Annotated in this window: 106 protein-coding genes and 2 pseudogenes (1 of these 108 running past the window's edge); 65 read left to right on the top strand and 43 right to left on the bottom strand. The window is 60.0% G+C overall.

Annotated features, from left to right (window positions below):
- On the top strand, positions 1 to 1,657 hold the 3' portion of the coding sequence (gene mrdA, locus ACCD02_RS18405; RefSeq protein ID WP_413304706.1) for a penicillin-binding protein 2. The gene continues 236 nt to the left of window position 1, outside the view; 1,657 of the gene's 1,893 nt are visible here — the last part of the coding sequence; the start codon falls outside the window, past its left edge; it ends in the stop codon at positions 1,655 to 1,657.
- Between the two features lie 178 nt (positions 1,658 to 1,835).
- Here mrdA and ACCD02_RS18400 read toward each other — a convergent pair.
- Positions 1,836 to 2,426: pseudogene (locus ACCD02_RS18400) on the bottom strand (methyl-accepting chemotaxis protein); the annotation flags it as partial.
- Positions 2,427 to 2,696: 270 nt separating this feature from the next.
- A pseudogene (locus ACCD02_RS18395) lies at positions 2,697 to 3,827 on the bottom strand (cache domain-containing protein); the annotation flags it as partial.
- Positions 3,828 to 4,043: 216 nt separating this feature from the next.
- On the opposite strand from ACCD02_RS18395, the gene poxB reads away from it, so the two are divergent.
- The 10 genes from poxB (at position 4,044) to ACCD02_RS18345 (ending at position 17,547) form a co-directional block, all read left to right on the top strand.
- The gene (gene poxB, locus ACCD02_RS18390; RefSeq protein ID WP_413304703.1) at positions 4,044 to 5,762 is read left to right on the top strand and encodes a ubiquinone-dependent pyruvate dehydrogenase; all 1,719 of its coding nucleotides are present in this window, start codon (positions 4,044 to 4,046) and stop codon (positions 5,760 to 5,762) included.
- 422 nt (positions 5,763 to 6,184) lie between these two features.
- Positions 6,185 to 7,045 carry a MurR/RpiR family transcriptional regulator gene (locus tag ACCD02_RS18385; protein ID WP_413304700.1) on the top strand — a complete coding sequence of 287 codons (861 nt, stop codon included), beginning with the start codon at positions 6,185 to 6,187 and terminating at the stop codon, positions 7,043 to 7,045.
- A gap of 21 nt (positions 7,046 to 7,066) precedes the next feature.
- Positions 7,067 to 7,627, top strand: coding sequence for a D-alanyl-D-alanine dipeptidase (ddpX, locus tag ACCD02_RS18380; protein ID WP_413304698.1), 561 nt, complete (start codon positions 7,067 to 7,069; stop codon positions 7,625 to 7,627).
- A gap of 174 nt (positions 7,628 to 7,801) precedes the next feature.
- Complete coding sequence (locus ACCD02_RS18375; protein WP_413304696.1) at positions 7,802 to 9,358, top strand: ABC transporter substrate-binding protein; 1,557 nt, start codon at positions 7,802 to 7,804, stop codon at positions 9,356 to 9,358.
- Between the two features lie 90 nt (positions 9,359 to 9,448).
- Positions 9,449 to 10,465 (top strand): ABC transporter permease, encoded by a 1,017-nt coding sequence (locus tag ACCD02_RS18370; protein ID WP_413304693.1) that lies wholly within the window; start codon positions 9,449 to 9,451, stop codon positions 10,463 to 10,465.
- A 1-nt stretch (position 10,466) separates the two neighbouring features.
- Positions 10,467 to 11,357 carry a D,D-dipeptide ABC transporter permease gene (ddpC, locus tag ACCD02_RS18365; RefSeq protein WP_413304691.1) on the top strand — a complete coding sequence of 297 codons (891 nt, stop codon included), beginning with the start codon at positions 10,467 to 10,469 and terminating at the stop codon, positions 11,355 to 11,357.
- A 2-nt stretch (positions 11,358 to 11,359) separates the two neighbouring features.
- Positions 11,360 to 12,346 (top strand): ABC transporter ATP-binding protein, encoded by a 987-nt coding sequence (locus tag ACCD02_RS18360; protein ID WP_413304689.1) that lies wholly within the window; start codon positions 11,360 to 11,362, stop codon positions 12,344 to 12,346.
- Positions 12,343 to 13,311 carry an oligopeptide/dipeptide ABC transporter ATP-binding protein gene (locus ACCD02_RS18355; RefSeq protein ID WP_413304686.1) on the top strand — a complete coding sequence of 323 codons (969 nt, stop codon included), beginning with the start codon at positions 12,343 to 12,345 and terminating at the stop codon, positions 13,309 to 13,311. The genes ACCD02_RS18360 and ACCD02_RS18355 overlap by 4 nt, the downstream gene beginning before the upstream one ends.
- A gap of 337 nt (positions 13,312 to 13,648) precedes the next feature.
- The gene (locus ACCD02_RS18350; RefSeq protein ID WP_413304683.1) at positions 13,649 to 15,247 is read left to right on the top strand and encodes a sensor domain-containing diguanylate cyclase; all 1,599 of its coding nucleotides are present in this window, start codon (positions 13,649 to 13,651) and stop codon (positions 15,245 to 15,247) included.
- Between the two features lie 407 nt (positions 15,248 to 15,654).
- Entirely contained in the window at positions 15,655 to 17,547 is a 1,893-nt protein-coding gene (locus tag ACCD02_RS18345; RefSeq protein WP_413304682.1) for a methyl-accepting chemotaxis protein, read from the top strand.
- Here the strand turns inward: ACCD02_RS18345 and ACCD02_RS18340 are convergent.
- Complete coding sequence (locus tag ACCD02_RS18340; protein WP_413304679.1) at positions 17,544 to 18,398, bottom strand: alpha/beta hydrolase; 855 nt, start codon at positions 18,396 to 18,398, stop codon at positions 17,544 to 17,546. The genes ACCD02_RS18345 and ACCD02_RS18340 overlap by 4 nt on opposite strands.
- A gap of 369 nt (positions 18,399 to 18,767) precedes the next feature.
- A complete protein-coding gene (locus tag ACCD02_RS18335) occupies positions 18,768 to 19,712 on the bottom strand; it encodes a GlxA family transcriptional regulator (protein WP_413304676.1) in 945 nt (314 codons plus the stop codon).
- 181 nt (positions 19,713 to 19,893) lie between these two features.
- Between ACCD02_RS18335 and ACCD02_RS18330 the strand changes: the two genes are divergently transcribed.
- The 22 genes from ACCD02_RS18330 to ACCD02_RS18225 all read left to right on the top strand — a co-directional run bounded on the left by ACCD02_RS18330 (position 19,894) and on the right by ACCD02_RS18225 (position 39,082).
- A complete protein-coding gene (locus ACCD02_RS18330; protein ID WP_413304674.1) occupies positions 19,894 to 20,493 on the top strand; it encodes a TetR/AcrR family transcriptional regulator in 600 nt (199 codons plus the stop codon).
- A gap of 171 nt (positions 20,494 to 20,664) precedes the next feature.
- Positions 20,665 to 20,979, top strand: a complete 315-nt coding sequence (locus ACCD02_RS18325) for an aldehyde dehydrogenase family protein (protein ID WP_413304672.1) — start codon at positions 20,665 to 20,667, stop codon at positions 20,977 to 20,979.
- 132 nt (positions 20,980 to 21,111) lie between these two features.
- Positions 21,112 to 22,236: an alkene reductase gene (locus tag ACCD02_RS18320; RefSeq protein ID WP_413304670.1), complete on the top strand. Its 1,125-nt coding sequence runs from the start codon at positions 21,112 to 21,114 to the stop codon at positions 22,234 to 22,236.
- A gap of 122 nt (positions 22,237 to 22,358) precedes the next feature.
- The gene (locus ACCD02_RS18315) at positions 22,359 to 23,168 is read left to right on the top strand and encodes a helix-turn-helix transcriptional regulator (protein ID WP_413304668.1); all 810 of its coding nucleotides are present in this window, start codon (positions 22,359 to 22,361) and stop codon (positions 23,166 to 23,168) included.
- A 95-nt stretch (positions 23,169 to 23,263) separates the two neighbouring features.
- Positions 23,264 to 24,673, top strand: a complete 1,410-nt coding sequence (locus ACCD02_RS18310) for an NAD-dependent succinate-semialdehyde dehydrogenase (protein ID WP_413304665.1) — start codon at positions 23,264 to 23,266, stop codon at positions 24,671 to 24,673.
- A gap of 273 nt (positions 24,674 to 24,946) precedes the next feature.
- On the top strand, positions 24,947 to 25,192 hold the full coding sequence (locus ACCD02_RS18305) for a helix-turn-helix transcriptional regulator (protein ID WP_413304662.1): 246 nt from the start codon (positions 24,947 to 24,949) through the stop codon (positions 25,190 to 25,192).
- Between the two features lie 202 nt (positions 25,193 to 25,394).
- Positions 25,395 to 26,228, top strand: coding sequence for a phosphonate ABC transporter ATP-binding protein (phnC, locus tag ACCD02_RS18300; protein WP_413304660.1), 834 nt, complete (start codon positions 25,395 to 25,397; stop codon positions 26,226 to 26,228).
- A 43-nt stretch (positions 26,229 to 26,271) separates the two neighbouring features.
- A complete protein-coding gene (gene phnD / locus ACCD02_RS18295; RefSeq protein WP_413304659.1) occupies positions 26,272 to 27,276 on the top strand; it encodes a phosphonate ABC transporter substrate-binding protein in 1,005 nt (334 codons plus the stop codon).
- Between the two features lie 200 nt (positions 27,277 to 27,476).
- Complete coding sequence (gene phnE / locus ACCD02_RS18290) at positions 27,477 to 28,265, top strand: phosphonate ABC transporter, permease protein PhnE (protein WP_259108685.1); 789 nt, start codon at positions 27,477 to 27,479, stop codon at positions 28,263 to 28,265.
- 58 nt (positions 28,266 to 28,323) lie between these two features.
- Positions 28,324 to 29,028, top strand: coding sequence for a phosphonate metabolism transcriptional regulator PhnF (gene phnF / locus ACCD02_RS18285; RefSeq protein ID WP_413304656.1), 705 nt, complete (start codon positions 28,324 to 28,326; stop codon positions 29,026 to 29,028).
- Positions 29,029 to 29,042: 14 nt separating this feature from the next.
- Positions 29,043 to 29,498 (top strand): phosphonate C-P lyase system protein PhnG, encoded by a 456-nt coding sequence (phnG, locus tag ACCD02_RS18280; protein ID WP_413304654.1) that lies wholly within the window; start codon positions 29,043 to 29,045, stop codon positions 29,496 to 29,498.
- Positions 29,498 to 30,094 carry a phosphonate C-P lyase system protein PhnH gene (gene phnH, locus ACCD02_RS18275; RefSeq protein ID WP_413304652.1) on the top strand — a complete coding sequence of 199 codons (597 nt, stop codon included), beginning with the start codon at positions 29,498 to 29,500 and terminating at the stop codon, positions 30,092 to 30,094. Before phnG ends, phnH begins: the two co-directional genes overlap by 1 nt.
- Complete coding sequence (locus ACCD02_RS18270; RefSeq protein ID WP_413304649.1) at positions 30,094 to 31,179, top strand: carbon-phosphorus lyase complex subunit PhnI; 1,086 nt, start codon at positions 30,094 to 30,096, stop codon at positions 31,177 to 31,179. The genes phnH and ACCD02_RS18270 overlap by 1 nt, the downstream gene beginning before the upstream one ends.
- Positions 31,176 to 32,051: an alpha-D-ribose 1-methylphosphonate 5-phosphate C-P-lyase PhnJ gene (locus ACCD02_RS18265; protein WP_413304647.1), complete on the top strand. Its 876-nt coding sequence runs from the start codon at positions 31,176 to 31,178 to the stop codon at positions 32,049 to 32,051. The genes ACCD02_RS18270 and ACCD02_RS18265 overlap by 4 nt, the downstream gene beginning before the upstream one ends.
- Positions 32,048 to 32,848: a phosphonate C-P lyase system protein PhnK gene (gene phnK / locus ACCD02_RS18260; RefSeq protein WP_413304646.1), complete on the top strand. Its 801-nt coding sequence runs from the start codon at positions 32,048 to 32,050 to the stop codon at positions 32,846 to 32,848. The genes ACCD02_RS18265 and phnK overlap by 4 nt, the downstream gene beginning before the upstream one ends.
- A gap of 22 nt (positions 32,849 to 32,870) precedes the next feature.
- Positions 32,871 to 33,578 carry a phosphonate C-P lyase system protein PhnL gene (gene phnL, locus ACCD02_RS18255; protein WP_413304645.1) on the top strand — a complete coding sequence of 236 codons (708 nt, stop codon included), beginning with the start codon at positions 32,871 to 32,873 and terminating at the stop codon, positions 33,576 to 33,578.
- The gene (locus ACCD02_RS18250; RefSeq protein WP_413304644.1) at positions 33,572 to 34,717 is read left to right on the top strand and encodes an alpha-D-ribose 1-methylphosphonate 5-triphosphate diphosphatase; all 1,146 of its coding nucleotides are present in this window, start codon (positions 33,572 to 33,574) and stop codon (positions 34,715 to 34,717) included. The genes phnL and ACCD02_RS18250 overlap by 7 nt, the downstream gene beginning before the upstream one ends.
- A complete protein-coding gene (gene phnN / locus ACCD02_RS18245) occupies positions 34,717 to 35,283 on the top strand; it encodes a phosphonate metabolism protein/1,5-bisphosphokinase (PRPP-forming) PhnN (RefSeq protein WP_413304641.1) in 567 nt (188 codons plus the stop codon). Before ACCD02_RS18250 ends, phnN begins: the two co-directional genes overlap by 1 nt.
- Positions 35,274 to 36,023, top strand: coding sequence for a phosphonate metabolism protein PhnP (phnP, locus tag ACCD02_RS18240; RefSeq protein WP_413304638.1), 750 nt, complete (start codon positions 35,274 to 35,276; stop codon positions 36,021 to 36,023). Before phnN ends, phnP begins: the two co-directional genes overlap by 10 nt.
- Before the next feature lie 319 nt (positions 36,024 to 36,342).
- Positions 36,343 to 36,567, top strand: a complete 225-nt coding sequence (locus tag ACCD02_RS18235) for a hypothetical protein (protein WP_413304636.1) — start codon at positions 36,343 to 36,345, stop codon at positions 36,565 to 36,567.
- 163 nt (positions 36,568 to 36,730) lie between these two features.
- The gene (locus ACCD02_RS18230) at positions 36,731 to 38,077 is read left to right on the top strand and encodes an OprD family porin (protein WP_413304634.1); all 1,347 of its coding nucleotides are present in this window, start codon (positions 36,731 to 36,733) and stop codon (positions 38,075 to 38,077) included.
- 714 nt (positions 38,078 to 38,791) lie between these two features.
- Positions 38,792 to 39,082, top strand: a complete 291-nt coding sequence (locus ACCD02_RS18225; RefSeq protein WP_413304632.1) for a hypothetical protein — start codon at positions 38,792 to 38,794, stop codon at positions 39,080 to 39,082.
- A gap of 199 nt (positions 39,083 to 39,281) precedes the next feature.
- On the opposite strand, the gene ACCD02_RS18220 is transcribed toward ACCD02_RS18225, so the two are convergent.
- The 7 genes from ACCD02_RS18220 to ACCD02_RS18190 form a co-directional block, all read right to left on the bottom strand.
- Positions 39,282 to 40,334 (bottom strand): ABC transporter substrate-binding protein, encoded by a 1,053-nt coding sequence (locus ACCD02_RS18220; protein WP_413304630.1) that lies wholly within the window; start codon positions 40,332 to 40,334, stop codon positions 39,282 to 39,284.
- Positions 40,331 to 41,515 (bottom strand): NAD(P)/FAD-dependent oxidoreductase, encoded by a 1,185-nt coding sequence (locus ACCD02_RS18215; protein ID WP_413304627.1) that lies wholly within the window; start codon positions 41,513 to 41,515, stop codon positions 40,331 to 40,333. Before ACCD02_RS18215 ends, ACCD02_RS18220 begins: the two co-directional genes overlap by 4 nt.
- A complete protein-coding gene (locus ACCD02_RS18210; protein WP_413304624.1) occupies positions 41,512 to 42,873 on the bottom strand; it encodes an FAD-dependent oxidoreductase in 1,362 nt (453 codons plus the stop codon). Before ACCD02_RS18210 ends, ACCD02_RS18215 begins: the two co-directional genes overlap by 4 nt.
- A gap of 180 nt (positions 42,874 to 43,053) precedes the next feature.
- Complete coding sequence (locus ACCD02_RS18205) at positions 43,054 to 43,344, bottom strand: (2Fe-2S)-binding protein (protein WP_413304622.1); 291 nt, start codon at positions 43,342 to 43,344, stop codon at positions 43,054 to 43,056.
- Between the two features lie 9 nt (positions 43,345 to 43,353).
- Positions 43,354 to 44,148, bottom strand: coding sequence for an ABC transporter permease (locus ACCD02_RS18200; RefSeq protein ID WP_413304619.1), 795 nt, complete (start codon positions 44,146 to 44,148; stop codon positions 43,354 to 43,356).
- Between the two features lie 2 nt (positions 44,149 to 44,150).
- Complete coding sequence (locus ACCD02_RS18195) at positions 44,151 to 45,023, bottom strand: ABC transporter permease (RefSeq protein ID WP_413304616.1); 873 nt, start codon at positions 45,021 to 45,023, stop codon at positions 44,151 to 44,153.
- A complete protein-coding gene (locus ACCD02_RS18190) occupies positions 45,020 to 46,048 on the bottom strand; it encodes an ABC transporter ATP-binding protein (protein ID WP_413304613.1) in 1,029 nt (342 codons plus the stop codon). Before ACCD02_RS18190 ends, ACCD02_RS18195 begins: the two co-directional genes overlap by 4 nt.
- A gap of 242 nt (positions 46,049 to 46,290) precedes the next feature.
- Here ACCD02_RS18190 and ACCD02_RS18185 point away from each other — a divergent pair, with 242 nt between their 5' ends.
- Together ACCD02_RS18185 and ACCD02_RS18180 are read left to right on the top strand one after the other, a co-directional pair.
- Positions 46,291 to 47,130, top strand: coding sequence for an IclR family transcriptional regulator (locus ACCD02_RS18185; protein WP_413304610.1), 840 nt, complete (start codon positions 46,291 to 46,293; stop codon positions 47,128 to 47,130).
- Positions 47,131 to 47,352: 222 nt separating this feature from the next.
- Positions 47,353 to 47,724, top strand: coding sequence for a c-type cytochrome (locus ACCD02_RS18180; protein ID WP_413304795.1), 372 nt, complete (start codon positions 47,353 to 47,355; stop codon positions 47,722 to 47,724).
- Positions 47,725 to 47,727: 3 nt separating this feature from the next.
- Here ACCD02_RS18180 and ACCD02_RS18175 read toward each other — a convergent pair whose 3' ends face one another.
- The 7 genes from ACCD02_RS18175 to ehuB form a co-directional block, all read right to left on the bottom strand.
- The gene (locus ACCD02_RS18175) at positions 47,728 to 50,160 is read right to left on the bottom strand and encodes a TonB-dependent receptor plug domain-containing protein (protein WP_413304608.1); all 2,433 of its coding nucleotides are present in this window, start codon (positions 50,158 to 50,160) and stop codon (positions 47,728 to 47,730) included.
- Positions 50,161 to 50,268: 108 nt separating this feature from the next.
- Positions 50,269 to 51,603 carry an LLM class flavin-dependent oxidoreductase gene (locus ACCD02_RS18170; protein WP_413304606.1) on the bottom strand — a complete coding sequence of 445 codons (1,335 nt, stop codon included), beginning with the start codon at positions 51,601 to 51,603 and terminating at the stop codon, positions 50,269 to 50,271.
- Positions 51,604 to 51,693: 90 nt separating this feature from the next.
- Entirely contained in the window at positions 51,694 to 52,794 is a 1,101-nt protein-coding gene (locus tag ACCD02_RS18165) for an alkene reductase (RefSeq protein ID WP_413304603.1), read from the bottom strand.
- A gap of 194 nt (positions 52,795 to 52,988) precedes the next feature.
- A complete protein-coding gene (locus ACCD02_RS18160) occupies positions 52,989 to 53,780 on the bottom strand; it encodes an amino acid ABC transporter ATP-binding protein (protein ID WP_413304600.1) in 792 nt (263 codons plus the stop codon).
- Positions 53,773 to 54,423: an ectoine/hydroxyectoine ABC transporter permease subunit EhuD gene (gene ehuD / locus ACCD02_RS18155; RefSeq protein WP_413304597.1), complete on the bottom strand. Its 651-nt coding sequence runs from the start codon at positions 54,421 to 54,423 to the stop codon at positions 53,773 to 53,775. Before ehuD ends, ACCD02_RS18160 begins: the two co-directional genes overlap by 8 nt.
- A complete protein-coding gene (gene ehuC, locus ACCD02_RS18150) occupies positions 54,420 to 55,103 on the bottom strand; it encodes an ectoine/hydroxyectoine ABC transporter permease subunit EhuC (RefSeq protein WP_413304594.1) in 684 nt (227 codons plus the stop codon). The genes ehuD and ehuC overlap by 4 nt, the downstream gene beginning before the upstream one ends.
- Before the next feature lie 185 nt (positions 55,104 to 55,288).
- A complete protein-coding gene (gene ehuB / locus ACCD02_RS18145) occupies positions 55,289 to 56,161 on the bottom strand; it encodes an ectoine/hydroxyectoine ABC transporter substrate-binding protein EhuB (protein ID WP_413304591.1) in 873 nt (290 codons plus the stop codon).
- Positions 56,162 to 56,381: 220 nt separating this feature from the next.
- Here ehuB and ACCD02_RS18140 point away from each other — a divergent pair, with 220 nt between their 5' ends.
- From ACCD02_RS18140 to ACCD02_RS18130, 3 genes are read left to right on the top strand one after another with little or no spacing between them, the layout of a single operon-like run.
- Complete coding sequence (locus tag ACCD02_RS18140) at positions 56,382 to 56,657, top strand: metal/formaldehyde-sensitive transcriptional repressor (RefSeq protein WP_413304589.1); 276 nt, start codon at positions 56,382 to 56,384, stop codon at positions 56,655 to 56,657.
- A gap of 9 nt (positions 56,658 to 56,666) precedes the next feature.
- The gene (gene dmeF / locus ACCD02_RS18135) at positions 56,667 to 57,599 is read left to right on the top strand and encodes a CDF family Co(II)/Ni(II) efflux transporter DmeF (RefSeq protein WP_413304586.1); all 933 of its coding nucleotides are present in this window, start codon (positions 56,667 to 56,669) and stop codon (positions 57,597 to 57,599) included.
- A 26-nt stretch (positions 57,600 to 57,625) separates the two neighbouring features.
- Positions 57,626 to 58,012 carry a hypothetical protein gene (locus tag ACCD02_RS18130; RefSeq protein WP_413304583.1) on the top strand — a complete coding sequence of 129 codons (387 nt, stop codon included), beginning with the start codon at positions 57,626 to 57,628 and terminating at the stop codon, positions 58,010 to 58,012.
- A 63-nt stretch (positions 58,013 to 58,075) separates the two neighbouring features.
- On the opposite strand, the gene ampC is transcribed toward ACCD02_RS18130, so the two are convergent.
- The gene (gene ampC, locus ACCD02_RS18125; protein WP_413304580.1) at positions 58,076 to 59,233 is read right to left on the bottom strand and encodes a class C beta-lactamase; all 1,158 of its coding nucleotides are present in this window, start codon (positions 59,231 to 59,233) and stop codon (positions 58,076 to 58,078) included.
- Positions 59,234 to 59,453: 220 nt separating this feature from the next.
- The gene (locus tag ACCD02_RS18120; protein ID WP_413304577.1) at positions 59,454 to 60,680 is read right to left on the bottom strand and encodes an OprD family porin; all 1,227 of its coding nucleotides are present in this window, start codon (positions 60,678 to 60,680) and stop codon (positions 59,454 to 59,456) included.
- Positions 60,681 to 60,877: 197 nt separating this feature from the next.
- Between ACCD02_RS18120 and ACCD02_RS18115 the strand changes: the two genes are divergently transcribed.
- The 3 genes from ACCD02_RS18115 (at position 60,878) to ACCD02_RS18105 (ending at position 65,403) form a co-directional block, all read left to right on the top strand.
- Positions 60,878 to 61,819: a LysR family transcriptional regulator gene (locus tag ACCD02_RS18115; RefSeq protein ID WP_413304575.1), complete on the top strand. Its 942-nt coding sequence runs from the start codon at positions 60,878 to 60,880 to the stop codon at positions 61,817 to 61,819.
- Between the two features lie 265 nt (positions 61,820 to 62,084).
- Positions 62,085 to 63,524 carry a YfcC family protein gene (locus tag ACCD02_RS18110; RefSeq protein WP_413304572.1) on the top strand — a complete coding sequence of 480 codons (1,440 nt, stop codon included), beginning with the start codon at positions 62,085 to 62,087 and terminating at the stop codon, positions 63,522 to 63,524.
- A 55-nt stretch (positions 63,525 to 63,579) separates the two neighbouring features.
- The gene (locus ACCD02_RS18105; RefSeq protein WP_413304793.1) at positions 63,580 to 65,403 is read left to right on the top strand and encodes a CocE/NonD family hydrolase; all 1,824 of its coding nucleotides are present in this window, start codon (positions 63,580 to 63,582) and stop codon (positions 65,401 to 65,403) included.
- Between the two features lies 1 nt (position 65,404).
- On the opposite strand, the gene ACCD02_RS18100 is transcribed toward ACCD02_RS18105, so the two are convergent.
- Positions 65,405 to 65,845 (bottom strand): CBS domain-containing protein, encoded by a 441-nt coding sequence (locus ACCD02_RS18100; protein ID WP_413304569.1) that lies wholly within the window; start codon positions 65,843 to 65,845, stop codon positions 65,405 to 65,407.
- Between the two features lie 426 nt (positions 65,846 to 66,271).
- Between ACCD02_RS18100 and ACCD02_RS18095 the strand changes: the two genes are divergently transcribed.
- The 3 genes from ACCD02_RS18095 (at position 66,272) to ACCD02_RS18085 (ending at position 68,417) form a co-directional block, all read left to right on the top strand.
- On the top strand, positions 66,272 to 66,535 hold the full coding sequence (locus ACCD02_RS18095; protein WP_413304566.1) for a hypothetical protein: 264 nt from the start codon (positions 66,272 to 66,274) through the stop codon (positions 66,533 to 66,535).
- A 242-nt stretch (positions 66,536 to 66,777) separates the two neighbouring features.
- A complete protein-coding gene (locus tag ACCD02_RS18090; RefSeq protein WP_413304563.1) occupies positions 66,778 to 67,500 on the top strand; it encodes an autoinducer binding domain-containing protein in 723 nt (240 codons plus the stop codon).
- Positions 67,501 to 67,640: 140 nt separating this feature from the next.
- A complete protein-coding gene (locus ACCD02_RS18085) occupies positions 67,641 to 68,417 on the top strand; it encodes an alpha/beta hydrolase (RefSeq protein WP_413304561.1) in 777 nt (258 codons plus the stop codon).
- A 139-nt stretch (positions 68,418 to 68,556) separates the two neighbouring features.
- On the opposite strand, the gene ACCD02_RS18080 is transcribed toward ACCD02_RS18085, so the two are convergent.
- Both ACCD02_RS18080 and ACCD02_RS18075 read right to left on the bottom strand, forming a co-directional pair.
- A complete protein-coding gene (locus tag ACCD02_RS18080; protein ID WP_413304558.1) occupies positions 68,557 to 69,987 on the bottom strand; it encodes a mechanosensitive ion channel domain-containing protein in 1,431 nt (476 codons plus the stop codon).
- Between the two features lie 69 nt (positions 69,988 to 70,056).
- Positions 70,057 to 71,079 (bottom strand): alpha/beta hydrolase fold domain-containing protein, encoded by a 1,023-nt coding sequence (locus tag ACCD02_RS18075; RefSeq protein WP_413304555.1) that lies wholly within the window; start codon positions 71,077 to 71,079, stop codon positions 70,057 to 70,059.
- 135 nt (positions 71,080 to 71,214) lie between these two features.
- Between ACCD02_RS18075 and ACCD02_RS18070 the strand changes: the two genes are divergently transcribed.
- The 5 genes from ACCD02_RS18070 (at position 71,215) to ACCD02_RS18050 (ending at position 77,567) form a co-directional block, all read left to right on the top strand.
- Complete coding sequence (locus ACCD02_RS18070) at positions 71,215 to 72,102, top strand: LysR family transcriptional regulator (protein WP_413304552.1); 888 nt, start codon at positions 71,215 to 71,217, stop codon at positions 72,100 to 72,102.
- Between the two features lie 241 nt (positions 72,103 to 72,343).
- Complete coding sequence (locus tag ACCD02_RS18065; RefSeq protein WP_413304549.1) at positions 72,344 to 73,336, top strand: MBL fold metallo-hydrolase; 993 nt, start codon at positions 72,344 to 72,346, stop codon at positions 73,334 to 73,336.
- Positions 73,337 to 73,573: 237 nt separating this feature from the next.
- Complete coding sequence (locus ACCD02_RS18060; RefSeq protein ID WP_413304546.1) at positions 73,574 to 74,851, top strand: c-type cytochrome; 1,278 nt, start codon at positions 73,574 to 73,576, stop codon at positions 74,849 to 74,851.
- Positions 74,848 to 75,312, top strand: a complete 465-nt coding sequence (locus tag ACCD02_RS18055) for a (2Fe-2S)-binding protein (RefSeq protein ID WP_413304543.1) — start codon at positions 74,848 to 74,850, stop codon at positions 75,310 to 75,312. The genes ACCD02_RS18060 and ACCD02_RS18055 overlap by 4 nt, the downstream gene beginning before the upstream one ends.
- Positions 75,309 to 77,567: a molybdopterin cofactor-binding domain-containing protein gene (locus tag ACCD02_RS18050; RefSeq protein ID WP_413304540.1), complete on the top strand. Its 2,259-nt coding sequence runs from the start codon at positions 75,309 to 75,311 to the stop codon at positions 77,565 to 77,567. The genes ACCD02_RS18055 and ACCD02_RS18050 overlap by 4 nt, the downstream gene beginning before the upstream one ends.
- A 189-nt stretch (positions 77,568 to 77,756) precedes the next feature.
- Here the strand turns inward: ACCD02_RS18050 and ACCD02_RS18045 are convergent, their stop codons facing one another.
- A complete protein-coding gene (locus ACCD02_RS18045; protein ID WP_413304537.1) occupies positions 77,757 to 78,965 on the bottom strand; it encodes an MFS transporter in 1,209 nt (402 codons plus the stop codon).
- Positions 78,966 to 79,318: 353 nt separating this feature from the next.
- Between ACCD02_RS18045 and ACCD02_RS18040 the strand changes: the two genes are divergently transcribed.
- From ACCD02_RS18040 to ycaC, 9 genes are all read left to right on the top strand, one after another.
- A complete protein-coding gene (locus ACCD02_RS18040) occupies positions 79,319 to 80,833 on the top strand; it encodes an ATP-binding protein (RefSeq protein WP_413304534.1) in 1,515 nt (504 codons plus the stop codon).
- A gap of 23 nt (positions 80,834 to 80,856) precedes the next feature.
- On the top strand, positions 80,857 to 81,471 hold the full coding sequence (locus tag ACCD02_RS18035; RefSeq protein ID WP_413304531.1) for a response regulator transcription factor: 615 nt from the start codon (positions 80,857 to 80,859) through the stop codon (positions 81,469 to 81,471).
- Positions 81,472 to 81,610: 139 nt separating this feature from the next.
- Positions 81,611 to 81,973 (top strand): response regulator transcription factor, encoded by a 363-nt coding sequence (locus tag ACCD02_RS18030; RefSeq protein ID WP_413304528.1) that lies wholly within the window; start codon positions 81,611 to 81,613, stop codon positions 81,971 to 81,973.
- Between the two features lie 138 nt (positions 81,974 to 82,111).
- Positions 82,112 to 82,525 carry a helix-turn-helix domain-containing protein gene (locus ACCD02_RS18025; RefSeq protein WP_259108558.1) on the top strand — a complete coding sequence of 138 codons (414 nt, stop codon included), beginning with the start codon at positions 82,112 to 82,114 and terminating at the stop codon, positions 82,523 to 82,525.
- Positions 82,526 to 82,713: 188 nt separating this feature from the next.
- Positions 82,714 to 83,634, top strand: coding sequence for a LysR substrate-binding domain-containing protein (locus tag ACCD02_RS18020; RefSeq protein ID WP_413304525.1), 921 nt, complete (start codon positions 82,714 to 82,716; stop codon positions 83,632 to 83,634).
- 131 nt (positions 83,635 to 83,765) lie between these two features.
- On the top strand, positions 83,766 to 84,182 hold the full coding sequence (locus tag ACCD02_RS18015) for a DoxX family protein (RefSeq protein ID WP_413304522.1): 417 nt from the start codon (positions 83,766 to 83,768) through the stop codon (positions 84,180 to 84,182).
- The gene (locus ACCD02_RS18010; protein ID WP_413304519.1) at positions 84,175 to 84,753 is read left to right on the top strand and encodes an antibiotic biosynthesis monooxygenase; all 579 of its coding nucleotides are present in this window, start codon (positions 84,175 to 84,177) and stop codon (positions 84,751 to 84,753) included. The genes ACCD02_RS18015 and ACCD02_RS18010 overlap by 8 nt, the downstream gene beginning before the upstream one ends.
- Before the next feature lie 40 nt (positions 84,754 to 84,793).
- A complete protein-coding gene (locus tag ACCD02_RS18005; RefSeq protein WP_413304516.1) occupies positions 84,794 to 86,632 on the top strand; it encodes an amidohydrolase in 1,839 nt (612 codons plus the stop codon).
- Between the two features lie 72 nt (positions 86,633 to 86,704).
- The gene (gene ycaC / locus ACCD02_RS18000) at positions 86,705 to 87,328 is read left to right on the top strand and encodes an isochorismate family cysteine hydrolase YcaC (RefSeq protein WP_413304513.1); all 624 of its coding nucleotides are present in this window, start codon (positions 86,705 to 86,707) and stop codon (positions 87,326 to 87,328) included.
- 157 nt (positions 87,329 to 87,485) lie between these two features.
- Here ycaC and ACCD02_RS17995 read toward each other — a convergent pair whose 3' ends face one another.
- Positions 87,486 to 88,703 (bottom strand): YbfB/YjiJ family MFS transporter, encoded by a 1,218-nt coding sequence (locus ACCD02_RS17995; RefSeq protein WP_413304510.1) that lies wholly within the window; start codon positions 88,701 to 88,703, stop codon positions 87,486 to 87,488.
- 122 nt (positions 88,704 to 88,825) lie between these two features.
- Here ACCD02_RS17995 and ACCD02_RS17990 point away from each other — a divergent pair, with 122 nt between their 5' ends.
- On the top strand, positions 88,826 to 89,698 hold the full coding sequence (locus tag ACCD02_RS17990) for a LysR family transcriptional regulator (RefSeq protein WP_413304507.1): 873 nt from the start codon (positions 88,826 to 88,828) through the stop codon (positions 89,696 to 89,698).
- Positions 89,699 to 89,739: 41 nt separating this feature from the next.
- On the opposite strand, the gene ACCD02_RS17985 is transcribed toward ACCD02_RS17990, so the two are convergent.
- The 4 genes from ACCD02_RS17985 to ACCD02_RS17970 all read right to left on the bottom strand — a co-directional run bounded on the left by ACCD02_RS17985 (position 89,740) and on the right by ACCD02_RS17970 (position 94,751).
- On the bottom strand, positions 89,740 to 90,000 hold the full coding sequence (locus ACCD02_RS17985; RefSeq protein ID WP_413304504.1) for a DUF2790 domain-containing protein: 261 nt from the start codon (positions 89,998 to 90,000) through the stop codon (positions 89,740 to 89,742).
- 49 nt (positions 90,001 to 90,049) lie between these two features.
- On the bottom strand, positions 90,050 to 92,374 hold the full coding sequence (locus ACCD02_RS17980; protein WP_413304501.1) for an FdhF/YdeP family oxidoreductase: 2,325 nt from the start codon (positions 92,372 to 92,374) through the stop codon (positions 90,050 to 90,052).
- A gap of 373 nt (positions 92,375 to 92,747) precedes the next feature.
- Positions 92,748 to 93,485, bottom strand: coding sequence for an ABC transporter substrate-binding protein (locus ACCD02_RS17975; protein ID WP_413304498.1), 738 nt, complete (start codon positions 93,483 to 93,485; stop codon positions 92,748 to 92,750).
- A gap of 84 nt (positions 93,486 to 93,569) precedes the next feature.
- A complete protein-coding gene (locus ACCD02_RS17970) occupies positions 93,570 to 94,751 on the bottom strand; it encodes an aspartate aminotransferase family protein (RefSeq protein WP_413304495.1) in 1,182 nt (393 codons plus the stop codon).
- A 99-nt stretch (positions 94,752 to 94,850) separates the two neighbouring features.
- Here ACCD02_RS17970 and ACCD02_RS17965 point away from each other — a divergent pair, with 99 nt between their 5' ends.
- Complete coding sequence (locus ACCD02_RS17965; protein ID WP_413304493.1) at positions 94,851 to 95,753, top strand: LysR family transcriptional regulator; 903 nt, start codon at positions 94,851 to 94,853, stop codon at positions 95,751 to 95,753.
- Positions 95,754 to 96,041: 288 nt separating this feature from the next.
- Here the strand turns inward: ACCD02_RS17965 and ACCD02_RS17960 are convergent, their stop codons facing one another.
- The 4 genes from ACCD02_RS17960 to gstA all read right to left on the bottom strand — a co-directional run bounded on the left by ACCD02_RS17960 (position 96,042) and on the right by gstA (position 99,426).
- Entirely contained in the window at positions 96,042 to 96,314 is a 273-nt protein-coding gene (locus tag ACCD02_RS17960; protein WP_413304490.1) for a DUF2790 domain-containing protein, read from the bottom strand.
- Between the two features lie 305 nt (positions 96,315 to 96,619).
- Complete coding sequence (locus ACCD02_RS17955) at positions 96,620 to 97,555, bottom strand: chemotaxis protein CheV (protein ID WP_413304488.1); 936 nt, start codon at positions 97,553 to 97,555, stop codon at positions 96,620 to 96,622.
- A gap of 274 nt (positions 97,556 to 97,829) precedes the next feature.
- The gene (locus ACCD02_RS17950) at positions 97,830 to 98,774 is read right to left on the bottom strand and encodes a class I SAM-dependent methyltransferase (protein WP_413304486.1); all 945 of its coding nucleotides are present in this window, start codon (positions 98,772 to 98,774) and stop codon (positions 97,830 to 97,832) included.
- Between the two features lie 43 nt (positions 98,775 to 98,817).
- Entirely contained in the window at positions 98,818 to 99,426 is a 609-nt protein-coding gene (gene gstA / locus ACCD02_RS17945) for a glutathione transferase GstA (protein ID WP_413304483.1), read from the bottom strand.
- A gap of 152 nt (positions 99,427 to 99,578) precedes the next feature.
- Here gstA and ACCD02_RS17940 point away from each other — a divergent pair, with 152 nt between their 5' ends.
- Complete coding sequence (locus ACCD02_RS17940; protein ID WP_413304482.1) at positions 99,579 to 99,863, top strand: winged helix-turn-helix transcriptional regulator; 285 nt, start codon at positions 99,579 to 99,581, stop codon at positions 99,861 to 99,863.
- An 86-nt stretch (positions 99,864 to 99,949) separates the two neighbouring features.
- Here the strand turns inward: ACCD02_RS17940 and pstS are convergent, their stop codons facing one another.
- Complete coding sequence (gene pstS / locus ACCD02_RS17935) at positions 99,950 to 100,984, bottom strand: phosphate ABC transporter substrate-binding protein PstS (RefSeq protein WP_413304479.1); 1,035 nt, start codon at positions 100,982 to 100,984, stop codon at positions 99,950 to 99,952.
- Between the two features lie 217 nt (positions 100,985 to 101,201).
- A complete protein-coding gene (gene ppk2, locus ACCD02_RS17930; RefSeq protein WP_413304477.1) occupies positions 101,202 to 102,119 on the bottom strand; it encodes a polyphosphate kinase 2 in 918 nt (305 codons plus the stop codon).
- Between the two features lie 223 nt (positions 102,120 to 102,342).
- On the opposite strand from ppk2, the gene ACCD02_RS17925 reads away from it, so the two are divergent.
- Positions 102,343 to 103,302 (top strand): Ppx/GppA family phosphatase, encoded by a 960-nt coding sequence (locus ACCD02_RS17925; protein ID WP_413304474.1) that lies wholly within the window; start codon positions 102,343 to 102,345, stop codon positions 103,300 to 103,302.
- Here the strand turns inward: ACCD02_RS17925 and ACCD02_RS17920 are convergent.
- The 5 genes from ACCD02_RS17920 to ACCD02_RS17900 form a co-directional block, all read right to left on the bottom strand.
- Complete coding sequence (locus ACCD02_RS17920) at positions 103,299 to 104,003, bottom strand: YoaK family protein (protein ID WP_413304471.1); 705 nt, start codon at positions 104,001 to 104,003, stop codon at positions 103,299 to 103,301. The genes ACCD02_RS17925 and ACCD02_RS17920 overlap by 4 nt on opposite strands.
- Before the next feature lie 9 nt (positions 104,004 to 104,012).
- Positions 104,013 to 104,252, bottom strand: coding sequence for a hypothetical protein (locus tag ACCD02_RS17915; RefSeq protein WP_413304468.1), 240 nt, complete (start codon positions 104,250 to 104,252; stop codon positions 104,013 to 104,015).
- Positions 104,253 to 104,341: 89 nt separating this feature from the next.
- Positions 104,342 to 104,680, bottom strand: a complete 339-nt coding sequence (locus tag ACCD02_RS17910; RefSeq protein WP_413304466.1) for an FKBP-type peptidyl-prolyl cis-trans isomerase — start codon at positions 104,678 to 104,680, stop codon at positions 104,342 to 104,344.
- Between the two features lie 74 nt (positions 104,681 to 104,754).
- A complete protein-coding gene (locus ACCD02_RS17905; RefSeq protein ID WP_413304464.1) occupies positions 104,755 to 105,771 on the bottom strand; it encodes a zinc-dependent alcohol dehydrogenase family protein in 1,017 nt (338 codons plus the stop codon).
- Positions 105,772 to 105,928: 157 nt separating this feature from the next.
- On the bottom strand, positions 105,929 to 106,837 hold the full coding sequence (locus ACCD02_RS17900; protein ID WP_413304461.1) for a LysR family transcriptional regulator: 909 nt from the start codon (positions 106,835 to 106,837) through the stop codon (positions 105,929 to 105,931).
- Positions 106,838 to 106,962: 125 nt separating this feature from the next.
- Between ACCD02_RS17900 and ACCD02_RS17895 the strand changes: the two genes are divergently transcribed.
- Entirely contained in the window at positions 106,963 to 107,583 is a 621-nt protein-coding gene (locus tag ACCD02_RS17895) for a glutathione S-transferase family protein (protein WP_413304458.1), read from the top strand.
- A gap of 30 nt (positions 107,584 to 107,613) precedes the next feature.
- Positions 107,614 to 108,579, top strand: coding sequence for a pyridoxamine 5'-phosphate oxidase family protein (locus tag ACCD02_RS17890; protein ID WP_413304456.1), 966 nt, complete (start codon positions 107,614 to 107,616; stop codon positions 108,577 to 108,579).
- A gap of 77 nt (positions 108,580 to 108,656) precedes the next feature.
- Here the strand turns inward: ACCD02_RS17890 and ACCD02_RS17885 are convergent, their stop codons facing one another.
- From ACCD02_RS17885 to ACCD02_RS17875, 3 genes are all read right to left on the bottom strand, one after another.
- Positions 108,657 to 108,932, bottom strand: a complete 276-nt coding sequence (locus tag ACCD02_RS17885) for a hypothetical protein (protein ID WP_413304454.1) — start codon at positions 108,930 to 108,932, stop codon at positions 108,657 to 108,659.
- Positions 108,933 to 109,358: 426 nt separating this feature from the next.
- Complete coding sequence (locus tag ACCD02_RS17880; protein WP_413304451.1) at positions 109,359 to 109,988, bottom strand: response regulator; 630 nt, start codon at positions 109,986 to 109,988, stop codon at positions 109,359 to 109,361.
- Complete coding sequence (locus ACCD02_RS17875) at positions 109,985 to 111,334, bottom strand: cache domain-containing protein (protein ID WP_413304791.1); 1,350 nt, start codon at positions 111,332 to 111,334, stop codon at positions 109,985 to 109,987. Before ACCD02_RS17875 ends, ACCD02_RS17880 begins: the two co-directional genes overlap by 4 nt.
- A gap of 209 nt (positions 111,335 to 111,543) precedes the next feature.
- Here ACCD02_RS17875 and ACCD02_RS17870 point away from each other — a divergent pair.
- The coding region (locus tag ACCD02_RS17870; protein ID WP_413304449.1) for a carbon starvation CstA family protein at positions 111,544 to 112,361 on the top strand (818 nt) is incomplete at its 3' end.

The following is a 112,361-nucleotide window of genomic DNA, read 5'->3' as shown; positions in this document are numbered from 1 at the left end:
GGCCGATAACCGGCCCAGCTTCAATCTGACCATGACCCGCGAACGCGCCGGGGACTCCAACGAAGTGCTCAATGAATTGATGAGCATCCTCAACCTGCCTGCCGAAGACCGCATCCTGTTCGACAAGGATCTCAAGCAGGCTCGTCACCCCTTTGAACCGGTGACCCTGCTCTACGAGTTGACCGAAGAACAGATCGCCTTGCTGGCCGTGAATCAGTTTCGTCTGCCGGGGTTGGACGTCGAGCCGCAATTCGTCCGCCATTACCCGCTGGGTGCGCACTTCGCTCACTCCATTGGCTATGTCGGGCGAATCAACGAGAAAGAAACCAAGCAACTGGACTCGGTCGACTATCGGGGCACACAGTCAGTGGGCAAAACCGGGATCGAGCGGTTCTACGAGTCCGAATTGCATGGGCATGTAGGTTATGAAGAAGTCGAGACCAACGCCCAGGGCCGTGTCCTGCGCGTGCTCAAGCACACAGATCCGACCCCCGGCAAGAACATCACCCTGAGCCTGGATATCCATCTTCAGGAAGCCGCCGAGGAAGCCCTTGGCGACCGCCGTGGCTCAGTGGTTGCAATCGAGCCGGAAACCGGCGAAGTGCTGGCTATGGTCAGTAAACCGAGTTTCGACCCGAACCTGTTTGTCACCGGCATCAGCTTCAAGGAATATGCTGCACTGCGTGATTCGGTCGACAGGCCGCTATTCAATCGGGTCCTGCGCGGGCTCTATGCGCCAGGCTCGACGATCAAGCCGGAGGTGGCGATCGCCGGGCTTGACTCAGGAGTGGTCACGGCCCAGACCAAGGTCTTCGACCCCGGTTACTTCCAGTTGCCGGACTTCGATCACAAGTACCGTAACTGGGCCCACAACGGCGATGGCTGGGTAGACATGGACGCGGCGATCATGCGTTCCAACGACACCTATTTCTATACGCTGGCGCACAAGCTGGGCATCGACCGGCTGCATGACTACCTGGCCGAATTCGGCTTGGGGCAGAAGGTCTCCCTGGACATGTTCGAGGAAGCCTCGGGGCTGATGCCGTCGCGGGAATGGAAGCGCGCAACCCGGCGCCAGGCCTGGTTCCCGGGGGAAACCGTGATTCTCGGCATCGGCCAGGGCTATATGCAGGTTACGCCGTTGCAACTGGCCCAGGCCACCTCGCTGATCGCCAACAAGGGCGTGTGGATTCGCCCGCATCTGGCCAAGGAGGTCGGCGATGTCGCGCCAGTGGACCCGAACCCGATGCCCAACATCGTGCTGCGTGACCCGAGTGAGTGGAATCAGGTCAACGAGGGCATGCAGATGGTGATGCACGACCCGCGCGGCATCGCCCGCGCCGCTGCCCTCGGTGCGCAATACCGTATCGCTGGCAAGAGCGGTACGGCCCAGGTGGTGGCGATCAAACAGGGCGAGCGTTACGACCGCCTGAAAACCCTTGAGCGCAACCGTGACAACGCCCTGTTCGTTGGCTTTGCCCCGGCGGCCCACCCGAAAATCGTCGTTGCGGTCATGATCGAGAACGGCGAGGCCGGTGGCCGTGTCGCCGGCCCTGTGGTCCGGCAGATTCTTGATGCCTGGCTGCTGGACAAGGAAGGCAAGCTCAAGCCGGAGTACGCGGCGCCGGTCAAGGCGCCGGGTGATCCCAAGGTGTAGAGCCTGTTGGACCCGGTGGCGCCCGCTGGCACCGTCTTGTTCTGCCGCCCAATCGTAGGGCACAGGCGCATTTTGCAGCCAGTCGATTGGCCGCAGTGTATTCGTAGGAGCTGCCGAAGGCTGCGAGTGGGGTCTGCACCGCTTTCGCAGCCTTCGGCAGCTCCTACAAGTTCATGCGTTAGACCAGCTTGAAACGCCGTACCACGGCATTGAGCTTCTCGTTGGAAGCGGCCAGGGTCGCGGTGCTCTGTTCGTTGACTGTTCCGCCGGCCACCAGCTCTTCAACGATGTGACGCACCGCGACCATATTACGGTTGATCTCGTCACTGACTGCACTTTGCTCTTCGGCGGCAGTAGCGATCTGGGTGCTCAGGTCGTTGATGCGCACCACCGAGTCGGTCATCCCGTCCAGGCCTTCGTTGACCTTGGAAGTCTTGTCCGCCGTGGCCTGGCAACTCTGCTTGGTTTTCTCCATGGCAACAACGGCCGCGCTTACACCCTGTTGCAGGCGGGCGAGCATTTCGTTGATTTCCGACGTGCTGGCCTGGGTGCGACCGGCCAGCGCGCGGACCTCATCGGCGACCACGGCGAAGCCGCGGCCCTGTTCACCGGCGCGGGCGGCTTCGATGGCGGCGTTTAGGGCCAGCAGGTTGGTTTGCCCGGCGATTTCGCCGATCACCCCCAGTACCGAGTTGATGCGCTCGGCGTCCTGTTCCATGGCACGCACGGTGGTGGTCGCCAGCTCCACTTCACTGATCAGGTCACGCACGCTGTTGGAGGCATCTTCCACCACCAGTTTGGAATGGCGGGCATTCTCGTTGGCAACCTGGGTCATGCTCGCGGTCTGGGCGGCACTGCGGGCCACGCCTTCGGCAGTGGAGCTCATCTCGGTGACGGCGGTGACCGCCTGATCGGTCTCACTGGCATGGCGCGTGAGAATCTTGCTGGTACCCCGAGCCTGGCCACGCAGTTGCTCAATACCTTCAGCTATCAGCACGGAAGAGTCCGACACCTCGGTAACCATTTTCTGCAGGTACACAAGGAAGCGGTTGACCGAATGGCCGACCGCACCCAGTTCGTCCTCGGCACGGATCACGATGCGTTTGGTCAGGTCGGCATCACCGGCCGACAGGGTGTCGATATTGGCCTTGAGCACGGCCAGGCGTTTCATCAGCTGGCGCAGGGCAACGATGATGATCAGCAGCAACACGATGACCATGGGGATCTGCAGGGCGGCGAGGGTGCTAAGGACCTTACTGCTCTGGGCGGTCAGCAGTGCGGTGGGTTGCGCCACCGCCATCAGCCAGGGCGTGCCTTCGATGGGTTGCAGGAACAGGCTGTAGTCGTCGCCGTCGTTGCCTTTGTAAGTGCTGCGCACGACGCCGCTGCCACTGGCGCTTTTCAGGCTGGTTTGCAGCGCTGCGGCAAAGGCGGACTGAGCGGACAGCTCGGAAACGTTCTTCAGCACATTGTTGCCGGCAATTTCCGGCTGGTTGCTGAGGACCTTGCCGTCTTTCTCGACGATCATCAGCAGCGCATGGATTTCCCGCTCTTTCTGCGCGACCAGCTCATTGAAGAAGCCCAGGGTCACGTCGATGGTAGAGACGCCGTAGGCCGCGCCATCCTTGCTGATGGCCATGGCGCAGTTGGTGCGTGGCTCGGGGCTGGCGTCATCGCGATAGGCATTGGCCCAGTTGCATTGCCCGGCCGGGGCCTTGAGGCCACCGAGATACCAGGACTGCTCGAAATAGTTCTGCGATTCCGGGGAGTTCCAGTGGGTGTTGACGATCAGCTTGCCGCTGGCATCGCGATGATAGAAAGTGCTGTGCTTGGCGCGTCCTGGCGTGCGCTTGTCCGGCAGCGGCCAGACCCCGCCGCCGAAAACCTTCAGTTCGCCGTACTGGTTGACCAGAAACGGCAGCAGGCGGTCGATGCTGTCGCTGTCCAGCTGTGGCACAGTTTCGGTAATGACCCGCTGCTGGGCCTGGACCTTGGCCAGCTCGGTCTTGATCACGTCACCGATCTGCGCCGCGGCATTGAGCAGATGGCGCTCGTCAGTGGCCGTCAGGCTCGGCGTAATCAGCAGGTTGATGCCGACACCCGTGAGGATGGCGATCAACAGCACGAAGCCGACAAATGTAGCGGTGTAACGAGCGAATATTGTTTTCATTGTTGGGCTGCCGTCCGCTGTAGAGAGAGGGTCTCCAGGGTCATCGGCTGCGAATGGGCGGGCATGAGGGTGGTAGGAAGATTCCTACGAGATTTGGCGGTTTTGACCTGTTTTAGTCGAGCGCCGCGCTGAACTGTCCTGACCCTCACAGGTCGATCTAGAGCGCGCGGCACAATCGCGGCCGCGTTTTCCATTGACCTCGACAAGGAAAACCGCATGTCCAGAACGATTGCCGATCATCTCGCCCAGACCCTCGCCGATGCCGGTGTCAGCCGCATTTGGGGGGTGACCGGGGACAGTCTCAATGGCCTGACCGACAGCCTGGAAAAACTGGGCGCCATCCGCTGGATGCATACCCGCCACGAAGAGGTCGCAGCCTTTGCCGCCGGGGCCGAGGCGGCGGTGACCGGTACCCTGGCCGTATGTGCCGGCAGTTGCGGGCCGGGCAATCTGCATTTGATCAATGGCCTGTATGACTGCCATCGAAATCAGGTGCCGGTATTGGCAATTGCCGCGCATATTCCGTCCACGGAGATCGGCCTGGGTTACTTCCAGGAAACCCGCCCCCAGGAGCTGTTCAAGGAATGCAGCCATTTCGTCGAACTGGTCAACAGCGCCGAGCAATTCCCCCGAGTGCTGGAGCGGGCCATGCGCGCGGCGATCAGTCAGCGCGGCGTGGCAGTAATCGTACTACCGGGGGATGTGGCCCTGACTGCTGCGCCGGAAACCAAGGCGAAATGGGTCGACGTGGTAGCGCCGCAAGTGCTGCCGGGCGAAGTGCAACTGGATCAGGTCGCACAATTGCTTAACGACTCCGGTGCCGTAACCCTGCTCTGCGGGGCGGGTTGCGCCGGCGCCCATGATGAGCTGCTGGCCCTGGCCGACACCCTCGGTGCCCCGGTGGTGCATGCCTTGCGCGGCAAGCAGCATGTGGAATACGACAATCCCTTCGATGTCGGCATGACCGGCCTGATCGGTTTCAGCTCCGGCTATCACGCCATGTTGTCCTGCGACACTCTGGTGATTCTGGGCAGCAACTTTCCCTACCGGAATTTCTATCCGGAGAACGCCCAAATCATCCAGATCGATATCGACCCAACGGCACTTGGGCGTCGCACCCCGTTGACCCATGGCCTGGTCGGCGGGGTGAAGGAGACTCTTGCAGCCCTGTTGCCTCGGCTCAAGCGCCAGGAGAACCGCCGCTTCCTCGACAAGGCGCTGAAACATTACGCCAAGGCCCGGGAAGGGCTGGACGAACTGGCCACGCCCTCGGCACCTGGCGAGCCGATCCATCCGCAATACCTGGCCAAAGTGATCAGCGATCAGGCCGACGACAATGCGATCTTTACGGTCGATGTCGGCACACCGACCCTTTGGGCCGCACGCTACTTGAAGATGAATGGCAAGCGCACCCTGCTGGGTTCGTTCAACCACGGCTCCATGGCCAACGCCATGCCCCAGGCCCTGGGCGCCAAGGCGGTGGATCCGCAACGCCAGGTTATTGCCATGTGCGGCGATGGCGGTCTGTCAATGCTGCTTGGGGATCTGCTCAGCGTTCGCCAGTTGGACCTGCCAATCAAACTGGTTGTGTTCAATAACAGCTCCCTGGGCTTCGTCGATATGGAGATGAAGGCGGGCGGTTATGTGCCCCATGGCACCGATCTGTACGAGACCAACTTTGCCGGGATCGCTCTGGGTGCCGGGATCCTCGGCATCCGAGTCGAGAACGCCGAAGAGCTGCCCGGTGCATTGCGCAAGGCTTTCGATCACCCGGGGCCGGTACTGGTGGATGTGGTCACCGCCAAACAGGAACTGGGCATCCCGCCGAAGATCAAGCTGGCCCAGGCCAAGGGCTTCAGCCTGTACATGCTGCGCACAGTGCTGAGCGGGCGAGGGGATGAAGTGATGGAGTTGATCAAGACCAATTTGCGCTGAGGTTTTCGAGTATTGGTAGGTCGATGTGTGGGAAATTCTATGTTTGCTTTAAAGCCAGAGCAGCCCCTTCGCGGATGAATCCGCTCCCACAGATCCGACGATGTGCACGCGCTACTGTGGGAGCGAATTCATTCGCGAAAGCTTTATTCCGGACGCCGCCAATGTGTTGGATGTACTGGCCTCTTCGCGAATGAATTCGCTCCCACAGTTGCTTCACGATTGATGTTCATAAGTTATTTTGTGCGTTTTTTTGCCCTGCAAACGCGCATTTCCCAATCTCCTCGCACCACCTTGAGCCACTCAAAAACTTTCTGAAAATAAGCGTTGTGCCATCATAAAATCGGATGTTATGTTGATAACATCATTGCAATTACCTGAATCGTTTCTAACATTTATGCGCCCGCTGCAGGATGCTTTCCGCCATGACACCTACGGACAAAAGCAGCTTTATCGACGCTCTGGAGCAGCGCTTCAGCGAGCTGACGCCGACGGGCAAGCGCATTGCCGGCTATCTATTGGCCAATCCGCAGAAGCTGCCGTTCGAAACTGCCGACAGCATTGCCCAGCAAACCGGCACCACCGGGATTTCAGTGGGGCGGTTCTTTCGATCCCTGGGTTATCGCAATATCGATGACGTTAAGCAGAGTCTGCGCGGTGATACCGGCAATACCTGGGTGCTGACTGACCGGCTTGGCGCGTTTCGCGAGGAGAGTACTCACGGCGACGCTCTGGAGCGCTCGCTCAATCGTGAGCTGGAGGCTATTCAGCATGTCTATGCCTTGGCGCGCACTGACGTGTTCAGCCGCATCGTCGAGCGCATCCATGCTGCCGATGCGGTATTTATCGTCGGCATCCAGACCACTCGCGGCATTCTCACGACCTTCTTGAGCCACCTGGAATACATCCGACCCAAGGTCTACTACGTCGATGGCCTGTCCGGCACCTATGCCGAGTCGCTGAACTCCGAGTTCGCCAATCCGTACGCAATCATTGCCGACTTCCGCACCTATTCCAGTATCACCCGCACCTTCTGCGAAGTGGCTAGCCAGCAGAATTTGGCCCTGGCCTTTGTCACTGATTTTCACTGTCCATGGGCGCGGGATTACCCCATGGATCTGCTGCAGCTCAAGTCTGACGTCGGCCAGTTCTGGGACTCCCCGGCGCCTCTGGCCTGCCTGTTAAACCTGATGGTTTCTGCCGTGGCCGAAAAATACGGCCAGCACCTGGACGAACGCCTGGCGAAGAACCGGCGCCTGCAAGAGCTGTTCGGCCAGTTTGAATAATTGATTTTTTGGAGCAATCGAGTGAACCCCACACCCCTTGTCGAAATCGACGCCCAGGCCCTGCAGGTTGAGATCGATCTGATCTACGCCGGGGCCGATAATCTGGCCGGCAAGCCGATCTATCAGGACCCGCGTTGCCTGCTGCATGTCGATGCCGAACGCTGCCTGCGCCTGGCCAGCCGTCTGGCGCGTCAGGCCGGTTACAGCCTGCGGATCTTCGACGCCTATCGACCGCCCTACGCGCAGTTGCTGTTATGGCAAGCCTTGCCTAATCCCGAATACGTACGTGACCCGGGCCTTGGTTCCCATCACAGCCGTGGCGTGGCGGTGGACCTGACCCTGATTGACGCCGATGGCCAACCCCTGGACATGGGCACCGGTTTCGACGACATGCGCGAGCAGTCCCATCAGTTTTTCCCCGATCTGCCCGTGGCGGTGCAGCGCAATCGCCTGCTTTTGCTGGGGATCATGCTCGGTGCCGGTTTCCGCCATATCGACAGCGAGTGGTGGCACTTTGAGTTGCCCGATGCCGACGACTATCCGCTGATCGACGACGGTTCGATCCAGCCGGCCAGTCATTGAGCGTCACCCTGAACATGACCGGGACACTTATGAATCCCGGCGTAAATCCGGCCTGACCCTCTAACCAGTGTTGGCCGTTCTCGGAACGCCATGGCGCCCGAGCTTGTACTGCCCGGTATAGCTTCAATAAAAAACCTGACGAACTTCCATTTATCGAATGATCAAGGAACCGGCATGAACCCTATCTTCACCCCGCGCAAACTGGCTATGGCCTTGCTCTGCACTGCCATGGGACTCGGTGCCTGGCAGACCGCCAGTGCTGCTGTGCCGCAGGACACCCTGATGATCGGCAAACCGTCCGATCCCCAGACCCTCGACCCGGCCGTGACCATCGATAACAACGACTGGGCCGTGACTTACCCGGCCTACCAACGCCTGGTCACCTACAAGGTCGAGAACGGAGAGGGCAGCACCGAAGTCAAAGGCGAACTGGCCGCCAGTTGGACCACTTCCGCCGACAGTCTGGTCTGGGAGTTCAAACTCAAGCCGGGCAACAAGTTCGATGACGGCAGCGAAGTCGATGCCAACGCGGTGAAGTTCTCCTTCGACCGGGTGATGAAGCTCAAGCAAGGCCCGTCCGGTGCCTTCCCGGATGACATGGAAGTGTCGGTGGTCGACCCGATGACCGTGCGCTTCACCCTCAAATCGCCCTATGCACCCTTCCTCTCGACCCTGGCCCACAACGGCGCAGCCATCGTCAATCCGGCCGTGGCCAAGGAGGCCGGCGGTGCCGAAGCTTACCTGTCGACCCATACCGCCGGTTCCGGTGCGTTCAAGCTGACCGGCTGGCAGAAGGGCCAGACCCTGACCATGGAGCAGAACAACTACTTCGCCGGACCCAAGCCAACCCTGAAAAAGGTGGTGATCAAGATCATTGGTGAAGCTTCGGTGCGTCGCCTGCAACTGGAGCACGGTGATCTGGATATCATCGAAGACATGCCCCAGGACCAGCTCGAAGCCCTGGCCAAGAAGTCCGATATCGTTGTCGGTGACTACCCGTCGCTGCGTGTGACTCTTATCTACATGAACACCAAAAAGGCGCCGATGAATAACCCGGATGCACGTCGGGCCATCGTCGACTCCCTGGATTACGACGGCATCATCAACGGCATTCTCAAGGGCAAGGCCAAGGCCATGAACGGGCCGATACCGCGTGGTATGTGGGCCTATGACAACAAGGCGCCGACCTTCAAGCAGAACGTCGAGCAGGCCAAGGCCGATCTGGCCAAGGTGCCGGAGAAAATCACCGCGCTGAACTTCATGTACTCGGACAAGGACCCTAACTGGGAGCCCATCGGCCTGACCCTGCAGGCCGGCCTGCAACCTCTGGGCATCAACCTGAAGATGGAAAAACTGGCCAACGCCACCATGCGTGAGCGCCTGAACACCGGTGACTTCGACCTGGCTATTGGCTCCTGGAGCCCGGACTTCGCCGACCCCTACATGTTCATGAACTTCTGGTTCGACTCCAAGCTGCCAGGCCTGGCCGGTAACCGTTCGTTCTACAACAACCCGGAAGTCGACAAGCTGATCCGCGAATCGGCTGCGACCAACGACCAGGGCAAGCGCACCGAGCTGTACCACCAGGCGCAAAAGATCGTGCTCAACGACAGCGTCTACGCCTACCTGTACCAGAAGGCCTACACCTTGCCGATGCGTGAATCGGTCAAGGGCTACGTGTTCAACCCGATGCTGGAACAAGTGTTCAACATCGACACGATCACCAAGTAAGCCTTTGCTGGCAGTGCGTGACAGCAGCAGCGCTCCGACCGTGGGGGCGCTGCTGCGCTGTACCCCATCGATGCAACACCGAGGTGCCTGATGGCCTTCCTGAATATCCTGCGTAAACGCCTGGCCGGCCTGTTGCTGGTGGTGATTGGCGTTTCGTTGATCACCTTTGCCATATCCCATCTGATCCCCGGCGACCCGGCGCGGCTGATTGCCGGTGACCGCGCCAGCGATGCCATCGTGGCCAATATCCGCCACAACCTGGGCCTGGATCTGCCGCTGTATCAACAATACGGGCGCTATATGCTCGACCTGCTGCACGGCGACCTGGGCACGTCGATCCGCACCAGTCGCCCGGTACTGGAAGACTTGCGGGCGTTTTTCCCGGCGACCCTGGAGTTGGCCCTGACGGCCTTGCTGCTGTCGATTCTGATTGGCGTGCCTCTGGGCGTGCTGTCGGCGGTCTATCAGAACCGCGCCATCGACCAGTTCGCCCGCACCCTGGCGGTCACCGGCATTTCCACGCCGACCTTCTGGCTTGGCCTTGGGCTGATCGTGCTGTTCTACGGTCATCTGAACTGGTTGCCCGGCAGTGGCCGTATCGATGAGGGCATGGACGCACCGAACCGCATCACTGGCTTCTACCTGATCGACTCGCTGCTGGCAGGTAATCGCGAGCAATTCGTCAGCAGCCTGCAACACCTGATCCTGCCTGCGGTAACCCTGGCCTTCGTCAACCTGGGCGTGGTCGCCCGGCAGATTCGTTCGGCGATGCTCGATCAGCTCGGCGAAGACTATATCCGCACGGCCCGGGCCTATGGCCTGTCGCGCTGGGCGGTGATCCTGCGTCATGCCTTGCCCAATGCTCTGATTCCTTCGGTAACGGTGCTGGGCCTGATCCTTGGCGACCTGCTGTACGGCGCGGTGCTTACCGAAGCGGTGTTTGCCTGGCCGGGCATGGGTGCTTATGTGATCAAGTCGGTGCAGTCCCTGGATTTCCCGGCTGTGATGGGCTTCGCCATTGTCGTGTCCTTCATTTATGTACTGCTCAATATGCTCATCGATCTGCTTTACCGCCTGATCGATCCGCGCATCGGCGAGGTTGACTGATATGAGCGCTTCTCCCGTTCCAACCACCATTGCCTTGCCAGCGCGCTGGCCGGAAAAACTCGCTTACCTGAGCCACCAGATACGGCGTAGCCCCCTGACCATGGCCGGGCTTGCCATCACGTTGCTGGTGTTGCTGTGCATGCTCTTTGCCCCGTGGCTGGCTTCCCATGATCCCAATGCCCTGAATCTGTCCCAGCGTCTGGCCGCACCGTCGGCGGAGCACTGGTTCGGCACCGATGAAGTTGGCCGCGATCTGTTCAGCCGGGTGTTGTACGGCAGCCGCCAGTCGGTAGGTGTCGGCCTGTTCGTGGCATTTGCCTCGTGCCTGATCGGCGGCCTGCTGGGCTGTATGTCCGGAGTGATCGGCGGGCGTTTCGACGGCCTGGTCATGCGCCTGATGGACATCATGTTGTCGGTGCCTTCCCTGGTGCTGATCATGGCTCTGGCTGCGGCACTGGGGGCCAGTCTGTTCAACGCCATGCTGGCAATCACGCTGGTGCGGATTCCGTTCTACGTGCGTCTGGCCCGGGGCCAGGCCCTGAGTATTCGCCAGATGGGCTATGTCAAGGCGGCCCAGACTTTTGGCGCCGGGCGCTGGCATATCGTGCTCTGGCACGTGGCGCGCAATGCTACGCCGCCATTGATGGTGCAACTGAGCCTGGATATTGGCGCGGCAATCCTCATGGCTTCGGCCCTGGGCTTTATCGGCCTGGGTGCACAGCAACCGACGGCAGAGTGGGGCGCCATGGTGGCTACCGGGCGCAACTATATCCTCGACCAGTGGTGGTACTCGACTTTTCCGGGGCTGGCGATCCTGGTCACGGCCACCGGCTTCAATCTATTGGGCGACGGCGTGCGTGACTTGCTCGACCCACGGCAGCAGGGGAAATGAGCATGAACAGTCCTGTGCTGAATATCGACAACATGAGTATCGAGTTTCCCGCGTATCGAAGTACGGTCAAGGCGCTAAACGGCGTGTCGTTGCAGGTCAATCCAGGCGAGATTGTCGGGGTGATCGGCGAGTCCGGCTCCGGAAAATCCGTCACCGCCATGCTCAGTCTGCGCCTGCTGCCGGAGCGCAGTTATCGGGTCAGCGGCGGCAGCCTGCATATCCTTGGGCGCGACATGCTCGCCGCCCAGGAAAAGGAACTGCTCAAGGTCCGTGGCCGGGATGCGGCGATGATCTTTCAGGAGCCCATGACCGCGCTCAATCCGACCCGGCGCATCGGTCGGCAGATGACTGATGTAATCATTCATCACCAGCAGCTGAGCAAGGCAGAGGCTCGGGCCAAGGCCATCACCCTGTTGCGCGACATGCACATTGCCGACCCTGAACAGGTCATGGAAAGCTATCCATTCGAGCTGTCCGGCGGCATGCGCCAGCGGGTGATGATTGCCCTGGCATTCTCCTGCGACCCACAATTGCTGATTGCCGACGAGCCGACCACGGCGCTGGATGTCACGGTGCAGCGCCAAGTATTGTTGCTGCTGCGGGAAAAAGCCCGGCAGCGGGGCACGGCGATTCTGCTGATCACCCATGACATGGCCCTGGTTTCGCAGTTCTGCGATCGTGTCTATGTGATGTACACCGGTGCGGTGGTGGAGCAGGGCGTCACTGCCGACGTCATGGCCGCGCCGCAACATCCCTATACCCGAGGGCTGCTCAGCGGTCTGCCGGAGCAGGTCGAGCCGGGCCAGGAGCTGTTGACCATCCCCGGCCAGGTACCGAACCTGTCGGCGTTGCCCGATGGCTGCACCTTTCGTGATCGTTGCGCCTTTGCCATGGCCAAGTGCAGCGAGCGTCCCCCTTTGCTGGCCCTTGACGCCAGCGGCCAGCGCAAGAGCGCCTGCTGGTTGAGCTTGGAGAAACAGGCATCATGATCAGTGCCCCGCAGCAACAGGCCGGCGAGCTGCCGGTTATTCTCGGTCTGGACGATGTGCGCGTGCATTACCCGGTGGGCAATGACTGGCTGGGTCGATCCAAGGGTGTGGCCCATGCCCTCAACGGCATCGATCTGCAGGTGCGCGCCGGGGAAACCCTCGGCGTGGTTGGCGAGTCCGGCTGCGGCAAGAGCACCCTGGCGCAACTGCTGATGGGGCTGATCAAGCCCACCAGCGGTCAGTTGCAATGGGTCTATAACAACGCCAGCGAGCGGCGCAGCAATGTGCAGATCGTCTTCCAGGACCCGCAGTCGTCCCTCGACCCGCGCCTGCCGGTATGGAAAGTCATCACCGAGCCGCTGTTCGTCCAGCGGGGGGCGCCGCGTCAGGAGATGCGTGAGATCGCCGCCCGGGTCGCCAGTCAGGTGGGTATTCGCAGCGAATACATGGATCGTTTCCCGCATCAATTCAGTGGCGGCCAGCGGCAACGCATCGCCATTGCCAGGGCCCTTTCATCGGACCCGGACATCATCGTCCTCGACGAACCGACCTCGGCCCTGGATATCTCGGTGCAGGCGCAGATCCTCAACCTGCTGGGCGAGCTGCAACGCAGCCGCGACCTGACCTATATCCTCATCTCCCACAACGTCTCGGTGGTGCGGCATATGGCCGACCGGGTGGCGGTGATGTACCTGGGGCAGATCGTCGAGCTGGGCAGCACCGCCGAAGTGCTGGAACGGCCACGCCACCCCTATACGCGGTTGCTTCTCGATGCCGTACCACGCCTTGGTGTACCGCTGGATGAAAGCCAGGTTTCGGCACCGACCGAATTGCCGGGCAACCGCAGGCTGCCTTCCGGTTGTTTCTTCCGCGACCGTTGTCCCAAGGCCACGACGGGCTGTGAAAAGCCGCAGCAACTCAAGGCGCTGGGGGAGACGGCTGTACGTTGTCATTTGGTGGCCTGAAGGGCGGGGCCATCTCAAGATATTCGCGTGCAATTAGCCGGATAGTTAGTGTTCGGCTAATGCCCGGTATTACCGTTGGAAGTTGTCAGCCTTATTAGGCTATCGCCGCGCAATGTAGTGAGTTCTTCATCAGAGGCGCTACTAAATTCGCATCGGTTTAATTTTTTAATTGTCGCTTTGGATAACTTGGATCCAAGTTATGTTTTTTGAAGTGCGTAATACGATTCATTCGCAGTTTTTTATCCGGTGGATTAAAGTATGTTCTTCATCTTGCGAGTCGTCTTCGGGAGTACGTTTATTTTGTGTTGAGTTAAATGCATAATGGCGGTATGCCCTGATGCAGGTGGTGATTAAAATGTTGTCCAAGGTCGCTTTCCGGGTGGATTTACGTCGTCTGATTTTATTGCTGTCTGTGATCGTAGCAGCTGCCACTCTTTCCAATACGCTTTATTCAACCTATCGCGTCCAGAAGGAACAACTGATCGAGAGTACCATCGAGGCTAACCGTGTTTACGCCAGCAAACTGTCCGACACGATCGACGATTTTCTTCAGGCGGCCCAACAGCAGATTTCTTTCAGTGCCGGGCTGCTTGGAAAGAGTCATTACAATCATGAGCTTGCGTTATCCGAAGCCAGGCGCCTGAAATTACAGACTGACAGTTTCAATGCTGTGGTCATGGTCGATACTGAGGGCTACGTCGTTACCGTTTCTCCCGAGACTGTTCATGTGAGTAGCGGCAAGTTGCAGACCCCAGGCGCACGTGAAGCCCTGACTGAAAAAAAACCGCTGATCAGCAAACCCTATATTTCTGCGGCCGGGAATCTGGTGGTGATCGTCTCAAGCCCGATATTTGATGATGAGGGCGCTTACCTCGGTTATGTGGGTGGCGCTATCTATTTGAAACAGCGAAGCATCCTTCATGATTTGATTGGATCCCATTTTTACCGTGATGACGCTTATGTCTATGTAGTGGACTCGAATAAAACCATTCTTTACCACCCAGACCAGGAGCGAGTGGGTAAAACGGTAAGTGACAGTGCTGTGGTCGACAAAGTACTTGGCGGTGAAAACGGTGGCGCGCTGGTGGTCAACTTTCTTGGCAAGGAAATGCTGGCAGGTTATTCGCCGGTCAAGTCCGTAGGCTGGGGTATTGTTTCTTTGCAATCCGTGGAGAGGGCGCTGCTGCCCATGGACAGTCTGGTCTACCGCAGCATTATCGGCATTCTTCCCATGGCGGTCATCGGCATACTCGGCGTGTTCTGGCTAAGCGGTTTTATCAGTCGGCCACTGTCGCAACTGGCTGAGTGTGCGAAGAATATGCAAAGCCCGGAGACGTCTCAAAAAATCCTCAAAGTGCGGTCCTGGTACTTTGAATCCGCGCTCATCCGTAAGGCCTTATTGCAAGGCGTGGAACTCATGGAGGCCAGAATTGGCAAGCTTAATAAAGAGGTGCAGACCGATCCGCTGACCGGGCTGCTGAACCGTCGGGCACTGTCCAGTGTGCTTGATTTTCTCAGGACTGAATGTCGGCCGTTTTCGTTGGTGACTCTGGATATCGATCATTTCAAACAGGTGAATGACCGTTACGGACATGATGTCGGCGACGTCGTGCTGAAGAAACTGGCCGGGCTGATGCAAGCCTGTTCGAGGGAAAGCGATTATGCCTGCCGGGTAGGTGGCGAAGAGTTTCTGGTCCTGTTACCTGGCGTGCCACTCGATGCGGCTGCGGAATTCGCCGAGCGGTTGCGGATAAAGGTGCAGCAAGAGGCGATTGATAGTGTCGGTTCTATCACGATCTCCCTGGGAGTCGCTCATTGGCCGGGCAGCGCCGATGAGATTACGGATGTTCTCAAGGCTGCCGATGAAGAAATGTACCTGGCCAAGCAACGAGGTCGTAACAGGGTATCGGTCAGATCCGATATGACAGTTACCTGAGTCGATTGTGAGCTTCGCCTGAGGGTTTCAGAGTTGCCTGCTGAAGATCGCGGGCATGGCTAGGTCCAGGCAGACCTGTCAGGCGATCGCGACCGATCGGTCAGAATAACGTCATGTGTCTTATATAAAGTAACCAGCGCATAAATCGAATATACCACTTGTCGAACGCGGCATTTATTACTCGACGCCAAGGTCGTTATGTGCAGTGTTAAGTATTGTGCTTTATTGTGGATCCAATTGCCGGTTAACTCGCTGTTGCATGGAGCGCCCAGGTGAGTGCCGGAAAAATATTTAACTTCCCGTCTATCCTTTTGTCACAAGAATCCGTAAAACGCCGCCTGGCATTTGTCTTGCACGCTTGTGCGCAGTACTACCTCCGAAGTCGATTCTTGTAATGGAAGTATCCTATGAATAAAAGTTTGGGTTTCAGCAGGAAAATCCTGCTCGCTGCGGCTCTGGTCGTGGTCGTCGCATTTACTTGTTTTATTGTCGTGAATGACTATCGACAACGCCAAACTTTAAAGGAAAGCGTTCATTCGGAGCTGAAACAGTTAGGCAGCCTGACCACCCTGAATATCCAGACCTGGATGGATGGGCGTATCCAGCTGCTGCAGTCCATGGCTCAGCAGATCGCCCTGGACGGTACGGACCTTGCCAAATTGCCTCGTGCGGTTGGCCTCAAGGCTTATACCGACAATTTTACCTTAAGCTATTTCGGCAGTAATGCCGGGGTGATGTTCTCGGTGCCTGCCGGTAACCGCCCGGCGGACTACGACCCGCGGGCCCGTGGTTGGTACAAGGCCGCGCAGGCAGCGGCGGGGACCATTGTTACTGAACCCTACATCGCCGCTTCCTCGGGCAAGCTGGTGGTGACACTCGCGACCCCGGTCAACATCCAGAATGCCCTGGCCGGCGTCGCCGGTGCCGACATGTCCCTGGATGCCATCAGCAACACCATCAACTCGCTGAACTTCGGCGGCCATGGTTATGCATTCATTGTCAGTGCCGATGGCAAGATTCTGGTGCACCCGGACAGCAAACTGGTGCTGAAGAATATCAGCGAGGCCTACCCGAGCAATACGCCGAAAATCACCCCGGGCGTGGGTGAGATCGAGTCTGAGGGGAAGGCGGAAATTATCTCTTTCACTCATATCGAAGGCCTGCCATCGGCCAACTGGTATGTCGCCCTGGTACTGGACCAGAACGCCGCCTACGCGATGCTCAGTGAATTCCGTACTTCGGCCATCACCGCGATGGTCATCTCGGTGGTGATCATCATCCTGCTGCTGGGGCTGCTGATCCGCGTACTGATGCAGCCGCTGCACCAGATGGGCCGCGCCATGCGCGACATCGCCGACGGCGACGGCGATCTGACCAAGCGCCTGACCATCACCTCTGAGGATGAGTTCGGTGCCCTGGCGCAGTCGTTCAACCACTTCGTCGAGCGTATTCACGGTTCGATCCGCGAAGTGGCGTCCACTGCGGGGCAACTGGGCGACGTGGCGATGCGGGTGGTCAAGGCCTCCAACTCATCCATGACCAACTCCGGCGAGCAGGCCAGCCGTACCGAGAGCGTGGCGGCGGCGATCAACGAACTGGGTGCTGCCGCCCAGGAAATCGCCCAGAACGCTGCGCGTACCTCGCAGCAGTCCGCCGATGCCAGTGGCCTGGCCACCGATGGCCAGAGCGTGGTGCAGCAGACCATCAAGGCGATGAACGAGCTGTCGGAGAAGATCAGCGAATCGTGCGTCAATATCGAGAGCCTGAACGACAAGACGGTCAATATCGGCCAGATCCTTGAGGTGATCACCAGCATCTCCCAGCAAACCAACCTGCTGGCGCTCAACGCCGCCATCGAGGCCGCACGGGCCGGGGAAGCGGGGCGCGGTTTTGCCGTGGTCGCGGATGAGGTGCGCAACCTGGCCCATCGCACCCAGGAGTCGGCGCAGCAAGTTCAGAAAATGATCGAAGAGTTGCAGATCGGCGCCCGCAGCGCGGTCAGCACCATGACCGAGAGCCAGCGCCAGAGTGAGTCCAGTGTGACCATCGCCAACACGGCCGGCGAGCGCCTGGGCAGCGTCACCCGGCGCATCGACGAGATCAACGGCATGAACCAGTCAGTGGCTACCGCCACCGAAGAGCAGACCGCCGTGGTCGAGTCGATCAATATGGACATCACCCAGATCAACGACCTCAACCAGCGCGGCGTGGAAAACCTCAAGCTGACCCTGGATGCCTGTTCCTACCTGGAAGAGCAGGCCGCGCGTCTGCAGCATCTGGTCGGTACGTTCCGGATCTAATGGTCCGCAGCCAGCCCTGCTGCCAGTCTGAGAGACGGATGCAGGGCTGCAGCGAACACCTCGCTGTGATTCAAACCCTCAAATGCCCGGTATCTGGCCTGTATACCCGGCACCTCACTCAGGTGTCGGGCTACCTCGCGATTGGCCTCGATCGGCACCGCTTCCATGGCCTTGCGCCGCTCCATTGATCCCCAGTCAAAGCTCTTTATCGGCAGCTTGCCTTCCTTTGAACCGCGCATGATCAACACCTGACGCACGGGCTGGTCCTTGATACCGGCAAAGGCCATGGCCTTGTCGTAGGTCGGCGGCTGATACCACAGCGAGGCGCTGGCGGCGAACCAGTTGTTAAAGGCCAGCGGTTGCTCAAGCAGTGCGTAAAGCACAAACAAACCACCAAATGAGTGGCCCCACAGGCTTTGGCGTGATTGATCGACGGGGAAGCGTGACTGCACCAGAGGTTTGATGCCTGTCTGGATCAGATCCAGGAAGGCCGCAGAACTTGCGCCGGTGTAGTCACGGGTGCGTTGTTGCATATCGTAAAGCCCGTCCATCTCATAGCCGATCATCACCAATAATGGAGGATTGCCGCCGTCCAGTTCCTTCAACCAGTCCTCCTTCAGTTCTGCCAGGGCATTATTGCCGTCCAACAGATACATCGCCGGATAACCGGCCGCTGGTGGCGCCTTGCGCGGGATGGCCAGGTCCAGGCGGTAATGCAGGCTGCCGTCCGGTGAGTCCACTTGCAGGCGTTCGAAGCGGTACACGGACGATTCCGGTGCGGCCCGGGCCAGCAGGGGCAGGCAGCCGAGCAACAGAAGGGGCAGGTGTTTGAGAAGGGGAAGCCAGTGCATGGAGGACCTATGAAATGAATGGGCGTCCGCTTTGTTGGAGCGGATTTCTCCGCGAAAACGGCATGCAGGAGAGCGGAAATGTAGCGGATGTTGCGACTCTTTCGCGAATGAATTTGCACACAAGCGTAGGTTCCCATCGGCTGCTGAAACGATGCTGATTGAGTCGGCATCCAGGCGTCGGGGGCGGGTCCACAGACAATGGGTGTTATCGGGTTAATGGTTTGAGAGCTTTTGACAGGTGCTACTGGCCAACCGATGTTTTTCGGATTCGGGTATCACGCGGTCTGCGATACCGATAGATTACCGGGTCGTTTCCACGCTCGGGATCAGAAAAAGAGCTTACGAAACTGGCTTTGCCAGGATACGGCCTCACTGCAGGTCGCTACGATTAAACTCATTTCGCATCGCTTGCGGCGGTTTTCCAAAGGCGCGCAAGAACGCTTGACGCATACGTTCCCTGTCACCGAACCCCGTTTCTTTTGCGACCACTTCTATATGGTGCCGCCCTGACTCCATCATTAGTCGCGCCGCCTCCAGGCGCAGGCTCTCGATAGCTTTTGCGGGGGTTTGCCCGGTCTCTTCGCGAAATACACGGCTGAACTGGCGCGGACTGAGCCTCGCAACAGCAGCGAGAGCCTCCACAGATAAATCCTCGCGTAGATTCTCTCTTGCATAGCCAAGCGCTAACTGGATGCGGTCGGATTTAGGATCCAGCTCCAGAAGAGCAGAGAGCTGGGAGTGTTCGCTCCCTCGGCGTTCTGACATCACCAGCTTACGGGCCACCTGGCGCGCCAGGTCCCGGCCGAAATCACCTTCCACCATCGCCAGCGCCAGATCGATGCCGGAGTTCATCCCCGCGCCCGTCCAGATCTGGCCGTCCACGACGAAAAGCTTGTCTTCTTCCAACTGTATATTCGGATAGCGCTTTCTGAATGCGGGGGCATGCAACCAATGCGTCGTCGCCCGCTTGCCTTCCAACAAGCCTGCTTCGGCCAGAACAAAAATGCCCATGCACAGTGATGCCAAGCGCCGGGACTGAGCAGAAGCGGCTTTCACGAGATTCTGAAGACTGGCCTCTGGCAGTCGGAAATCCAGATAGCCGCTGATGATCAGTGTGTCGTAGCCCTCTGCGCGGACGGGGGTGGTGTTCACTGAAAAGCCCAGAGACGACAACACAGGCCCCCCGCTCTCGGAGACGACATGAAATTCGTACAGCGTTTCTCCATGCAACAGGTTGGCGCATTCAAACACTGAACCGAGGGACAGGCTCAGAGACTGAAATTGCGGATATGCCACTAAAGCAATGCTGTGCATGGGTTCTACCGAGGGAAGAAGAGGGTGCGATTGTTAGCGCAGTTACCCGGAACGGCAATGGAGAAATCTCGTTCGCGGCAAATGTCCGGAATCCTTGCACATTTGTCATTGCCACAATGGCGGGTACTCAATAGCATTGGCAACAGCTGATAGACGACTGGTCTACTTAATGGTGTCAGCGATGGAAAAGATTAAAAGCGGATTGGCCAGGCAGCACATCCTGGATACGGCGCAAAAGATCATCGGTGTCAAAGGTTTCTCCGCGGTGGGCTTGAACGAATTGCTCAAGGCGGCGGATGTGCCAAAGGGCTCTTTTTATCACTACTTCAGTTCGAAAGAAGCGTTTGGAGAGGCGCTGCTGGAGAATTACTTCCGCAGCTATCTCGCTGGCATGCAGAAGATATTCGACGGCGATGCCTTGGCAAATCGCAATTTGTCCAGATACCTGGACCGCTGGATCGATAACCAGACCGCGCAGACCGATGCCACCAAATGTCTGGCGGTAAAGCTCGGCGTTGAAGTTACCGATCTGTCGGAGCCCATGCGGCAGAAGCTCCTCCAAGGCACCGCGAAAATCATTGAATGCCTGGATGCAGCGCTGGCTCGGGGTCAGGAACAGGGATCGATGACGCTAAACGAGACACCTGAGCAACTGGCAGCGCAGTTGTATGCGCTTTGGTTGGGGGCCAGCGTGATGGCGAAGATCACCCACACGAACGAGCCATTCGATCAAGCCTTATTGATGACTCGGCGGGCAGTAGGAAACGTTGAACAGTTGTAATGACACCCTGAATGATTGAATGAGCAAGTGACTGAAACGCGGTTGAAGCAACGCTAACGACTTGCCGTTTATCTTAATTAAATCGCCCGGCGGATCTGTAATCAGACAGCGTTTTATCTGATTCAAGTATCTCTGCGCGCACAAATTGTCGACTACCAGGAGTATCAAATCATGTCTGCAGTTATTGACCTTGCACATTCAAGCCGTCTTTTCGATGGCCCTTATTATCTCAGCATTGCCGGCAAGCTGGTTGAGAGCCAAGCGTCGTTTGACGTGATGAATCCCGCAACCGGCCAAGTGCTTGCCCAGGCCGCAGTGGCGGTCGCCAATCGCCTTGAAACCGGCATGGTCTGGGTGAACGAAATGTATACCCAAGGTGTGGACATCCCGTTTGGTGGCCATAAGCAGTCCGGCGTGGGGACTGAGGGCGGGCATGAGGGCCGATTGCTGTTCACCAACCCGAAGGCGGTATTGATCAAGAAATAATTCAACGTGCGGCCCTTTGTTGGGGGCCGCATGCCTGGCTGCCGACACACGGCGCCTTTCCTGAAAATATTCGAAGCCTGGGCAGCTTGCGCCAGCCGGGGCTTTCTAACTTGATTCACTGGAGCTACACCCATGAAGCATGAATCGCTGTTTACACCCGTGGAACTGGGCGGCCGTACCCTGAAAAATCGTATCGTGTTCCCGCCATTGACCCGGCAGAGAAGTGAACAACCAGGTGATATCGCTTCGGACTTGATGGCCGAGTATTACCGTCAGCGCGCTTCGGCTGGATTCATGGTCAGTGAAGGCACACAGATCGAGCCGCGGGGCCAGGGCTATGCCTGGACCCCAGGTATTTATACACCGGCGCAGCTTGACGGCTGGCGCAAAGTCACAGATGCAGTGCATGCCGATGGTGGTGTGATCTTTGCCCAGCTCTGGCACGTTGGCCGCGTATCTCATCATGCATTGCAGCCTGACGGTAGCGCTCCGATTGCACCATCCGCGATTCAGGCGACCAATTCCAAAGCATTCATAGAGACGGGTGCGGGCATGGGCAAGTTGGTGCAGCCATCGGTGCCCCGCGCACTGACTATTCCTGAAATAAAGGAGTTGGTCGGGCTTTACGCTCAGGCCGCAAGCAATGCCATCGCGGCAGGGTTTGACGGTGTTGAGATTCACGCGGCCAATGGCTATTTGGTCAATCAGTTCATCTCCGAACATGCCAATCATCGCGATGACGAATACGGCGGTTCGTTGAGCAACCGTCTGCGCTTTTTGCGCGAGATCGTTCAAGCCGTTGCCAAGGCCGTTGGCCCTGACCGGCTGGGTGTGCGTTTCACGCCATTGTTCACCACGACTGATCAAGACCGGGTGTACATCGGCATGGTCGAAGAGGATCCCAATCACACTTACATTGAAGCGATCAAAGTATTAGAGGAGGCGGGTGTCGCCTACGTTTCAATCGCCGAGGCTGACTGGGACAATGCGCCCGATCTGCCGGAGCAATTTCGTCGTAATGTGCGCAGTGCATTCAGCGGCCGGATCATATACGCAGGTCGTTATACGGCAGAGCGGGGCGCGCGTCTGGTCGAGGCGGGGCTGGCTGACCTGATCGCGTTTGGCCGTCCCTTTATTGCCAATCCGGACCTGCCTGCGCGGATCAGCAATGGTTGGCCCCTCAACTCGTTGAATCCGGCCACACTCTATGGCGGCGCCGAAGCGGGTTTCACGGATTACCCGACGTACGTTGCCTGATCGCGACCCTCCCGACCGGGCAAACGTTAGCGAGCCCGGCGGACTTTGGAGGCATAATCGACACCCGGGCTCATCACCGACGATGGGTGTCGATCAATGAACACTCCAAATATGAGGGACTTATGGCAACCAGACCGTCAGTAGAGCAGCGGCGAGAGTTCGGCAAGTTCCTCTCCAGCCGCCGCGCCCGTCTTGATCCGAAGGATTTCGGCCTTCCTGAAGGCAACCGGCGCACACCGGGGCTGCGTCGCGAGGAAGTGGCGGTGCTGGCCGGGGTCAGCGTCAGTTGGTACACCTGGCTTGAGCAGGGACGCGACATCCAGCCTTCTCCCGATGCGCTGCAACGCATCTCCAAAGTGCTCAAACTCGACCGTGTTGAATCAACGCACCTTTACGCGCTGTCCGCGCTCGAGGCACCGAGTGCCACGACCGGTGGGGCCGTAACCGCCGGCCTTGAAATGCTGGTACGTGCCATCAACCCCATTCCCGCCTATGTGCGTAATACTCGCCTCGACATTCTTGCCTGGAACGACGCTATCGCGGACCTGTTCGTCGATTACGGTTCGTTGAAGCCTCACGAACGCAACACGTTGCGTCTGCTGTTTCTGTATGTCCCTTATCGAACGGTGATTCTGGACTGGGAGCAAATGGCGCGAGGCATGATCAGCACCTTTCGTGCTTCTCGTGCGCTGGCTCAGGACAAGGCACCCTTCGATAGCCTGGTCGAGGAACTGTCCGCCCAGAGCCCCGAGTTTCGTGAGTGGTGGCAGGACACGGAAGTCAAAGGCTTCGACGAAGGGCGCAAGCGTTTGTTGCACCCGATCAGTGGCTATATCGATTTCACCTATGTAGCGCTGACACCCGAGGGGCGGCCGGATCTGTCATTGGTCACCTATATTCCCCGACACACTGCCTATGACCCACAGTCATAGGATAACAAGACGCCTTCTTGGCCTGCCCGGGCTTACTTAAAGTGACGGTCATCGCAGTGCAACGCGCTGCACACGCCGCCAATGAGGTAATACCGATGTCCAGCCTGAACACGAACCTGAACGCCCCGGCAGTCGCGACTTCACGCAACCCGGCCACCGGCGAGCTGATTGCGACTTATCCGTTCCAGACCCCGAGCGAAGTTGAATATTTGCTGGACAACAACGCCTCGGCGTTTCGTCTATGGCGCGCCACGCCCATGCGTGAACGGGTCACTGCCTATCGTCGCCTGGCCGCCATCTTGCGTGAGCGCTCGGAACTCTTTGCCGGGCTGATCACTGCCGAGATGGGTAAGACGCTGATTGCTGCACGGGCGGAAGTAGAGAAATGCGCTGCCACGCTGGAATGGATTGCCGAGAACGGCCCGGCGATCCTCGCTGACGAACCGGTAAACGTGGAAGGTGAGGATGAGGTTCACGTTTCCTTCCTGCCCATCGGAACCATTCTGGCGGTCATGCCCTGGAACTTCCCGCTTTGGCAGGTGATCCGCGCATCGGGCCCCATCATGCTGTCCGGTAACGGCTTCATGCTCAAGCATGCACCGAATGTCATGGGGTCAGCCTACGCATTGCAAGACGCCTATGAGGCCGCCGGTTTTCCAAAGGGCCTGTTCGTCAATCTGGTCGCTGATAACGACACCGTCGCCCGCACCATCGAAGATCCACGAATCGCTGCAGTGACCCTGACGGGCAGTATGCGCGCAGGTTCGGCAGTGGCGGCTACCGCTGGCAGGGCACTGAAGAAGAGCCTGCTGGAATTGGGCGGCGCCGACGCCTTTATCGTACTGGCCGACGCCAATATCGACCTTGCGGTCAAGGCCGCTGTTGAAGCCCGTTTTCAGAATGCCGGCCAGGTTTGTCTGGCGGCCAAGCGTTTCATCATCGAGCAACCGATTGCCCAGGAGTTCACTCGAAAGTTTGTCGCGGCGGTCAAGCAGCTGAAAGTCGGCGACCCGCTGGACAGCGCCAACAACCTTGGCCCAATGGCGCGCGGCGATTTGCGCGATGAGCTGCATGGTCAGGTTCAGCGGACCATTGCCGCAGGTGCGCAATTGCTGCTCGGCGGCAACAAGATCGACGGCCCCGGCAGTTTCTATGAGCCAACCGTACTGGCTGAAGTCGCACCGGGAATGGCGGCGTTTGACGAAGAGACCTTCGGGCCAGTGGCGGCAATCACCGTCGCCGAAAGTGCCGAACACGCAATTGTGTTGGCCAACACCAGTGACTATGGCCTGGGCGGCAGCCTATGGACTCAGGATGTCGAGCGCGCGCAACGCATCGCTCGTCGTCTGGAAACCGGCGGAGTATTCATCAACGGCTTTCCTGCCACCAATGCCCGCATTCCGGTGGGGGGCGTGAAGAAAAGTGGCTACGGCCGTGAGCTGTCGCACTTCGGCTTGCGTGAGTTCACCAATGCGCAGGCCGTCTGGGCCAAGAGCATTGACTGAGACGCAGAGAGAACACGCCCTCAATGGCCTAGAGATAACACCGATGAACGCCTGGCCGATAATGGGATGACTGACCCGGGCAATGTCTGACCGCGTTTCATCCCAAGCCGTCGCAACTGTGACGGCTTTTTCATGCGCGCAATCTTTACCAGGGCGGGAAGCAACATGGCCGGAATCCTTGCGGATTCGTCATTGTGACTGACCGGGCTGACTCCTGGTATTCGATCCCGAGCAACCCCTTCTATTATCGAATACAGGCCTGCGTAATTATTGATGTGTAGCGATTCGGGTAATCATCAGGACCGTCTTCACGCAAAAACAGACCTGAGCGGCCCTGCTCGTTTGAAATATGTTCCAAACAGACTAGCACCATGGAAACTTGAAAAAGCAACGGCGTTCATGACCCAGCGCCTGGGCGGTAGATGCCTCATCGAAGACGTCGCCAAAGAATGCTCCATGTCCAGAAACCACTTTTCCCGGGCCTTTAAAAACGTTACAGGCTTGACGCCTCAGGCCTGATCAGGCCGGAAAACCACGATAAGGGTTCACCCCTCACCGTGAATCTTCGGCGATCGTGAAATATCCTGACTCAACCTTTCACAAAACGGTTATTCCCGCGTCACTGACACATCACGGCGCTGCAACATCCTCGGTCTAGTTTCGATGACACAACAAGGCGGCCATCCAGGCTGTTTGTCCAGAACCAGATCGAGAAGCCCCCATGAACGCAGCTATCCATGTCGAGCATCTGAACAAGACGTTCTCCCGAAAATCCGCTTTGGTTGATCTGGCGTTGTCTATACAACAGGGCGAAATGGTGGCGTTGATCGGTGCTTCCGGTTCCGGCAAATCCACTCTGTTACGCCACCTGGCGGGCCTGGCCTGCTGCGATCGCCACAATGGCGGCCGGGTGGAGGTACTGGGCCGGGAAGTGCAAGCCGCTGGCCGCCTCAATGGCAAGGTGCGCCGCTTGCGTGCCGATATCGGTTACATCTTCCAGCAGTTCAATCTGGTCAACCGTCTTAGCGTACTGGACAACGTCTTGCTCGGTGGCCTTGGGCGCATGCCTCGTTGGCGCGGCAGCCTGGGTATGTTCAACGCCGAAGAGAAACAGCGCGCCATGGCCAACCTGGATCGCGTCGGCCTGGCCGACCTGGCCGCCCAGCGCGCCTCGACCCTGTCCGGTGGCCAGCAGCAGCGCGTGGCGATTGCCCGGGCCCTGACCCAGCAGGCCGAAGTCATCCTGGCTGATGAACCTATCGCTTCCCTGGACCCCGAGTCCGCGCGCAAGGTCATGGAAATCCTCGCCGATATCAACCGCCGCGACGGCAAGACCGTGGTCGTGACCCTGCATCAGGTCGACTACGCCATCCGCTATTGCCCGCGAGCCGTGGCCCTCAAGGGTGGCCGTATCCATTTCGACGGTCGCGGTGAAGAACTCTGCGCCCAATTCCTCAACGAGCTCTACGGTGCCGATGTCGACACCAGTCTGATGATCGCCAGTCACACGGCGCATCACGAAATCCCGGCGCCGCGCCTTGTGGCTGCGCGCTGAGTCAACCCTCTGTACCCATTAACGCATCTACAGGAGTCCTTCCATGTTGAATCGTATCGGTCGCGTATTCGCGTCTGCCGTCCTGCTGACCGGCGCACTGCTGGGCAATGCGCAGGCAGACGAGAAAGTCATCAATTTCGGCATCATGTCCACTGAGTCGTCGCAGAACCTCAAGAGTATCTGGCAGCCGTTCCTCGATGACATGGGCAAGAAAACCGGCCTCAAGATCAACGCGACTTTCGCCTCTGACTATGCCGGGCTGATCCAGGGCATGCGCTTCAACAAGGTCGATGTGGCCTGGCTGGGCAACAAGGCAGCGATGGAAGCGGTGGACCGTTCCAACGGCGAAATCTTCGCCCAGACCTCGGCTGCCAATGGCGCCCCCGGCTACTGGAGCGTGCTGATCGTGCGCAAGGACAGCCCGATCAACTCGGTGGATGACATGCTCAAAAACGCCAAGAGCCTGACTTTCGGCAATGGCGATCCGAACTCCACCTCCGGCTACCTGGTGCCCGGTTATTACGTATTCGCCAAGAACAACGTTGATGCCGCCACCGCCTTCAAGCGCACCCTCAATTCCAGCCATGAAGTGAACGCCCTGAGCGTCGCCAAGGGCCAACTGGATGTTGCCACCTTCAACACCGAAAGCTGGGATCGCCTGGCCGTAACCCAGCCGGACAAGGCCGCCATGCTCAAGGTGATCTGGAAGTCGCCGATCATCCCGGCGGACCCGATGGTCTGGAGCAAATCGCTCTCCGACGACGAGAAAAACAGGATTCGCACCTTCTTCGCTGACTACGGCAATACCGATGCGGAAAAGGAAGTGCTGAAAAACATGCAGATGGGCAAGTTTCTCAAGTCCTCGGATGACCAGTTGCTGACCATCCGCCAGCTCGATCTGTTCAAGCAGCGTACCGAGGTATTGGCCAGCACCGGTCTCAGCGCCGAAGAGAAAACCCAGAAGCTCAAGGATATAGATGCCGGCCTGACCAAGTTGCAGGACCGCATCAGCGAGCTGGACAAGAAGAACACCGCCAGCGCGGGGTGATTGAGCCGGCGGCGCCGCTTTCAGGATTGCAGTGAGATTTTGTGGGAGCGAATTCATTCGCGAAGAGGCCGGTACACCCAGCGTATCTGCTTCTTTTGAACACCGCTTTCGCGAATGAATTCGCTCCCACAGGATCCGCTTCCTCAAGCGTTGCTGCGAGATCGTGCGAGACCATTTAGCGTTGTAACCGAGATCTGACTATGACCACTCACGCAGCTTCCCTGCAGGCCGTCGGCAAGCGCACCTGGCCGCAATACCTGGGCTGGGGCCTGTTCCTGGCAATGATGGCCTGGGCCTGGCATGGCGCCGAAATGAACCCCCTGGCGCTGTACCGCGACTCGGGCAACATGGCGACGTTCGCCGCCGACTTTTTTCCGCCGGACTTCCACGAATGGCGCGCCTACCTCAAGGAAATGATCGTCACCGTGCACATTGCCCTGTGGGGCACCTTACTGGCGATTGTCTGTTCGGTGCCATTGGGTGTGCTCTGCGCTGACAACATCACCCCGTGGTGGATTCACCAGCCGCTGCGCCGGGTCATGGATTCCTTCCGCTCCATCAATGAAATGGTCTTCGCCATGCTGTTCGTGGTGGCGGTGGGTCTTGGACCGTTTGCCGGGGTGTTGGCGCTGTGGATCAGCACCACCGGGGTCCTGGCCAAGCTGTTTGCCGAAGCCGTGGAAGCCATCGATCCAGGTCCGGTAGAAGGCGTGCGTGCCACCGGCGCCAGTGCCTTGCAGGAAGTGATTTTCGGGGTCATCCCGCAAGTCATGCCGCTGTGGATTTCCTACGCGCTGTACCGTTTCGAATCCAACGTCCGCTCGGCAACCGTGGTGGGGATGGTCGGTGCCGGGGGTATCGGCGTGATTCTCTGGGAGAACATCCGTGCCTTCCAGTTCGTCCAGACCTGCGCGGTGTTGCTGGTGATCATCTGCGTGGTCAGCGTGATCGACATCCTGTCACAACGCCTGCGCAAACTTTTTATCTGAGCACTTTTACCCGATCACTGCCGATAGGAGAGGGTGCCGGACGGCACTTTTTTAAAGCATGGAATTGTCTAGACAAGCAGAGCCGATTTACCGCGAGCTGGCCGATACCCTGCGCCGTGAGCTGCCCGGTTATCTGCCCGGCGACTACCTCCCCGCCGAGGTGCAACTGGCCGCACGCTTCGACGTCAACCGCCACACCATCCGTCGGGCCATTGATGAACTGGTGCGCGAAGGCAGCGTGCTGCGCCGTCAGGGCCGTGGCACCCAGGTGCTGGAGCGGCCGTTGATCTACCCCATGGCCGTGGACAGCGCCTACAGCCAGTCGCTGTCGGCCCAGGGCATTGGCGTCGAAGCCATCCTGATACAGCGCCAGGACTGTCTGGCCACGGTCGAAGACGCCGGGCACCTGAAGCTCGAACCCGACGCGCCGCTGATCGAACTGCGCACCCTGCGCAAGTTGGACGGCCAGCCTGTCAGCCTGATTCGTCACCGTTTCTGTGGCAGCCGCAGCGAGTTGCTCAGCGCCTATAGAGGCGGCTCGCTACGACAATACCTGGCCGCTCGCGACTTGCCCCTGAGCCGTACCTTCAGCCTGATCGGTGCGCGCCTGCCGACCCGTGAAGAGGCCGATCTGCTGATGATGCCGCGTCACTTGCCTGCGGTGACCGTGCTCACCGTATCCCACGACCGCAGCGGTCAGCCGGTGGAACTGAGCCATTCCACCAGCCGTTCCGACCGCTTCCAGTATCAGGTCATCACATGATGGAGATGCCGACTATGTCCCCTGAACTGCCCCACACCATTGCCGACCGCCAACGCTGGATAGGTGTGCTGGCCAAAGCCGAAGGCGCTGAATTGCGTCGCCATGAATCGGCCTTGCGTGACGCCGAATATCAGCTGATCCGCGCTCCGGAAATCGGCATGACCCTGGTCCGTGGCCGCATGGGCGGCAGCGGCGCGCCATTCAACCTCGGTGAAATGAGCGTGACCCGTTGCGTGGTACGCCTGGCCGACGGCCGCACCGGCTATAGCTACCTGGCCGGACGCGACAAGGCCCGTGCCGAGCTGGCCGCGCTGGCCGACGCCCATCTGCAAGGCCCGCAGAAACAGCATTGGCTCAACGAACTGATCGAACCCCTGGCTCTGGCACAGGCTGCGCGCCGGGCCCGCCAGGACGCTGAAACTGCTGCGACCAAAGTGGAATTCTTCACCCTGGTCCGAGGAGAAAACTGATGAGTGCAACCCTTCTGCAACCGGCATTCGCCGACCCGGTGCTGGACGCCCAGCGCAGTTTTCGCGTGGCCCTCAAGGCCCTGGCCGGTCCCGGCGTGACCCATTGCCTGCAACCGGCTCATCAGCCGCCGGCATTGCCGGGCCTGGCCGCCGCCACCCACGCCCTGTGCCTGGCCCTGCTGGACCTGGACACCCCGCTGTGGCTGGCCCCGGCCTTCGACACCCCGGCGATTCGCGCCAACCTGTCGTTCCACTGCGGCTGCCCGATTGTCAGCGACCGGCAGAACGCACGCTTTGCCTTGCTCGATGAAAATCAGCTGAGCGACCTCAGCGGTTTCGACCTGGGTAACGACCGCTACCCCGATCAGTCCTGCACTTTGCTGATCCAACTGAGCAGCCTCAATGGCGGCCGCACCCTGAGCTGGCGCGGGCCGGGCATCCAGCATGAAAACCGCGTGGGCCTGCCGCTGCAGGACAGCTTCTGGCAGCAACGCGGACTGCATAATGACTTCCCCCGTGGCCTGGATGTGTTCTTCCTGGCGGGCAGTGAATTGCTCGGCCTGCCGCGTAGCACCCGTGTAGAGGAGGGCGTCTGATGTATGTCGCCGTCAAGGGTGGCGAACAGGCCATCGATAACGCCCATCGCCTGCTGGCCAGGCAACGCCGGGGCGATCTTTGCGTTGCCGAACTGGATGTCGAACAGATCCGTCAGCAACTGCCCCTGGCCGTGGCCCGGGTCATGACCGAAGGCTCGCTGTACGACGAACAACTGGCCGCACTGGCGATCAAGCAGGCCGCAGGCGATCTGATCGAAGCGATCTTCCTGCTGCGTGCCTACCGCACCACCTTGCCACGCTTCAATGCCAGCCTGCCTCTGGATACCGGCGCCATGCAGCTCAAACGACGTTTGTCCGCCACCTTCAAAGACCTGCCGGGCGGGCAACTGCTCGGCCCGACCTTTGACTACACCCACCGCCTGCTGGATTTCAGCCTGCTGGCCGAAGGTGAGTTTCCGGGTCCACAGGTGCAGGAAGACGCTGCCCTGGAAAGCTGCCCGAGGGTGCTGGGCCTGCTGGCCAGGGAGGGGCTGATCAAGGAAGAGCATGATCATGGCGCGGCAGTGGCCGATATCACTCGCGAACCCATCGAGTATCCGGCTGATCGTGCCCAGCGCCTGCAGGCCTTGGCTCGTGGCGACGAAGGCTTTCTGCTGGCCCTGAGTTATTCGACCCAGCGCGGTTACGGGCGCAATCACCCCTTTGCCGGGGAGATTCGCATCGGTGAAGTGGAGGTATGGATCGAGCCGGACGAGCTGGGTTTTCCCATCGCCATCGGCAGCCTGCAAGTGACTGAGTGCGAGATGGTCAACCAGTTCGTCGGCAGTGGCGACGAGCCCGCGCAGTTCACTCGCGGCTATGGCCTGGCCTTCGGGCATGCCGAGCGCAAGGCCATGGCCATGGCCTTGGTCGACCGTTCCCTGCGCGCTGAGGAATACAACGAAGACATCCAGTCCCCGGCGCAGCAGCAGGAGTTTGTCCTGGCCCACTGCGACAACGTCGAGGCGGCCGGTTTTGTCTCCCACCTCAAGCTGCCGCACTACGTCGATTTCCAGGCTGAACTGGAACTGATCCGCAAGTTGCGCAACCCCGTCGGCCCCGCTGACAAGGAGCCCAAGCCATGAATGCCTACCACTCGCCACGTCAGGAGCGCGACGAAGCCTATAACTTCGCCTACCTGGACGAGCAGACCAAACGCATGATCCGCCGCGCCCTGCTCAAGGCTGTGGCGATTCCCGGCTACCAGGTGCCGTTCGGTGGCCGCGAGATGCCCTTGCCCTATGGCTGGGGCACCGGCGGCATGCAACTGACCGCCGCGATCCTCGGCGCCGAAGACGTACTCAAGGTCATCGACCAGGGGGCCGACGACACCACCAATGCGGTGTCGATCCGCCGCTTCTTCGCCCGTACCGCAGGCGTTGCGACGACAGAACGAACGCCTGAGGCCACGGTGATTCAGACTCGTCACCGTATCCCGGAAACGCCCTTGCATGCCGATCAGATCATGGTCTATCAGGTGCCGATTCCCGAGCCGCTGCGCTTTATCGAGCCTTCGGAAAACGAAACCCGCACCCTGCATGCGCTCAACGATTACGGGGTGATGCACGTAAAACTGTATGAGGACATCGCCACCTTCGGCCATATCGCCACCGCCTACGCCTACCCGGTGATGGTGGACGGACGCTACGTGATGGATCCGTCACCGATTCCGAAATTCGACAACCCCAAGCTCGACATGAGCCCGGCCCTGATGCTGTTCGGCGCCGGCCGGGAAAAGCGCCTGTATGCCGTGCCGCCTTATACCCAGGTGGCCAGCCTGGACTTCGAGGATCACCCGTTCGAAGTGCAGCGTTGGGAGCAGAGCTGCGCGATTTGCGGCAGTCACGACTCCTTCCTCGACGAACTGATCCTCGACGATGCCGGGACTCAAAGCTTCGTCTGTTCCGACACCGATTACTGCGCCCAGCGTGTCGAGACCCTCAAGGAGCGCCCATGAATAGCATGATCAAGCCAAAGCTCAAGCCTGAGCCGTTGTTGCGGGTGCGTGACCTGACCCGGTTGTACGGCCCGGAGAAAGGCTGCGACGGCGTCGGTTTCGAGCTATATCCCGGCGAAGTGCTGGGTATCGTCGGCGAGTCCGGTTCGGGCAAGTCCACCTTGCTGTCGTTGCTTAGCGGGCGCTGCCCGCCGGATCGCGGCGGCATCGACTACCGCCGCGGCGATGGCCGCTGGCTCGACCTGTACAGCGCCAGCGAAGCCGAGCGCCGCACCCTGTTGCGCACCGAGTGGGGCTTCGTCGAACAGAGCCCCCGCGACGGTCTGCGCATGGGCGTGTCGGCCGGGGCCAATATCGGCGAGCGGCTGATGGCCCAGGGCGTGCGCAACTATCAACAACTGCGCAACGCCGGGATCGACTGGTTGAGCCAGGTGGAGATCGACCCGCTGCGCATCGACGACCTGCCACGGACCTTTTCCGGTGGCATGCAACAGCGCCTGCAGATCGCCCGCAACCTGGTGTCCAACCCGCGCCTGGTATTCATGGACGAGCCTACCGGCGGTCTTGATGTCTCGGTGCAGGCGCGACTGCTCGACCTGCTGCGCGGCCTGGTGCGTGAACTGGATCTGGCAGTGGTGATCGTCACCCACGACCTGGCGGTGGCCCGTCTGCTGGCTGACCGTTTGATGGTCATGCGCCGCTCCCGCGTGGTGGAGAGCGGCCTGACCGACCAGATCCTCGACGACCCGCAGCATCCGTATTCGCAACTGCTGGTTTCTTCGGTACTGCAACCGTGAACCGGCCCAGGGGAGATGCCTGATGAGCAACCTGATCGAGGTCCGCGACCTCTCGAAAACCTTCACCCTGCATCAACAGAACGGCGTGGTGCTGAATGTTCTGGAGCGCTTGAATTTCGCCGTGCGCGGCGCAGAATGCCTGGTCCTGCACGGCGACTCCGGCGCGGGCAAAAGTACCTTGCTGCGCACCCTGTACGGCAATTACCTGCCTGCCGGTGGCAGCATCCGCGTGCAGCATGACGGTGACTGGCTGGAGCTGGTTGGCGCTGAACCCCGTGACGTCCTGGCCGTACGCCGCCAGACCCTGGGCTATGTCAGCCAGTTCCTGCGGGTGATCCCGCGGGTCGCCAGCCTGGATGTGGTCATGGAACCGGCCCTGGCCCGGGGCTGGTCGAAGGCCGAGGCCCGGGAGCGCGCCGAGGCCCTGCTGAGCCGTCTTAACATCCCTCGGCGCCTGTGGCAGCTGGCGCCGGGGACCTTCTCCGGCGGCGAGCAGCAGCGCATCAATATTGCCCGGGGCTTCATGGTGCCCTGGCCGATCCTGCTGCTGGACGAACCCACCGCATCCCTGGACGACAATAATTGCCAGGTGGTGCTGGAACTGATGCATGAAGCCCGTCAGGCCGGTGCCGCCCTGATCGGTATATTCCACGACCAGAACGTGCGCCAGGCCATTGCCAACCGCCACCTGGACATGACTGCCCTTGCCAAGGAACCTCTGCCATGCTGAACGAACAGATCCTGACCAATGCCCAGGTGGTTACCGCCGACCGCGTGTTCCTCGGCTCCGTGGTCCTGCGCGACGGCTTGATCACTGCGGTGGAAGAGGGCCGCAGCCAGTTGCCTCAGGCGGTGGACCTGCAGGGCGACTACCTGCTGCCGGGCCTGGTGGAGCTGCATACCGACAACCTTGAAAAGCACCTGTCGCCGCGCCCCGGCGTCGACTGGCCGTCGGCCTCGGCGGTGCTCAGTCACGATGCGCAGATCGTCGCAGCGGGCATCACCACAGTGTTCGACGCCCTGTCCATTGGTGACGTCAACCCCAAGGGCAAGCGCATGCAGCAGCTGCCGTCCATGCTCGACGCCATCGCCAAGGCCCAGGTTGCCGGGCAGACCCGCGCAGAACACCTGCTGCATCTGCGCTGCGAAGTCAGCCACCCGGACACTCTGAGCGTGTTCCGCGACCTGGTGGAACAGCCGCTGGTGCAGCTGGTCTCGGTGATGGATCATGCGCCGGGCCAGCGCCAGTTTGCGCTGGAGTCCAAATATCGCGAGTACTACATGGGCAAATACCATCTGTCGGCGGCGGAAATGGACAGTTTTATCGTCGAGCAGGTAGGTAACTCCCGGGAGTACAGCGATCGCTATCGCCGTGCCATCGTCGAGATCTGCCTGCAGCGCGGCCTGTCGGTGGCCAGTCACGACGATGCAACACTGGCCCATGTCGAGGAGTCAGCCGGGTATGGCATGTCCATCGCCGAGTTCCCCACCACACTGGAAGCGGCGCAGGCCTGTCGACGCCTGGGCATGAGTGTGCTCATGGGGGCGCCCAATGTCGTAAGGGGCGGTTCGCATTCGGGCAACGTGGCGGCGGCGGGGCTGGCGCAACAAGGGCTGTTGGATATTCTGTCCAGCGACTATTATCCCGCCAGCCTGCTGCAGGCTGCGTTCGCCCTGGCAGCAGAGGACGGCCATTGCGACTTGCCCCAGGCGATGAATATGGTCAGCCGCGCGCCCGCCCGCTCTGCCGGGCTTGAGGATCGCGGGGAAATTCGCGTCGGGCTGCGTGCCGACCTGTTGCAGGCGCGTACCCAGGGGACGCTGCCGGTGATCCAGCAGGTCTGGCGGCAGGCAAAGAGGGTGTTTTGATGACAGGCAGGTTGATCTATCTCATCGGGCCGTCGGGTTCAGGCAAGGACAGCCTGCTGGACGCGGCGCGCGACGATCTTGCGGCCAATGGCTGCCGGATCGTGCGCCGGGTGATTACCCGTTCGGCCGAGGCCGTGGGGGAGGCCGCCCAGGCGGTTACCGTAGAGCAATTCAGCGCCATGCAGGCCCAAGGCGAATTTGCCATGAGCTGGCAGGCCAACGGCTTGCACTACGGTATTCCCAAGGAGATCGACGACTGGCTGGCCCAGGGCCTGGATGTGCTGGTCAATGGCTCCCGGGGCTATCTGCCACAGGCCTTGCAGCGCTATCCGCAACTGTTGGCGGTACTGCTCAAGGTTGATGATGCCGTGCTGCGCCGGCGCCTGTTGGCCCGTGGTCGCGAGACTCAGGAAGAGATCGAGGCCCGCCTGGCCCGCAACGGGCGTTTTACTGTGGAACTGCTGGCCGAGCATCCTGGGCTGTTGGTGCTGGACAACTCCGGCGACCTGCAACAGACCGTTGCCCGGCTGCTGCATCACGTCACCCACGCCCGCTTATGCGCCTGACCCTGCTCGGTACCGGCGATGCCCGTCAGGTGCCGGTTTATGGTTGCCAGTGTCCGGCTTGTCAGGCAGCCACCGCCGACTTGGGCCTGCGCCGCCTGCCATGCAGCGCCCTGGTCGAATGCGGCGGGCAACGCTGGCTGATCGACAGTGGCCTGCCCGACCTTGGCGAACGTTTCCCGCCCCATAGTCTGAGCGGCATCCTGCAAACCCACTACCACGCCGACCACGCCCAGGGCCTGCTGCATCTGCGCTGGGGCCATGGGTTGATCATTCCGGTGCATGGCCCGGCTGACCCGCAAGGGCTGGCCGACCTGTACAAGCACCCCGGGATTCTCGATTTCAGCCAGCCATTCAGCGCCTTCGAACAGCGGGGCTTGGGTGAGATCAGGGTGACGGCACTACCGCTGACCCATTCCAAGCCCACCTTCGGTTACCTGATCGAAGGCGATGGCCGCCTGATCGCCTACCTCACCGACACCGTCGGCCTGCCGGAAAACACCCTCGAACTGTTGCAACAACGGCCATTGGACCTGTTGGTGCTGGATTGCTCCATGCCGCCGCAACCCCAGACACCGCGCAATCACAATGACCTGACCCTGGCTCTGGATAGTATTGCCCGGTTGCAGCCTAAGCAGGCGGTGCTGACCCATATCGGCCATACCCTGGATGCCTGGTTGATGGAGCAGCCGCGCAGTTTGCCGGGGAATGTGGTTATCGGGCGTGATGGCGCGATTTACTGAGGACTCTTCTCAATCATCACAAAACCTGTTGAATCACCGGCGCCCTGTGGGAGCGAATTCATTCGCGAAGAGGGCAGTTCACCGACACAGATCAGTCGTCTGTAATACCGCTTTCGCGAATGAATTCGCTCCCACCCTGCCCAGTATCTCTTGCATGAAATCGCCAAGGCTTTAAAAACGTGCCCTGCAGCCCAATTCATTACCTTCCATATAAATAATATAAATATCCCTAACTTTCTCTTCACTTGGTTCATGTGCCGATGATTCCTATTATTGAACTCGTCCACACAAAACTTGCACACGCAAGAAGGTTGTTATCATGTCACGCTCCATTCGTATTGCTGGCGCATTGGTATTATCGTCCTTTCTCTTTGCTCCTCTGGCCATGGCCGAAGAGTCGCCGGTCTTTGCCTCCCGGGCAATGGCTCAGGAGCAGAAGGTTGAGCAACAGCAGCTAGCCTATGAGAACAGCAAGAAAGACGACCTCAAGACCCAGCAGGCTTCGGCCGTACCGACTGACTCCGTTAAAGGCAGTCACACCTGATCCCTTCCTCTTGTCGCAACACTACCAGGCCGCTGTTTTAGCGGCCTTTTTATAAGTGTGTAAAGACCGGCCTGCATAAAGGTCCGGCTAATAAAAAATACCTGGCTGGTGAAAATAAAAGACTGCCAAAGTTAAATAATATTTACCAAGGGGTTTATATATTGTGATGCGCCCATTTCGACTCAGTCCGTTATTTATCGCGCTCGCCGCAACCTTGCCTGTCATGGCCCACGCCGACGACAGTAGCGCAACCAAGGAGGGTTTCATCGACGGTTCAAGCCTGACCCTGGACCTGAAAAACTACTATTTCAACCACGACCGTCACGACGGCAAGCAGGACAGCAAGGAGTGGGGCCAGGGCTTTATTGGCGTATTTCAATCCGGCTTCACCCAGGGCCCGATCGGCTTGGGCATTGATGCCAACGCCATGCTCGGCCTCAAACTCGACGGCGGTGGCGGCAGCGGCGGTTCCAGCATCCTGCCGACCACGGCACCCGACCCTAACAAGAGTAATCTCTACGGCGATGCCCCAGATTCCTTCTCGTCAGCGGGTGGCGCCTTGAAGATGCGTGCTTTCGATACCGTACTCAAGGCCGGTGACCTGTTCCTCAGCAACCCGGTCATCGCCGGTGGTGCTTCGCGCATGCTGCCCATGACCTTTCGCGGGTTCAGCCTGAACAACACCAGCTTTGATCATCTGGTACTGGATGCCGGGCAGGTCAGCTTCGACAAATTGTTCAACCAGAGCGGCAACGGCCGCATCGGCACCTACTACGGCGTGCTGCCGGACAACGGCGAAAGCAAGCACCTGAGCTGGGCCGGTGGCACTTACACCGGTATTCCGGGCCTGACCTCCAGCCTCTACGCTGCGCAACTCAAGGACATCTGGAACCAGTATTACTACGACCTGGACTACACCTGGGCGCTCAACGAGCTGGTCAGCCTCAACCCCGGCTTCCATTACTACCGCACCCAGGACAGCGGTCAGGCCTTGCTCGGCAACATCGACAACAACACCTACAGCCTGCACTTGGGCGTCACCGTCGGTCATCAAAGCCTGGTGACCTCGTTCCAGAAGGTCAATGGCAACACCCCGTTCGACTACATTCAGGACGGCGACAGCATCTACCTGGATAACTCCCAGCAATACTCCGACTTCAACGCCCCCGGCGAGAAATCCTGGAAACTGCAATACGGCTATGACTTCGCCGGTTGGAACATGCCCGGCCTGACTTCGGCAGTGTCCTACACCCGCGGCACCATGGACTTGAGCAACGCCAGCAACGCCGCTGACTCCGGTTACAACTATTACTACAACGCCGACGGCAGCGACGCCAAACACTGGGAACGCGATGTCGATCTCAAATACGTTGTACAGGGCGGCCCGGCGAAAAACCTCGGCGTGCGTTTGCGCTGGGCGACCAATAGAGGCGGCGAGGGTTATAAAACCGTGGACCACAATATCGATGAGTATCGGGTGATTGTTGATTATCCAATCAATATATTTTGATCGTGTTTAATTAGCTCCCTGAATCGCCGCCACCCCCTGTGGGAGCGAGGCTTGCCCGCGAAGAGGCCGGTACATCCGACGGATCATCTGGATCCGAACTGTCGTCTCCACGAGCAAGCCGCTCTGCAATAAATTTTGCTGCTAGCGAGTTGGGTTTTGTCAGGTCTACATATCGGTGATTTTCAAAATAAAGTATTGCGTAATTATGGGCTCTTATCATATTCATCGAGTATTCGAGTGAGTGTTTGACAAGGTTTAATATTTTCTCTGCCATGCAGCAATGTTGCGTATGTAAATATGTCTATGAGTGCTGAATCTGGAGAAAAAAGGAAAAGTCCTACAAAATTTATGCAGCGGCCAATATCAGGTAGGAGCCAACTTGTTGGCGAGCTTTTCTTACGCGCAGAGTCAGACACATCGCCTCGCGAACAAGTTTGCTCCTACCGAGTGGGTTTTCTGCTTGCAGGCTTGCGTCGTCCAACCTGCATCCCTATAGTTCGCGCCGTCGCTGCAAAATCAGCGACCGGGTTTGGTCACCCGTCAGAACACGCGTATGCGTCTCCTTGAAAGGCAGGCATCTTCGATGTCGGCATGCTTCATGGCGGCTGTGTATGGGACGCCTTCGGGCGTGCCGGCTGCGTGTTCTCCGGTTGACCAACCTGTGCACAGTCCGCCACCCATCGTTTGGTCACGATGGTGGCGGTTCTTGAACTCATGAGAACCGCAATTATGCATATGAATCGCTATATCCCGCTCACCGCCCTCACCAGCGCCACACCTTCTCTGTATATCGACACCCACGCCGATCCCCAGGACCTCCACGACTACGCTACCCAGCGCATTCAGGTCGCCACCGACCTGCTCGAAAGCGTGACCTGCCTGAGCCTCAGCAATACCTGCGACCGCGATCTGCCACGTTTCGCCAATGCGGCGTATCTGCTACTGCGTGATGGGGTGGATGTGTTGGAAGTGATTCGGACGCAGAGGGGGCGCCAGGCACTGTAGACGAGCGCTTGACAGGGGACAGGAGCAAATCTGGTGGGAGCGAATTCATTCGCGAATGGGCCAGTACATCCGACGCATTAGTAGCGTCTGAAATCCGGCTTTCGCGAATGAATTCGCTCCCACAGGTTTTTGGTTAGTCCGTAGACTTTGCGTTGTTGATAACAATGGCGCCGGTCCTACGGACTCCTATATCTAGCTACTACCGCTCAATCGTCTTGTTCCACCGCGCATTCCACTCCGGCCGCAACTGGTTGACCTGATCCCAATCAATGGTCACCGCTGTTTCCAGGTACCTGTTCATTGCCTCAACCTGGCCGCGAGTACGGTCGGTGGTGGGGGTTTTCGGGTTGGAGGGGATCTGGTCGCCGAGTTCAAGCGCAGGGGCCTGAGCTTCCGGGGTAAGGAGGAATGCGGCGAGTTTTTGTGCCAGTTCCGGCTGGTCGTTCTTGGCGATCACGCATTCGGCGACGTTGAGCACCACGGCGCCTTCTTTCGGTGGTGCGTATTCCACCGGGATGCCCTTGAGTTTGAGGGCGGTGACGCCGGTCGGGGTCAGGGGGAAGATTGCGGCTTCGCCGGTCTGGACCATCTCGGAGATCTTCGCTGAGCTGGCGATGTATTCCAGCACGTTGGGGCCGATGGTTTTTGGCCAGGCCTTGAAGCCCGGTTCGACGTTGGTTTCGCTGCCGCCCTGAATACGGTTGAACATCAGGAAACCGTGAAGGCCGAAGGTCGAGGACGACATCGACTGGAACACCAGTTTTTCCTTGTAGCGCTTGTCGGCCATGTCCATCCAGGAGGTCGGCGCGCTCCAGCCGTTTTCCTTGAACATCTTGGTGTTGTAGGCCAGGCCGGTAACGCCCAGGTTCACGGCGACGGCCTGGTCCTTGATCTTGCCCTTGGCCGGGATGTCGGCAAGCGGCGCGCTGTCTTGCAGCTTGTCGCACAGGCCCATGGAGATGGCCCGGTACATGATGCCGTCATCAAGGAAAATGACGTGCATCTGCGGGTTGTCCTTGTTGGCCTGGACCTTGGCCAGGATGTCCGAGGAGGTGCCGGGCACGATCACCACCTTGACGTTGTTGGCCTTTTCGAAGGCCGGCAGGATCTGGTCAGCGTACAGGCGCTCCATGGTGCCGCCGTTCATGCCCAGGTAAAGCGTCGGTTCGGCCACTGCGGGAGCGGATGCGAGCAGGGCGGCCAGGGGCAGGCATGACAGGCCTGTGAGTGCGATGCGTTGCATGTTTTTCATGTTGACGACCTTCCTCTGTGCAATGGGATGACGTTATGGGGTAAGACGGATGGCGATTCAGCTACAGGCGCAGGTTGAAAGCGCCCGATGGAAAAGGCATCCAGGTTGATGACTGATTGACCGGCGCAGACCCACTCGGCCAGAGCTTCACCTGCGGCCGGACCGATCTGGAAACCGGAGCCGGCAAAGCCGAAACCGTGGAGCAGGCCGGGTTGCTTGAGGCTTGGGCCGAGCACCGGTTCGCGGTCGGGCAGGTAGCCTTCGGTGCCGCTCCAGGTGCGGATGGCCTGGGCCCCGGCCAGGGGCGGATAGAGTTCGACGGCGTTACGCAGAATCTCCAACACCGCCGCCTGACCGGGGCGGGCCCGGGCCGGGTCGAGGGCAAAGCCCTGGCCACCGCCGAGCACGCAGTTGCCTCGGGCCACTTGTCGGGCATAAATGCCGCCACCTTCGACGCCGGTGCTGACGTCCATGAACATCGGCAACGGCTCAGTGACCAGCATGGCCGGGTGGCCGGAGCGCATCGGCACCGGTTCGCCGAATTGCGCAGCCAGCTTCGCCGCCCACGCCCCGGCGCAGTTCAGCAGCCAGGGTGTGCGCAGCTGCAGGCCCGAGGCGGTACGAATCAGGAATGCCTGGCCATCGTGCTCCACCTCAACCACTTCGGCCTGTTCGAAAACCTGCGCACCCGCCCGTTTCGCTGCCTGTGCAAAGGCCGGCGATACCAGGCGCGGGTTGGCGTGGCCGTCGTCAGCACATAAAGAAGCCCCGACCGCCACATCACCGGCCCAGGGAAAACGTGCGCGCAGTTGCTCGCGATCAAGCAGCTGCAGGTCCAGACCAAAGCCCTGACTGGCCTCGGCGTAGGCACGCAGAGCGTTCATGTCGGTTTCGCTGCGGGCCAGTTTCAGATGGCCGGAGCGCAGGTATTCGCCGTCGACGCCGATCAGCTCGCGCAATCTGCCCCAGATAGCGTGGGCACGCTGCGACAGCGGCAGTTGCGACAGGGGACGGCCTTGACGGCGCACGCCGCCGTAGTTGACGCCGCTGGAATGGGAGCCGCAGAAATCCCGCTCCAGCAGGACCACGCGCTGGCCCTTGAGGGCCAGAGCCAAGGCAGCAGAGCTGCCGACGATACCGCCGCCCATGACCACGGCATCGACCTTGATCAAACCGCTCATTGTTCAGTCTCCAGCCCGAATGGCAGGGGCTTGATCGGCGCCTGGGCGCGCAGGCGGCCGACGCTTTGCACCGGCAGGGTGCAGCGTTGCGCAACTATTTCCGCCGCCGCCGAACCGCACATGCGTCCCTGGCAACGGCCCATGCCGACCCGGCACATGGCCTTGACCCGGTTGATTTCCCAATGGCCGTTATCGACCGTGGCCCGAATCTGCCCGGCACTGATTTCCTCGCAGCGACAGATCAGGGTGTTGTCCGGGGTGTTGAGGGCCCAGTCTTCCGGGAAGGGGAAGGCGGTTTCCAGGCCCTGACGGAAGCGGCTGATCCGCGCCAGCTGCTGTTGTAGATCCTCGCTGCGGGTGCGGTCGATGGCATGGCCTTCGTCAGCCAACAGGCTCAGGGCCGCCAGTTCACCGGCCATTTGTGCGGCATCGGCGCCCATGATTCCTGCACCGTCACCGGCCAGGTAGACATTGCTGACGCTGCTTCGGCCCCCGGCGTCGCGCTCAGGCAGCCAGGCGCGGTTCAGTGGATTCCAGCTGAAATCACAGCCGAGCAGATCGGCCAGTTGGGTTTCGCTGCGCAAAGCATGGGCGAAGGCCACGGCGTCGCAGGCCAGGTGCTTTTCCTGGCCGTTCTGCCGCCAGGACACCCGACTGACCCGGCGCTCACCATCGATACACAGCAGATCGGCGCCCTGATGCACAGGAATGCCGTGGGCGGTAAGCCAGCTGCGGTAATAGATGCCCTTGGCCAGGGTAGTCGGTTGCCCTAGCAACGCGGGCAGGGCGCGGCACTGAGCGCTGAAGGGCGAACTGTCGAGCACGGCGCGGACCTTGGCCCCGGCCTTGGCATACTGATAGGCGACCAGATAAAGCAACGGCCCGCTGCCGGCGAACACCACGTCCTGGCCGATGGCGCAGCCCTGGTATTTCAGGGCGATCTGCGCGGCACCGAGGCTATAGACGCCGGGCAAGGTCCAGCCTGGCACTGGCAGAACGCGGTCGGTGGCACCGCTGGCAACGATCAGACGGGAGAACTCGACCTGCCCGGCGCGCTTGTCACGCAAAGTATCCAGGCGATTGTCTTCGGCGTTCCAGACCAGGGTCTGGGGGCGGTAGTCGATCTGTTCAGCCAGTTGGTCGAGGGTATTGTGCAAGGTCACGGCCTTGGCGGCTTCGAAGCCATACAGGTCCTTGGGCGCGCGCTTGAAGTTCTGCGGCTGGCGCCGATAGATCTGCCCGCCACCGCGCAGGCCTTCGTCGATCAGGCAGGGGCGTATGCCATGGTCGAGCAGGGTCCGGGCGGCGGTGATGCCGGCAGGGCCTGCGCCAACTATTACGACCTGGGGCTTATTCATCACACTGCCTATTACTCTGGAAATTAAGACGGTTGTTTTTCGGGAGCGAGTTCTGCGAGGGGGAAATTTGTGGGAGCGAATTCATTCGCGAAGAGGCGGGTACATCCAATGCATATCTGCGCTCTGAAATACTGCATTCGCGAATGAATTCGCTCCTGCAATGGCTTTGTACGTGCGCGGTCATAAGCATCTCCCCGGCTCCCGACTCACTTCCTGCCCCGCTTCCAGCAGCGTTGAGCAGGCCCTTACCCGCGAGCCATCGGCCAGGCGTACCCAGCAGTCCTGGCAGGCGCCCATCAGGCAGAAACCGGCGCGCGGTTGAGCGCTGAAATCGCTGCCGCGCAGGTGCTCTTCGGCAGTCAGCACGGCGGTCAGCAGAGTGTCGCCGAGCAAACCGCTGGCGGGCTGACCATCGAGGGTGAAGGCCAGGGCCGGGCGGTCGTGTTCGACCAGACGTTTGAACAGGGCCATGAGCCTTCCTTAATGTTTGCCGACCAGCACGCGGTCGAGCCCGTAGATACGGTCGAGCAGGATCATCGCGGCGGCGGTCAGGGCGATGACCAGTGCCGAGACGGCGGCCATCATCGGGTCAATGGATTCGGTGGCGTACACATACATGCGCACCGGCAGGGTCTGGGTCGCGGGGGAGGTGACGAAGATCGACAGGGTCACCTCATCGAAGCTGTTGATGAACGCCAGCAGCCAGCCTCCGGCTACGCCTGGCAGGATCATTGGCAGGGTGATCAGGCGAAACAGGGTAAAGCGGCTGGCGCCCAGGGACTCGGCCGCCTGCTCGGCGCTGCGGTCGATGCCGATGGCGGCGGCAATCACCAGACGCAGCACGTAGGGCACGATGATCACTACGTGGGCCAGCATCAGCCAGGCAAAACTGCCATTGACCCCCATCAAGGCGAACAGGCGCAGCAGGGCGACGCCCAGTACCAGGTGGGGAATGATGATCGGCGACAGAAACAGGCCGTTGAGAAAGTCGCGGCCGGGGAACTTGTACCGGGTGATGGCCAGGGCCGCGGGTACCGCGATCAGGGTCGCCAGGCTCGCCGAAACAAAGGCCAGGGTCAGGCTGTTATAGAACGCGGTGATGAAGTCGGCGCGTTCGAACACCGCCTTGAACCAGCGCAGAGAGAACCCCGCAGTCGGCAGGCTCAGGGTGTTTTCCGGAGTGAAGGCAACCAGGCAGACCACCACCAGCGGCGCCATCATGAACACCACTACCAGGGCGTGAAAGGACAGGGCCAGAGGGCCGTTTCTCGACATGTTCATTCCCCCAGGGTCTTTTTGTAGCGGCCTTCGACCATGCGGTTCCACGACAACATGACCAGCAGGTTGATCAGCAGCAGGGCCACGGCAATCGCCGCGCCCATGGGCCAGTTCAGTTCGGAGAGGTACTGGTCGTAGACCACGGTGGCGACCATCTTCAGCCGTCGCCCGCCGAGCAGGCCGGGGATGGCGAAGGAGCTGGCCGACAGGCCGAACACGATCAATGTGCCGGACAGCACACCGGGCATGACCTGGGGCAGCACCACACTGCGCATCACCCTGGCCTGACTGGCACCGAGGGACAGCGCGGCCTGTTCGGCGGCAGGGTCGAGTTTCTGCAGCGAGGTCCACACCGGAATGATCATGAATGGCAGCATCACGTGGACCAGCGCCAGCACCACGGCGAACGGCGTATACAACAGCTTCACCGGATTGCCGCCCAGGGCCTGGATCGCCTGATTGATCAGGCCGTCGGCGCCAAGCAGCAGGCTCCAGCCAAAGGCCCGCACTACCACCGAAATCAGCAACGGAGTGAGGATCAGGATCAGGAAGATCGAGCGCCAGGGCGTGCCCATGCGGCTGAGAATGTAGGCCTCGGGAACGCCGATCACCACGCAGAGCAGGGTGACCAACGCGCTGATCCAGAAGGTGCGGAAGAAAATCTCGTAGAAGTAGGAGTCGCTGACCACGGCCAGGTAGTTGGCCAGGGTGTAGGCACCGTCCTTGACCCCGGTGTCGTAGTCGAACACGTTGAACGACAGGATCAGGGTCAGCACCAATGGCACCACCAACAGACTGACGAACAGGATCAGCGCCGGTGCCGACAGCAGATAACCTCGCCCGCCCCGGCGCATTGCACTGAGCATGCTCATGGCCGGACCTCATCGGCAGCCAGCACACGCAACAACTGCGCAGGCCAGTCCAGACCGACGGCGATGCCTTCGGCCAGAGGGGCATCACCATTGTTGCGGCGCACTACGGTGACTTCACCGATCAGCGTGTCGATGCGATACAGCCATTGGCTGCCGAGGAAATAACGGGTCAATACCTTGCCCTGCAAACGACCTTCGCCCGCTGGCACCAGATCGATTTTCTCCGGGCGCAGGCTCAGGGTCAGGGTGCCATTACCTTGTGTCTGGCGAACCTGGGCACGGCCATCGCTGTCGTGGTCGCCCTGTAACAGATTGGCCTTGCCGACGAAGCCGGAGATGAACTCGGTGCGCGGATGTTCGTAGAGGTCATAGGGTGCGTCGATCTGAGTGATGCGCCCGGCCTGCATGACCACTACCCGGTCACTGATGGACAGGGCTTCGGCCTGATCGTGGGTCACCATCAAGGTGGTGATGCCGACTTCGCGCTGAATGCGGCGAATCTCGAACTGCATTTCTTCGCGCAGGTTGGCGTCAAGGTTGGACAGCGGCTCGTCGAGCAGCAGTACCGGCGGCTCGATCACCAGGGCCCGGGCCAACGCCACGCGCTGACGCTGACCGCCGGACAGTTCACGGGGGTAGCGGGTGGCATGCATGTCCAGGCGCACCAGTTTCAGTACACGAGCCACGCGCTGCTGGATATCAGCGGGGCTGACTTTACGCATGCGCAGACCGAAGGCGACGTTGTCGGCCACGGTCATGTGGGGGAACAGCGCGTAGCTCTGGAACACCACACCCAGACCGCGGCTGGCGGGTTTGGCGTGGGTGATGTCGCGGCCATCGAGCAGGATGCGACCGCTGCTGACTTCGACGAAGCCGGCGATCATTTGCAGGGTGGTGGTCTTGCCGCAGCCGGAGGGGCCGAGCAGGGAAACGAATTCGCCTTTGTCCACGGCCAGGTCAGTGGCGACCACGGCGTCGATTGCGCCGTAGCGCTTGCCCAGACGTTCGAGTTGCAGAAAAGCCATAGCTGCGTTCCACCTTTTTTCGTGCACGGCAAAGGCGTGCGTTTGTTATGGGCAGATGCGAAATGACTTACCGCTTTGGACGTTGGCGCTCAGTCTTTGCTGGCTGCCGATGATTGTTCAAATCGCCCCTGTGGACGCAGAGTAGGACGAAGGCTAGGATGCGCGAAAGAGGGAATTTCACTGAATCAACGAGTATTTTCAGTTTCATTCGATGAGTGAATTAAAAGGTTTAAAAGATAAATATGAATTCCACTGATCGGAATGAAGAAGTAAAAGAAGTCGGCGTTGGTGCAGTCTCCCGCCTGTTCGCGGTATTGCGCAGCCTCGGTAGTGGCAGTGGTGAGGGCGAACGTGTCACGCAACTGGCCCAGCAGGTCGGCCTCTCCCAGCCCACCACCCATCGTTTGCTGCGCAGCCTGATGGAAGAAGGCATGGTCGAGCAGGATCAGCGCAGCAAGCGCTATCGCCTGAGCCTGGAGTTCTTTGCCCTGGCGGCCAACGCGGGCAAGGTTGGTAACCTGCGGGAATTGGCGCGGCCGAGTCTATTGCGTCTGTCGGCTTCTTTGGGCGACTCGCTGTTTCTGCTGGCGCGCAGTGGTTTCGACGCGATCTGCCTGGATCGCAGTGAAGGCCCTTATCCGATCCGCACTTTTACTGGCGATATCGGCGGGCGCGTGGCCTTGGGCGTTGGGCAGGGCAGTCTGGCGATCCTGGCGTTCCTGCCCGAGGACGAGCGCGAGACGGTGATCCACTACAACCTGCCGCGCCTGCGGGATTTCCACCTGTACGACGAGGTATTACTGCGCTCGGAAGTCGATAGCGTCCGGCGGCTGGGTTACGCCGCGCGCAATACCAATGTGCTGCCGGGTATGGCCGGTCTGGCGGTGCCGATTCTTGACCGCGAAGGTCGCGCCGTGGCCGCCCTGAGCGTGGCCACCATCAGCGACCGCCTCAACCCCGAGCGCATGCCCACCATGGTGGACATGCTCAAACGCGAGGCCGTTGCCATCGGCTCGCGGATCAACCCGTTCGATCCTTTGTTGCGACGGCCTTCTCAGGTGTTTGGGCAGCAGGAAAGCTGAGCCGCAGCGGGGTCGCGCAGGAGCCGGCTTGCTGGCGATTGCGGCCTATTCGCGAATGAATTCGCACCAGATTTGCTCCCGCCCCCTGCCAGGTCTTCGCTACGCGATCGCGCGGAGTCGCAGACGGGGCGGGACTTCCTGCGAGATTGGCGTGAGTCAATGAATTTATGCGTCGCAGCTGTCATCATCAGCGGTTTGCAGGTTTGATCGAGAATACCCATGATGAAAACCACGGCCCTGTTCGCCCTGGCCCTGGCCGCCTTGACCGTCACCTGTGATGCCGCTGATTTTGAAGCGGGCAAGGCAACCTACATGCGCATCTGCAATCGCTGCCACAAGGTCGGCCCCGAAGCCCGTGGGGCGTTCGGGCCGGAATTGAATGGGCTGTTCGGGCGCAAGGCCGGGAGCACCGCAGACTACAACTACACGCCGGCAATGAAGGCTTCGGGCATTGTCTGGGGCGCTGACACCCTCCCGGCCTTTATCAAGGACCCAAGCTCCGTGGTGCCCGGCACGCGCATGAGTTACTGGGGCATCAGCGATGACGACAAGATTGCCGATCTGCTGGAGTTTTTGAAGGCGGATCATCCGTAGCTGTTAAAAGTCATAGGCAATCTTCGTATACCAGTAACCGCCGCCTGGATAAAACGGCGGGTTGCCGTACGGCGCCAGACCGAGGTTGCTGTACACCGCGTGCTTGTCCGGGCGCACATCGAAGATGTTGGTGCCGCCGAGGCTGACGGTCAGGTGGTCGACGAAGGTGTAGCTGATGTCCAGGTCAGTGATCCATTTGGCACCAAAGCTGCGATCGCCCGTGGGGTTGACCGCCAGGGTCTTGACCGCGCCGTAGCGGCTGGTCTGCAGGTTCACTGCCAGGTCGTCGAGCTTCCAGTTGGCGCCGAGAATCCACTTGGTCTTGGGCGAAGCTTCGGTGAGATCGCCTTCACGGTCACGCCCGACCAGTACCACGCCGGAATTGCTCAGAGATGATGGCGTATCCCGTACGCCTTCGATGGTGGTCTTGTTCCAGTTGAAACCCAGGCTCCAGCGCACATCGCCCCAGGTATCCAGCGGTGTGCTGTGGTCGGCGACGATGTCGAGGCCACGGGTACGGGTATCGAAGGCGTTGGTGTAGTAGTTGACCCAGGTGCCGGTGGGCACGCCCTGGGCACGCAGGATGTCGTTGATCACGCCATTGCCCTGGTCGTAGATATTGCTGGTCAGGGCGATGCGGTCGTCGATATCGATCAGGTAGGCGTCGGCGGTGACACTGGTGCGCGGTGCCGGTTGCCAGGTCAGGCCCAGCCCGGCGTTGCGCGACTTCTCCGGCTTGAGGTCATCGCCGCCCAGCGCCTTGGCCAGGTTGCTGCCGGAGGGTGTCAGGCGGGTAACGGCCGGGACCACGTTACCGTTGACGTCGGTGGCGACCCGGTTATCCGCCACGGTGTAGCCGATCTGGGTCAGGGACGGTGCGCGGAAGCCGGTACCAACGGTGCCGCGCACGGCGACGCTGTCGGTCAGTTCATAGCGCGAGTTCACTTTCAGGCCGAAGGTATTGCCGGAATCATCGTCGTAGTGCTCGACCCGCCCGGCAACGTCGAGGAACCAGCGTTCGGTCAGGTCAAAGCCCAGATCCAGATAGCCCGCATAATTATTGCGGATCAGGCTGACTTCATCTTCCGGGCGAATGGTTACTGCTGCCTGGGCGCCGGACGCCGCCGGATAGCTGCCGGTGATATAAGCCTCGCGCTCGCCGGCAAAGGTGCTGAAATGCTCCCAGCGATGTTCGACCCCGGCCGACACCTGCACCGGTGACGTCAGGTTGAACAGGCTGTCGTAGCGGCGGGTGAAGTCGAGGTTGTTGACCCACTGCTCAAAGCGAAAGGTCGCCAGGTTGTCGAATTTGGTCGGCGATGCCGTGCCGAGGGACGGGTTGATATTCAGGTCGCTGGAGTGATGGACGTTGTTGCGTCCGTAGGTGGTGCTCAGGTCCCAGTTCCAGTCGGCTGCTTCGCCCTTGCCGCCAAACAGGAACTGATAGTCACGGTCTTTGATGTTATTCAGCGGGTAATACCCGTCAGGGAAGACTTCGGGCACCGCTGCCGTGCCGGTGGGCAGGCGGAAATAGTTGGCGGCCTCGGCATCGCGCTCGCCGTAGGTGGAGAAGGAGTACAGGGTCAGATTTTCCAGGGGCAGTTCGGCGTTGTAGGCCAGGTTGAAGGCCTTGAGATCAGGGTCGCCATTCTTGATCGCCACCCGGTCCCAGGCCGCTTCCTTGACCGGGTCCCTGAAGGCCTTGACGCTGCTGTCGGCCTTGCCGTTCCACGAGGCGTCACCGCGCTTGCGGGCATCGGCAGCCAAGTGAAAGTAGCCGCTTTCGCCCAGTTTGAAGCCTTCGTCACCGGCCACCTTGATGCTCTCGCCCTGGCCGGAAAACAGCTTGCCGTAGGTGCTTTCCAGATGGCCGCCGGAACTGCCAGACTTGAGGATGATATTGATCACCCCGGCTACGGCGTCCGAGCCGTACTGGGCGGCGGCGCTGTCCTTCAGCACTTCGATATGGTCCACGGCGCTGACCGGGATCAGGTCGATATCCACGGCATTGGCGCCGCTGTTATCGATAGAGCCGCGCTGGCCGGTGGCGCCGTTGTGCCGCCGTTTGCCGTTGACCAGTACCAATGTGTAGGCCGGGCCGAGGCTGCGGTTGCTCAGGGGGCGGGTTACGGAGTTGTAGCCGGCGATATTGGTACCGAAATTGAACGACGGCAGCAGCTTGGAGATCGCCTCGGACAACTCGGCGCGGCCGGTCTTGAGCAATTGGTCGCTGTTGATCACGTCGATGGGCGCCGGGCTGTCGGCCACGGTGCGCTGTTGCCCGCGCACGCCAGTGGAAATTACGGTGACGGTATCCAGATGCGTGTCATCGGTGGCGGCCACGGCGAAGGGCGAGGCGGCGGCCAACAGCAGCGAGGTGGTCAAGGCAGAAATGGGAAAAGGCTTGCTTGCAGCAGGAGTCAAAGTGTCGGGCATGTCGGCAATAGTCCATTAAAACTGGCACTGGCCCTTGGTCCGGGTACAGCTGGCAAAGTCTGGTGATGGTTGAGAAGGTGCTGCCCCGATCAAGGGGCAGCGGCGATGTCAGGCGCTGGCGGCCAATGGCGTCTGCACGCTATGACGGTTCTGCGGAACGTCGATGCCCAGATGACCGCGCAGGGTGCTGGCTTCGTATTCACTGCGGAACAGCCCGCGCTCGCGCAGGATCGGCAGGACTTCATCGGTGAAGCGGGCGAATTCGCTGGGCGCACCGATACGAATATTGAAGCCGTCCACCGCGCCTTCGGTAAACCAGCGCTCGATCTCGTTGGCCACGGTCAGGGGCGAGCCGGCAAAGCCGGTAAATGGCCGGGCAAAGCGCAGGGCGGTTTCGCGCAGACTCAGGTTTTTTTCTTTGGCGACGCGCTTGATGCGCTCGGCATGGCCGCGATAGCCATTACTACCCAGATCGCCCAGTTCAGGGAACGGCGCGTCCAGTTCGTACTGCTTGAAGTCGTGGTAGTTGAACGGGCGGCCCAACTGGACCAGGGCTTTGCCCAGATCGATCTCGCCATCGCGAGCGCGCTGGATTTCCAGTGCCTGTTCATCGGTGTCGGCGATGATCGGGCTGATGCCAGGGAACAGCAGTACCTGCGCCGGGTCGCGTCCGGCCTGGGCGGTGCGTTGCTTGATATCGGCGTAGTACTCCTTGGCATCCTCGAAGTTATCGACGCCTGCGAAAATCCCTTCGGCGATATTGGCCGCCAGGCTGCGCCCGGATTCGGAAACCCCGGCCTGGAAAATCACCGGCTGACCCTGGGTTGAACGGGAGATATTCAGCGGTCCGGTGACCGAGAAGAATTCGCCACGATGATTCAGGCGATGCTGCTTGCTCGGGTCGATAAAGCGCTGGTGCGCCTTGTCCCGAGGGAAAGCATCGTCCTCGTAACTGTCCCACAAGCCTTGTACCACCTGCACATGTTCCAGGGCCCGTCGATAACGCTCGCCATGGTCGATATGTTGTTCGCGGCCGAAGTTGCCCGCTGCGCCTTCCAGCCCGGTGGTGACCACGTTCCAGCCCGCACGACCATGGCTGATCTGGTCCAGGGACGCGAACTGGCGGGCAACGTTGAAGGGCTCGGTATAGGAGGTGGTCAAGGTCGCCACCAGGCCGATCTTGTCCGTCGCCCCGGCCAGGGCCGAGAGCAGGGTCAGGGGCTCCAGGCGATTGAGGAAGTGCGGCGCCGAATCCGGGGTGATGTAGGGGCTGTCGACGATAAACACGAAGTCGAACCGGGCGGCTTCGGCGGCTCGCGCCTGTTGCTTGTACCAGTCGATATCGATGCTGGCGTCACCAGGGATTTCCGGGTGCAGCCATTCCTGCTGGTCGGTGCCGACGCCGGTGAGGATGGCGCCGAAATGCAGCTGACGTTTGCTCATGATTCATGTCCTTTGAGGTTGGATGTTTTTACAGAAGATGGCGTCGTGGCCCTGATGGCACAGCAGACACAGAGCCCGTAGGCGCCGGCTTCAGGCCGATACAGGGTGTTTGCTGCGCACGTCCTGCAAAAACGGATAGTCGATATAGCTCTGATCACCGCCGACGTAGAAACTCGCCTCATCGGGGGTATTGAGCGCGGTCCGCTGGCGGAAACGCTCGACCAGATCCGGGTTGGCGATGAACAAGCGACCAAAAGCGACGAAGTCGGCCCGGCCTTGCTCGATAGCCTGTTGCGCGCTGTGCTGATCAAATTCGCCGGCCAGTATCAGCGCGCCCTTGAACAGCTCGCGCAGCGTTGGCGCCAGGCGCTTTTGCGCAGCGATGGCATCCGGCTCGATGAGGTGCAGGTAGGCGATCCCTCGCGCCTGCAATTCCCGGGCTACATGGCTATAGAGCGCAGCGGGATCGCTATCACTGATGCCATCCACGGCGAAATGCGGTGAGATCCGCACGCCGACCCGACCGGCACCGAACTCGGCAATCGCGCCGTCGACGATCTCCAGCAGAAAGCGTGCGCGGTTCTCCACCGGGCCGCCGTAGTCGTCATCGCGATGATTGCTGCCATCGCGCAGGAACTGGTCGATCAGGTAGCCGTTGGCGCCATGGATTTCCACGCCGTCAAAACCCGCCCGACCTGAGTTGCGTGCAGCCAGGCGGAAATCGTTGACCCGCTGAGCGATTTCATCCCGGGCCAGGGCGCGCGGTACAGGAAAGGGTTGCAGGCCGTCAGTGGTCGGCACTTCACCTACCGCGGCAATGGCCGAAGGCGCGATGGGCAGGGCGTTGTCGGGCAGGCGTGAGGAATGCGCCTTGCGCCCGAGATGGAACAGCTGCTGGAAGATTCGCCCGTCTGCGCGATGAACCGCTGCCGTGACCGGCTTCCAGGCTTCGACCTGAGCGTCGTCATGGATGGCCGAGCCACCGGGTCGGCTTACGCTTTCGGCGGATACGTGCGTGGCTTCGGAAATGATCAGCCCGGCACTGGCCCGCTGACGGTAGTAAGTGCTGACGCGGGGCAGGGGTTGGCGGTTGTCGTGGTCGGAACGGGCGCGGCCCAGGGGGGCCATGATGATGCGATTGGGCAGGGTAAGGTCGCCGAGGGTGGCGCTCTGGTGCAGACGTGAACTCATGAAGACGTGCTCCTGGTGGTCGTGGTTTACGGCCTCCGCCAGGCATGGGGTCGGTCTCTATGGAGTGAACATATCTCTATAAAAAACCGGAGTGAAAGTCTTTTTTGGAATAAGTTAATTATGAATTAAATGTATTTTATAAAAATTATAAATTCATATATTTTATATTTCGTTGGCCGGGTGCCTTTCCTCGCTCAACGCTGCTCGACTCGATTGAGAAACCGCCGGGTGCGCTCGTTATCCGGATTGAGCAGGATCTGTTCGGCAGAACCGTCGGCAACGATGCGTCCACCTTCCATGAACAGCACGCGGTCGGCGATATCCTGGGCGAATTTCATTTCGTGAGTGACCAGCAGCATGGTCATCTGCTGCTCGTGGGCGATGGCGCGGATTACCGCCAGCACTTCGCCGACCAGTTCCGGGTCGAGAGCCGAGGTGACTTCATCGAACAGCATGACTTGCGGACGCATGGCCAGGGCGCGGGCAATGGCCACACGCTGTTGCTGGCCGCCGGATAACTGGCTGGGGTAGACATCGGCCTTGTGTGCCAGGCCGACCAACCCCAGATAGTGGGCGGCGCGGTCCTGGGCTTCTTCATGGCTCACCTGTAAGACCTGAAGCGGTGCTTCGGTGATGTTTTCCCGTACGGTCAGGTGCGGAAACAGGTTGAACTGCTGAAAGACCATGCCGACCCGATGCACCACGGCGGGCTTGTTCGCGCCGGGCCAGCGCCAGCGGCTTTTAGGTGCCAGGACCGGGTCGCCCGCCACTTCGATGCTGCCGTGCTGATAGCTTTCCAGACCCTTGATCAGACGCAGGACCGTCGACTTTCCTGAGCCGCTAGGGCCTATCAGTGCGACTTTCTGGCCTTGGGGAATGCTCAGATCCAGATGATCGATGACCCGCGTCGAGCCAAAATCCTTGACCACTTGATGCAACTGGATCTGTGCGGGTGCCATGCGGGGGATGGGTTGGAAGTCAGACATGACGGCGGCGTTCCAGATAGTTGAAGAATAGGGATGTCGGCACGCTGATCAGCAGGAACATCAGTGCCATCAGGGTGTAGGGCTCGTTGTAGCGGTAGGTCATGCCTGCCACCTGTTTGGCCGCCTGAAACAGCTCGGGAATGGTGATCACCGCCAGCAGCGGCGTCTCCTTGAACATGCCGATCAGGTAGTTGCCCAGGATGGGCAGCATGGGTTTGACGGTCTGCGGCAGGATAATCCTTCGCCAGGTGGTAGCGCTGTCCAAGTCCAGCGCCCGGGCGGCCTGCCATTGCCCGGCAGGCACACCGTCGATGGCGCCGCGAAAGGCTTCGGCGATGTAAGCACCGTAATACAGGCCCAGGCCGATGATCCCGGTGCTGAAGGCGGGCAGGGTGAGACCGGCCAGAGGCAGGGCGAAGAACAATACGTAGAGTTGCACCATCAAAGGCGTATTGCGAAAGAAGCTCAGGTAGGCGCGGCACAACCTTGGCAGCAGCTTGCCAGGCGCACGTTGCGCAAGGGCCAGCAGCAAGCCGACCAGCACCGCCAGGACAAAGCCGAGCAGTACGACTTGTACCGTCACCAGCAGGCCCTGCAGCAGCTCTGGCACGATCGACCAGGCAAAGGCGAAGTCGAAATTCATGAACTGCTCCCGGCACGGCGCCAGGCGCTGATGTGCTGCTCGTAGCGGCGTACCGCCCAGCTCAGCGGCCAGGCCATGACGAAGTAGCAGAGCAGCACGATGCTCCAGATCAGGCTCTGCTGGCCCAAGGTAGTCACCAGTTGCGCGCCGGAGAAGGTCAAGTCGGTGAGGGTAATCAGTGATACCAGCGAGGTGGTTTTCATCAGCTCCACCAACTGGTTACCCAAAGGTGGCAGCATGAACGGCAAGGCCTGGGGCAGGATGATCCGGCGCAGAGCGGTCAGCGGGCTGAAGTCCAGGGCGCGCACGGCATCGCGCTGGCCAAGGCTGACGTTGACCAGCGCCGAGCGGACGATTTCCGAACCGTAAGCCGAAAATGTCAGGCCAAGGCCGAGTATCCCGGTGGTCATGGGCGACAGGCTGATACCGAACAACGGCAGAATGAAGAACAGGTAGAACAGCAGGACCAGCGCCGAAATCCCCCGTAGTACCTCGACATACAGCGTCGCCGCCCAGCGCAGCACACGCCAGGGCGACAGGCGCATCAGGGCGATGACAAAGGACAGCAGCAAGACAATCAGTTCGGCGAAGAAGGTGATCTTCAGCGTGACCCAGGCACCGCTCGCCAGTTGACTGGCGATGAAGCGGGCCGTATCCATGGCCGGAGAATCGAAGAACATGGCCTGTACTCGTGTGGGTTAAGGCATGTGGTAGATGCAGATGACAGCGCGCGATCGCGCAATAAACACAGATCCGATGTGGGATCGGCTTTAGCCGGGAAGGGGCAGGCAGGATCGCTACATTTCTTGCGCCAGCCCTCTCGTTTTCCCGGCTTAAGCCGGTCCCACACAAAAGCTACCCAATCTCAGCGCGCGCAACGCTGCTCGGCGGTGATATCTGCGGCAGGCAGCTCATTCTCGGTGTAGCCGTACTTTTGCAGGATCTTCAGCAGCTCACCGGACGCGCGCAGTTTGGCCAATTGTTCATTGAAGGCCGCGATAAAGGCGGGGTCGTTCTTCGGCAGGCCATAGGCGTGGTAATTCCAGGTCGGCTTGCCTTCGGCATCGGGGATCTGCTCGAACGGCAGGGCGCGTTCGATGGTCGGGCTATTGGTTTTCTTCACCAGGCTGATGATCTCGGCATCGGGGAAATACACCACGTCGACGCGCCCGGCTTCCAGCGCGGCAACGGCTTCGGTGTCCTTATCGAACAGCACCACGTTGGCGGTGGCGATGCCGCTGTCCTTGGCTTCCTGCACCTGGTTGCTGCCGGGCTGGGTCGCCAGGCGCGCCTTGCCGTTGCTGGCGACGTCTTTGAGGCTGTGCAGCTTCAAGGGGTTGCCGGCCTTGACGATAAAGGCACCGCCGGAGCGGGTCACAGGGTTGGAGTAGCCGATCACTTTGCAGCGGGCACTGTTGATGAACAGGCCCGCACCGATGAGATCGAAACGCCCGGCGGCCAGTCCCGGGACCAGCGAGCCGAAGTCGGTGATCGGCGTGTCGATCTTGCTGATGCCCAGAGGTGTGAGGATCGCCTGCAGTACTTCGATATTGGCGCCGGTGATTTTGCCGTCGGTGCCGATATAGGCATAGGGCTGTTCGTTGGCGATCCCGGCGGTCAGGCCGCTGCTGCGACCCTTCTCCAGTAACCCGGCCGAAGCCGACAATGAGAACACGGCGTTCAGTAGAACGGCGGAACCGAGAACAGCGGAAAACGACAGCGCTTTAATGCCTTTCATCACGGGTGCCTGGAGAGTCGGGAGGAAGGAGGAGCGCAATGCCTGATCGTCGCAGATCAAAGGACGCAAACCATTGCGCGGAACTGGATGTCGACTCTAAAGGTATAAGAATTAATATTTAAATATCTTTAGGTGATAAGCATATATCCGCAACCTCAGCGATTGCTTCGCGCCTTTAACTCTGTGAAGATGCGCGCCATATAGGTAGGGGAGGTATGGTATGTCGCATCTTACATCTGGCAAGGACGAACTGCTCAAGCGAGTCAGGCGCATCGCCGGGCAAATCCAGGCTGTCGAGCGGGCCATCGAGGGCGAAGACGATTGTGCCAAGACCCTGCATCTGGTCGCCGCGACCCGTGGCGCCATCAATGGCCTGATGGATGAAATCGTTGAAGCCCATGCCCGCGAGCATGTCGCCGCGCCCGGATTGACCGATGCCGAACGGGGCCAGGGCGTTGAAGAGTTGATCACTGCCATTCGCCGTTATTCGAAATAGGACAACCCCATGACTGATACACATAGCGATGGCAGCCACAGCCATGTCTTCCTCGGCGATGCTCACGATGCCAATGCGCGGCGTACGCTGTGGGTCGTCGCCCTGACTGTGGTGATGATGGTCGGCGAGATTGCCGCCGGTTATCTCACCGGTTCCATGGCGCTGTTGGCCGACGGCTTTCACATGGCGACTCATGCTGGCGCCCTGGCGATTGCCGCTGCGGCCTATGCCTACGCCCGTCGCCATGCGGCGAGCGCCGCGTTCAGTTTCGGCACCGGCAAGGTAGGGGATCTGGGCGGCTTCGCCTCGGCACTGATCCTTGGGTTGATTTCCATCGGTATCGGCATTGAGTCCCTGCTGCGCCTGTTCGAACCGACCCACGTCGAGTTCGCCACCGCGACGCTGATCGCCGTGGTCGGCCTGCTGGTCAATATCGTCAGTGCGCTGTTGCTGTCCGGCGGCCATCACCATCATCACCACCACGAACACGATCATGGCCACGATCACAGCCACGGCCATGACAACAACCTGCGTTCGGCCTACATCCATGTACTGGCCGATGCGGTGACATCGATTCTTGCCATTGCCGCTTTGTTGGCCGGGCGTTATCTGGGATGGGTATGGCTGGACCCTGCGATGGGTATTGTCGGCGCCTTGGTGATTGCACGCTGGGCCATGACATTGATGCGTGATACCGCCGGGGTGCTGCTGGATCGCACCGATGCCCACGTGGCCGAGGAGATTCGCGAGTTGGTCGAGGCGGGTGGGCAAGCGCGGATTACCGATCTGCACGTCTGGCGTGTCGGCCCCGGTGTCTGTGCGGCCATCGTCAGTGTGCTGGGCAATGCCGCCAGCGATGCCGAAAGCATTCGTCGCCGTCTGGCGCCGGTGCATGAGGTTTCTCATTTGACGGTCGAATATCGGAGCCAGCAGGCATTCTGAGCAGCTTGCGGCTATGATCGGCAGTCATGAGCCAGCCCATTCGTCAACCTTGTCCACCCGGTGTCTGCGACTGCGGACGGGAGCAGCTGTCAGGCACCGAACTGCGCATCCTCTGCCTCACGAAGCAGGAGGAAAAGCGCCTGCTCGAGCGCCTGGAAAACATCACCAGCCTGCCGGATCTGGAGCACATGCAGCGCCGGCTCTACGAGCAACTGGGCATTCGCCTGGAAATTGCTCCCGGCTTCAGCGAAGTGCGCAGCATGCGCGGTATCCAGATCCGGATTGATGAGTTGCCGGGCCTGTGTCGCAAGACCCGGGCATCCATTCCCGCGGCGATTCGCCGGGGGATGGAGAAGCGACCTGAGATTGCCTATACGCTGCTCAATGCCCACGACTTGCTCAGGGATGCATGAGCAAAGCGGCAAGCTGGAGGCGGATGGCGTTCAGCTTGCCGCTTGAGGCTTGTAGCTAAAAGGCTAGCGGCTCGCAGCCTGGAGTATTTCGTAGGCAATCTTCACCCGATCCGCATTGGGATAGTTCTTGTTCGCCAGTATCACCACGCCCAAACCCTTGCCCGGTACGAACGCCACATAGTTGCCGAAGCCGTTGGTTGAACCGGTCTTATTGAACAGCACGTCGCCCTCCGGCACTTGTGCCGGGCTAAGCCATTGCACCGTATGGGGCTGGCTGGCCATTTCCGGGGCATTGCCGGTTTGCAGGGCATCGAGTCTCAGGGGCCAGGCGTAGGATTCCCAGCCCAGCCCCTGGCTCATGTCGCCTACGCGGTAGTAGCCGTTATGGGTGATGGCGATGGCCTGTTGCAGAGGCAGGGGCAGTTGCATGGCTTGCATATTGAGCTGGACGAAGCGGGTCATGTCCTCCAGGTTGGTCTTGACACCGTAGGCCTCGGCAGCCAGCGCACCGCCTTTCAGGCGAATCGGTTGATCGGTCCTGGTGTAGCCCTGGGCATAGAAGCTCATCTCTGTCTTGGGCACATCGATATAGCTGCTTTTCAGGCCCAGTTCGGGAAACAGGCTGCCCTCCATCAACTCGTTGAACGGCTTGCCCAGGCTTTGCGCGGCCAGGTAGCCGAACAGGCCGATGCTCGGGTTCGAATACTGGCGCCGGGCGCCCACGGCTTCGGTGGGTTTCCAGGTGGTGAAGTAGTCGAGCATCTTGTCCTGGCTGTCGTAGGCGTCCGGGAACTGCAATGGCAGGCCGCCTGCGGTGTAGGTGGCCAGGTTCAGCAGGCGAATACCGGCAAAGGCGCTGTTCTTGAGTGCGGGCAGATGCTGGCTGGCGATGTCGGTCAGTTGCAGCTTGCCTTGGGCCTGGGCCCAGGCGGCAAGGGTAGCGGTGTAGGTCTTGCTGATCGAACCCAGCTCGAACAGGGTGTAGCGGCTCAGAGGTTCCATGGTGTCCCGGGAGCTCAGGCCGTAATAAAAGTAGCGGGGCTTGCCGTCCTTGATCACTGCGACCGCCATGCCGGCGATGTTCTGGGCTTTCATGGTGGGCAGGACGGCGTGGTCGACCAGGGTTTGCAGGCTGTCCGGCGTTTGCGCGCTGGCGATGCACGACAGTAGCAGGGTGGTAGCGGCGAAGATCCCTTTGCTGATTTTTTGACTGATTGGCATGAATGAAAATGTCCATTGATTCATTGTGCGAGCACCACCGTCGTGCTCGCTTCAATGGAACAATATACGCCTGTTGGGGGGCTTGTCGGACCGCTGCACGCCGCGCATCAACTGACGCAGTGTGTCAGAGGTATCGCGTAATAGTTCTTTGCGGATAAGCCTCGGCCCCACAGGTCACGCCAACCTGTAGAAGCCGGTTGTAAATGCAAGAGACCTTCATTCACCAAAGCGCAATCTCATAGGTCAGGTAGATCCGGTAATTATCCCTGTCGTCAGAATAGGTCGAGCGCGAAATGGCGTGGCTGAACTGGGTGCCCAGACCTTTGAAATAGCCATCCTGGATCACGTACTTCAGGCTGGTATTGGTCTCGTGTTCCCGGGCCTGGCGGTTTTTGTAGAGGCCATCGTCGCCCTTGTAGTAGCGAGTCATGAAGGTCAGACCGGGCACGCCAATGGCGGCGAAATCATAGTCGTAGCGGGCCATCCAGGTCTTCTCTCCGGCCTGGATGAACTTGCCGACGCTGGCGTTGCTGAACGAATACACCGAGCCACCGGTGACATAGGGCAGGGCGGTGTCGCCATGGAGCTTCTGATAGCCGAAGCCCACGGCGCTACCGCCCTGGCGCCAGGTGAGCAGGCCGCTGAACATGTCGGCATCGACCCGGCCAGCAATGGCCCGGCCACTATCGGCACTGCTGAAGTAACGCAGGTCGGTGGTCAGGCTGCCCGCGCCAATATTCCATTTGTGCACCGCGCCGATAAATTCCTGCCGGTAGAAATCGCGCATCTCACCGTGGTAGCCGGTCAGGCTCAGGTTCGGGGTGAGCTTGTAGGTGGCCCCGGCAAAGTCGAAATCGGTGCCCTGATCGCCGGAGTAACCAGTGGGCGTCATGTCCACGCTATCCGTTGAGTTGCGCACTTTGTTCTTGTCGATGTGCCCGGCATGCAGATAGAGATTGTCGACTCCGGTGTATTCGATCTGGGTGCCACGGAAGGTCTGCGGCACCAGGCGACCATCGTTGAACACCAGTACCGGGATCCTGGTCAGCAGGGTGCCGCTCTTGATCAGCGCATCGCCGTAACGAATCTTTGCGGTCAGGCCCAGGGAACCGTATTCGTCGGCGGCGCGGCCATCGTCATGGATCGGCAGCAGCCCGGTGTCGTTGTGGGTAGGGCTGGAGTCGAGCTTGATGCCGAGCAAGCCCAGGGCGTCGACCCCGAAGCCCACCGGGCCGGGCGTAAAGCCCGACTGCACATCGAGCAGCAGGCCCTGGGCCCACTCCTTGCGGTCATCCCCGCCATCACGATAACCATCGTTGAAGTAGTAGTTATGCAGCTCCAAAGAGCCATGGGAGTCACTGAAAAAGCCCTCGGCGCGGGCCTCGTTGCTCATGACCGGGACGAGGCTCGAACAGGCAATCAGTGAAGTCGCAAACAGGTATCGCATGGCGCTGTCCTCTACGGGATAGGGGTTTTTATGGCAGCGGAAAAGTGAGAAAAGCCCCGGTCTCAGGCAGTCGTGAAACTGGACGCCAGGTTGCTTTGCGGCGGACACTAGCGGCTCGCAAAAGTCCTTACAACGTTATGCGCGGGGCGCATCGGGCTATGCGAAAAGGCAGTTTTCAGCGGTTTGGCGGGGGTGCAATGGCGAGCGAAAAGGTTTTGAATTTCAAACAGTTGGAAGCCTTCAAGGCGATCATGGCGACGGGGTCGACTATTGGCGCGGCGGCGCATATGGAGTTGTCGCAATCGGCGGTCAGCCGCCTGCTCGGCCAGCTCGAAGACAGCCTTGGCGTGGCCTTGTTCCTGCGCCGCAACGGACGCCTGACGGCAACGCCGGAGGCCGAAGAGCTCTTGGCAGATATCACTGGCGTGATCGATGGCATGCAGCGTGTACAACGCATGGCCGACCAGTTGCGTCTGGGCCGCTCGCGCAAGACCCTGCTCAAGCTGGGCGTGCCGCCGAGCATGACCCAGCAGCTGATTCCGCGACTGGTATCACGTTATCTGCGGGAGCGCGAAGAGGTGGTGGTGGAGTTACTCACTGGCTCCAACAGCTATCTCGAAAGAGCCGTACTGGAGCATTCGGCGGATCTGGCCCTGGTCCGTCTGCCCACCGAACTGGACGGGCTGGACGTGGTGCCGGTGGTGGAGGCCAACGGCGTCTGCGTGTTGCCGGTGGGGCATCCATTGGCAGCCAAGGAGGTGATCGATATCACTGACCTGCGCGGTGTGCCCCTGGTGATGCTTGGCCGCCAGCGCACCTTGCGTGCCGAGCTGGATCTGTTGATGCGCGGCGCCCGGGTTGCACCGCAGGTGCGGGTCGAGGTGCACTCGGTCAGCGCCGCCTGCGCCTTTGTCGCCGAGGGCATGGGCGTGTCCATCGTCAACGAGTTCCTGGTCAGCCATTTTCGCGATCTGCCCATAGTTACCCGGCCGTTTGTACCGAGCCTGCCCCATGCCTTCGGCCTGATTTTTCGCAGTGCTCAGCCGCGTTCGCTGATGCTGGAACACTTCGCGGACTTCATCGTTGCGCAGTTGCGTGAAGCCTGCGCCACTGCCCTGGAAACCCCACAAAACAACTAGCCTTACCCGCTTTACGCATAACGTTGTGCACCCCCGTGCGGTTGTCTTAAGTTCTCCATCGCCTGCTCTGCGCCGTGAAAAAAAGTGCAGCAGGCGAATACCAACAAGAACAAGACGAGAGCCTGTCATGTCGCTATTTGCATGTGTTACCCAGGTCGTTCTGGCGCTGTTCTGCGGCGCATTTGTATGTGTCTGCCGTTGATCGGTCCGGGCGCGTTGTCTGCGCCGGGCCAGCTCCACTCCAACATTTGCCAGAGCGCCAAACATGAATGAATCCCTGAATCCTGCGTTGCCGGTCGGCAGCGTCGATACGCCCAAACGCCAAGTGGAACACCGTCAGTTGAACCCGGCGATCATCCTCCTGGTGATCGTATTCCTGGCCATGTTCATGACCTATGTCGTGACCTCGGGTGAATACCAAAGAAAGGGCATTCTGGTAGTGCCCGGTTCCTACCAGACCCTGGAAAAAGACGCTTCCCCGGCTCAACTATGGTCGACGGCAGAGCGCAAACCCGAGGACAGGGCGGCTCGCCCGGTGAGCCTGACCGAGGCTTTTCTCGCCATTCCCCAGGGTATCGAGAAAAGTGTCGGGCTGATCTTCATGGTGCTGTTCATCGGCGGCATGCTCGGCATTCTCAGTCGCACCGGCACCATCACGGCGGGGCTTGAGCGCTTGTTGGGCGCGACCAAGGGCAATGTCTACGTGCTGGTACCGTGCCTGATGCTGGCGTTTTCGGCGGGCAGCACTTTTATGGGCATGGCCAAGGAATACATTGTCATAGTGCCGCTGATGGTGGCCCTGGCCAATCGCATGGGCCTGCCGAATATTGTCGGCCTGGCGTTGGTGGTGGTGCCGTTGAAAATCGGTTATCTCGCCTCGGTGACCAGTCCGGTGGCCTTGTCGGTGGCCCAGCCCATTGTCGGTTTGCCGGTGTTCAGTGGCATGGGCATGCGCCTGCTGGCCTATGTGATTCTGCTGATTGTGGGCACCGGCTTCATGTTTCTGCTGTTGCGCCGCTACGGCTTCAACCGGGCCGTGGCCGAGCAATTCGAAGGCGGTCGCCTGACGGTACGCCAAGCCTTGAATCTGTTGCTGTTGGCCGCCGGTATCGGCTTTCTGATCTACGCCTCAAATAACTGGCATTGGCATTATCCGGCGCTGTCGGCCTATTACCTGGCCTTGGGCATGTTGTTTGCGGCGGTGGCCGGCCTGCGTCCCAGCGATGCGGCCAATGCCTTTATCGAAGGCATGCAGAAAGTACTGATCGCCGGGGTGATGATAGGCCTGGCCACCGCAGTGCAGATCATCCTCGCCACCGGCGATGTGCTGGACAGCATCGTCAACTGGCTGGCGCAACTGATCGGCAGTCATGGCCCGTTTGTCTCGGCCCTGGGCATGTTCTTCAGCCAGTTACTGCTGGAATTGCTGATCCCGTCCACCTCAGGGCAGGCGGCAGTGACCATGCCGATCTTCGGTCCGCTGGCGCAACTGTCCGGGGTCACACCCCAGACCACGGTCTACGCCTTTCTGCTTGGCCATGGCCTGACCAACATGATCAGTCCGACCTCAAGCGGCCTTCTGGTATTGCTTGCCGCTGCTCAGGTTGGCTGGGGGCAGTGGGCGCGGATGATTCTGCCGTTGATGCTGGTGTTCTCGGTGATCGCCATCGCCTTATTGATGCTCGCTGTACTGATTGGCTACTGAACTTCATTTCCTGCAAGGTTTTCCCATGACGATTTTCAATTCGACCGGCGCAGCCATGACGGTACTGCGCGACGTCGCCGTGTGCATGCGTGATGGCGTGCACCTGGCGACCGACATCTACCTGCCTGCCCATCAGCAGGGGCCGTGGCCGGTGATTATCGAACGCACGCCCTACGACAAGAGCCAGCCATCGCGCTCGGAAAAGCGCTTTGATGGGCATCACCTGAGTCGCGAGGAAATGGCGGCCGCCTTCACCCAGGCCGGTTTCGCCGTGATCTTCCAGGATTGTCGAGGGCGCCATGGCTCCCAAGGCACCTTCACCAAGTACATCAATGAGGGCGAGGATGGCTACGACACCCTGGCCTGGATCATCGAGCAGCCTTGGTGCGATGGCCGGGTCGGGAGCATGGGCCTGTCCTACGCGGCCCATACGCAACTGGCCATGGCCTGCCTCAACCCACCGGGGCTGACCACCATGGTGCTGGACTCAGGCGGCTTCTATAACGCCTATCAGTGTGGTGTGCGCCAGGGCGGCGCGTTCGAACTCAAGCAGGCGACCTGGGCTTATCGCCGGGCCATGGAAAGTCCGGCGGCCAAGGCCGACCCTGCCATCTTGCAAGCACTGCAGGATGAGGATATCCACGCCTGGTTCAAGCGCATGCCGTGGGGCGACGGGCAGTCACCTCTGCGCCATCTGCCGGAGTACGAGGGCTATCTGCTGGAGCAATGGTCCCGGGGACGTTTCGATGAGTACTGGCAGCAACTGGGCATTTATGCCGAGGGGCATTACTCGCGGATTCCTGATATTCCGGTGCTGTTCATGTCCAGCTGGTACGACGCTTATGTCAGCTCGACCCTGGCCAATTACGCCGCCTTCCGGAACGGGCGCAAGGCGCCGCAGCGGTTGATCATGGGCCCCTGGCTGCACGGTGATCGCAATATCACCCATAGCGGCAACGCCGAGTTTGGCCCGGCGGCGGCTTTCGACGGACATCTGGACAGCGATTGGCTGGCCTGTCGCCTGAAGTGGTTCGAGCAGCATCTCAAGGGCGAGGCTGGCGTAGAGCATGGCCCGGCGGTGCAGCTGTTCGTCATGGGCGGCGGCACGGGACGGCGTGATGCGCAAGGTCGTCTGGAGCATGGCGGGCAGTGGATCGAGGCTACGCAATGGCCGTTGCCGGAGAGCGAGGAAGTCGCCTTCTACCTGCAACCCGGTCTTGGCCTGGAAACGTCCACGCCGGTGTTTGATGCCGTGCTGAGCTATCACAGTGACCCCGATAACCCGGTGCCCACCATCGGCGGCGCGTTGACCTCCGGCGCACCGATCTTCGCCGGCGGCGCCTTCGATCAGCGTGAAACCGCCGGGTTCTTCGGCACCTCGGGGGACGGCCGGGCATTGAGCGAACGGGACGATGTATTGAGTTTTCACAGCGAGCCTTTGGCCGAGGACCTGATTGTCGCCGGCCCCGTGACCGTGCAGTTGTGGGTCGACAGCGATGGGCTGGACACGGACTTCACCGCCAAGCTGGTGGACGTCTATCCGCCCAGTGCCGACTATCCCCAGGGCTATGCGATGAATATCACCGACGGCATCCTGCGCTGCCGTTACCGGGACTCATGGCAGCAGCCGAGCCTGTTGGAGCCGGGACGCAAGGTGGCGATCACTATCGAGCCGTTCGCCACCTGCAACCTGTTCAAGCAGGGGCATCGCCTGCGCCTGGATATTGCCAGCAGCAATTTTCCGCACTTCGACGTCAACCCCAATAGCGGTGAGCCGGAGGGGCAGGCTGCGCAACGGCGAGTGGCGCGTAACAGCCTGCATCTGGGGCCGCAGAGCCCTTCGCGTTTGCTCGTGCGGGTACTACGGCGCCAGGGATAGGTCATTCGCCGCGAATGTATTGCTCCATCTGCGCGATCAGGCTGGCCTGTTCGTCGATCGCTTCCTTGACCAGGTCACCGATGGACAGCAGTCCGAGCAATTGGCCGTTGTCCACCACCGGCAAATGGCGCAGGTGCTTGTCGGTCATCAATGCCATGCAGGCCTCGACGCTCTGGGCCGAGTCGACGGTAATGACCGGCGAGCTCATGATCGCGCTGATCGGCGTGCCCACGGAGGAGCGGCCCTTGAGAATCATCTTGCGCGCATAGTCACGCTCACTGACCACGCCGACGACCTTGCTACCTTGCACCACCGGCAAGGCGCCAATGTTTTTCTCGGCCATCAACTGCAATGCCTCCAGAACCATCTGGTCGGGGCCTATGGTATGGACTTGCTGATGGTCCAGGGCTTTAAGCTTGAGGAGCTGGGCAACGGTCTTCATGGGCATTCTCCGGTGTGGCTTTGTATAGGGGCGGCGTGCCCTTGTTATTGATTGCCTGGGGGCTGTACGCGTTGTGGGACCGGCTTTAGCCGGGAAGGCGTATTTCCGGCTAAAGCCGGTCCCATAACGTTTATAGACATTTTGTGCAGGTGTTAAAGAATCATAGACAGTCTCCCGCAGAGCAAGAGCTCAATGCGGCGTTGAGCAGCGGGAAAACGCCATGGCGCGAATCTTCCAATTGGACTTAAGTGGATGACCAACCCGCCTATGGCCGCGCAATCAGCGGGCTAGAGCCTTTCGAGGGCGGGATCAGTGTTATCGATAATGGGTATGCGTGCGGGTGGTTTTTCATCAAGGGCGCTTGGCCGTAGATTTGGCCCATCACTTAGCGACTCACCACTTCATCAAGCCTCTTGGAGAAACATCATGAAACGTGCCATTGCCTTTGGATTTGCCCTTTCTGTCCTGACCGCTACTGCAGCCATGGCCAGCCCACAAACCGTAACCAGCCAGCCTTCCCTGGCCAGTGCCGCGAGCAGCTTGCGTCTGGTTGACCGCGTCCACGCTGACGGCAAGCAGGTTCGTGTTGCCCAGACCGGTGACAAGGCCTTCAGCCAGTCCCTGGAACAAGGCAAGGTCCTGGTCGCAGAAAACCGTCACGAGTTCGGTTCGCAGTATCAGCGCTACTGATTACGACCGTTGATACGGTTCGAAAAAAGCCCGGGTTTCCGGGCTTTTTGCTGTCCGGCAATTGCGAGTCAGGCCACTGGAATAGGGAATGGCTCGCGCATTTGGCATTGTAAATTCATACGTTAATGTAGGAAAAATCTTACTTCGTTGGTCATCTCGACCTTACGTTTCAACTTGGAGAACACGTTATCATCGCCGCCTGCACGGGTGACCTTCGTGTGTCATTCTCCATAGGCTTGAAAATGAATAAAGAGATGTTGGACGACTTCTCTGTGCTTGCTCGGACGGCATATAAGCGCGACTGGGAAAGTCATTTGCGCACAGTGTTACAGCGAATCGGTTATGACCATTATCTGGTGAATCCGGGTTTTTCGACGATCAATGATCCCTTCAATAACACCGTCACCAACTATCCCATGGATTGGATGCGTAGTTACAAGGATGAGAACCTTGTTGTCGTAGATCCGATACTCAGGCATTGCCGTCGCCATTTCGTGCCGCTGTTCTGGGGGCAGGCGCGCAGGCGTGCGCGTGGCGGATCTGTGGGGTTCTGGCGTACCTACGAACGTCATGGCCTTGTACATGGCGTCAGTATTCCGCTGCGCTACAACGATATGAGTGGATCACTCAGTGTTGTCCAATGCATACAGCCGGGCTATGAGTTTGATGAAGATCTCGATGGTCCCTTCGGAAAACTATTCATGCTCATTCCCTTTATGTTGGAGGGTGCGCGAAAACATCTAAGTCATCCGAATGAATTGCGCGGCGGTCTGACGATGCGAGAGTTTGAAGTGTTGAAATGGTCTGGCGCCGGTAAAACCACCTGGGAAATAAGCTGCATCCTCGGGTGTTCGGAGCGGACCATCAACTTTCATATCGGCAATGCCATTCGCAAACTCGGTGCCACCAATCGCCGACAGGCCGTCTGTGCGGCGTTGGCGCGAGGGTTGATCACCTTCGGATGAACAAAGGCGGCAGTCCTTCAAGCTGCAAGGCGCAAAAAAATAACGGCACCGGCGTGGAATAACCCCTTTCGGCGTTCGTCCGACTCACAACTGGCCAACATCGGCTGACCTTAGTCATTACTCCTGTCGAGACGAAATTCATGAAAATGCTCAACCCCCGCACTCTTCTCGCCGCTGCATCCCTGACCCTGCTCGCTGCCGGTATGGCCCATGCCGCACCGGCCGCGCCCATCCATAACATCGTGCTGGTACACGGCGCCTTCGTGACCGGTGCGGGCTGGAAGCCGGTGTATGACATTCTGGAAAAAGACGGTTACCACGTCTCCATTGCCCAGCATCCGCTGACCGGTTTTGCCGAGGACGTCACGGCGGTCAAGCGCATTCTGGCCATGCAGGACGGCCCGACCATTCTGGTCGGGCATAGCTACGGCGGTGCGGTGATTTCCGATGCCGGGACTGACGATCACGTCGCAGGTCTGGTGTATATCGCCGCCCACGCCCTGGATGTAGGTGAAACCGAAGCCGAAAACGGCAAGAAATTCCCCAATGCCACCAAGGCGGTGAAGAAGACCTCCGATGGATTCCTCTATCTGGATCCGGCGTTCTACCCGGCTGACTTCGCTGCGGACCTGCCCAAGGCTCAGGCTGAGTTCGAAGCCAACGCCCAGGCATTGACCTCGGCCTCGGTGTTCACCACTGCCGCGACCCATGCCGCCTGGAAAACCAAGCCAAGCTGGTACGCCGTGGCCAAGTCGGATCGCATCATCAACCCGGATCTGGAACGCATGTACGCCAAGCGTGCCAATGCCCACACCATCGAAATCGATGGCGCCAGCCATGCCGTGTATGAGTCCCATCCGAAAGAGGTTGCGGCGCTGATCGAACAGGCTGCGCAGCATGCGCTTGACGCCAAATAAACGCGGCAAAAACAGGATTGCGGGACTGGCTTTTAGCCGGGAAGCGTCGGTATAAACGATACATTTCTATCGTCTGTCATGTCGTCTACCCGGCTAAAGCCGGTCCCACAAATGCCGGTCCACCGAAAGTCGCGCACCTCTAACGGGTCTTCAGCCAGCCGAGGAATCCAGCCTTGCGCACGGCCGCGGGCTTTTGCAGCAACACGCTCTCGCTGCCGTGTTGGCGCACGGCCTGGAGTTTTTTCAGGGCCCGGGTGATTTCCGCCTGGCGCTCCATGGCGCTGCGCACCACGGATTTTTCCAGGCGATAGACCACGCAGGAGGTAAGGGCGGTAAAGCTCGCGTCGGACGGGGTGTCGGCAAGAATGCTTTGCTCGCCCATGACTTCGGTCGGCCCCATGCGGCCGGCTTCCACGGAGCGGCTGCCATCGGAGACTGTCGCCGAGACCACCCCGGTAGCGATCACCAGCAGGCTGTCGCTGACTTCACCGGCTTCAAGGATCACCTGCCCGGCGACGTATTCGTGGGGCACCAGATTCTGTGCCAGATAGTTCTTCTCTTCGGCGTTGACCGATTTGAAGATCTTCACGTCCTCCAGCAACGCCCGCGCTCGCGACATGCTGTTATCGGTGCTGATATCCGATTGCCAGGCGATGCCGGCGGCTTCCAGATGACGGTAAGCCAGGTCGAAGAGCAGGTTACGCACATCGACCTTGTTATCCAGGGAACGGATCGAGCCGGTGATGCTGTATTCGATAGTGGTCGGGCTGGCTTCCTTGACCATGGCCCTGGGTTTGGGCGACGGCAACAACTCGCGGCTGCCTTGCAGGGCGCGTTCGAGGGCGTCGAGTACACGGCGCGGGCGGATATTGGGCGAGACCATGATGGTGACGGAAATGCCGAAGCAATCGCTGGGGCGACTGAGGTTGACGATCTTGGCCTTGGCCGCAACCGAATTGGGCACCACAGCGGTACTGCCGGTGCCGGTGAGCAGGTGGGTGGCGCGCCAGTCGATATCCACCACCTTGCCTTCGACACCGTCGATGCTGACCATGTCGTCAACCTGATAGGGCTTGGTGGTATTAAGCACGATGCCGGAAAACACGTCACTCAAGGTGCTTTGCAAGGCCAGACCGACAATGATCGCCATGGCCCCCGAAGTGGCGAGCAGGCCTTGTACCGGCAGTTGCAGGACGTAGCCTGCCGCAGCCACGGCAGCGATGAGGAAAATCACCGCGCCCATGACCTCCTGCAAAAGGCGACCGCTATGGCCGATGCGGCGGGTCAGGAGAATGCCGAGCACGCCGGTCAGGGTGCGCGCAGCCAACAGCCACCAGAGGATACTCAGCGCGATCGCGGCCAGGTGACGCGGCCCGTCGTCCGGCCAGGGCGCCGCGTCCAGCGGGCTCATGCCAGCGCTGACGATTACGGCGCTATAGACCAGGAACAGCGCCAGGCGCGCCGCGACTTTATAAATCCGGTATTTGAACGGCAGCAGTTGCCAACTCAACAGGTCGATCAACAGGACAATGACGCTGGCAACAAACGGGTAGCTTTGAATGAACGACATGGTTGATCTTCCTGAAGGATAAATACAGAACAGCCCACGTACTGTGGGCTGTCTTTTACCTGCGTGCTGTTAGTTCAAGTGAGCTTTGAGTTCGCCCGCTGCCTGCCGCATCGCCGCCTTGACCTCGGGGATCTGGCTCAGGGGGTTGAGCAGGCCGTAGTCATGGATCATACCGTTGTAGCGCACTGCTGTGACATCGACACCCGCTGCATCCAGCTTGCGGGCATAGGCCTCGCCTTCGTCACGCAGCACATCGGCACCGGCGGTCTGCACCATGGCCGGTGGCAGGCCCTTGAGTTGTTCCAGCGTTGCCTGCAATGGCGAGGCGTGGATCTGCGCCCTTTGCCCGGCATCGGTGGTGTAGTTGTCCCAGAACCATTTCATCATGTTTTTGGTCAGGAAGTGGCCATCGGCAAATTCGTTATAGGAAGCCGTGTCGAATTTGGCGTCGGTCACCGGCCACAGCAGCAGCTGGAAGCGCAGGTTTGGCGTGTGTTGTTCCTTGGCCATCAGGGCGACTACCGCCGCCATGTTGCCGCCGACGCTGTTGCCAGCCACGGCCAGACGAGTACCGTCGACGCCGATTTCCTTGCCATGCTCGGCAACCCAGCGAGTGGCGGCGTAAGCCTGGTTGATCGCTGTCGGGTAGTGCGCTTCCGGGGACGGGGTGTAGCCGACGTAGACCGCGACCGCTCCGGAACCCACCACCAGGTCATGGATCAGGCGTTCGTGGGTCGGGTAGTCGCCCAGCACCCAGCCGCCGCCGTGGAAGAACATGAACACCGGCAGGTTGCCTTTGACGTGGGCGGGACGGACGATTTTCAGGGCGATGGACTGACCATCGGCCTGGATGGTGCGGTCGCTGACTTCAGTGCCGGACACATCGACCTTCACCGATTTCTGCGCACCGGTAAGCACGGCGCGGGCGTCGGCAGGGCTGAGTTCTTCAAGAGGGCGACCGCCACCGGAATTCAGAGCATTGAGGAAGACCTGAGTCTGGTGTTCGACCTGGGTGGTCGGCGTCGAAGCGAAGGCCGAGTTGATGGCCAGTGCCAGTACGGTTACGGTGGCGGCTTTCTTGAAGATGTTCATGGGCAATTCCTTGTGAGCAAATAATCTGTTTGGGTTGTTGCGCTGGCTGTTGCAGCGCGATGGACACAGATTAATGGGATGCCATGATGTGATAAATCCGCTGAAAGGCGTTTGACTGTCCACCTGAGCGTGACAATGAACCAGTTTGAAGACATGCGTATTTTTGCCCAGGTCATGGAGTCGGGCAGTTTCACGGCGGCGGCCGATCAGTTGGGCCTGTCCAAGCAGTTCATCAGCCGCCGTCTGATGCAACTGGAAGATCGCCTGGGCGTGCGCCTGCTTAACCGCTCTACCCGGCGCCTGGATGTCACGCCTCTGGGCCAGGCCTACTACGAGTCGGCTTTGCGCCTGGTCGCCGAGGTGGAACAGGCGGAGCAGAGCATTGCCGGGCAGAACGCCCAGCCTCGAGGCACTATTCGCCTGAGTGCGCCGCTGTCCTTTGCCATGGCTCATCTCGGCTGCCTGCTGCCTTTATTCCTGCAACGTTATCCCGAGGTCTCCGTAGAGCTGGATCTGAGTGACCGCTCGGTGGATTTGCTAGGGGAGGGCTATGACCTGGCCCTGCGCATCGGCCTGCTGGAAGACTCGACCCTGATTGCCCGGCGTATCGCCTTGATCGACCGGGTCTACTGCTGCAGCCCCGTTTACCTGGCTTCACGCAGTGCGCCCCAGGTGCCGGAAGACCTCAAGGACCACGATTGCCTGCCCTACGGGCATAGCCGCCAAGTGCAATGGCGTTTTGAACGCAACGGCAAGCCGCTGACCATCAACCTGTGCGGCCGCATGCGCGCCAACAATGGCGACCTGTTGCGCGATGCGGCGGTGGCCGGGTTGGGTATCACCTACCTGCCGCTGTTTATCGTCGGTGAGCAACTGAGGGATGGCCGCCTGGTGCGGGTGCTGGACGAATACCGCACCGAGCCGCTGGTGCTGTCGGCGGTCTACCCGCAACACCGGCAGAGTTCGCGGCCGGTGCAGGCGTTGATCGAGTTTCTCAAGGAGCACCTTATCGAGCTGGGATAGGGTAGCCGCGCAAGTCAAAAGTGGGACCGGCTTCAGCCGGGAATGCGATGCTAAAGGCCCGATAGACGCATCATCTGTGCCGACGACTTCCCGGCTGAAGCCGGTCCCACAAATTCGTGCGCTGTTCCGTTCGGCAAAACCAGCACAGCCATTCAATCCCGCGCCGTCCCCACGACCCCATGATTCCTGCCAATGCACACGCCACCCCGGCGTGTCGTATGAATCCAAGTGCGAGGACGCCATGCCGTTATCCCTTTCTCCCATCGCTCGTGTTCTGGGCCTGTCGTTGTTGCTGGCTTCCAGTGCCGCCATGGCTCAGGCACCGGCGCAGCAGAAAACCCAGGTGCCGGGCTATTACCGTCTGGCCGTGGGCGATTATGAAGTCACCGCGCTGTTCGATGGTTACAACGACCTGTCGCCCAAGCTCCTCCAGGGCATGACCCAGAGCAAGATTCGCGCGTTGCTCGCCCGTCGCGATATTGATTCCCCCGGCGTGCAGACTGCGTTCAACGCCTTCCTGATCAATACCGGCGAGCATCTGATTCTGGTGGATACCGGCGCCGGGCAATGCATGGGTGAAACCGCCGGGTGGCTATCGGCGAATATTCGCGCGGCGGGTTATCAGCCGGAGCAGGTCGATACCATTTTGTTGACGCACCTGCATCTGGATCACGTTTGCGGGCTGGTGGATGCGCAGAAAAAGCCGATCTTCGCCAACGCCACAGTCTATGCGGCCAAGCCGGAAGCCGATTACTGGCTCGATCCTGATGCCATGAGCAAGGTGCCGGAAGCGGCCCGGGGCTTCTTCAAGATCGCCCAGGAGTCCACCGCGCCCTATATCGCGGCGGCGCGTTTCAAGACCTTCACACCGGGCGAATCGCCGGTGCCTGAGGTGAAGACCACCCTGGAGGCCGGACACACGCCGGGCAGTACCACCTATCAATTCACCTCCAAGGGCCAGACCATTCTGTTCATGGGCGACCTGATCCATAACCTGGCGGTGCAGTTCGAGCATCCGGAAGTCTCAATCGGCTTCGATACCAGCGGCAAGGAAGCCATTGCCAGTCGTGAGCAGGTGTTCAGTGCGGCGGCCCAGAGCAAGATTTGGGTGGCTGCTGCACATCTGCCGTTTCCCGGCATGGGCCATATCAGTCAGCAGGATAAGCATTTCCAGTGGATTCCAGTGGAGTACGGCCCGTACCAGCGGGCGGCCAAAGTGCCGCTGCTTGAATAAGCTCGTCCTTCAGTACGGTGTTCAGTGTTGTCGAGCGCCGCATTGACCTCTTTTGAGCACGACCATTCAAGCCTGATACACGCACGGACTCTAAGGTTAAGGCATGGCCCGGGACGGACATTGTGCAGAGCGCAAATCAGTGTTGCGCCACAGGCTCATTCTCTGAATCCAGGGCTCCCCCTAACGTGAAGTGTTTGCGCGCCTCCACCCGGAGCGTGCTCATTTCAAGGAGCGTACATGAGGCGTAAAACCCTTGTTCAGGGCGGGCTTGTGCTCGTCGTCGTTGGTCTGGTGATTGCTTTCGCGCTGATGTGGCGTCCGGCGATTGCACCGCTGTCACAACCTGTTGCCAGCACGGATATGCAGAGCATCCGCCGCGGCGCCAGAGTCGTGGAGCAGGGCGACTGTGCGGTTTGCCATACCCGCCCCGGCGGTGCCTATATGGCCGGTGGCCTGCCGTTGGTGACGCCATTCGGCACCCTCTACACCACTAATATCACCCCGGACCCTGCCACCGGCATTGGCCTGTGGCCGGAAGAGGCGTTTATCCGCGCCATGCGCAAGGGCGTCGCCCGTGATGGTCATTTGCTCTATCCGGCGTTTCCCTATGTGCATTACAGCCGGATGTCCGACCGGGATATCAGCGATGCCTATGCCTTCCTGACAAGCGTCGACCCGGTCGAGGCCCATGCGCCGCCCAATCAGATGATGTTTCCGATGAATTTCCGCCCGCTGGTGGCGTTCTGGAATCTGTTGTTTCTGCACGGTGCGCCGTTGCAGGACGTGGCCGGACAATCACCGCAATGGAATCGCGGGCGTTATCTGGTAGAGGGCGCAGGACACTGCTCGTCATGCCATTCACCGTTGAATTTCATCGGTGGCGAGAAGGGCAGCGAGCTGTTCAATGGTGGCGTTGTCGATGGCTGGGATGCGCCCTCGTTGCGCGGTCTGGGTGCCGGCAGCCATCCGTGGAATGCCGAACAACTGCAAGCCTACCTGCGCGGCAAGGTCGCCGAAGGTCATGGCGCGGCGGCCGGGCCGATGTTGCCGGTCAGCTTGAGCCTGGCGCAGTTGCCGCCGTCTGATGTGCAGGCGATTGCCGACTATATCCTCAGCCTGCAACCCACGTCCGCCCCATCCAAGGCGCCACCCTGTGCGCAGGCTCAGCCAGCGGTAGCGGCGACAAGTGAAGGAGCCACGTTATTTGCCGGCGCTTGTGCCGGTTGCCATGGTCCGGCGGCGCCGATGCGCATGGTCGATGGTCGGCCTGGCCTTGAGCAGTCGTCTGCCCTGCGTGCCGACAGTCCACGCAACCTGATCAAGACCATGCTCGACGGCATTCCCCTGTCACGGGGCGACGCCAGTCACTACATGCCGGCCTTCGCCAATAGCCTGAACGACAGTCAGATAGCGGCGATTGCCGGGTATCTGCGTGAGCAAACCTGTTCCGCCCGTCCCTGGGCCGATCTGGACAAAACCATCAGTAGCCTGCGCCAAGAGGGACACGCGAAATGATCACCCTGAACGTCAATGGTCGCGACCACGCTCTGGATATCGACCCGGATATGCCGCTGCTCTACGCCTTGCGCAACCACCTGGAGCTCAACGGCGCCAAATACGGCTGTGGCCTGGGCCAATGCGGTGCCTGCACCGTCATGGTCGGCGACAAACCGGTGTTTTCCTGCCTGTTGCCGTGCTCGGCGGCGGCCGGACGCAGTATCCGTACCGTCGAAGCCCTGGGCAGCCAGCAGGCGCCGGGGCCCTTGCAGCAGGCCTTTATCGACAAGCAGGCCGCCCAGTGCGGTTACTGCATCGCCGGAATGATCATGCGCGCCCAGTCCTTGTTGCAGGAAAATCCCCACCCGGATGAGCAACAGATTCGCGAGCACATGGCGCCCAATCTGTGTCGCTGCGGCACCCATATGCGCATCATCGAAGCGATCCAGTCCGTGGTCGCCAGCGGGGTGCGGGTATGACTCGCAGAGAAGATCTGCCCGTCGATCCGGGGCGTCGTTCCTTTCTCATCGGCGGTGCCCTGGTGGTGGGTTTTGCCATGGTGCCGGGAGCGCGTCAGGCCTTTGCCGATACCGAGGTGGATACCCTGGGCACCGTGGTACTGGACCCGAATCTGCCGGGCAGCCTGCGTGCGACACCCTTTCTCGATGCCTGGGTGCGGATCGACAAGGAACACGGCATTACGGTTTATACCGGCAAGGTCGAGCTGGGCACGGGCGTGCGCACGGCATTGCTGCAAGTTGCCGCCGAGCGTCTTGACGTCAGCCCCGGCCTGATCAACTTCATCACCGCCGACACCGCACTGACACCCAACGAGGGCTATACCGCAGGCAGCCATACTATCCTCGACAGCGGAACGGCGCTGTTCAATGCTGCTGCGCAGGTGCGTCAGTTGCTGATCGAGTCCGCCGCTCGTCAGTGGCAACTGGCCCCTGCCAGCCTGAGCACCCGGGACGCTCTGATCCACGCCAGCGATGGCCGCAGCATGCCGTACACCGAAGCCATTGCCGGGGTCGATCTGCACCGTTACGCCAGCGCCCAGTCACCGGTTGCCGAGCCCCTGCAGTTCAAGCTGATTGGACATTCGTTGCCGCGCCTGGACATTCCCGCCAAGGTCAGCGGTGGCGCCAGTTATGTGCAGGACATGCGCCTGCCGGGCATGCTGCATGTCCGCGTGATTCGCCCGCCTCGACGCGGCAGTACCTTGATCGATATCGATCAGTCCGCTCTGGAGAAACTGCCGGGGGTGGTCAAACTGGTGCGCAATGGCAGTTACCTGGCCGTGGTAGCGAAAGATGAATGGCAGGCGGTCAAAGCCATGCGCGAGGGCTATGCCTCGGCACGCTGGAGCGAAGGCAATGCCTTGCCGGACGAAAACCATATCCACGAGCTGCTGACCCGCCTGCCGAAAAAGCACTATCCGGTGGGCAGCAAAGGCCGTCTCGAACCGCCGTCGTCCAAGGCCTATCGGGCCAGGGTGACCAAGCAATACCTGATGCACGGCTCCATCGGCCCATCCTGCTCGGTGGCCTGGTACAAGGACGATGTGCTCACGGTCTGGACCCACACCCAGGGGGTCTATCCACTGCGTGCCGGAATTGCCGAGATGCTCGGGCTGGCGGTGGCGAAAGTGCGTTGTATCCATGTCGAAGGCTCGGGCTGCTACGGCCATAACGGTGCCGACGATGCGGCAGCCGATGCCGCCCTGGTGGCCATGGCGCTGCCGGGTCAGCCGGTGCGGGTGCAATGGATGCGCGAACAGGAAAATCTCTGGGAACCCTACAGCTCGGCGATGCTGACCGAGGTGGAAGCAGACCTGGATGCTTCCGGCAAAGTGCGCAACTGGAAATACGAGCTGTGGAGCACGCCCCATAACGAACGTATCGTCAATGCCGGGCGGCTGATGCCCGCGTGGCTGCTGGCCAGTCCCTTCATTCCGGCGCCTTCGGTGCCGATTGCCCAGCCCGAAGGCGACGGCGATCGCAACGCCGTACCTCTGTACGACATTGCCAACACGCAGATCGACATGAATTTCGTCACGACGATGCCATTTCGCACATCGGCCCAGCGCTCTTTGGGGGCCCATATCAACGTGTTTTCCATCGAAAGTGCCCTGGACGAGTTGGCGGCCCGGGCCGGTGTCGATCCGGTGCAGTTTCGCCTGCAACACCTGAGCGATCCACGTGCCATTGCCGTGGTCAAGAGCGCCGCCAGCGCCTTTGGCTGGCCGCACAAGGCGACGGGGCCGGGCAGTGGCATCGGCTTTGCCTTTGCCCGCTACAAGAACGTCATGGGTTACTGCGCCATTGCCGTGCAGCTGCATGTGCAGCGCCAGACCGGCGAAGTGATCATCGACCGGGTGGTGACGGCGGTGGATTGCGGACAGATTGTCAGCCCGGACGGCCTGCGCAATCAGGTGGAAGGCGGGATTGTCCAGTCGGCCAGCTGGACCCTGTACGAAAAGGTCCTGTACGACCCGGCCGGGGTACGCAGCTTCGACTGGAGCGGCTACCCGATCATTCGCTTTCCGGCAGTGCCGGGCAGTGTCGAGGTGCATCTGCTCGATCAGCCGGGGCAACCGTTCCTGGGCGCAGCGGAGATCGTTCAGGGACCGATGGCTGCAGCGTTAGGCAATGCGATGGCTGATGCCACGGGCAAGCGGCTGCTGAATCTGCCATTGGCCAGGAGTGGCTGGCAGAAGGTGCTGGAGGGGTAGGTCCGTTTCTTCAAGCAACGTGTGGCTGTCGTTGGAGCGCTGCTTGCCCGAGAAGAGGCCGGTAATGCTGATAGGTCTTTTGAGACTGAGCCATTGCTTCGCGGGCAAGCCGCGCTCCAACGATTTCAATGGCAAACCAAAAAAAAGCCCCCGACCGCAAGGTCGGGGGCTTTGTTTTTGCGGCGAGGGTCAGGCGCGTACGCTCAGGCCCCGTTCAACGATCAAGAACACCACCAGGGCAATGGCGGGCAAGCCTGCGCCAAGCATGATCACGCCATGCCAGCCGGCCTGTTCGTAGATGCTGCTGGCCAGGGCCGAGCCGATGGAGCCGCCAATGAAGATGCTGGTCATATATAGCGCGTTGAGACGGCCGCGGCTGGCCGGGTCGAGGGCGTAGACGGCGCGTTGGCCCAGGACCATGTTCAGTTGTACGGCAAAGTCGAGGAGGATCCCTGTGACGGCCAGGCCGATCACGCTATAGCCCGGCGATGTCAGGCCGATCAGGAACGCCACCGGTGCCAGGATCATTGCTACCAGAGAGGCGCGCTGGGTGTGTCCGGCATCTGCCAGGCGACCGGCAAAGGGCGCAGCGATGGCGCCGATGGCACCGACCAGGGCGAAGATCGCGATCTGGCTTTGCGACAGGCCGTGCTGGCGCGCCAGCTCAATCGGCACCGAGGTCCAGAACAGGCTGAAGGCGGCGAACAGCAGCCCCTGATACAGCGCACGCTGGCGCAGCAGGGGGTGTTTGCGTAACAGGGTAAACAGCGAACCGAGCAATTGCCCGTAGCTGGCTTTGTGGTCCGGGGTGCGGCCGGGAATGGTCAGGGCCATCACCAGGGTAATCGCCAGCATGATCGCCGCTGCACCCATAAACACCACACGCCAGCCGAAATGGTCAGCCACCACGCTGGATAGCGGCCGGGCCAGCAGGATGCCGAGCAGCAGGCCGCCCATGATATTGCCGACCACTTGTCCGCGGGTCTGCTCAGGTGCCAGATGCGCAGCCAAAGGGATCAGCATCTGCACCGATACCGAGCTCAGGCCAATCAGCAGGGAGATGCCGAGAAAGAGGTTGGCGTGTTCGGCCAGGCCGGCGCTGAGCAGGGCGGCAGTCGCCACGACGGCGGTGGCCAGCATCAGTTTGCGGTTCTCGATCAGATCGGCCAGGGGTACCAGGAATAGCAGGCCGAGGGCGTAACCAATCTGAGTCAGGGACACGATCAGGCTGGCGCTATGGGCTGACAGCCCGATGTCCGGGGCAATCAGCTCGACGATGGGCTGGGCGTAATAAATATTGGCGACGATGGCGCCACAGCAAAACGCGAACAGCAGCACCAGGCCGCGGGTCAGGGTATGGGGCGGTGTTTCGACGGATGCAGTGCTTGTCTGGGTCATGTGCAAGGGCTCAAGTCAGGGGCGAGGCAGCGGGGTTGCTCGCCAATGGACGCCACCTTAGATGACCCGGCCGCCAAGGGGTATCCCGAAGCGCTGCAAAGTAGCCTTGCGCAAAAGGCAAAGGCCTCGGTTCAGACGGCTGCACGAAGGGCGTTCCCGCGCGGGTTAAACCAAAGAGTTAGTTTTTACCTGTGCGTATTAGGGGGCTATCCCTATAGATAATACCGGGCAGGTATTTTAACTGGTTAGATGCCTTAATGAAGCCAGTGTTGAAAGCCATTAACTAGCGATCCAGGCGCTGTCGGCGCTGTTCGGCAGGATACCTGTCACTACTTAGGGAACGAGTGAAATCAATGATCAGCCTCGGCCAAGTCCATGTCTCCCTTGAACTGAGAGACCTTTTCAAGAACGGCCTGCCGCTGCGTATCGGCACTCGCGCGTTCGACATTCTTGAACTGCTGGTCAACTGTCCTGGCCGTCTGGTGAGCAAGGATGAAATCCTGCAACGGGTCTGGCCGGACACCGTGGTCGAGGAAAACAACCTGCAAGTGCATATCTCGGCCTTGCGCAAGGCGCTGGGCGCTGACCGTGATCTGATCCGCACCATTCCCGGTCGCGGCTACATGCTGATGCTGGCCGAGGAGGGCAGTGAGACCGAAGAGGTTGAGCCGCCGCTGCCGGCATGTCAGGTGCGCTTGCCTTATGCCACGCCGCTGGTGGGGCGTGAAACGCTGCTCGATGAGGTATGCCTGGCGCTGCAGGACACGGCGTTGCTGACGCTGGTCGGTGCCGGTGGCATTGGCAAGACTACCCTGGCCGTGGCGGTGGCCCATCGCCGTTCCCGTGAAGAAACCCGGTCGGTCAGCTTCGTTTCCCTGGCGCAATTGACCTGCCCCGAGCGTGTTCTCGACGCTCTGGCATGTAACCTGGGCATCTGCTGCACGGCGCCGTCCTCGTTGTTGGAAGCGATTATTGATGAACTCAACCGCCAACCCCGATTGGTCATACTCGACAATTGCGAGCACGTCATCGAAGCGGTAGCCGCCCTGGTCGAACAGTTGATTCAGGCCTGCCCGGGCTCGACTTTTCTGGCCACCAGCCGTGAGTCTCTGCGTATCAATGGCGAACGCAGCATGGTGGTGCCGCCTCTGGCGCTGGCGCCGGAGGGTGCTGATCGGCAGACGGTGCTGCGCAGCACTTCGGCGCAACTGTTCCTCAAGCGTCTGCGGGCCCTGGACTGGTTCTTCCCGCAGAACGACGGCGCGGCGCTCGATGATCAGAGCGTGGCCCTGGTCGGGGAAGTCTGCCGCCGCCTTGATGGCATCCCCCTTGCTCTGGAAATGGCCGCTGCCCGGGCCTCGACCCTGGGCCTGTTTGAATTGGCGAGCAACCTGCAGGAACATCTGCACCTGCTCGGTGCCGGTCTGCGCACCGCGCCGGATCGTCATCAGAGCCTGGAAGCTTCGCTGCAATGGAGTTACCGTCTGCTCAGCAGCGATGAGAAGGCGGTATTGCGCCGAATTGCCGAGCTGCAAGGGCGCTTCACTCTGTATCAGGCCTGCGAGGTGGCCATATTGCCGGGTATCTCCCGCACTCAGGTCATGGACTGTATCGTCGGTCTGGCCCTGAAATCGCTGCTGGTGGTTACCGCCGAGGGGCCGTTCAAGTTCTATCGCTTGCTCGACGTGACGCGGCTGTGCATTCTGCAACGCACGGGCAAGGTCCCGCTGTCGTGCAGTCCTGAAACAATGACAGTGCGCAGCAACGGCGCTTCGCTAAGGGACCTGCGGGCTGTGGGTGCTGTCGAGGCGGCGTTGCCCGACATCTATCACCTGCATCATCAACGGATTCTGGCCACCAGCCAGTAGCCGGTTTTACGGATAACCGATTTATGAGTGCGACACCCGTGGTTTATGTGGTCGATGACGAACCGACAATGTGTACGTCGCTGACCCGCCTGCTCAGTTCGGCCGATCTGGCCAGCAAGAGCTTTGCCTCGGCCCATGATTTTTTGCAGGAAACCTTCATCGAACGCCCGACCTGCCTGCTGCTGGACGTCAATCTTGCCGCAGACAGCGGTTTCGATGTCCAGAGTGAACTGCTGCGCCGGGGCCTGCATTTCCCGATCATCTTCATGACCGGCTACGGCACCATCCCCATGTCGGTGCGGGCGATCAAGGCCGGTGCCCATGAGTTTCTGACCAAACCTTTCGAGCCCGACTACCTGCTGGATCTGATCGGCCAGGCCCTGGAGCAGGATCGCGACAACCTGATCCGGCGCCTGGAGACCGAAGGTTGCCGCCGCCGTTTCGAAACCCTGACGCCTCGTGAGCGGGAGGTCATGGCCCTGGCGATCACCGGCAAGATGATCAAGCAGATTGCCCATGAACTGGGCACCAGTGAAATTACCGCGAAAGTTCACAAGCGCCATTTAATGGCCAAGATGCAGGCGCGGACCCTGATTGATCTGGTGAAGATGGCCGATCGGCTGAATGCCGTCGAATAATTCCAGGGGCGAGGGTTTTTCGTACAAAAGTTGTACGAGTCACGCCAACCGGCACAACTATACATAGAGTCAATCCCCGTTCCGTCTTGTTGCGCGTACGCTGCTTTTCTAACTACCTGAAGGCCAAGAAGTTCAGCTTATGGTTCTGATCTGCGTTGTCGACGACGACGTGTCTATGCGCAGCAGCCTTGGCAACCTGCTCAAATCCCTGGGCTGTCACAGCATCGGTTTCGCTTCGGGGGAAGCGTTCCTGGCCTCGGCTGAAGCCGCCCAGGCTAGCTGTGTCCTGCTCGATTTGCGTATGCAGGGCATGCAAGGGCTGGACGTTTTACGTCATCTACGCGCCAGCGACTCGCATCCGGCGGTGGTGTGCATGTCCGCCCATGGTGATCAAGAAATTGTATCCAGAGTGATGGCGGCCGGAGCACTGGCCTTTCTTGCCAAGCCGTTTTGCGAAGAGCAGTTGATAGATGCATTGGCGCTGGCTGGGATTGTGATATGAGTTCCATTGCAAAAAATATGTAACGACAGTGCTGAATTTAGTGACGATTAAGAACGATTAATACCGGGCAAAGGACTTTAAGGCAGCGCCGGATTCAGACTTGCAGTGTGTCATCCCCTCTGAACAGGAGAGCCAGGAATGAATACTGTCAGTTCATCTTCGTTGCATCGCGTCACTTTACCGGCCCTTGTCATGATCGAACCGCAAGCGCTCGAACGGGTTGCGCTGTCACCCTGGCAGGAGCGTCGGGCCAAGGAAATCATGGCAAGCCACATGGGCCGCGGCCTGTCGATCGCCCGTATTGCCAGCGAGTGTTCGCTGTCACGCAGTCATTTTTCCCGGGCGTTCAAGAAGAATACTGGCGTTTCGCCGCGGGACTGGTTCCTGCGCATTCGCCTGGAAAAGGCCAAGCGCCTGTTGACCGAGTCAGACTTGAGTATCTCCCGTATCAGCCTGGACTGCGGTTTTGCCGACCAGTCCCATTTTACTCGGGTATTTACCCGTATCATTGGTTCGACGCCTTTCAGCTGGCGCCGTGCTTTACTGGCGTGAAGAGAGCCGCTGATCACAAGGTTGATGTGGGACCGGCTTTAGCCGGGAAGGGGGCGTTGTGACCGACACATTCTCATGGTCTGCCCCGGCGTCTTCCCGGCTAAAGCCGCTCCCACGAAAATCACCGCCATTGAACACTATGTGTTGTGTGATAGTTAGCCGATAACATTTCCGAACTGGATCTCCCCATGAACCGCAACGATCTGCGCCGCGTCGACCTCAACCTGCTGGTGATCTTTGAAGCGCTGATGTTCGAGCGCAATCTGACCCGCGTGGCCGAAAAGCTGTTCATGGGGCAACCGGCGGTCAGTGCCGCGCTGGCCCGTCTGCGCGATCTGTTCGACGATCCGCTGTTACTGCGTAACGGCCGGGGCATGGAGCCAACCGCGCGGGCGCTGGATATCCTCAAGGAGATCCAGCCTGCCCTGGATACCATTTCCGGGGCGGTCAGCCGGGCCAAGGATTTCGATCCTTCGACCAGTTGCGATGTATTTCGCATCGGTTTATCCGATGACGCCGAATTCGGCCTGTTGCCGCCACTGCTGACGCAACTGCGCGAAGAAGCGCCGAATATCATCATCGTCGTGCGCCGGGCCAATTACCTGCTGATGCCCTCCATGCTGGCGTCCGGGGAAATTTCCGTGGGGGTCAGCTACACCACCGATCTGCCCGCCAATGCCAAGCGCAAGAAGCTGCGCGATATCACCTGCAAGGTGCTGCGTGGCGATTCCCGCCCGGGCGCCCTGACTCTCGACGAATACTGCGAGCGACCTCATGCCATGGTTTCGTTCTCCGGGGACCTGAGTGGCAATATCGACCTGGACCTGGCCAAGGTCGGCCGCTCGCGCAAGGTGGTACTGGGTGTACCGCAGTTCAATGGTTTGCGTGCATTGTTGGCTGGCACCGAACTGGTCGCCACCGTACCGGACTACGCCGCTTGCGCTCTGGTCGAGGGATGTGCGTTGCGCGCCGACGAGCCGCCGTTCCCGATTGTCGCCGCTGAATTGTCCATGGTCTGGAGCGGGGTGCATGACAACGATCCAGCCGAACGCTGGCTGCGTTCGCGGATCAGCCAGTTCATGTCCGGGGCGTTGGCGGATCAGCCCTGATCCAATGCATATCTGTGGGTAGGCTGAAAGAGCACAACCATTCAATCTCCCGACCGCCGCGCCTTGCACTATTGAGTCTGAAAATAAGTCCGCTCTGAAGGGAGCAGGCCTCAAGGACAGACTGGTGTGCAATGAACGACTCTCCATCACAAGCCCTGGCCCATGACCTCGGCCTGCTGTTTCTACGACTCAGTGGCTCGCTATTCCTGCTCAAGGTTCATGGTCTGCCCAAGTTGCTGGACTACAGTAATCAGTTACTGAGCATCGAAGACCCGTTCCATCTGGGGGCCAGCCTCACCCTGATCCTGGCGATTTTTGCCGAAGTCGTCTGTCCGCTGTTTATCGCTGTCGGCCTGCTGGTGCGATTGTCCTGCCTGCCTATTCTGTTTCTTCTCGGGGTTGCGTTGTGGGTGGTGCATCCGGAGTGGAGTCTGGAACAGGGCCAGTTCGGCTGGCTGCTGCTGATTGTTTTTACCACCTTGTTGATCGCCGGGCCGGGTCGGTTCGCGCTCAACGCCCGTTTGCCCGGAGCACTTCGCAATGTCTGATACCACGCCGTTCAATCAGGAAACGGTCACGCTGCTGATCAAACACCGCATCAAGGCCGGCTCCGAGGACCAATACGAAACCTGGCTGCGCCGGGTTGTCGGGATCGCAGCGGGTTATCACGGCCATCTGGGCGTCGACGTGGTACGGGGCAAGGCTGGCGGTCTGCACCTGTTCACCAGTGTGCTGCGCTTTAGCACCACTGAGGCCATGCAACTCTGGCTCGACTCCGACGTACGCCGCGAGTTGATCAAGGAAGTGGCGCCGTTACTCGCTGACGGCGATGTCACTGAGGTCAATACCGACAGCCAGTTCTGGTTCAACCCCAGCGAGGACGCGCCACAGCCGCCGCGCTGGAAGCAGGCGGTGGTGAGCTTCCTGGTAATCCTGCCCCTGAGCATGCTGATCCCGCTGCTCTGGGGCCCGGTATTTTCCCTGCACGCGATCCTGTCCAGTTATCTGGTGAGCAATATCCTGATCACCGCGACCATTGTCCTGCTGGTGGTCTACCTGTGCATGCCCCTGGCCACGCGCCTGTTCGCGCCCTGGCTGACGGCGCGCCGGGAGCAATGACGCTGTCTCTGCTTTTTCACTCCCAGTCGAAGGAACTGTCATGAATGCTGAGCTGATTCTTTTTAACGGTAATTTTCATACGGTCGACCGCGAAAAGCCCAAGGCCGATGCGGTTGCCATCAGCGATGGCCGTTTCATTGCCGTCGGCACCGAAGCTGAAGTCATGGCCCTGCGCGGCAGTGCGACCCAGGTCATCGATCTCAAGGGCCGCCGGGTGATTCCGGGCCTCAATGACTCGCACCTGCACCTGATTCGCGGCGGCCTCAACTACAACCTGGAACTGCGCTGGGAAGGCGTGCCGTCCCTGGCCGATGCGCTGCGCATGCTCAAGGCTCAGGCCGACCGCACGCCGACGCCGCAATGGGTGCGCGTGGTGGGCGGCTGGAACGAATTCCAGTTCGCCGAAAAGCGCATGCCGACCCTGGAAGAGCTGAACCAGGCGGCGCCTGATACTCCGGTCTTCGTCCTGCACCTCTACGACCGTGCTCTGCTCAACCGCGCCGCACTGCGCGTGGCCGGTTACACCCGCGATACGCCGAACCCGCCGGGTGGCGAGATCCAGCGTGATGCCAATGGCGACCCGACCGGCATGCTGGTGGCCAAGCCCAACGCAATGATTCTGTACTCGACCCTGGCCAAGGGGCCGAAGTTGCCGCTGGAATATCAGGTCAACTCGACTCGCCAGTTCATGCGCGAGCTCAATCGCCTGGGCGTGACCAGTGCCATCGATGCCGGCGGCGGTTTCCAGAACTACCCCGATGACTACGCGGTAATCGAACAGTTGGCCAAGGAAAAGCAACTGACCGTACGCATCGCCTACAACCTGTTCACCCAGAAACCGAAAGAAGAGCTCAACGATTTCAAGAACTGGACCAGCTCGGTGACCCTGCATCAGGGCGACGACTTCCTGCGCCACAACGGCGCGGGCGAGATGCTGACCTTCTCCGCCGCTGACTTCGAAGACTTCCTCGAGCCGCGCCCCGACCTGCCAGCTGGAATGGAACAGGATCTGGAGCCGGTGGTGCGCCACCTGGTCGAGCATCGCTGGCCGTTCCGTCTGCATGCCACTTATGACGAATCCATCTCGCGCATGCTCGATGTGTTCGAGAAGGTCAATCTGGACATCCCTTTCGCCGGTCTGCCGTGGTTCTTCGACCATTGCGAAACCATCACGCCGAAGAACATCGAGCGCGTCAAGGCGCTGGGCGGTGGTATCGCAATTCAGGACCGTATGGCGTTCCAGGGCGAATACTTCGTCGATCGTTACGGCAAGAAAGCTGCCGAGCACACACCGCCGATCAAACGCATGCTCGCCGAAGGCGTACCAGTGGGCGCCGGTACCGACGCCACGCGGGTATCGAGCTATAACCCTTGGACTTCGCTGTACTGGATGGTCAGTGGCCGCACTGTGGGTGGCCTGACCCTGTATCCGGAAGGCCTGTCCCGCGCCACCGCGCTGGAGCTGTACACCCATGGCAGTGCCTGGTTCTCATCGGAACAGGGCAAGAAAGGCCAGATCAAGGTCGGTCAACTGGCCGATGTGGTGGCCCTGTCGGCGGACTATTTCACCGTGGCCGAAGAAGAGATCAAGGGCATCGAATCGGTGCTGACCGTGGTCAACGGCCGCGTGGTCTATGGCGATGGTGATTTCGAGAACCTGGCACCCACCGCATTGCCGGTCCTGCCGGACTGGTCGCCGGTGGTCAAGGTGCCGGGGCACTGGCGCGCTTCCTCGCCGATGCAGGCCCAGGTTCACCAGTGCAGCGGCCCGTGCGGCGTGCACTCCCACAGCCATGACAAGGCGCGCATGTCCAGTGTGCCGGTCAGCGACTTCCAGGGTTTCTGGGGCGCATTCGGCTGTTCCTGTTTCGCGTTCTGATTGTTACCGACCAGGCGCTGCCGCCTTGCGTGCGAAGGCGCCTTTTGCAAGACCCATCGAAAGGAGAAAACCATGAGCCTCACCCCTTGGAAGCGTATCAACAAAGATGACGCCGTCGTTCTGTTGGTCGATCACCAGACCGGCCTGATCTCCCTGGTGCAGGACTTCTCGCCCAACGAGTTCAAGAACAACGTGCTGGCCCTGGCTGACCTGGCCAAGTTCTTCAAGCTGCCAACCATTCTGACCACCAGCTTCGAAACCGGCCCGAACGGCCCGCTGGTCCCAGAACTCAAGGAGCTGTTCCCGGACGCCCCGTACATCCCGCGTCCAGGCCAGATCAATGCCTGGGACAACGAAGACTTCGTCAAGGCGGTCAAGGCCACAGGTCGCAAGCAACTGATCATCGCCGGCGTTGTGACTGACGTCTGCGTGGCATTCCCGACCCTGTCGGCCCTGGCTGAAGGCTTCGAAGTGTTTGTCGTGACCGACGCTTCCGGCACCTTCAACGAAACCGTCCAGCGCGCATCCTGGGCTCGCATGAGCGCTGCCGGTGCGCAACTGGTCAACTGGTTCGCCGTAGCCTGCGAGCTGCAGGTTGACTGGCGCAACGACATGGAAGGCCTGGCCAACCTGCTGTCGCCGCGCATTCCTAACTATCGCAACCTGATGAACAGCTACTCGGCGTTCAACAAGTAATACAGTTGATAAGTGATGTGCCCCAGTAATTGGGGCGCATTGTGGGAGCGGATTCATTCGCGAAGGCGTCATTCCTGGCGGTGATCATGCACCGGATGTACCGGCCTCTTCGCGAATGAATTCGCTCCCACAGATCCATATCTATCGGATGTTTGCCTCAAGCGGTCTGTACCTGGCGACTCCGCAACGGCATCAGCAGATCCGCCACCAGGGCGATGACAATCGCCACACTCGCCATCACGAACAACAGCACATGCTGGCCTCCCGTAGCGTTGAAGATCGCCGAGCAGGCATACCCGGCCAACGCCTGAAAGGTTGCAAATGACACGGTGGCACGGCTCCAGGCCAACTGCTGCTGGTGATGATGCGGCACCAGTTCATGCACCCGGGCCAGGGCCAATGGCACGATGCCGGGCGGGAACGAACCTATGATCACGGCCAGCAGCGCCAATACGGCGTAAGACGAACTCACACAGAGCAGGCCCACGGCTATCGCTTGAACCAGCAGCACCAGGCGAATCGACGGGCGCGCTCCGTAACGGTCGGCAAGCCAGCCGTACACCACCGGGCCGAGGATCGAGCCGACACCGTACATGATCCAGATCAGCGCGCCGACATGGGCCGTGGCGCCCAGGCCACGGGTGATGTAGTCGACCAGGAAGACCATGGCCGGAACCAGGCCCACCGCCATCAACGCATACTGACCGAACAACAGATACATGGCGGCACCCAGAGGCTGTGCCTTTTCGGCCTTTTCCGGCATCGGCGCGGCAACGGCGGCGGCCGCTTCACGGGACGGCCAGCCGAACCAGCTCAGGGCCGTCAACAGCAAAGCAACGAAGCCAAGACCGATCCAGGCATCGTGCAGACCCAAGGACAACAGCAGCGGTACGATGGTCCCGGAGCCGGCAATACCGACGCCGACGCCGAGGAAAATCGCGCCACTGGCCAGGCCTTTGCGCGCTGCCGGTACATGAGGAATCACGGTCGCCGCCACCAGAACCATGATCGCGCCACCGGCAATGCCGGACACCAGGCGCCAGCCGAAGAACCAACTGATTGACAGTGGGAAAGCGCAGGCAAAAAACGACGCCGTGACCAGCAGCATCATCAGGCGCAGGGTGTGGCTGTTGGACAGCCGCGCGGCAATGGGGCGGCCGGTGAGGGCGCCGATCAGATAGCCGATCAGGTTGGCGGCGCCGAGATAAATCACGTCGGCGGCGGAAAACCAATGGGCCTGGATCAGCGAGGGAATCAACGGCGTATAGGCGAAACGCGCCAGGCCGATACTGACCAGACTGGCACAGAGCCCTGCGAATATATGCAGCCACATCGCATTGCGCGAGGCGGCGAGAGGAGCGGTTTTCGGGTTCATGGTTCGATGTCCAAAGAGTTGTCGTTGAAACGACGGATTGGCATCAGGTTAACCATGATCGATGATGCAAGCTCGCTGTTAATTTACGCATCAGGGATGCAGAAATGCATCGCAGGGGATTTATGAACTGGGACGACACCCGTATCTTTCTGGCGGTCTGCCGCCAGGCTACATTGCGCGGCGCCGGGCGCGTGCTGGGAGTGGATCAGGCTACCGTGGGACGGCGGATCAACACCCTGGAAAAGGCTTTGGGCACGACACTGTTCCTGCGTACCTCGGAAGGCTATGTTTTGACCGCACCAGGGGAAGCAGCTTACGCCTCGGCCCAGTTGATGGAAGAGGCAGCGCTGGAGTTGCAGCGGCAGATCCAGGGCCTGGACAACCGCCTCAGTGGCGAGGTGAGGATCACTACCACCGACTCCCTGGCCGTGGATTTCGTGATTCCGGCCATTGCCAGTGTCCACCGGGAACATCCGGATGTACGGGTGCGTCTGGATGCCTCGTCGCAGATCCTCAGTCTGTCGAGGCGCGAGGCTGATATCGCCATCCGCAATCAGAAACCGGAAAACCCTGATCTGGTCGCGCGCTGTATCGCTAAATGGCCGTTGGCGTTGTATGCGGCGCCGGGTTATGTCGAGCAATACGGGGAGCCCGTTGCGGGAGAGGCCTTTGCCGGGCATGACCTGGTGATCTATCAGCCCTATCTGGACAGTGGCAAACCGGTGACTCTGGCGGGCGAGCCGATTAACCGTGGCCGGATCGCTGCGACCGTCAGTTCTGGCTTGATGATGCGCCGGGCCATTGCCTCGGGCGTTGGCGTGGGCGAGCTGCCGGTGCGTCTGGGGGAACTGGATGGATTGATGCGATTGTGGCCCGAACGCAGTCGCGGCACGACCTACGATGTCTGGCTGGTGACCCATCAGGACCTGCGTCATACCGCGCGGGTGCGGGTGGTCATCGACAAGATCGTCGAAGCCTTTGGCGCGGTGATTTGATTGGGGCGTGCCCAATGCGCGGGCACGCCAACCAAGGGGCATCAGCTGTTGCAGCCGTTGCCGTCATCTACCACTTCGTAGCGAATGGCGTGCTCTGCGCCGCTTGAGTCGACATACACCATGCGCTGGGTGCCGACTTCGCAGTCGTTGTGGCTGCGGCTGACGGACACCACCTTGGCGATATCCAGTTGGGTGCCGTAATGGTAGGGCTGGGTCTCGAGCGCTGCGTTGTTGGCAGGTTCTGCAGCCATGGCATGACCGGCGGCGAAGATCAGGGCGGTAGCGATCAGAAGCTTTTTCATGGTGACACCTCGTTTATGACAGGAAGTACAACGGTTATCGCCGGGCCGCTCAGGCACCGGCTGTGGCGATCAGGGGGCTGGCAGCACTGGCCTGTAGCTTGATAGCGATGAACTTGGAGGTCGGGGTAAAGGTTTGCTCTCCATAACTGTCCAGCGGCACCAGCGGATTGGTTTCCGGGTAGTAGGCTGCGGCCTGGCCGGTGGGTATGTCGTAGGCGACCAGGGTAAAGGCCGTGACTTTGCGTTCACGGCCGTCGCCCCACAGGGAAATCAGGTCGACCTTCTGCCCAGGCTCGAAGCCCAGGCGGCGAATATCCTGTTCATTGATGAACAACACTTCGCGCATGCCGTAGACACCGCGATAACGATCGTCCAGGCCATAGAGCGTGGTGTTGTACTGATCGTGTGAGCGCAGGGTTTGCAGGATCAGGTCCGGCGCGTCGGGCATCTCGCGTACGCCCTGGCTGAGCAGGTGTTCGAGCAACGGATTGGCGCTGAAACGGGCTTTGCCCGAGGCAGTGTTCCAGATGCGTTCAGCCGCGCTGTTACCCAGGTAGAAGCCGCCGGGACTCAACAGTTTGCGATTGAAATCGGCGAAACCGGGAATGGTCTCGGCGATCAGGTTGCGAATCCGCGAATAGTCCTGAACCATCCAGTTCCAGTCGATGGGGCTGGCGCCCAGAGTGGCGTTGGCAATGGCGGCGATGATCGCGGGCTCGGAGCGCTGCAGTGGCGATTTGGGCTTCAGTTGGCCGAAAGAGATATGCACCATGCTGAACGTGTCTTCAACGGTGACGCCTTGCGGACCCTCGGCCTGCATGTCGATTTCGGTACGGCCCAGGCAGGGCAGAATCAGTGCGTCGCGGCCGGTGACCAGGTGGCTGCGGTTGAGCTTGGTTGCGATGTGTACGGTCAGATCGCAGTTGCGCAGGGCAGCATGGGTGCGCGGAGTATCCGGAGTCGCCTGGGCAAAATTGCCACCCAGCCCGATAAAGACTTTGGACTGACCGCTCTCCATCGCTGCAATGGCCGTCACAGTATTGTGGCCGTGATTGCGTGGGACCTTGAAGGCAAAGCGTTTTTCCAGCGCGTCAAGGAAGGCGGTCGACGGCTTTTCGTCGATGCCCATGGTGCGGTCGCCCTGTACGTTGCTGTGACCGCGCACTGGCGACAGCCCGGCGCCGGGGCGGCCGACATTGCCGCGCAACAGTTGCAGGTTGACCACTTCCTGGATGGTCACCACCGAGTGGCGATGCTGGGTCAGGCCCATCGCCCAGCAGATGATCACTCGCTCGGCCTTGGCGTAAAGGCGTGCGGCCCGCTCGATGTCTGTCTGGCTCAAGCCGGACTGCTCGACGATATGCTCCCAGCCGGTGGCATCGACTGTGGCCAGATATTCTTCGATGCCGCTGCAGTGCTCGTTGATGAACTCACGGTCGAATACGGCTTCACCACCGGTTGCCAGTGCTTCACGCTCCCATTGCAGCAGGACCTTGGCCATGCCGCGGATTGCGGCCATATCGCCCCCCAATGCCGGACGAAAATAGGCCGTGTTGGTTGGCTCCGACCCGTTGCTGAGCATCTCAAGTGGATGTTGCGGATGCTGGAAACGCTCCAGACCGCGCTCTTTGAGTGGGTTAAAGACCACAACCTGCGCGCCGCGCTTGACCGCTTCACGCAGCGGCTCAAGCATGCGCGGGTGATTGGTGCCGGGGTTCTGCCCGATCACGAAAATCGCGTCAGCTTTTTCCAGGTCATCGAACACCACGGTGCCTTTGCCGACCCCAAGGGTCTGACCCATGCCGATACCGCTGGCCTCATGGCACATGTTCGAGCAATCGGGAAAGTTATTGGTGCCGAATGACCGAACAAACAGCTGATAGAGATAAGCCGCTTCGTTGCTGGCCCGACCCGAGGTGTAGAACTCGGCCTGATCCGGATAAGACAGGCCGCGCAAGTGCCGTGCGATGAGGGCGACGGCATCGTCCCAGGAGACAGGTACATAGTGGTCGCTGTCGGCATCGTAGCGCATGGGGTGGGTCAGGCGGCCCTGGTATTCGAGCCAGTAATCGCTCTGTTCGGCCAGGGTCGAGACACTGTGTCTGGCGAAGAAATCCGGGTCGACCTGGCGGCTGGTGGCTTCCCAGTTGACGGCCTTGGCACCGTTCTCGCAGAACTTGACCATGCCATTTTCCGGCGACTCGCCCCAGGCGCAACCGGGGCAGTCAAAGCCGCCGTTCTGGTTGGTCTTGAGCATGGCACGGATATTTTTCAGGGCGTTTTCGCTGCCCAGCCAGTTTCGGGTCACACTGATCAACGCACCCCAACCGGCGGCAGGGCCTTTATAGGGTTGCAGGCGTGCGGTCTCACTCATGACGCGACTCCATACTCATATATGCCAATGAATGACACTCGGCAGACGAGCTGTTTTCATTGATCAGAAAGTTGACAGGGCAACAGTGCGATGCAGATGAACTGCGATGAGGGACAGGCTAGGGCGATGCGTGGAGGGTGTCTAATCGTTATTGATGAATGGATTATCGATGAATTCTATTACTTGATTATTTTTGTTTTAAATCAGTGAGTTGAATATTTAAAGTTGGAATTCATGAAGTTAATTTAAGGTGGCTTCATGTGGATGAAGAATTATCTAGGTTCTTCATCCAGCGCGAGCCTTGTTTAACAACTATATTTAGGTGTTAGAAAGATATAGGTATGTATGTGGGGCGACCTTCTCCCGCTCACCATCAGTCTCCAGGCACCTGCACATCCCGTTGACCACTGAACTCCAGGGCCCTGGCAACAAAACCATTGCGAAGCTGTTCTTCGATAAAGCTGTCGACGTAAGCCGCCGCCAGCTCGCGCTCCCGGGGCACGGCCATGGCTTGCTGGATTTCGGTGAAACTGTCCGGCAGGACCCTGACCTGGGGATGGGCCTTGGCGATCTGTTCCAGTGGCTGACGTACGCCGGCCGCGGCATCGAGGGCGCGCTCGAGGAACAGGTCCACGGCGGCGGCGGAGGTCGGGCCGCGAATCAGATCGGCGTGGGCCAGGGTGCGCGACAGATAGAGGTCATAAGCGGCGCCGTGACCGACCGCGATGCGGCGCCCCGGCTGATCGAGGTCGCGGGTTTGCTGGTCGGGGCTTTCACGGCGGACCAGGTAGGTGCCCTCGATGGTCACGTAGGGTCTGGAGAACGCCAATTGCTCGGCGCGCTCGGGCTCGATGGCTAGGAAGGCCAGGTCCCATTGGTCCTGGCTGAGCGCGGCGAAAACTTTGCCCGCTGCGTCGAAGGTGATCAGGCGCAGAGGCAGGCCCAACTGCTTGGCCAGGGCCCGGGCGAGCTCCACCGATACCCCGACGGGGTCGCCGCCGACCGGACCGGGCTGGGCCAGCACCGGATTGCCGAGGTTGATCGCTACCCGCAAAGTCCCGCTGGGGGCCAGTTCATACAGCATCCGGGAAGTGGCTGGCACTTGACTCATGGTGACCCCTCGTAGAAATCCTGAGGGGCAGGTTAGCGCAACCTGTAACCGTCATGAAGCAGTGCCGCACACTTTGCCTGTTTCTCAAGCGGCCCAGGCTGTTTCCAGGGTCTGGCAGACGCCGCTGATGATGCTGTCGACGTCCTGCTCATCGATGATCAGCGGCGGTAGCAGGCGAATGGTCGTGCTGCGGGTGATGTTGATCAGCAAGCCATGTTCACGGGCGGCGATCAGTGCCAGGTCGCGGCAGGGCCTGGTCAGTTCGATGCCGATCATCAGGCCCTGACCGCGAATCGCCACGATGCCCGGATGCTCGCTCAATGCCGCCTTCAGGCCGTTCAGCAGCCGCTCGCCCTGGCAGCGGGCATTGTCCACCAGGCCTTGCCGTTCGATGACGTCCAGTACGGTACAGGCTACCCGGCAGGCGAAGGGGTTGCCCCCGAACGTGCTGCCATGGCTGCCGGGGGTGAATAATTGCGCGGCCTTGCCCCTGGCCAGGCAGGCACCGATGGGAATGCCGTTGCCCAGGCCCTTGGCCAGGGTCATCACGTCCGGAACGATGCCTTCATGCTGAAAGGCAAACCACTGGCCGGTCCGGCCGAGTCCGGTCTGGATTTCATCGAGCATCAGCAGCCAGTTGCGCCGACTGCAACGCTCGCGCAGGCCCTTGAGATAACCGGCTGGGGCGGTCTGCACGCCACTTTCGCCCTGGATCGGTTCCAGCAGCACGGCGACGATACGCGAGCCCCAGGTTGCACAGGCCTGATCCAGAGCGGCCAGGTCACCGAACGGGACTTTCAGAAAGTCCCCCGGCAGTGAGTTGAAACCGACTCGCACCGCCGGGCCGTCGCTGGCCGACAGGGTACCGAGGGTGCGGCCATGGAAGGCGTTGCCCATGACCACGATCAGTGGTTTCTCGATGCCTTTGTGCCAGGCAAACAGTCGCGCCAGTTTCAGCGCCGTTTCATTGGCCTCGGCCCCCGAGTTGTTGAAGAACGCCCGCTCCATGCCGGACAGTTCGCTGAGCTTTTGCGCAAGCCGTTGCTGCCAGTCAATGCTGTACAGATTGGAGGTGTGCAACAGTAGGCCGGCCTGATCGCGGATTGCTGCAACCACGTCGGGATGGCTGTGGCCGACATTGGTTACCGCTACACCGGCCACGGCGTCCAGGTACTCACGGCCGTCCCGGTCCCACAGACGGCTGCCCAGACCGCGCTCGAAGCATAGCGGCAGAGGTTGGTAAGTGGTCATCAGGCAGGCGGTCATGGGGTCAAGCTCCTTGAGGGTGTGAGCTTGCAGTATCGTTAGCCAGTCATGATGGATAAACACTGGTATTGTTCAAACATTTTAAATCCAGGATTGATAATGGATCTGTTCCAGGCGATGGCGGTTTACATACAAGTGGTGGAGGGCGGCAGCATGACCGCAGCGGCCCAGCACTGCGGGATGTCCACGACCATGGTGGGCAATCATCTGCGGGCGCTGGAACAGCGGCTGGGCGTGAGCCTGTTGAATCGCACCACCCGCCGGCAAAGCCTGACTGAATTCGGCACTGCCTATTACCAACGCTGTCAGGAAGTGCTTGGGCTGGTGGCCGACTCCGAGCGTCTGGCCGAACAACAGCAGGGCGAACCCCAGGGAACGCTACGCATTACCGCGCCGCTGACTTTTGGTTCCGAGCGCCTGGCCCCGGCCTTGAGCGAGTTCTCTCAGCGCTTTCCACAGGTCAAGCTCGATGTCGTATTGACCAATCAACGCCCGGATCTGATCGGCAACAGTTTCGACGTGGCGGTGCGTCTGGGTGCCGTGGACGCACCGGGGTTGATTGCTCGACCGCTGGAAGACTATGTCCTCAAGGTCTGCGCCTCTCCCGAGTATCTGCAACGCAATGGCACACCCCGACATCCGCAAGACCTGCAGGAACATAACTGCCTGGCATTTGCCTACCCGGCGGGGGATGACTGGAGTTCGGTGATCAAGCAATGGCAGTTCAGCAGTCCGGATGGCGATATCTTCGTGCCGGTCAATGGCTCTCTGGTGATCAATAGTTCGGCGGGGCTGCATCGGGCAGCCCTGGCCGGCATGGGCGTGGTGATGCTACCGGATGCTCTGGTATTACCGGATATTCGTGAGGGACGTTTGGTCGATCTGCTGCCGGGCTATCAACCGCCTAGCCGGCCGATGCACCTGGTGTATTCGCCGGATCGTTATCGGTTGCCCAAACTTAAGCACTTTGTCGATCATGCCATGAGTTTGTGGGGTAAGTAACCGAGGGTCGTGTGAGAACGAAAACGATCGGAACTGATTTTGTGGGAGATTCTGTGTTTGCTATAAAGCCAGAGCAGCCCCTTCGCGGATGAATCCGCTCCCACAGATCCGACGATATACACGCGCTACTGTGGGAGCGAATTCATTCGCGAAAGCTTTATTCCGGACGCCGCCAATGTGTTGGATGTATTGGCCCCTTCGCAGATGAATTCGCTCCCACAAGTACGGCTTTGCAGCGGATATTATTCAGGGCATAAACAACGGTAGTTTGTTCTGCCTGACGGGTGTTCAGCCGTTGGAACAGCCATTGCCCATGACCTGGTATTTGAGAATATGGCGCTGACCGTGGGAATCTTCATACGTCATTTCAACCGGGACAACGGCACAGACATTAGCCACTTCGGTGGATGAAATAACTTTATGGATATCCAGATTCATGCCGTAAGTATAGTTATCCGGGACAACATCCTGCACTGGCTGATTCGCTGTTGTGTCGTCGGCCATGGCAGAAAGACTCAGGCAGGAGACAGCGGCCGCGATCAGCAGGGCGTTAACGTTCATTACAGTTTTCCTTGGCTGTGATAATAAATCGGTCGCGCAAGTGACGAGACTGTTAGTTGTCTGTCTTGTTGGGAGGAAGTCTTTTATCGTCAAGCGTTTTCATGGCGCGAATGGTAGGGCGCGGCCATGAAGAGCGGTAGAGGCTTTTTTGATAAACACTTTTTGCAAAAGCTGCAACAATCCGGATATAAACAATTCGCTTCATGTATGAAAAAAGCGCGATATTAGACGTTGGTCGAAATGTGACGCCGGAAAATAATCGATAATCGGCCGTTTATTGGCCGATTATCCGGAGGGCTGTTCGATCAGTGATTAGGGTAGCGCAGGTTCATATGATCAATGACTCGTTGCGCCAGATCATCGGGGTGGAACTTGGCGAGGAAATCATTGGCCCCGACTTTCTTCACCATGGCCTGGTTGAATACGCCGGACAGCGAGCTGTGCAGGACTATATGCAGGCCGTGCATGCGAGAGTCGTTGCGAACTTCGGCAGTCAGGGTATAACCGTCCATTTCCGGCATTTCGATATCGGAAATCATCATCAGGAACTCTTCGGTGGGCTTCTTGCCTTCGTCCACCATGGCCTTCAGATACTCCAGAGCCTGGCGCCCGTCGTTCAGGGCGACCACTTCCACACCGATCTTCTCCAGGCAACGGCTGACCTGCTTGCGCGCCACGGAGGAGTCGTCGACCGTCAATACGCGAATGGTCTTGGCCTTTTCCTGCACCTGCTCGTCAATGACACCGGCGGAGATTTCTTCAGCCACGGGAGAAACCTTGGCCAGGACTTTCTCCACGTCGATGATTTCCACCAGTTTGTCGTTCACCTTGGTCACGGCAGTCAAATAGTTATTGGTGCCGCTGCCACGGGGTGGCGAGTGGATGTCTTCCCAATTTAGGTTGACGATATGCTCGACCGAATACACCAGAAAGCCCTGAGTCTTGCGGTTGTATTCGGTAATGATGACGTAGGCGGATGTTGGATCGGCCAGACCGGGCAGGCCGGTGGCCAGGGCCAGGTCGAGAATGGGAATGGAAACGCCGCGAATGTTGGCAACGCCGCAGATGTTTGAGTTAGAGCCCGGGATCAAGGACAGGTGCGGGCATTTAAGGACTTCCCGGACCTTGAATACGTTGATGCCATAGAGTTGGTGTTCATTGAATTTGAATAGCAAGAGTTCGAGGCGGTTCTGGCCGACCAATTGAGTGCGACTATTAACAGCATCCATTATCCCGGCCATAGGTACCTCTGACAGTGTTCAAGTGAGCAGTGCCCACTGATCATGGCATCAGATGCGGGCACTGATAAGCGGCACGGATCCCTGTGCAGGTGGTTTATTTCAACTCACCTTAGCGTGTATCGGCACGCTTTCGCTGTTGTTAAGGGCAGAGTAGGTGATTAGCTGTGAAAAAAACATTCGGCAGAAAATAAACTTGAATTTGGATCCAAATAACCTGAATCGCCCCTGCAGTTGCTGATGGCGCGAAGCTGCAGTGGCGCTGTCAAACAGCAGTTCAAAGGCTCTTTTGCCGAAAAATCAAAGCCTTCAGGCCGCCGTTACTGTCGGCATCGGCAAATTCCGGCGGATTGTCCAGGCGTTGTTCGAAATTCAGCTGCGGTGCCTCGATCGTCATCTGTTCGATAAGAAAATCCGGGCCGACGCTGGGGTCGTTCATGCAGGCGAGCACGCAGCCATCGACACTGAGCAGTTCCGGCAGGCGGCGCAGGACACGCCGGTAATCCTTGTCGAGTTCAAAGCTGCCTTTCTGAAACGACGGTGGATCGATGATCACCAGATCATAGGGGCCGGATTTCTTCACCATCCCCCAGGACTTGAACAGGTCATGGCCCATGAAGCCGACCCGGCTCATATCGTGGTCGTTCAAGCGATGGTTGTCGCGACCACGGTTCAGTGCGCCACGGGCCATATCCAGATTCAATACGTGCTCGGCGCCACCGGCGAGGGCGGCGACAGAAAAACCGCAGGTATAGGCGAATAGATTGAGGATGCGCTTGCCCTGGGCCTGGGCACGGACCCAGTCGCGGCCGTAGCGCATATCAAGGAACAGCCCGCAGTTCTGCTTTTTGCCGAAATCGACCTTGTAGCTCAGGCCACTTTCGTGGATCAGCCACTCATTGACCACTTCACCGCGCAGCCATTCGGTGGTGCTGTCCGGCAGATAGCGGTGCTGCAACAGCAGGGTATGGGCCTGACTTTGATGCCAGGTCGCGCTCACGCTCAGCTCCATCAGCAAGGTTTTCAAGGCGAGCAGTTCGTCGGCAGGCGGCTCACGAAACAGCGAGACCAGCACCACGCCTTCCATCCAGTCGACGGTAATGTGCTCAAGCCCGGCCCACAGCCGCCCACGGCCGTGGAACAGGCGGCGGGTTTCCTCGGGGACAGTGGTCAGGGCACTGAGCAGGTGCTGGTGCAGGGTCGCGAGTGCATCGGAGTTCATGAAGGCGCATCAGTCGATAAATGAGCGCGGCATTCTAAACCCATCAGGCTGCTTGTGCTTCGGCCTTGAGCGCGGCTTTTACCGCGGGGCGCGAACTTACCCGTTCAACCAATTGTGCAAGTGCGGGCCAGCGCTCCAGTTCCATGGTGAATACCGTTAGCCAGCCGAGCACGGTAAACAGATAGGCGTCGGCCAGGCTGAACCTGGCGCCGAGCAGGTAATCATGCTCCTGCAGGCGCTCATTCAGATAATCCAGGCGCTTGCTCAGCCTGTTTTCGAACAACGTCCGTATTTCGCCGACCAGCATCGGGTTGAACAATGGGTTCATGCCCGCGTGTACTTCGCTGTTGATGAAACTCAGCCATTCATTGAGGCGCACACGTTCGAAGGTGCCGCTGCTCGGGGCCAGGCCGGCCTCAGGGGCCAGATCAGCCAGGTATTGCAGGATAACCGGGCCTTCGGTGAGCACCTGGCCGTCGTCCAGTTGCAGTGCCGCGACATAACCTTTGGGATTGATCGTCAGGAAGTCATCGCCCTGGTCGGTGCGCTTGGTCTTGTTATTGACTCTGACCAGTTCAAAGGGCTGGCCAATCTCATGCAAAACAATGTGGGCCGCCAGTGAGCAGGCGTGGGGGGCGTAATAAAGCTTCATGCAAGTTCCTTGAGCACGGATCGAGAGGGCGCTCAGTATTTGCGCTTTGGTTACTTTTTTAAAGAAGGCAGATTAATGTGGTATAGGTACAAAAAATATACCGGGGTGATTTTTTGAAGAAGAATATATCCGGCTGTTCTGTGGAAGAGTCGATGCGTTTGTTGGGCGGGCGTTGGCGGATGCTACTGGTGTCTTATCTGCTTGACGGGCCCAAGCGCTTTAACGAGTTGCGCCGGGATATTCCGAATATTTCCCAACGCATGTTGACCCTGGATCTGCGCGCACTGGAGGAGGCAGGGATGATTGTGCGGACTGTTTACCCGCAAGTGCCGGTGCGGGTGGAATATTGTCTGAGCGAAGAGGGGCAGCGCCTGCGCAAGATAGTCGAGGTGCTCAAAGAGTTTGGTTTGTGGTTGAAGGACAGGCAGCCTCAATAATGTGCGCTTTATCGGGTTGTGGGACCGGCTTCAGCCGGGAATACGCTTTCCCGGCTGAAGCCGGTCCCACATTATTCGATGGGTTCTTAGGGCTTCATCTTGTTCTCTGTCCAATAGGCTTCGACCTGTTGCGTCAGTGCATCAGGCAGGGGTACGAAGTTAAGGGCGTTGGTCTGGGCCTTGCCGTCTTCCAGGGACCACTTGAAGAAGTCCAGTACCAATTTGCGGCGTTCGGGGTCCTTGGCCAGTTTCGGCATGACCACAAAGGTAGTCGCCGTAACGGGATAGGCATTCTCACCCGCCGCATTGATCATCGAAGTATTGAAGTCATGGGCGCTGTCCCAGTTGGCTGCGGCAGCAGCGGCCTGGAAACTGGCAACGGTCGGCGGCACGAAGTTGCCCGCCTTGTTTTGCAGCAGACCGAAGTTCAGATTGTTCTGTTTGATATAGGCGTATTCCAGATAACCGATGGAATCAGGCATCTGCTTGACGTAAGTGGCCACGCCTTCGCTGCCTTTGGCGCCGAAGCCGGTTGGCCACTTCACGGAAACGCCACTGCCGATACTGCCTTGCCACGCCGGGCTGACACTGGACAGGTAATTGACCCAGTTATAAGTGGTACCTGAATCATCGGAGCGATAGACGACGACTATCTTCTTGTTTGGCAACGTCACGCCGGGGTTGAGGGCAACAATCGCCGGGTCGTTCCACTGTTTGATCTTGCCCATGAAAATATCGGCCATAACTGCGCCGCTGAACTTCAGGGTGCCCGGTGCGATACCACTTAGATTCATGACCGGGACGACACCGCCGATCACCAGAGGAAATTGCCCCAGACTGTGGCTGGCCAGTTCTTCGGACTTGAGCGGCATATCACTGGCGCCGAAGTCCACGGCATCGGCCTTGATCTGGGCAATACCACCGCCGGAGCCGATTGCCTGGTAGTTGATGCGTTTGCCGGTCTTCTGGTTATAGTCTGCGGCCCACTTGGAGAGGATCGGATACACGAAAGTCGACCCGGCGCCGGTCACTTCTTCTACGGCACTGGCCGGGTTGGCAAGGGTAAGGCTCAACACCAGGCTCAGGCTTGCGGCCATCAGTGTCTTGGAAAACTCGAACATGCGACGACTCCCGGTCGGTCAATATAGGCAAAGGGGATAAACAGGGGCGGGCGGTCTAGGTTGCCCGCCTCTGGAATGGATTGCTGGAGCAAGGTTTACCCGCGAAGCGTCCGTAGACTCGACACATCGTCTTCGCCTGAAACATTGCTTTCGCGGGCAAGTGGGATCGCCGTGGCGCACACTCCTGCAACAATCACATCCAGGTCTTGTGTTTGTTCTAGTACACCGGCGGAACAATCAGCTCATTCGGTGTCGGCACGCGGGTGTAATCCTCGCGGCGCTGGCGCTGTGGCAATTCGATCACCGGGTGCTCGACCTCTTCGTAGGGCATTTGCCCGAGCAGGTGATGAATGCAGTTGAGGCGCGCTTTCTTTTTATCGTCGGCCTGCACGACCCACCATGGCGCTTCGGCGATATGGGTGCGGGTGAGCATGATTTCCTTGGCCTTGGTGTAGTCCTCCCAGCGCCGGCGCGACTCAAGGTCCATGGGGCTGAGTTTCCACTGCTTGAGCGGGTCATGGATGCGGCTGAGGAAGCGCAGATGCTGCTCCTGATCGGAGATCGAGAACCAGTATTTGATCAACTGGATGCCGGAGCGGGCCAACATGCGTTCGAACTCCGGCACGGTACGGAAGAACTCTTCGTACTGGTCGTCATTGCAGAAGCCCATGACCTTTTCCACGCCCGCGCGGTTGTACCAGCTGCGGTCGAACAGGACGATCTCGCCAGCGGCCGGAAGATGCGATACGTAGCGCTGGAAGTACCACTGGGTCTGTTCACGGTCGTTGGGCGCGGGCAGGGCGGCGACACGGCAGACCCGTGGGTTGAGCCGCTGGGTGATGCGCTTGATCACGCCACCCTTGCCGGCGGCATCACGGCCTTCGAAAAGAATCACCACTTTGTGGCCGGTCTTGACCACCCAGCTTTGCAACTTGACCAACTCACCCTGCAGACGGAACAGCTCGCTGAAATACAGGCGACGGGCTTCTTTTTCTTCGAGGCTGTCGAGATCGCCTTCAAAGAGTTTGTCGAGGCCGTGCTCGTCTTCGGCCAGTTCCAGCTCCAGTTCTTCGTCGTTGTGGTCCTGAAGCTCGCGGTGGATACGGCGCGCCAAGGTATCGTTGCCTGGATGCATGAGAGAAGCTCGCATGGTTATCGGAGGGCTCCGATTTTAGTAAGCACATGTGACGGGCTGGTGACGGAAGTTTCTTACAGATGTTAGTTATTCGATCACACATGCAAATGCGCGATGTCATCATCGTGTAACGAAACCGGTGGCAAGATCAGCCACTTCTTCACTTTTCATGGGCTTGCGCATCGCGCGTGGGTTGCTCGTGAACTCAACAGGAATTTGGGTATTGAAAAGTGACACTCCGCTGTTTGCCGCCGTGGATCTTGGTTCCAATGCCTTCCGCATGATGATTGGCCAGCCGGTCAAGCGTGACCAGCGTATGGTCATTCAGGAAGTCAAAACCCTGCGTGAGCCGGTGCGCCTGGCTGAGGGCTTTCAGGGCCGGGCGCTGGATCATCTGGCATTGGAGCGTGGCTGGCTGGCCCTTGAACGGTTTGGCAAGCGTCTGCGGCATTTCGAAGCCGGTCGTGTGCGGGCCGTTGCCACCAGCGCAGTGCGCGAGGCCGAGAACGGCGGGCTGTTCCTCAAGGGCGCCGAAGAACGTCTGGGCTTTCCCATCGATGTGATCTCCGGGCGTGAAGAGGCCAAGCTGGTCTATGCCGGCGTCGCCCATACCATGCCGGACGCCGAAGTCCCGCGTCTGGTAGTGGACATTGGTGGCGGCTCGACCGAGCTGATCGTCGGCCAGGGCGAACGCCCGTTACTGGCGCAAAGCATCGCCATCGGCAGCGGCACCTTCAGCAAGCGCTATTTTCCCGGCGGTCATATCAGCGCCCCGGCCCTGCAGGAAGCCGAGCGTGCCGCCATCGAACGCTTTGAAAAGGTTGCCCAGCGCTATCGCAAACTGGGCTGGCAGCAGGCAATTGGTTCGTCCGGCACGGCACGCATGCTGGCCAAGCTGATCAAGCTTAATGGCCTTAACAGCTTTGGCGAGACCGGCATCACCTATGCCGCTTTATTACGTCTTTCGGTGTGCCTGCTCGAGGCTGGAAACGTCCAGCAATTGCGTCTGATCGGCCTGCAAAGTCAGCGTATGAGCACCTTGCCCGGAGGTTTGGCGATCATGCTGGCGGCGTTCAAGGTATTCGCCATCCAGGATATGCAGCCGTCCGAGCCGGGTCTGCGCATGGGCGTTTTACATGGTCTGCTGGGCTTGCATAATTCGCCGTCGCGTAAACTGGCCTAACGCGGCATATAACGTTTTTGCCAGCGATGAGGAATCTTCAGCGACAGCAGGCCCAGCAGCGCTGCAACCAAGGCGCTGACCAGCAATGCCTTGAGTCCCAGTCGCTGTTCCAGCAAGGCGCCGATCACGGCGCCGAAAAACATGCCGAGCCACGGCACCAGTTGCACCCGCCAGCCATCGCGGCGCTCCCCCAGCATCCAGCGCCCCAGGCCGCGCCCGAAGCGCGACAGGGCGCCAGTGACATAGGTCAGACCCACCGGCAGGCCGTTGACCTGTTCCACTGCGGCATTGAGCATGCCCATCGCCAGAATGGCCGCGATCAGCGCGGGCAGTTGCGTATCCAGCGGCCAGGCCGCCGCCAGACACAACAACATGGCGATGCACATCAACAACGGCAGTGCGCGCCGACCGCTGCGCCGGGCGACCACGATACCCAGGGCATTGCCCATCACGAATGCCAGCAGCACCCAGAACAGCCGCAGCATCACTCCGGTTTCCCCGGCACTGATCGCCACCGCCAGGCGGGTGGTGTTGCCGCTCATGAAGGAAACGAAATCGCCGGTGGCCATGAAGCCGATGGCATCGGTCATGCCTGCCAGCACGGACAGACTCGCCGCCAGCGCCATACCGACGCGTCCGCGCCATTTCTGCATGTGCACGTGTTGTGGGCTGCTGCCGGTTCGGGTCGGGGCGGGGAGCATGGCGCGTCGTCAATCCTGCGGATTATTGAGCTTGGCGCGTACGATGCGCTTGTCCTTGATCTCATCGGCATAGGCCTTGAGCTGGTCGGCATCGCTGTAGAGGCGGTTGACCAGTTGCAGGGTCGCGGTCACATCGACATCCGGCATCTGCCCGGCGAGTCTGAGAATTTCGTTGGCGGCGCTTTCCAGATTGCTGGCCGAGCCGCGCAAGTGTCGTTTGAGTTCCTGGGTTGGCTTGTTGAGGGCCATAAAAGAGATTCCTGATCAAAGACGCAAATTACCTTGCGCGGAGCATGGCTTTTTCCCTCGTCGCGCGCAATGCCCTGACGCCCCGCTGATCAATCATCCCGCGTCAGGACTTCCAGCAGCTCGATTTCAAAAACCAGATTGGAGTTGGGCGGTATAGCCCCCATGCTGCGCTCGCCATAAGCCAGGTGCGCCGGAACTCGGAGCCTGCGCTTGCCACCGACCTGCATGCCCATCAGGCCCTGGTCCCAGCCCTTGATCACCCGGCCAGTCCCGATCACGCACTGAAAGGGTTTGCCACGATCCCATGAAGAGTCGAATACCGTGCCATCTTCCAGGCAACCGGTGTACTGGGTGGTGATCAGGGCTCCCTTGACCACGGTTTTGCCGGTGCCGGGGGTAAGGTCTTCTATCTGCAGTTGCTGGGTCATTTGCGGCTCGTACTGTGGTTAGCGATGACGGGCCGCTTTTTCTCAGGATTGTACGTGGCTGGCAACTGTTTTCATCACACCGGCTTCAAAACCACCCGTCCATACGCCGTCTGGTGTTCCAGATAGTCATGGGCCTTGGCCGCGTGTTCCAGATTGAAGCTGCGGTCGATATCCGAGGCCAGCGAGTGTTCCACCGTCAGGCGGTTGATGCCTTCCAGCGCCCGTTTCAAGGCTTCGCCGTCCTGGCCGATGTTGAATTCGGGCTTGCCGGTGAAGTTACACAGGCAATGGACGAAGAAACGGATGTTCTTCTTGAACGCTTCGATGGCCGGGAAGGGGGTGTAATTGCCGCCGCGCAGGCCATAGAGCACCAGGCTGCCGCGTGGCGCCAGGACGTCGCCGAGCAGGGACATCTGTGGACCGCCCAGGCCGTCGAAGATCGCTTCGACGCCGTGGCCATCGGTCAGTTTGGTAATGCGCATACCCAGATCCTGTTCGTCGGTGACAATCACCTGTGCGGCGCCATTGTCGAGCAGGTACTGGCGATCCTCGGGGTTTTTCGTCGCGGCGATGACACGCAGGCCCAGCGCGTTGCCCAGTTTGACGAAGGCAATGTTGGGGCTGAGTGTCGCCTCGGTGACGAGGATACTCTGGCCGGGTTGTACGCGAGCCAGGTCGACAAGGGCGAACCAGGCCAGCAGCAGCGGGTTGTAGTGCACAGCGGCCTGGGCCGGTGTCAGGTTGTCCGGATAACGGGTCAGGGTGGTACGCGGCTGGATGATCAGATCACCGTAGACCGGATAGTCGTTGGTATTCACAGCCTGGAAGCTGGCGACGCGATCACCGGGCTTCAGATCGGTGATCTGTGCGCCTACGGCCTCGACCACACCGGCCATCTCACTGCCCAGGCCAGCCGGCAGGCGTGCCTTGCAGGGCCCCAGGTCCTGACGCCAGAGCACGTCATCCCAGCTCACGCCAACGGCTTCGACACGGATCAGCACCTCGTCGGCAGCGGGTTGTCGAAGCTTTTGTTCCTCGCACTTGAGCACGTCGGCAGAGCCGAAGTGGTGGAAACGAATAGTGCGGGACATGGCATACCTCGTGGGTCAGGGGTGTTGAATCGTTGCTGACGACTCTATCTAGCCCACCCCCGAGGCACCATTAACCTGTATCGATACTTGAAATGCTCGCCATCAATGTGTGGTGCGGGAACTAACCGGTCCCACAGGTCGGTGTTTGCAGTCCGGATCAACCCAGCTGGACGCTAAGCCGCTGGCTGATCGCCTCTCTGGCCCACTTGATAAACGCCTGGCTACGCACGGAGTTACGCCGCGACGGCATATACACCAGGGATACCGGCACCGGCGGCGGCAGGAAATCGCGCAGGACCACCCGCAGCCTGTCGTCGGCAATGGCGTCGCGCACCTGATACGAGAGCACCATGCCCAACCCCAGCCCATCGATACAGGCGGCAATGGTGCCCGCAGCGCTATTGGTCTTCATGCGTACGTTATTCATCTTGATGACCACTGGTTTGTTGCGCTCCTCCAGAACGACCTGCGCGCCCAGGACCAGGGCCGAGTGCTGGATAAAGGGAACATCACTGATATCGGCGGGCTGTTCAATGGGGGGCAGGCTGGCGAGGAGTTCCGGGCTGGCGACCAGGTAGCGGCGGACCTGGCCCAGAGGGGTGACAACCAGATCAGGCGTCACAATCGGGGCAATGCGCACCGCGATGTCGATACCTTCCTCGATCAGGTCGGTGACCCGGTCCAGCAGGATCAGGGTCACCGTCACTTTCGGGTACTGCTTCATGAAGCTGCTCAGGCAAGGCATCACGTGGTACTGGCCAAATAGCACCGGCGCGCTGATCACCAGTTCGCCACTGGGCTCGCGGTCCTTGTCACGAAACACATCTTCAACGGTTTCGATTTCCCGCAGCACCGCCCGGGCCGATTCGGCGTAACGCCGACCTTCCTCGGTAATGCGCACCTGACGCGTGGTGCGTTCGAACAGGCGTACGCCCAGGTGCTGCTCGGTGGCGGCCAACACTCTCACCACGGTGGGCAGCGACGTCCCGAGTTTGTGTGCGGCGGCGGTCAGGCTGCCTTGCTCGGTAATCGCCAGGACCAGACGCATCGCTTGCAGCGTATCCATTACGGATTCCATTACTCCGAAATATGGAGTGAATATGTTCTTTTTACGGCATTTATTCAATCCTGTGATGTGACTAGGATTATCTCCATCGAAAGCCCATCCCCATCAATCAGCGAGAATCGACCATGAAACTGTTTTATTTCCCCTTGTCCGGCCATGCTCACCGTGCACAGCTGTTTGTGTCCCTGATCGGCGCAGACTGCAGTTTGATCGAGGTCGATTTGCCCAATGGCGCTCACAAGACCGAAGCGTTCCTCAAGCTCAATCCATTTGGCCAGGTGCCGGTGCTGGAAGATGACGGCCAGTGGATCAGCGATTCCACGGCGATTCTGGTGTATCTGGCAAAGAAGTTCGGCAAGACCGACTGGCTGCCCGAAGACGCCCTGCAAGCGGCACAGGTTCAACGCTGGTTGTCAGTGGCTTCGGGTGAGTTGGCGGCAGGTCCTGCGGCGGCACGCTTGATTACGGTGTTCGGCGCCAAGCTTGATCCCGAGACCACCATCAGCCGGGCCCATCGGATCCTGACGCTGATTGAAGACAACCTGAGCAGCAACGGTGCCTGGATGGTGGGCACGCAGCCGACCCTGGCTGATGTGGCGCTGTATAGCTATATCGTCGGCGCCCCCGAAGGCAACGTTGACCTGGCACCTTATCCACTGATTACACAGTGGTTGGGTCGGGTCGAAGCACTGGACGGTTTTGTGCCGTTCCCCCGCACTCAGGCCGGTTTGTACGCCCGGGCCTGACCTTGAAACAAAACATCGTCGGAGGTTCCCATGAACATGCTCGCTACCATCCCCGCTTCGCCCTGGCATGCCGGTGAACTGGCCTTGCAACGCAGTGCCGATGTGCTTGAACGCATGGACATGGTCGGGCGCAAGGTCATCCGCAATCATCTGATCGAACAGCATCAGGGCTTTTACCCGTTGTTACCGTTCATGGTGCTGGGTGCGGTGGATGGCGACGACGATGTTTGGGCCAGCCTCCTGGTCGGGGAGCCGGGTTTTGTCCAGGCTGAAGATGCCCGGCATCTGCGCCTGGATATTCAGGCCGATCCTGCAGACCCTGCGCAGACAGGATTGGGCGAAAACGCCGCCATCGGCCTGCTGGGCATCGACCTGCGGACTCGTCGGCGCAATCGCCTCAATGGCCGCTTGCAACGCGTCAACGGGCGGAGCCTGTTACTGAAGGTGGAGCAGAGCTTCGGCAATTGCCCCAAGTACATTCATCAGCGCCAGTTTGCCTATGTCCGGGATCCGGCAGTGGCGGGCACAGGTGAAGTGCAGTGCTTGAGTGAACTGGATGATGATGCGCGTGGCCTGATCGGCGATGCCTCGACCCTGTTTGTCGCCACTTACGTTGACCTGCCCGAAAGCGGTCGTCAGGTAGACGTTTCCCATCGCGGCGGCAAGCCGGGGTTTGTCCGGCTCAATGCCGATGGTTCGCTGACGGTGCCGGATTTCATGGGTAATCAGTTTTTCAACACTTTGGGCAATATGCAGCTCAACCCTAAAGCCGGGCTGTTGTTCATCGATTTCAAAACGGGGGATGTCTTGCAGATGAGCGGGGCGGCCAGGGTCGATCTCGACTCGGCGGATATTGCCAGGTTCGAGGGCGCCGAACGGCTCTGGCATTTCACGCCGCAACGGATCGTCCGTCGTCGTGATGCTTCACCGTTGCGCTGGATTGATCTGCCGGACGGGCTGTCGCCGTATGTCGAGGATACGGGGCAATGGTCATAAAATTTCTCATATAAATAAAAAGGGACGCCAATGCGTCCCTTTCTATATTGCCCGGCCTGAGCAAATTGCCTGCTGAATCAGAGATTCTGCGAGCTGACCACCATCGCTTGGGAGACGACTTCTTTCTGTTGCTCGCTCATTTCGTCCCACACGTGAACCTTGGCGTAGTAACCCAGGCCCGCGAGGATGTAGAGGCTCAGGGTAAATACGGCGAAGATTGAAACGAAAGTCCAGCGGCTGCCCTCGCTTTCTTCCCGGTTGAAGTCACGGGAGTAACCTTGACCATCCGAAGAGGTGTTGTCTTCAGGCGAGCGCTTGATCCATTGGTACAGGGAAACGACAAGGCGAATCATGGGGTAGACCTCTAAGTTTAATGTTGAAAAGCGTTAAAAATTGGTCACTTGCAGCGCGACAAAAGCTGAAAACGAAAAAAGCCCGTCGAGGACGGGCTTTTTTCTTATATAAGTGGGTCAAGTCGCCGGGTTCGAATTCGCCGATGAAAATCATCGTTTCGGTTCGATTCCACATCCGCTTGCCGATTGAGAAACATTTTAGAACAAATTATTTCTGAATACTACGGCATACATCTAGTCGTCAGACAACTGGTCGTGGGTTTGGCTGCGGCATGTTGTCGCAGTATTCGTCGGTGTGCCGGGATTGGCTGCTGTGGGACCGGCTTTAGCGGGGAAGGCTCCAATGAAAACGACACAAATGCTGTGAGTGTGCCGCCGCCTTCCCGGCTGAAGCCGGTCCCACCAGTGCACTTTCATGCCTGCACATCACGGCAACAACCCATGCTCCATCGCATACATCACCAGTCCCGCCGGCTTATCCACCTTGAGCTTGCGGCGGATGCTCAAGCGGTGGGTTTCCACGGTGCGCACGCTGATGGCAAGGTCCCGGGCAATGGTCTTGTTGTTCAGGCCCTGGGCCAGACCCACCAGTACCTGGACTTCCCTTGGGGTCAATTCGTTGTCGTCACTTTTTGGCGTGACCAGCTTGAGCGTCACGGCGGCACTGTAAAAGGTGCCACCGGTGGTGATGGCCTCAATGGCGGCGACGATTTCCCGTGACGGTGCATTTTTGAGTACATAGCCGCTGGCCCCGGCACGGATCGAAGTGGTCACGTACTCATGGTTGTCGTACATGCTCAGCACCAGAATCTTGATCTGCGGGTAACGGGCGCGCACCTGGCGGGTCAGTTCCAGGCCGTTCATGTCTTGCAGGCCGATATCCACCAGCAGGATATCCGGGCTGATCGCCCCGCACATTTCCAGCGCCTGGGCGCCACTTTCGGCTTCGCCGACCACCTCGAATGACGGACGCGTCGACAGCAGGGCGCGGACCCCATCGCGGACCAAGGCGTGATCATCAACCAACGCAATACGAATAGGGGCTTGAGTCGTCATGAGTTCGCTCGGGTAGGCAGGGTGACGATTATTTCGCTTCGCCCGGACATCGAAAAGAGGTGCAACTGGCCGTTGAAGTGCTCGACTCGCTCACGGATATTGCGCAGGCCGATCCCGCCCTGCATGCCCTTGCCATCCACTTCAAAGCCGACACCGTCATCGATGACCGCCAAACGCACCTGGGCGGCGTTGCTGCTCAGTTCTATACAGACGTTGCTGGCATGGGCATGACGCTCGATATTGGTCAGAGCCTCTTGCAGTATGCGGAACAGCGCCACCGGTGCGCCTTCGACCAGGGTCAGGTCGCCCAGATGCTGGCCGTAGTGGATATGCAGGCCGCTGCGTTGCTCGAACTCGTTGACCAGTTGGGTCACGGCGGCGGCCAGGCCCAGGGTATCGAGCAGGGAAGGGCGCAGGTCGTGGGAAATGGTGCGGATTTCACCGATGGCATCGCCCAGCCGTTCGGTGCCCTTGCGCAGGATATCCATGCCCGACTCGCGTCCGGCTTCCAGTTCCAGGCTGGCCAGTTCGAACTGGAACTTGATCGACACCAGCACCTGGCTGATGCCGTCGTGCAGTTCCCGTGACAACCGCGAGCGTTCTTCTTCCTGCAGACTCATGATCCGTCGGTTCAAACGCTGCAACTTGCTGTCGGCCAGGCGATGCTCACTGGCATTGAGGGTCAGGCCGCAGGCGAATACCAGCACCACGGCGATCAGGGCCACGGCGCCGATATCGAGCATGGTGGTGTAGATGCCCCGGGCGACCTCTTCCCGGGCCTGGCGCGTGGCGCGCTCGACGTCTTCCAGATAGATGCCGGTGCCCAGCATCCAGCCCCAGCGCTCCAGCATGACCACCCTAGCCAGCTTGTCGGTGATCTGCCCGGTGGAGGGCTTCTCCCAGGCGTAGTGCTGGAAGCCGTCACCGGACTGGGCGCTTTTCAACAAGGCCTGGATGACCAGCAGGCCCTGGGGATCGGTCATGCTCCACAGGTCTTTGCCGACCAGGGCGCCCTGGCGCGGGTGCATCAGGTTGCGGCCATTATGGTCGTAGACGAAGAAATAGCCGTTGATGCCGAAGCTCAGCTTGGACAACTCCTGCAATACCTGCTGCTTGGTCTGCTCGTCATCCTTGCCGCTTTCATACAGCGGGGCCAGGGCGCTCATGGCCAGTTCTACGTAGTTCTGCAGTTCCGCGCGCTTGCTGGCCAGAATGCTGTCTTCTATCAATTGCGCCTGTTGTTCGCCCAGGCGCTGGTTCTGCACGATCACCAGGGCACAGATCACCCCGACGGCGAGGATCAGCGGCAGGATGCCGAGGGCGACGATCTTGTACTTCAGTTGCATGACGACGGGCACCGGACGTGTGTTGTTTTTGTAGGTGCACATGGTATGCCCTAAGGCTGTTCATGTAGACCCACGTAGTACTACGTAGAAGAGACGGTAGTAATACCCATATTTATCCGGGCGAACAGCGGGGATAGTGGGCACGCTCCGTTTGCGAGCCCAACAAAAACAATTACGCCACAGGCCCCTGGCCCTGGCAGGAGACTCAAATGACCCGACTGACCAGACATCTGGCTTGGTTCGCTGTCGCCGCTTTGGGGGCATGCGCGCTTGGCGTCGTAGCGCTTCGTCGCGGTGAACCCATCAATGCCCTTTGGATAGTAGTGGCCGCCGTCGCCATCTATCTGGTTGCCTACCGCTACTACAGCTTGTTCATCGCCAACCACGTCATGCAACTGGACCCGACCCGGGCCACGCCGGCGGTGGTCAACAACGACGGTCTGGACTATGTGCCGACCAACAAACACATTCTCTTCGGTCACCACTTTGCCGCCATTGCCGGTGCAGGCCCGCTGGTCGGTCCGGTGCTGGCTGCGCAGATGGGTTATCTGCCCGGTACCCTCTGGCTGATTGCTGGCGTGGTCCTGGCCGGGGCCGTGCAGGACTTCATGATCCTGTTCCTCTCCACTCGCCGCAACGGCCGCTCCCTGGGCGACATGGTTCGCGAGGAGATGGGCCGCATTCCCGGCACCATCGCCTTGTTCGGCTGCTTCCTGATCATGATCATCATCCTTGCGGTGCTGGCGCTGATCGTGGTCAAGGCCCTGGCCGAGAGCCCTTGGGGCATGTTCACGGTACTGGCGACCATTCCGGTGGCGATGTTCATGGGCATTTACATGCGCTACATCCGCCCGGGCCGCATCGGCGAGATTTCGGTGATTGGCGTGGTCCTGCTGCTGGCCTCGATCTGGATGGGTGGGCAGATTGCCGCCAACCCGGCGTGGGCGCCAATGTTCACCTTCACCGGCGTGCAGATCACCTGGATGCTGGTGGGCTACGGTTTCGTCGCTGCCATGCTGCCGGTCTG

The organism is Pseudomonas sp. Pseusp88 (assembly GCF_047303955.1).
Taxonomy (GTDB): Bacteria; Pseudomonadota; Gammaproteobacteria; order Pseudomonadales; family Pseudomonadaceae; genus Aquipseudomonas.
The sequence above is the reverse complement of the archived record's forward strand: the minus strand, read 5'-3'. Positions and strand labels throughout refer to the sequence as shown.

What these genes read in the sequence shown, in the direction of transcription:
- poxB (WP_413304703.1), top strand. Translation starts at nt 4,044, where the DNA reads ATGTCCAGAACGATTGCCGATCATCTCGCCCAGACCCTCGCCGATGCC.
- ACCD02_RS18385 (WP_413304700.1), top strand. Translation starts at nt 6,185, where the DNA reads ATGACACCTACGGACAAAAGCAGCTTTATCGACGCTCTGGAGCAGCGC.
- ACCD02_RS18375 (WP_413304696.1), top strand. Translation starts at nt 7,802, where the DNA reads ATGAACCCTATCTTCACCCCGCGCAAACTGGCTATGGCCTTGCTCTGC.
- ACCD02_RS18370 (WP_413304693.1), top strand. Translation starts at nt 9,449, where the DNA reads ATGGCCTTCCTGAATATCCTGCGTAAACGCCTGGCCGGCCTGTTGCTG.
- ddpC (WP_413304691.1), top strand. Translation starts at nt 10,467, where the DNA reads ATGAGCGCTTCTCCCGTTCCAACCACCATTGCCTTGCCAGCGCGCTGG.
- ACCD02_RS18360 (WP_413304689.1), top strand. Translation starts at nt 11,360, where the DNA reads ATGAACAGTCCTGTGCTGAATATCGACAACATGAGTATCGAGTTTCCC.
- ACCD02_RS18355 (WP_413304686.1), top strand. Translation starts at nt 12,343, where the DNA reads ATGATCAGTGCCCCGCAGCAACAGGCCGGCGAGCTGCCGGTTATTCTC.
- ACCD02_RS18350 (WP_413304683.1), top strand. Translation starts at nt 13,649, where the DNA reads ATGCAGGTGGTGATTAAAATGTTGTCCAAGGTCGCTTTCCGGGTGGAT.
- ACCD02_RS18345 (WP_413304682.1), top strand. Translation starts at nt 15,655, where the DNA reads ATGAATAAAAGTTTGGGTTTCAGCAGGAAAATCCTGCTCGCTGCGGCT.
- ACCD02_RS18340 (WP_413304679.1), bottom strand. Translation starts at nt 18,398, where the DNA reads ATGCACTGGCTTCCCCTTCTCAAACACCTGCCCCTTCTGTTGCTCGGC.
- ACCD02_RS18335 (WP_413304676.1), bottom strand. Translation starts at nt 19,712, where the DNA reads ATGCACAGCATTGCTTTAGTGGCATATCCGCAATTTCAGTCTCTGAGC.
- ACCD02_RS18330 (WP_413304674.1), top strand. Translation starts at nt 19,894, where the DNA reads ATGGAAAAGATTAAAAGCGGATTGGCCAGGCAGCACATCCTGGATACG.
- ACCD02_RS18325 (WP_413304672.1), top strand. Translation starts at nt 20,665, where the DNA reads ATGTCTGCAGTTATTGACCTTGCACATTCAAGCCGTCTTTTCGATGGC.
- ACCD02_RS18320 (WP_413304670.1), top strand. Translation starts at nt 21,112, where the DNA reads ATGAAGCATGAATCGCTGTTTACACCCGTGGAACTGGGCGGCCGTACC.
- ACCD02_RS18315 (WP_413304668.1), top strand. Translation starts at nt 22,359, where the DNA reads ATGGCAACCAGACCGTCAGTAGAGCAGCGGCGAGAGTTCGGCAAGTTC.
- ACCD02_RS18310 (WP_413304665.1), top strand. Translation starts at nt 23,264, where the DNA reads ATGTCCAGCCTGAACACGAACCTGAACGCCCCGGCAGTCGCGACTTCA.
- ACCD02_RS18305 (WP_413304662.1), top strand. Translation starts at nt 24,947, where the DNA reads ATGTGTAGCGATTCGGGTAATCATCAGGACCGTCTTCACGCAAAAACA.
- phnC (WP_413304660.1), top strand. Translation starts at nt 25,395, where the DNA reads ATGAACGCAGCTATCCATGTCGAGCATCTGAACAAGACGTTCTCCCGA.
- phnD (WP_413304659.1), top strand. Translation starts at nt 26,272, where the DNA reads ATGTTGAATCGTATCGGTCGCGTATTCGCGTCTGCCGTCCTGCTGACC.
- phnE (WP_259108685.1), top strand. Translation starts at nt 27,477, where the DNA reads ATGACCACTCACGCAGCTTCCCTGCAGGCCGTCGGCAAGCGCACCTGG.
- phnF (WP_413304656.1), top strand. Translation starts at nt 28,324, where the DNA reads ATGGAATTGTCTAGACAAGCAGAGCCGATTTACCGCGAGCTGGCCGAT.
- phnG (WP_413304654.1), top strand. Translation starts at nt 29,043, where the DNA reads ATGTCCCCTGAACTGCCCCACACCATTGCCGACCGCCAACGCTGGATA.
- phnH (WP_413304652.1), top strand. Translation starts at nt 29,498, where the DNA reads ATGAGTGCAACCCTTCTGCAACCGGCATTCGCCGACCCGGTGCTGGAC.
- ACCD02_RS18270 (WP_413304649.1), top strand. Translation starts at nt 30,094, where the DNA reads ATGTATGTCGCCGTCAAGGGTGGCGAACAGGCCATCGATAACGCCCAT.
- ACCD02_RS18265 (WP_413304647.1), top strand. Translation starts at nt 31,176, where the DNA reads ATGAATGCCTACCACTCGCCACGTCAGGAGCGCGACGAAGCCTATAAC.
- phnK (WP_413304646.1), top strand. Translation starts at nt 32,048, where the DNA reads ATGAATAGCATGATCAAGCCAAAGCTCAAGCCTGAGCCGTTGTTGCGG.
- phnL (WP_413304645.1), top strand. Translation starts at nt 32,871, where the DNA reads ATGAGCAACCTGATCGAGGTCCGCGACCTCTCGAAAACCTTCACCCTG.
- ACCD02_RS18250 (WP_413304644.1), top strand. Translation starts at nt 33,572, where the DNA reads ATGCTGAACGAACAGATCCTGACCAATGCCCAGGTGGTTACCGCCGAC.
- phnN (WP_413304641.1), top strand. Translation starts at nt 34,717, where the DNA reads ATGACAGGCAGGTTGATCTATCTCATCGGGCCGTCGGGTTCAGGCAAG.
- phnP (WP_413304638.1), top strand. Translation starts at nt 35,274, where the DNA reads ATGCGCCTGACCCTGCTCGGTACCGGCGATGCCCGTCAGGTGCCGGTT.
- ACCD02_RS18235 (WP_413304636.1), top strand. Translation starts at nt 36,343, where the DNA reads ATGTCACGCTCCATTCGTATTGCTGGCGCATTGGTATTATCGTCCTTT.
- ACCD02_RS18225 (WP_413304632.1), top strand. Translation starts at nt 38,792, where the DNA reads ATGAGAACCGCAATTATGCATATGAATCGCTATATCCCGCTCACCGCC.
- ACCD02_RS18220 (WP_413304630.1), bottom strand. Translation starts at nt 40,334, where the DNA reads ATGAAAAACATGCAACGCATCGCACTCACAGGCCTGTCATGCCTGCCC.
- ACCD02_RS18215 (WP_413304627.1), bottom strand. Translation starts at nt 41,515, where the DNA reads ATGAGCGGTTTGATCAAGGTCGATGCCGTGGTCATGGGCGGCGGTATC.
- ACCD02_RS18210 (WP_413304624.1), bottom strand. Translation starts at nt 42,873, where the DNA reads ATGAATAAGCCCCAGGTCGTAATAGTTGGCGCAGGCCCTGCCGGCATC.
- ACCD02_RS18205 (WP_413304622.1), bottom strand. Translation starts at nt 43,344, where the DNA reads ATGGCCCTGTTCAAACGTCTGGTCGAACACGACCGCCCGGCCCTGGCC.
- ACCD02_RS18200 (WP_413304619.1), bottom strand. Translation starts at nt 44,148, where the DNA reads ATGTCGAGAAACGGCCCTCTGGCCCTGTCCTTTCACGCCCTGGTAGTG.
- ACCD02_RS18195 (WP_413304616.1), bottom strand. Translation starts at nt 45,023, where the DNA reads ATGAGCATGCTCAGTGCAATGCGCCGGGGCGGGCGAGGTTATCTGCTG.
- ACCD02_RS18190 (WP_413304613.1), bottom strand. Translation starts at nt 46,048, where the DNA reads ATGGCTTTTCTGCAACTCGAACGTCTGGGCAAGCGCTACGGCGCAATC.
- ACCD02_RS18185 (WP_413304610.1), top strand. Translation starts at nt 46,291, where the DNA reads ATGAATTCCACTGATCGGAATGAAGAAGTAAAAGAAGTCGGCGTTGGT.
- ACCD02_RS18180 (WP_413304795.1), top strand. Translation starts at nt 47,353, where the DNA reads ATGAAAACCACGGCCCTGTTCGCCCTGGCCCTGGCCGCCTTGACCGTC.
- ACCD02_RS18175 (WP_413304608.1), bottom strand. Translation starts at nt 50,160, where the DNA reads ATGCCCGACACTTTGACTCCTGCTGCAAGCAAGCCTTTTCCCATTTCT.
- ACCD02_RS18170 (WP_413304606.1), bottom strand. Translation starts at nt 51,603, where the DNA reads ATGAGCAAACGTCAGCTGCATTTCGGCGCCATCCTCACCGGCGTCGGC.
- ACCD02_RS18165 (WP_413304603.1), bottom strand. Translation starts at nt 52,794, where the DNA reads ATGAGTTCACGTCTGCACCAGAGCGCCACCCTCGGCGACCTTACCCTG.
- ACCD02_RS18160 (WP_413304600.1), bottom strand. Translation starts at nt 53,780, where the DNA reads ATGTCTGACTTCCAACCCATCCCCCGCATGGCACCCGCACAGATCCAG.
- ehuD (WP_413304597.1), bottom strand. Translation starts at nt 54,423, where the DNA reads ATGAATTTCGACTTCGCCTTTGCCTGGTCGATCGTGCCAGAGCTGCTG.
- ehuC (WP_413304594.1), bottom strand. Translation starts at nt 55,103, where the DNA reads ATGTTCTTCGATTCTCCGGCCATGGATACGGCCCGCTTCATCGCCAGT.
- ehuB (WP_413304591.1), bottom strand. Translation starts at nt 56,161, where the DNA reads ATGAAAGGCATTAAAGCGCTGTCGTTTTCCGCTGTTCTCGGTTCCGCC.
- ACCD02_RS18140 (WP_413304589.1), top strand. Translation starts at nt 56,382, where the DNA reads ATGTCGCATCTTACATCTGGCAAGGACGAACTGCTCAAGCGAGTCAGG.
- dmeF (WP_413304586.1), top strand. Translation starts at nt 56,667, where the DNA reads ATGACTGATACACATAGCGATGGCAGCCACAGCCATGTCTTCCTCGGC.
- ACCD02_RS18130 (WP_413304583.1), top strand. Translation starts at nt 57,626, where the DNA reads ATGAGCCAGCCCATTCGTCAACCTTGTCCACCCGGTGTCTGCGACTGC.
- ampC (WP_413304580.1), bottom strand. Translation starts at nt 59,233, where the DNA reads ATGCCAATCAGTCAAAAAATCAGCAAAGGGATCTTCGCCGCTACCACC.
- ACCD02_RS18120 (WP_413304577.1), bottom strand. Translation starts at nt 60,680, where the DNA reads ATGCGATACCTGTTTGCGACTTCACTGATTGCCTGTTCGAGCCTCGTC.
- ACCD02_RS18115 (WP_413304575.1), top strand. Translation starts at nt 60,878, where the DNA reads ATGGCGAGCGAAAAGGTTTTGAATTTCAAACAGTTGGAAGCCTTCAAG.
- ACCD02_RS18110 (WP_413304572.1), top strand. Translation starts at nt 62,085, where the DNA reads ATGAATGAATCCCTGAATCCTGCGTTGCCGGTCGGCAGCGTCGATACG.
- ACCD02_RS18105 (WP_413304793.1), top strand. Translation starts at nt 63,580, where the DNA reads ATGACGGTACTGCGCGACGTCGCCGTGTGCATGCGTGATGGCGTGCAC.
- ACCD02_RS18100 (WP_413304569.1), bottom strand. Translation starts at nt 65,845, where the DNA reads ATGAAGACCGTTGCCCAGCTCCTCAAGCTTAAAGCCCTGGACCATCAG.
- ACCD02_RS18095 (WP_413304566.1), top strand. Translation starts at nt 66,272, where the DNA reads ATGAAACGTGCCATTGCCTTTGGATTTGCCCTTTCTGTCCTGACCGCT.
- ACCD02_RS18090 (WP_413304563.1), top strand. Translation starts at nt 66,778, where the DNA reads ATGAATAAAGAGATGTTGGACGACTTCTCTGTGCTTGCTCGGACGGCA.
- ACCD02_RS18085 (WP_413304561.1), top strand. Translation starts at nt 67,641, where the DNA reads ATGAAAATGCTCAACCCCCGCACTCTTCTCGCCGCTGCATCCCTGACC.
- ACCD02_RS18080 (WP_413304558.1), bottom strand. Translation starts at nt 69,987, where the DNA reads ATGTCGTTCATTCAAAGCTACCCGTTTGTTGCCAGCGTCATTGTCCTG.
- ACCD02_RS18075 (WP_413304555.1), bottom strand. Translation starts at nt 71,079, where the DNA reads ATGAACATCTTCAAGAAAGCCGCCACCGTAACCGTACTGGCACTGGCC.
- ACCD02_RS18070 (WP_413304552.1), top strand. Translation starts at nt 71,215, where the DNA reads ATGAACCAGTTTGAAGACATGCGTATTTTTGCCCAGGTCATGGAGTCG.
- ACCD02_RS18065 (WP_413304549.1), top strand. Translation starts at nt 72,344, where the DNA reads ATGCCGTTATCCCTTTCTCCCATCGCTCGTGTTCTGGGCCTGTCGTTG.
- ACCD02_RS18060 (WP_413304546.1), top strand. Translation starts at nt 73,574, where the DNA reads ATGAGGCGTAAAACCCTTGTTCAGGGCGGGCTTGTGCTCGTCGTCGTT.
- ACCD02_RS18055 (WP_413304543.1), top strand. Translation starts at nt 74,848, where the DNA reads ATGATCACCCTGAACGTCAATGGTCGCGACCACGCTCTGGATATCGAC.
- ACCD02_RS18050 (WP_413304540.1), top strand. Translation starts at nt 75,309, where the DNA reads ATGACTCGCAGAGAAGATCTGCCCGTCGATCCGGGGCGTCGTTCCTTT.
- ACCD02_RS18045 (WP_413304537.1), bottom strand. Translation starts at nt 78,965, where the DNA reads ATGACCCAGACAAGCACTGCATCCGTCGAAACACCGCCCCATACCCTG.
- ACCD02_RS18040 (WP_413304534.1), top strand. Translation starts at nt 79,319, where the DNA reads ATGATCAGCCTCGGCCAAGTCCATGTCTCCCTTGAACTGAGAGACCTT.
- ACCD02_RS18035 (WP_413304531.1), top strand. Translation starts at nt 80,857, where the DNA reads ATGAGTGCGACACCCGTGGTTTATGTGGTCGATGACGAACCGACAATG.
- ACCD02_RS18030 (WP_413304528.1), top strand. Translation starts at nt 81,611, where the DNA reads ATGGTTCTGATCTGCGTTGTCGACGACGACGTGTCTATGCGCAGCAGC.
- ACCD02_RS18025 (WP_259108558.1), top strand. Translation starts at nt 82,112, where the DNA reads ATGAATACTGTCAGTTCATCTTCGTTGCATCGCGTCACTTTACCGGCC.
- ACCD02_RS18020 (WP_413304525.1), top strand. Translation starts at nt 82,714, where the DNA reads ATGAACCGCAACGATCTGCGCCGCGTCGACCTCAACCTGCTGGTGATC.
- ACCD02_RS18015 (WP_413304522.1), top strand. Translation starts at nt 83,766, where the DNA reads ATGAACGACTCTCCATCACAAGCCCTGGCCCATGACCTCGGCCTGCTG.
- ACCD02_RS18010 (WP_413304519.1), top strand. Translation starts at nt 84,175, where the DNA reads ATGTCTGATACCACGCCGTTCAATCAGGAAACGGTCACGCTGCTGATC.
- ACCD02_RS18005 (WP_413304516.1), top strand. Translation starts at nt 84,794, where the DNA reads ATGAATGCTGAGCTGATTCTTTTTAACGGTAATTTTCATACGGTCGAC.
- ycaC (WP_413304513.1), top strand. Translation starts at nt 86,705, where the DNA reads ATGAGCCTCACCCCTTGGAAGCGTATCAACAAAGATGACGCCGTCGTT.
- ACCD02_RS17995 (WP_413304510.1), bottom strand. Translation starts at nt 88,703, where the DNA reads ATGAACCCGAAAACCGCTCCTCTCGCCGCCTCGCGCAATGCGATGTGG.
- ACCD02_RS17990 (WP_413304507.1), top strand. Translation starts at nt 88,826, where the DNA reads ATGAACTGGGACGACACCCGTATCTTTCTGGCGGTCTGCCGCCAGGCT.
- ACCD02_RS17985 (WP_413304504.1), bottom strand. Translation starts at nt 90,000, where the DNA reads ATGAAAAAGCTTCTGATCGCTACCGCCCTGATCTTCGCCGCCGGTCAT.
- ACCD02_RS17980 (WP_413304501.1), bottom strand. Translation starts at nt 92,374, where the DNA reads ATGAGTGAGACCGCACGCCTGCAACCCTATAAAGGCCCTGCCGCCGGT.
- ACCD02_RS17975 (WP_413304498.1), bottom strand. Translation starts at nt 93,485, where the DNA reads ATGAGTCAAGTGCCAGCCACTTCCCGGATGCTGTATGAACTGGCCCCC.
- ACCD02_RS17970 (WP_413304495.1), bottom strand. Translation starts at nt 94,751, where the DNA reads ATGACCGCCTGCCTGATGACCACTTACCAACCTCTGCCGCTATGCTTC.
- ACCD02_RS17965 (WP_413304493.1), top strand. Translation starts at nt 94,851, where the DNA reads ATGGATCTGTTCCAGGCGATGGCGGTTTACATACAAGTGGTGGAGGGC.
- ACCD02_RS17960 (WP_413304490.1), bottom strand. Translation starts at nt 96,314, where the DNA reads ATGAACGTTAACGCCCTGCTGATCGCGGCCGCTGTCTCCTGCCTGAGT.
- ACCD02_RS17955 (WP_413304488.1), bottom strand. Translation starts at nt 97,555, where the DNA reads ATGGCCGGGATAATGGATGCTGTTAATAGTCGCACTCAATTGGTCGGC.
- ACCD02_RS17950 (WP_413304486.1), bottom strand. Translation starts at nt 98,774, where the DNA reads ATGAACTCCGATGCACTCGCGACCCTGCACCAGCACCTGCTCAGTGCC.
- gstA (WP_413304483.1), bottom strand. Translation starts at nt 99,426, where the DNA reads ATGAAGCTTTATTACGCCCCCCACGCCTGCTCACTGGCGGCCCACATT.
- ACCD02_RS17940 (WP_413304482.1), top strand. Translation starts at nt 99,579, where the DNA reads ATGCGTTTGTTGGGCGGGCGTTGGCGGATGCTACTGGTGTCTTATCTG.
- pstS (WP_413304479.1), bottom strand. Translation starts at nt 100,984, where the DNA reads ATGTTCGAGTTTTCCAAGACACTGATGGCCGCAAGCCTGAGCCTGGTG.
- ppk2 (WP_413304477.1), bottom strand. Translation starts at nt 102,119, where the DNA reads ATGCATCCAGGCAACGATACCTTGGCGCGCCGTATCCACCGCGAGCTT.
- ACCD02_RS17920 (WP_413304471.1), bottom strand. Translation starts at nt 104,003, where the DNA reads ATGCTCCCCGCCCCGACCCGAACCGGCAGCAGCCCACAACACGTGCAC.
- ACCD02_RS17915 (WP_413304468.1), bottom strand. Translation starts at nt 104,252, where the DNA reads ATGGCCCTCAACAAGCCAACCCAGGAACTCAAACGACACTTGCGCGGC.
- ACCD02_RS17910 (WP_413304466.1), bottom strand. Translation starts at nt 104,680, where the DNA reads ATGACCCAGCAACTGCAGATAGAAGACCTTACCCCCGGCACCGGCAAA.
- ACCD02_RS17905 (WP_413304464.1), bottom strand. Translation starts at nt 105,771, where the DNA reads ATGTCCCGCACTATTCGTTTCCACCACTTCGGCTCTGCCGACGTGCTC.
- ACCD02_RS17900 (WP_413304461.1), bottom strand. Translation starts at nt 106,837, where the DNA reads ATGGATACGCTGCAAGCGATGCGTCTGGTCCTGGCGATTACCGAGCAA.
- ACCD02_RS17895 (WP_413304458.1), top strand. Translation starts at nt 106,963, where the DNA reads ATGAAACTGTTTTATTTCCCCTTGTCCGGCCATGCTCACCGTGCACAG.
- ACCD02_RS17890 (WP_413304456.1), top strand. Translation starts at nt 107,614, where the DNA reads ATGAACATGCTCGCTACCATCCCCGCTTCGCCCTGGCATGCCGGTGAA.
- ACCD02_RS17885 (WP_413304454.1), bottom strand. Translation starts at nt 108,932, where the DNA reads ATGATTCGCCTTGTCGTTTCCCTGTACCAATGGATCAAGCGCTCGCCT.
- ACCD02_RS17880 (WP_413304451.1), bottom strand. Translation starts at nt 109,988, where the DNA reads ATGACGACTCAAGCCCCTATTCGTATTGCGTTGGTTGATGATCACGCC.
- ACCD02_RS17875 (WP_413304791.1), bottom strand. Translation starts at nt 111,334, where the DNA reads ATGCAACTGAAGTACAAGATCGTCGCCCTCGGCATCCTGCCGCTGATC.